This is a genomic window from Nocardiopsis gilva YIM 90087 (genome assembly GCF_002263495.1).
In the GTDB taxonomy this organism is placed as follows: Bacteria; Actinomycetota; Actinomycetes; order Streptosporangiales; family Streptosporangiaceae; genus Nocardiopsis_C; species Nocardiopsis_C gilva.
On record NZ_CP022753.1, the window covers coordinates 1,531,060 to 1,643,508 of the forward strand.

The 112,449-nt window shown below is 69.4% G+C and carries 107 protein-coding genes and 2 pseudogenes (2 of these 109 cut by a window edge); 52 read left to right on the forward strand and 57 right to left on the reverse strand.

Features of this window, described 5'->3' with window-relative positions:
• Window positions 1–546 carry the 3' portion of a TetR/AcrR family transcriptional regulator gene (locus CDO52_RS07165; protein WP_017620013.1) on the forward strand. The gene continues 90 nt to the left of window position 1, outside the view, so only the last 546 of its 636 coding nucleotides appear in the window; its start codon lies off the left edge, out of view; it ends in the stop codon at window positions 544–546.
• 57 nt (window positions 547–603) lie between these two features.
• On the opposite strand, the gene CDO52_RS07170 is transcribed toward CDO52_RS07165, so the two are convergent.
• The 3 genes from CDO52_RS07170 to CDO52_RS07180 form a co-directional block, all read right to left on the reverse strand.
• Entirely contained in the window at window positions 604–1,608 is a 1,005-nt protein-coding gene (locus tag CDO52_RS07170) for an FAD-dependent oxidoreductase (RefSeq protein ID WP_017620014.1), read from the reverse strand.
• A 325-nt stretch (window positions 1,609–1,933) separates the two neighbouring features.
• A complete protein-coding gene (locus tag CDO52_RS07175; RefSeq protein ID WP_026126045.1) occupies window positions 1,934–2,128 on the reverse strand; it encodes a hypothetical protein in 195 nt (64 codons plus the stop codon).
• Complete coding sequence (locus tag CDO52_RS07180; protein ID WP_026126046.1) at window positions 2,121–2,381, reverse strand: hypothetical protein; 261 nt, start codon at window positions 2,379–2,381, stop codon at window positions 2,121–2,123. The genes CDO52_RS07175 and CDO52_RS07180 overlap by 8 nt, the downstream gene beginning before the upstream one ends.
• A 522-nt stretch (window positions 2,382–2,903) precedes the next feature.
• Between CDO52_RS07180 and CDO52_RS07185 the strand changes: the two genes are divergently transcribed.
• Complete coding sequence (locus tag CDO52_RS07185; RefSeq protein ID WP_157745476.1) at window positions 2,904–3,917, forward strand: SEC-C metal-binding domain-containing protein; 1,014 nt, start codon at window positions 2,904–2,906, stop codon at window positions 3,915–3,917.
• A gap of 38 nt (window positions 3,918–3,955) precedes the next feature.
• On the opposite strand, the gene CDO52_RS07190 is transcribed toward CDO52_RS07185, so the two are convergent.
• A complete protein-coding gene (locus CDO52_RS07190; protein WP_193373691.1) occupies window positions 3,956–4,099 on the reverse strand; it encodes a hypothetical protein in 144 nt (47 codons plus the stop codon).
• 1,108 nt (window positions 4,100–5,207) lie between these two features.
• Between CDO52_RS07190 and CDO52_RS07195 the strand changes: the two genes are divergently transcribed.
• Window positions 5,208–5,975 (forward strand): FadR/GntR family transcriptional regulator, encoded by a 768-nt coding sequence (locus tag CDO52_RS07195; protein WP_017620017.1) that lies wholly within the window; start codon window positions 5,208–5,210, stop codon window positions 5,973–5,975.
• Window positions 5,976–6,085: 110 nt separating this feature from the next.
• Here CDO52_RS07195 and CDO52_RS07200 read toward each other — a convergent pair whose 3' ends face one another.
• From CDO52_RS07200 to CDO52_RS07225, 6 genes are read right to left on the reverse strand one after another with little or no spacing between them, the layout of a single operon-like run.
• The gene (locus tag CDO52_RS07200; protein WP_017620018.1) at window positions 6,086–6,688 is read right to left on the reverse strand and encodes an HAD family hydrolase; all 603 of its coding nucleotides are present in this window, start codon (window positions 6,686–6,688) and stop codon (window positions 6,086–6,088) included.
• A gap of 49 nt (window positions 6,689–6,737) precedes the next feature.
• A complete protein-coding gene (locus CDO52_RS07205; protein ID WP_152471743.1) occupies window positions 6,738–8,075 on the reverse strand; it encodes a sugar porter family MFS transporter in 1,338 nt (445 codons plus the stop codon).
• Window positions 8,076–8,080: 5 nt separating this feature from the next.
• A complete protein-coding gene (locus CDO52_RS07210; RefSeq protein WP_017620020.1) occupies window positions 8,081–9,121 on the reverse strand; it encodes a Gfo/Idh/MocA family protein in 1,041 nt (346 codons plus the stop codon).
• Window positions 9,118–10,647 carry a GMC family oxidoreductase gene (locus CDO52_RS07215; RefSeq protein WP_017620021.1) on the reverse strand — a complete coding sequence of 510 codons (1,530 nt, stop codon included), beginning with the start codon at window positions 10,645–10,647 and terminating at the stop codon, window positions 9,118–9,120. The genes CDO52_RS07210 and CDO52_RS07215 overlap by 4 nt, the downstream gene beginning before the upstream one ends.
• 37 nt (window positions 10,648–10,684) lie before the next feature.
• Window positions 10,685–11,461 (reverse strand): SDR family NAD(P)-dependent oxidoreductase, encoded by a 777-nt coding sequence (locus tag CDO52_RS07220; protein WP_017620022.1) that lies wholly within the window; start codon window positions 11,459–11,461, stop codon window positions 10,685–10,687.
• Window positions 11,461–12,666: a sedoheptulose 7-phosphate cyclase gene (locus CDO52_RS07225; RefSeq protein ID WP_033301016.1), complete on the reverse strand. Its 1,206-nt coding sequence runs from the start codon at window positions 12,664–12,666 to the stop codon at window positions 11,461–11,463. The genes CDO52_RS07220 and CDO52_RS07225 overlap by 1 nt, the downstream gene beginning before the upstream one ends.
• Window positions 12,667–13,607: 941 nt before the next feature.
• Between CDO52_RS07225 and CDO52_RS07230 the strand changes: the two genes are divergently transcribed.
• Window positions 13,608–14,516, forward strand: coding sequence for an aminoglycoside phosphotransferase family protein (locus tag CDO52_RS07230; protein WP_094932276.1), 909 nt, complete (start codon window positions 13,608–13,610; stop codon window positions 14,514–14,516).
• A gap of 210 nt (window positions 14,517–14,726) precedes the next feature.
• Window positions 14,727–15,017, forward strand: coding sequence for a hypothetical protein (locus CDO52_RS28080; RefSeq protein ID WP_017620025.1), 291 nt, complete (start codon window positions 14,727–14,729; stop codon window positions 15,015–15,017).
• A gap of 81 nt (window positions 15,018–15,098) precedes the next feature.
• Here the strand turns inward: CDO52_RS28080 and CDO52_RS07240 are convergent, their stop codons facing one another.
• A complete protein-coding gene (locus CDO52_RS07240; protein ID WP_017620026.1) occupies window positions 15,099–15,476 on the reverse strand; it encodes a VOC family protein in 378 nt (125 codons plus the stop codon).
• A gap of 364 nt (window positions 15,477–15,840) precedes the next feature.
• Here CDO52_RS07240 and CDO52_RS07245 point away from each other — a divergent pair, with 364 nt between their 5' ends.
• On the forward strand, window positions 15,841–16,203 hold the full coding sequence (locus tag CDO52_RS07245; RefSeq protein ID WP_198345834.1) for a GatB/YqeY domain-containing protein: 363 nt from the start codon (window positions 15,841–15,843) through the stop codon (window positions 16,201–16,203).
• A gap of 217 nt (window positions 16,204–16,420) precedes the next feature.
• Here the strand turns inward: CDO52_RS07245 and CDO52_RS07250 are convergent, their stop codons facing one another.
• Entirely contained in the window at window positions 16,421–16,918 is a 498-nt protein-coding gene (locus tag CDO52_RS07250; RefSeq protein ID WP_017620028.1) for a hypothetical protein, read from the reverse strand.
• 343 nt (window positions 16,919–17,261) lie between these two features.
• Between CDO52_RS07250 and CDO52_RS07255 the strand changes: the two genes are divergently transcribed.
• Window positions 17,262–18,026: an SDR family oxidoreductase gene (locus CDO52_RS07255; protein WP_026126049.1), complete on the forward strand. Its 765-nt coding sequence runs from the start codon at window positions 17,262–17,264 to the stop codon at window positions 18,024–18,026.
• 46 nt (window positions 18,027–18,072) lie between these two features.
• Here the strand turns inward: CDO52_RS07255 and CDO52_RS07260 are convergent, their stop codons facing one another.
• Complete coding sequence (locus CDO52_RS07260) at window positions 18,073–19,050, reverse strand: Lrp/AsnC family transcriptional regulator (RefSeq protein WP_094932809.1); 978 nt, start codon at window positions 19,048–19,050, stop codon at window positions 18,073–18,075.
• A 179-nt stretch (window positions 19,051–19,229) separates the two neighbouring features.
• On the opposite strand from CDO52_RS07260, the gene CDO52_RS07265 reads away from it, so the two are divergent.
• The 3 genes from CDO52_RS07265 to CDO52_RS07275 all read left to right on the forward strand — a co-directional run bounded on the left by CDO52_RS07265 (window position 19,230) and on the right by CDO52_RS07275 (window position 22,570).
• Entirely contained in the window at window positions 19,230–20,867 is a 1,638-nt protein-coding gene (locus CDO52_RS07265) for an amidohydrolase (RefSeq protein WP_017620032.1), read from the forward strand.
• A 470-nt stretch (window positions 20,868–21,337) separates the two neighbouring features.
• Entirely contained in the window at window positions 21,338–21,772 is a 435-nt protein-coding gene (locus tag CDO52_RS07270; RefSeq protein ID WP_051060846.1) for a VOC family protein, read from the forward strand.
• A gap of 414 nt (window positions 21,773–22,186) precedes the next feature.
• The gene (locus CDO52_RS07275) at window positions 22,187–22,570 is read left to right on the forward strand and encodes an RNHCP domain-containing protein (protein ID WP_017620034.1); all 384 of its coding nucleotides are present in this window, start codon (window positions 22,187–22,189) and stop codon (window positions 22,568–22,570) included.
• 212 nt (window positions 22,571–22,782) lie between these two features.
• Here CDO52_RS07275 and CDO52_RS07280 read toward each other — a convergent pair whose 3' ends face one another.
• Window positions 22,783–23,448: a VC0807 family protein gene (locus CDO52_RS07280; protein WP_094932277.1), complete on the reverse strand. Its 666-nt coding sequence runs from the start codon at window positions 23,446–23,448 to the stop codon at window positions 22,783–22,785.
• A 152-nt stretch (window positions 23,449–23,600) separates the two neighbouring features.
• Between CDO52_RS07280 and CDO52_RS07285 the strand changes: the two genes are divergently transcribed.
• The 4 genes from CDO52_RS07285 (at window position 23,601) to CDO52_RS27320 (ending at window position 26,758) form a co-directional block, all read left to right on the forward strand.
• Entirely contained in the window at window positions 23,601–24,122 is a 522-nt protein-coding gene (locus tag CDO52_RS07285; RefSeq protein ID WP_026126050.1) for a PadR family transcriptional regulator, read from the forward strand.
• 907 nt (window positions 24,123–25,029) lie between these two features.
• Entirely contained in the window at window positions 25,030–25,395 is a 366-nt protein-coding gene (locus CDO52_RS07290) for a nuclear transport factor 2 family protein (RefSeq protein ID WP_198345835.1), read from the forward strand.
• 490 nt (window positions 25,396–25,885) lie between these two features.
• Window positions 25,886–26,221: a histone-like nucleoid-structuring protein Lsr2 gene (locus tag CDO52_RS07295; RefSeq protein WP_017620040.1), complete on the forward strand. Its 336-nt coding sequence runs from the start codon at window positions 25,886–25,888 to the stop codon at window positions 26,219–26,221.
• Between the two features lie 360 nt (window positions 26,222–26,581).
• Entirely contained in the window at window positions 26,582–26,758 is a 177-nt protein-coding gene (locus tag CDO52_RS27320) for a hypothetical protein (protein WP_157745479.1), read from the forward strand.
• A gap of 41 nt (window positions 26,759–26,799) precedes the next feature.
• Here CDO52_RS27320 and CDO52_RS07300 read toward each other — a convergent pair whose 3' ends face one another.
• On the reverse strand, window positions 26,800–27,180 hold the full coding sequence (locus tag CDO52_RS07300; protein ID WP_017620042.1) for a hypothetical protein: 381 nt from the start codon (window positions 27,178–27,180) through the stop codon (window positions 26,800–26,802).
• A 92-nt stretch (window positions 27,181–27,272) separates the two neighbouring features.
• Between CDO52_RS07300 and CDO52_RS07310 the strand changes: the two genes are divergently transcribed.
• A complete protein-coding gene (locus CDO52_RS07310) occupies window positions 27,273–27,863 on the forward strand; it encodes an SMI1/KNR4 family protein (protein ID WP_083919981.1) in 591 nt (196 codons plus the stop codon).
• A 111-nt stretch (window positions 27,864–27,974) separates the two neighbouring features.
• Here CDO52_RS07310 and CDO52_RS28085 read toward each other — a convergent pair whose 3' ends face one another.
• Window positions 27,975–28,340, reverse strand: coding sequence for a hypothetical protein (locus tag CDO52_RS28085; RefSeq protein ID WP_017620044.1), 366 nt, complete (start codon window positions 28,338–28,340; stop codon window positions 27,975–27,977).
• A 265-nt stretch (window positions 28,341–28,605) separates the two neighbouring features.
• Window positions 28,606–29,127, reverse strand: a complete 522-nt coding sequence (locus CDO52_RS07320) for a hypothetical protein (RefSeq protein ID WP_033301052.1) — start codon at window positions 29,125–29,127, stop codon at window positions 28,606–28,608.
• Window positions 29,128–29,359: 232 nt separating this feature from the next.
• Here CDO52_RS07320 and CDO52_RS28605 point away from each other — a divergent pair, with 232 nt between their 5' ends.
• From CDO52_RS28605 to CDO52_RS07340, 4 genes are all read left to right on the forward strand, one after another.
• Complete coding sequence (locus tag CDO52_RS28605) at window positions 29,360–30,178, forward strand: hypothetical protein (protein ID WP_232524403.1); 819 nt, start codon at window positions 29,360–29,362, stop codon at window positions 30,176–30,178.
• Between the two features lie 356 nt (window positions 30,179–30,534).
• Window positions 30,535–31,191, forward strand: coding sequence for a TetR/AcrR family transcriptional regulator (locus tag CDO52_RS07330; RefSeq protein ID WP_017620047.1), 657 nt, complete (start codon window positions 30,535–30,537; stop codon window positions 31,189–31,191).
• 419 nt (window positions 31,192–31,610) lie between these two features.
• A complete protein-coding gene (locus CDO52_RS07335; RefSeq protein WP_017620048.1) occupies window positions 31,611–33,128 on the forward strand; it encodes an enoyl-CoA hydratase-related protein in 1,518 nt (505 codons plus the stop codon).
• Window positions 33,129–33,331: 203 nt separating this feature from the next.
• Window positions 33,332–34,648, forward strand: coding sequence for a DUF418 domain-containing protein (locus tag CDO52_RS07340; RefSeq protein ID WP_152471748.1), 1,317 nt, complete (start codon window positions 33,332–33,334; stop codon window positions 34,646–34,648).
• A 200-nt stretch (window positions 34,649–34,848) separates the two neighbouring features.
• Here CDO52_RS07340 and CDO52_RS07345 read toward each other — a convergent pair whose 3' ends face one another.
• The 4 genes from CDO52_RS07345 to CDO52_RS07360 are packed head-to-tail and all read right to left on the reverse strand — an operon-like array spanning window position 34,849 to window position 41,474.
• Window positions 34,849–36,654: a glycosyltransferase family 4 protein gene (locus CDO52_RS07345; protein WP_086003455.1), complete on the reverse strand. Its 1,806-nt coding sequence runs from the start codon at window positions 36,652–36,654 to the stop codon at window positions 34,849–34,851.
• A 5-nt stretch (window positions 36,655–36,659) separates the two neighbouring features.
• Complete coding sequence (locus CDO52_RS07350; RefSeq protein ID WP_017620051.1) at window positions 36,660–38,333, reverse strand: glycosyltransferase; 1,674 nt, start codon at window positions 38,331–38,333, stop codon at window positions 36,660–36,662.
• Window positions 38,305–40,350 carry a glycosyltransferase gene (locus CDO52_RS07355; protein ID WP_157745482.1) on the reverse strand — a complete coding sequence of 682 codons (2,046 nt, stop codon included), beginning with the start codon at window positions 40,348–40,350 and terminating at the stop codon, window positions 38,305–38,307. Before CDO52_RS07355 ends, CDO52_RS07350 begins: the two co-directional genes overlap by 29 nt.
• On the reverse strand, window positions 40,347–41,474 hold the full coding sequence (locus tag CDO52_RS07360) for a class I SAM-dependent methyltransferase (RefSeq protein WP_017620052.1): 1,128 nt from the start codon (window positions 41,472–41,474) through the stop codon (window positions 40,347–40,349). Before CDO52_RS07360 ends, CDO52_RS07355 begins: the two co-directional genes overlap by 4 nt.
• A 269-nt stretch (window positions 41,475–41,743) precedes the next feature.
• On the opposite strand from CDO52_RS07360, the gene CDO52_RS07365 reads away from it, so the two are divergent.
• From CDO52_RS07365 to CDO52_RS07375, 3 genes are all read left to right on the forward strand, one after another.
• Window positions 41,744–42,331: a tetratricopeptide repeat protein gene (locus tag CDO52_RS07365; protein ID WP_152471749.1), complete on the forward strand. Its 588-nt coding sequence runs from the start codon at window positions 41,744–41,746 to the stop codon at window positions 42,329–42,331.
• Window positions 42,332–42,565: 234 nt separating this feature from the next.
• Entirely contained in the window at window positions 42,566–43,492 is a 927-nt protein-coding gene (locus CDO52_RS07370) for a hypothetical protein (protein WP_017620055.1), read from the forward strand.
• Between the two features lie 166 nt (window positions 43,493–43,658).
• Window positions 43,659–44,456, forward strand: a complete 798-nt coding sequence (locus CDO52_RS07375; protein ID WP_017620056.1) for a type IV toxin-antitoxin system AbiEi family antitoxin domain-containing protein — start codon at window positions 43,659–43,661, stop codon at window positions 44,454–44,456.
• On the opposite strand, the gene CDO52_RS07380 is transcribed toward CDO52_RS07375, so the two are convergent.
• Complete coding sequence (locus CDO52_RS07380) at window positions 44,414–46,270, reverse strand: bifunctional metallophosphatase/5'-nucleotidase (RefSeq protein ID WP_026126054.1); 1,857 nt, start codon at window positions 46,268–46,270, stop codon at window positions 44,414–44,416. The two genes, CDO52_RS07375 and CDO52_RS07380, sit on opposite strands and share 43 nt — an antisense overlap.
• Before the next feature lie 255 nt (window positions 46,271–46,525).
• Between CDO52_RS07380 and CDO52_RS07385 the strand changes: the two genes are divergently transcribed.
• Window positions 46,526–47,029, forward strand: coding sequence for a hypothetical protein (locus CDO52_RS07385; RefSeq protein ID WP_017620058.1), 504 nt, complete (start codon window positions 46,526–46,528; stop codon window positions 47,027–47,029).
• A gap of 70 nt (window positions 47,030–47,099) precedes the next feature.
• Here CDO52_RS07385 and CDO52_RS07390 read toward each other — a convergent pair whose 3' ends face one another.
• Complete coding sequence (locus CDO52_RS07390; protein ID WP_232524404.1) at window positions 47,100–47,405, reverse strand: 50S ribosomal protein L7/L12; 306 nt, start codon at window positions 47,403–47,405, stop codon at window positions 47,100–47,102.
• A 257-nt stretch (window positions 47,406–47,662) separates the two neighbouring features.
• Here CDO52_RS07390 and CDO52_RS07395 point away from each other — a divergent pair, with 257 nt between their 5' ends.
• A complete protein-coding gene (locus CDO52_RS07395) occupies window positions 47,663–48,076 on the forward strand; it encodes an MmcQ/YjbR family DNA-binding protein (protein ID WP_017620060.1) in 414 nt (137 codons plus the stop codon).
• Window positions 48,077–48,107: 31 nt separating this feature from the next.
• On the opposite strand, the gene CDO52_RS07400 is transcribed toward CDO52_RS07395, so the two are convergent.
• Entirely contained in the window at window positions 48,108–48,983 is an 876-nt protein-coding gene (locus CDO52_RS07400) for a helix-turn-helix domain-containing protein (RefSeq protein WP_017620061.1), read from the reverse strand.
• Window positions 48,984–49,164: 181 nt separating this feature from the next.
• Between CDO52_RS07400 and CDO52_RS07405 the strand changes: the two are divergent.
• Window positions 49,165–49,921 (forward strand): annotated as a pseudogene (locus CDO52_RS07405) (SDR family oxidoreductase).
• Window positions 49,922–50,030: 109 nt separating this feature from the next.
• Here CDO52_RS07405 and CDO52_RS07410 read toward each other — a convergent pair.
• The 4 genes from CDO52_RS07410 to CDO52_RS07425 all read right to left on the reverse strand — a co-directional run bounded on the left by CDO52_RS07410 (window position 50,031) and on the right by CDO52_RS07425 (window position 54,471).
• Window positions 50,031–51,107 (reverse strand): serine/threonine-protein kinase, encoded by a 1,077-nt coding sequence (locus CDO52_RS07410; RefSeq protein ID WP_026126055.1) that lies wholly within the window; start codon window positions 51,105–51,107, stop codon window positions 50,031–50,033.
• A 250-nt stretch (window positions 51,108–51,357) separates the two neighbouring features.
• The gene (locus CDO52_RS07415; RefSeq protein ID WP_017620063.1) at window positions 51,358–52,866 is read right to left on the reverse strand and encodes a PepSY-associated TM helix domain-containing protein; all 1,509 of its coding nucleotides are present in this window, start codon (window positions 52,864–52,866) and stop codon (window positions 51,358–51,360) included.
• Window positions 52,867–53,069: 203 nt separating this feature from the next.
• Window positions 53,070–53,684 (reverse strand): hypothetical protein, encoded by a 615-nt coding sequence (locus CDO52_RS07420; RefSeq protein ID WP_017620064.1) that lies wholly within the window; start codon window positions 53,682–53,684, stop codon window positions 53,070–53,072.
• Between the two features lie 223 nt (window positions 53,685–53,907).
• A complete protein-coding gene (locus CDO52_RS07425) occupies window positions 53,908–54,471 on the reverse strand; it encodes an ATP-binding protein (RefSeq protein WP_017620065.1) in 564 nt (187 codons plus the stop codon).
• 653 nt (window positions 54,472–55,124) lie between these two features.
• Between CDO52_RS07425 and CDO52_RS07430 the strand changes: the two genes are divergently transcribed.
• Window positions 55,125–55,385 carry a hypothetical protein gene (locus tag CDO52_RS07430; protein ID WP_152471752.1) on the forward strand — a complete coding sequence of 87 codons (261 nt, stop codon included), beginning with the start codon at window positions 55,125–55,127 and terminating at the stop codon, window positions 55,383–55,385.
• Window positions 55,386–55,498: 113 nt separating this feature from the next.
• Here the strand turns inward: CDO52_RS07430 and CDO52_RS07435 are convergent, their stop codons facing one another.
• The 3 genes from CDO52_RS07435 to CDO52_RS07445 form a co-directional block, all read right to left on the reverse strand.
• Window positions 55,499–56,311 (reverse strand): polysaccharide deacetylase family protein, encoded by an 813-nt coding sequence (locus tag CDO52_RS07435; RefSeq protein WP_017620067.1) that lies wholly within the window; start codon window positions 56,309–56,311, stop codon window positions 55,499–55,501.
• Window positions 56,312–56,774: 463 nt separating this feature from the next.
• Window positions 56,775–57,251, reverse strand: a complete 477-nt coding sequence (locus tag CDO52_RS07440; RefSeq protein ID WP_017620068.1) for a nuclear transport factor 2 family protein — start codon at window positions 57,249–57,251, stop codon at window positions 56,775–56,777.
• A gap of 83 nt (window positions 57,252–57,334) precedes the next feature.
• A complete protein-coding gene (locus CDO52_RS07445; protein WP_017620069.1) occupies window positions 57,335–60,460 on the reverse strand; it encodes a DUF3427 domain-containing protein in 3,126 nt (1,041 codons plus the stop codon).
• Window positions 60,461–60,723: 263 nt separating this feature from the next.
• Here CDO52_RS07445 and recD2 point away from each other — a divergent pair, with 263 nt between their 5' ends.
• On the forward strand, window positions 60,724–63,051 hold the full coding sequence (gene recD2, locus CDO52_RS07450; protein ID WP_033301075.1) for an SF1B family DNA helicase RecD2: 2,328 nt from the start codon (window positions 60,724–60,726) through the stop codon (window positions 63,049–63,051).
• A 703-nt stretch (window positions 63,052–63,754) separates the two neighbouring features.
• Here recD2 and CDO52_RS07455 read toward each other — a convergent pair.
• The gene (locus CDO52_RS07455; protein ID WP_232524405.1) at window positions 63,755–64,039 is read right to left on the reverse strand and encodes a hypothetical protein; all 285 of its coding nucleotides are present in this window, start codon (window positions 64,037–64,039) and stop codon (window positions 63,755–63,757) included.
• A gap of 449 nt (window positions 64,040–64,488) precedes the next feature.
• Between CDO52_RS07455 and CDO52_RS07460 the strand changes: the two genes are divergently transcribed.
• Complete coding sequence (locus CDO52_RS07460) at window positions 64,489–64,782, forward strand: hypothetical protein (protein WP_017620072.1); 294 nt, start codon at window positions 64,489–64,491, stop codon at window positions 64,780–64,782.
• Between the two features lie 104 nt (window positions 64,783–64,886).
• Window positions 64,887–65,297, forward strand: coding sequence for a (deoxy)nucleoside triphosphate pyrophosphohydrolase (locus tag CDO52_RS07465; protein WP_017620073.1), 411 nt, complete (start codon window positions 64,887–64,889; stop codon window positions 65,295–65,297).
• 49 nt (window positions 65,298–65,346) lie between these two features.
• Here CDO52_RS07465 and CDO52_RS07470 read toward each other — a convergent pair whose 3' ends face one another.
• The gene (locus CDO52_RS07470; RefSeq protein ID WP_017620074.1) at window positions 65,347–66,399 is read right to left on the reverse strand and encodes an iron-siderophore ABC transporter substrate-binding protein; all 1,053 of its coding nucleotides are present in this window, start codon (window positions 66,397–66,399) and stop codon (window positions 65,347–65,349) included.
• A 351-nt stretch (window positions 66,400–66,750) separates the two neighbouring features.
• On the opposite strand from CDO52_RS07470, the gene typA reads away from it, so the two are divergent.
• Entirely contained in the window at window positions 66,751–68,637 is a 1,887-nt protein-coding gene (gene typA / locus CDO52_RS07475; protein WP_017620075.1) for a translational GTPase TypA, read from the forward strand.
• Window positions 68,638–68,755: 118 nt separating this feature from the next.
• On the opposite strand, the gene CDO52_RS07480 is transcribed toward typA, so the two are convergent.
• The 3 genes from CDO52_RS07480 to CDO52_RS07490 are packed head-to-tail and all read right to left on the reverse strand — an operon-like array spanning window position 68,756 to window position 70,585.
• A complete protein-coding gene (locus CDO52_RS07480) occupies window positions 68,756–69,718 on the reverse strand; it encodes a M56 family metallopeptidase (protein ID WP_094932278.1) in 963 nt (320 codons plus the stop codon).
• A complete protein-coding gene (locus CDO52_RS07485) occupies window positions 69,715–70,125 on the reverse strand; it encodes a BlaI/MecI/CopY family transcriptional regulator (RefSeq protein WP_017620077.1) in 411 nt (136 codons plus the stop codon). Before CDO52_RS07485 ends, CDO52_RS07480 begins: the two co-directional genes overlap by 4 nt.
• 1 nt (window position 70,126) lies before the next feature.
• Window positions 70,127–70,585: a hypothetical protein gene (locus CDO52_RS07490; RefSeq protein ID WP_017620078.1), complete on the reverse strand. Its 459-nt coding sequence runs from the start codon at window positions 70,583–70,585 to the stop codon at window positions 70,127–70,129.
• 128 nt (window positions 70,586–70,713) lie between these two features.
• Between CDO52_RS07490 and CDO52_RS07495 the strand changes: the two genes are divergently transcribed.
• The 3 genes from CDO52_RS07495 to CDO52_RS07505 are packed head-to-tail and all read left to right on the forward strand — an operon-like array spanning window position 70,714 to window position 73,597.
• Complete coding sequence (locus tag CDO52_RS07495; protein WP_017620079.1) at window positions 70,714–71,442, forward strand: DsbA family protein; 729 nt, start codon at window positions 70,714–70,716, stop codon at window positions 71,440–71,442.
• Window positions 71,439–72,320, forward strand: coding sequence for a cytochrome c biogenesis CcdA family protein (locus CDO52_RS07500; protein WP_017620080.1), 882 nt, complete (start codon window positions 71,439–71,441; stop codon window positions 72,318–72,320). Before CDO52_RS07495 ends, CDO52_RS07500 begins: the two co-directional genes overlap by 4 nt.
• Entirely contained in the window at window positions 72,317–73,597 is a 1,281-nt protein-coding gene (locus CDO52_RS07505; RefSeq protein WP_017620081.1) for a hypothetical protein, read from the forward strand. Before CDO52_RS07500 ends, CDO52_RS07505 begins: the two co-directional genes overlap by 4 nt.
• A gap of 101 nt (window positions 73,598–73,698) precedes the next feature.
• On the opposite strand, the gene CDO52_RS07510 is transcribed toward CDO52_RS07505, so the two are convergent.
• Entirely contained in the window at window positions 73,699–74,223 is a 525-nt protein-coding gene (locus tag CDO52_RS07510; RefSeq protein ID WP_094932279.1) for a nitroreductase/quinone reductase family protein, read from the reverse strand.
• 172 nt (window positions 74,224–74,395) lie between these two features.
• Between CDO52_RS07510 and CDO52_RS07515 the strand changes: the two genes are divergently transcribed.
• Window positions 74,396–74,968: a TIGR03086 family metal-binding protein gene (locus CDO52_RS07515; protein WP_017620083.1), complete on the forward strand. Its 573-nt coding sequence runs from the start codon at window positions 74,396–74,398 to the stop codon at window positions 74,966–74,968.
• 73 nt (window positions 74,969–75,041) lie between these two features.
• Window positions 75,042–76,214 (forward strand): FAD-dependent oxidoreductase, encoded by a 1,173-nt coding sequence (locus CDO52_RS07520; RefSeq protein WP_017620084.1) that lies wholly within the window; start codon window positions 75,042–75,044, stop codon window positions 76,212–76,214.
• A 35-nt stretch (window positions 76,215–76,249) separates the two neighbouring features.
• On the opposite strand, the gene CDO52_RS07525 is transcribed toward CDO52_RS07520, so the two are convergent.
• The gene (locus CDO52_RS07525) at window positions 76,250–76,876 is read right to left on the reverse strand and encodes a TetR/AcrR family transcriptional regulator (RefSeq protein ID WP_033301081.1); all 627 of its coding nucleotides are present in this window, start codon (window positions 76,874–76,876) and stop codon (window positions 76,250–76,252) included.
• A gap of 94 nt (window positions 76,877–76,970) precedes the next feature.
• Between CDO52_RS07525 and CDO52_RS07530 the strand changes: the two genes are divergently transcribed.
• Window positions 76,971–78,143: an FAD-dependent monooxygenase gene (locus CDO52_RS07530; RefSeq protein WP_198345836.1), complete on the forward strand. Its 1,173-nt coding sequence runs from the start codon at window positions 76,971–76,973 to the stop codon at window positions 78,141–78,143.
• A 78-nt stretch (window positions 78,144–78,221) separates the two neighbouring features.
• On the opposite strand, the gene CDO52_RS07535 is transcribed toward CDO52_RS07530, so the two are convergent.
• A complete protein-coding gene (locus CDO52_RS07535; RefSeq protein WP_232524406.1) occupies window positions 78,222–78,770 on the reverse strand; it encodes an ATP-binding protein in 549 nt (182 codons plus the stop codon).
• Between the two features lie 80 nt (window positions 78,771–78,850).
• Window positions 78,851–79,630, reverse strand: coding sequence for a GntR family transcriptional regulator (locus tag CDO52_RS07540; RefSeq protein WP_017620088.1), 780 nt, complete (start codon window positions 79,628–79,630; stop codon window positions 78,851–78,853).
• A gap of 73 nt (window positions 79,631–79,703) precedes the next feature.
• Here CDO52_RS07540 and CDO52_RS07545 point away from each other — a divergent pair, with 73 nt between their 5' ends.
• Window positions 79,704–80,135, forward strand: a complete 432-nt coding sequence (locus CDO52_RS07545; RefSeq protein ID WP_017620089.1) for an NUDIX hydrolase — start codon at window positions 79,704–79,706, stop codon at window positions 80,133–80,135.
• A 48-nt stretch (window positions 80,136–80,183) separates the two neighbouring features.
• Here the strand turns inward: CDO52_RS07545 and CDO52_RS07550 are convergent, their stop codons facing one another.
• The 4 genes from CDO52_RS07550 to CDO52_RS07565 all read right to left on the reverse strand — a co-directional run bounded on the left by CDO52_RS07550 (window position 80,184) and on the right by CDO52_RS07565 (window position 85,268).
• Window positions 80,184–81,008, reverse strand: a complete 825-nt coding sequence (locus tag CDO52_RS07550) for a succinate dehydrogenase/fumarate reductase iron-sulfur subunit (RefSeq protein ID WP_017620090.1) — start codon at window positions 81,006–81,008, stop codon at window positions 80,184–80,186.
• The gene (locus CDO52_RS07555; protein WP_017620091.1) at window positions 81,005–82,960 is read right to left on the reverse strand and encodes a fumarate reductase/succinate dehydrogenase flavoprotein subunit; all 1,956 of its coding nucleotides are present in this window, start codon (window positions 82,958–82,960) and stop codon (window positions 81,005–81,007) included. Before CDO52_RS07555 ends, CDO52_RS07550 begins: the two co-directional genes overlap by 4 nt.
• Before the next feature lie 144 nt (window positions 82,961–83,104).
• Window positions 83,105–83,923, reverse strand: coding sequence for a hypothetical protein (locus CDO52_RS07560; RefSeq protein WP_017620092.1), 819 nt, complete (start codon window positions 83,921–83,923; stop codon window positions 83,105–83,107).
• A 400-nt stretch (window positions 83,924–84,323) separates the two neighbouring features.
• A complete protein-coding gene (locus CDO52_RS07565; protein WP_017620093.1) occupies window positions 84,324–85,268 on the reverse strand; it encodes a LysR family transcriptional regulator in 945 nt (314 codons plus the stop codon).
• A gap of 80 nt (window positions 85,269–85,348) precedes the next feature.
• On the opposite strand from CDO52_RS07565, the gene CDO52_RS07570 reads away from it, so the two are divergent.
• From CDO52_RS07570 to CDO52_RS07580, 3 genes are read left to right on the forward strand one after another with little or no spacing between them, the layout of a single operon-like run.
• Window positions 85,349–86,050 carry a succinate dehydrogenase cytochrome b subunit gene (locus CDO52_RS07570; protein WP_083919985.1) on the forward strand — a complete coding sequence of 234 codons (702 nt, stop codon included), beginning with the start codon at window positions 85,349–85,351 and terminating at the stop codon, window positions 86,048–86,050.
• Window positions 86,051–87,991, forward strand: a complete 1,941-nt coding sequence (locus tag CDO52_RS07575; protein WP_017620095.1) for a fumarate reductase/succinate dehydrogenase flavoprotein subunit — start codon at window positions 86,051–86,053, stop codon at window positions 87,989–87,991.
• Complete coding sequence (locus tag CDO52_RS07580) at window positions 87,988–88,734, forward strand: succinate dehydrogenase/fumarate reductase iron-sulfur subunit (RefSeq protein ID WP_017620096.1); 747 nt, start codon at window positions 87,988–87,990, stop codon at window positions 88,732–88,734. Before CDO52_RS07575 ends, CDO52_RS07580 begins: the two co-directional genes overlap by 4 nt.
• A 109-nt stretch (window positions 88,735–88,843) precedes the next feature.
• Here the strand turns inward: CDO52_RS07580 and CDO52_RS07585 are convergent, their stop codons facing one another.
• The 7 genes and pseudogenes from CDO52_RS07585 to CDO52_RS07615 form a co-directional block, all read right to left on the reverse strand.
• Window positions 88,844–89,515: a TrmH family RNA methyltransferase gene (locus CDO52_RS07585; RefSeq protein ID WP_017620097.1), complete on the reverse strand. Its 672-nt coding sequence runs from the start codon at window positions 89,513–89,515 to the stop codon at window positions 88,844–88,846.
• A 43-nt stretch (window positions 89,516–89,558) separates the two neighbouring features.
• The gene (locus tag CDO52_RS07590) at window positions 89,559–89,936 is read right to left on the reverse strand and encodes a hypothetical protein (protein WP_017620098.1); all 378 of its coding nucleotides are present in this window, start codon (window positions 89,934–89,936) and stop codon (window positions 89,559–89,561) included.
• 131 nt (window positions 89,937–90,067) lie between these two features.
• Window positions 90,068–90,450, reverse strand: a pseudogene (locus CDO52_RS07595) (DUF3054 domain-containing protein).
• A gap of 65 nt (window positions 90,451–90,515) precedes the next feature.
• Complete coding sequence (locus CDO52_RS07600) at window positions 90,516–91,874, reverse strand: MFS transporter (protein WP_017620100.1); 1,359 nt, start codon at window positions 91,872–91,874, stop codon at window positions 90,516–90,518.
• Window positions 91,875–92,123: 249 nt separating this feature from the next.
• Window positions 92,124–93,311, reverse strand: coding sequence for a S1 family peptidase (locus tag CDO52_RS07605; protein WP_033301087.1), 1,188 nt, complete (start codon window positions 93,309–93,311; stop codon window positions 92,124–92,126).
• 239 nt (window positions 93,312–93,550) lie between these two features.
• Window positions 93,551–94,729 (reverse strand): S1 family peptidase, encoded by a 1,179-nt coding sequence (locus CDO52_RS07610; protein ID WP_017620102.1) that lies wholly within the window; start codon window positions 94,727–94,729, stop codon window positions 93,551–93,553.
• Window positions 94,730–95,335: 606 nt separating this feature from the next.
• Window positions 95,336–97,504, reverse strand: coding sequence for a S9 family peptidase (locus tag CDO52_RS07615; RefSeq protein WP_017620103.1), 2,169 nt, complete (start codon window positions 97,502–97,504; stop codon window positions 95,336–95,338).
• A 122-nt stretch (window positions 97,505–97,626) separates the two neighbouring features.
• Between CDO52_RS07615 and mshB the strand changes: the two genes are divergently transcribed.
• Window positions 97,627–98,487, forward strand: coding sequence for an N-acetyl-1-D-myo-inositol-2-amino-2-deoxy-alpha-D-glucopyranoside deacetylase (gene mshB, locus CDO52_RS07620; protein WP_033301091.1), 861 nt, complete (start codon window positions 97,627–97,629; stop codon window positions 98,485–98,487).
• A 39-nt stretch (window positions 98,488–98,526) separates the two neighbouring features.
• On the forward strand, window positions 98,527–98,982 hold the full coding sequence (locus tag CDO52_RS07625; RefSeq protein ID WP_017620105.1) for a hypothetical protein: 456 nt from the start codon (window positions 98,527–98,529) through the stop codon (window positions 98,980–98,982).
• Between the two features lie 34 nt (window positions 98,983–99,016).
• On the opposite strand, the gene CDO52_RS07630 is transcribed toward CDO52_RS07625, so the two are convergent.
• The 3 genes from CDO52_RS07630 to CDO52_RS29660 form a co-directional block, all read right to left on the reverse strand.
• Window positions 99,017–100,000 carry a site-2 protease family protein gene (locus CDO52_RS07630; RefSeq protein ID WP_017620106.1) on the reverse strand — a complete coding sequence of 328 codons (984 nt, stop codon included), beginning with the start codon at window positions 99,998–100,000 and terminating at the stop codon, window positions 99,017–99,019.
• A 147-nt stretch (window positions 100,001–100,147) separates the two neighbouring features.
• Window positions 100,148–101,482 carry a hypothetical protein gene (locus CDO52_RS07635; RefSeq protein ID WP_094932280.1) on the reverse strand — a complete coding sequence of 445 codons (1,335 nt, stop codon included), beginning with the start codon at window positions 101,480–101,482 and terminating at the stop codon, window positions 100,148–100,150.
• Window positions 101,483–101,620: 138 nt separating this feature from the next.
• Window positions 101,621–102,175: a putative acetyltransferase gene (locus CDO52_RS29660; RefSeq protein ID WP_449406723.1), complete on the reverse strand. Its 555-nt coding sequence runs from the start codon at window positions 102,173–102,175 to the stop codon at window positions 101,621–101,623.
• Here CDO52_RS29660 and fdxA point away from each other — a divergent pair.
• Together fdxA and dapC are read left to right on the forward strand one after the other, a co-directional pair.
• On the forward strand, window positions 102,068–102,388 hold the full coding sequence (fdxA, locus tag CDO52_RS07645; RefSeq protein ID WP_017620109.1) for a ferredoxin: 321 nt from the start codon (window positions 102,068–102,070) through the stop codon (window positions 102,386–102,388). The genes CDO52_RS29660 and fdxA overlap by 108 nt on opposite strands.
• A gap of 306 nt (window positions 102,389–102,694) precedes the next feature.
• Complete coding sequence (gene dapC / locus CDO52_RS07650) at window positions 102,695–103,813, forward strand: succinyldiaminopimelate transaminase (protein ID WP_026126062.1); 1,119 nt, start codon at window positions 102,695–102,697, stop codon at window positions 103,811–103,813.
• A 93-nt stretch (window positions 103,814–103,906) separates the two neighbouring features.
• Here dapC and CDO52_RS07655 read toward each other — a convergent pair whose 3' ends face one another.
• A complete protein-coding gene (locus CDO52_RS07655; protein WP_017620111.1) occupies window positions 103,907–104,761 on the reverse strand; it encodes a hypothetical protein in 855 nt (284 codons plus the stop codon).
• Window positions 104,762–105,071: 310 nt separating this feature from the next.
• Between CDO52_RS07655 and CDO52_RS07660 the strand changes: the two genes are divergently transcribed.
• From CDO52_RS07660 to CDO52_RS07670, 3 genes are all read left to right on the forward strand, one after another.
• Window positions 105,072–105,908, forward strand: a complete 837-nt coding sequence (locus CDO52_RS07660) for a 2,3,4,5-tetrahydropyridine-2,6-dicarboxylate N-succinyltransferase (protein ID WP_017620112.1) — start codon at window positions 105,072–105,074, stop codon at window positions 105,906–105,908.
• Between the two features lie 145 nt (window positions 105,909–106,053).
• The gene (gene dapE, locus CDO52_RS07665) at window positions 106,054–107,172 is read left to right on the forward strand and encodes a succinyl-diaminopimelate desuccinylase (RefSeq protein WP_017620113.1); all 1,119 of its coding nucleotides are present in this window, start codon (window positions 106,054–106,056) and stop codon (window positions 107,170–107,172) included.
• Between the two features lie 94 nt (window positions 107,173–107,266).
• Entirely contained in the window at window positions 107,267–108,043 is a 777-nt protein-coding gene (locus CDO52_RS07670) for an LOG family protein (protein ID WP_026126063.1), read from the forward strand.
• Between the two features lie 116 nt (window positions 108,044–108,159).
• Here the strand turns inward: CDO52_RS07670 and CDO52_RS07675 are convergent, their stop codons facing one another.
• The gene (locus CDO52_RS07675; RefSeq protein ID WP_232524407.1) at window positions 108,160–108,483 is read right to left on the reverse strand and encodes a hypothetical protein; all 324 of its coding nucleotides are present in this window, start codon (window positions 108,481–108,483) and stop codon (window positions 108,160–108,162) included.
• Between the two features lie 83 nt (window positions 108,484–108,566).
• Here CDO52_RS07675 and CDO52_RS28615 point away from each other — a divergent pair, with 83 nt between their 5' ends.
• The 3 genes from CDO52_RS28615 to CDO52_RS07690 all read left to right on the forward strand — a co-directional run bounded on the left by CDO52_RS28615 (window position 108,567) and on the right by CDO52_RS07690 (window position 110,555).
• Window positions 108,567–109,145: a hypothetical protein gene (locus CDO52_RS28615; RefSeq protein WP_232524408.1), complete on the forward strand. Its 579-nt coding sequence runs from the start codon at window positions 108,567–108,569 to the stop codon at window positions 109,143–109,145.
• 65 nt (window positions 109,146–109,210) lie between these two features.
• On the forward strand, window positions 109,211–109,777 hold the full coding sequence (locus CDO52_RS07685; RefSeq protein WP_017620117.1) for a DNA-3-methyladenine glycosylase I: 567 nt from the start codon (window positions 109,211–109,213) through the stop codon (window positions 109,775–109,777).
• 211 nt (window positions 109,778–109,988) lie between these two features.
• Window positions 109,989–110,555 (forward strand): hypothetical protein, encoded by a 567-nt coding sequence (locus CDO52_RS07690; protein ID WP_017620118.1) that lies wholly within the window; start codon window positions 109,989–109,991, stop codon window positions 110,553–110,555.
• Between the two features lie 8 nt (window positions 110,556–110,563).
• On the opposite strand, the gene CDO52_RS07695 is transcribed toward CDO52_RS07690, so the two are convergent.
• Entirely contained in the window at window positions 110,564–111,355 is a 792-nt protein-coding gene (locus tag CDO52_RS07695) for an enoyl-CoA hydratase-related protein (protein WP_094932282.1), read from the reverse strand.
• Between the two features lie 280 nt (window positions 111,356–111,635).
• On the opposite strand from CDO52_RS07695, the gene CDO52_RS07700 reads away from it, so the two are divergent.
• Both CDO52_RS07700 and CDO52_RS07705 read left to right on the forward strand, forming a co-directional pair.
• A complete protein-coding gene (locus tag CDO52_RS07700) occupies window positions 111,636–111,803 on the forward strand; it encodes a DUF3117 domain-containing protein (RefSeq protein ID WP_017620122.1) in 168 nt (55 codons plus the stop codon).
• A 183-nt stretch (window positions 111,804–111,986) separates the two neighbouring features.
• Window positions 111,987–112,449: the 5' portion of a leucyl aminopeptidase gene (locus CDO52_RS07705; RefSeq protein ID WP_094932283.1), read on the forward strand. The gene runs 1,055 nt beyond the window's last position; 463 of the gene's 1,518 nt are visible here — the first part of the coding sequence; the start codon lies at window positions 111,987–111,989; its stop codon lies beyond the right edge, outside the window.

Genomic DNA, 112,449 nt, shown 5'->3' on the forward strand with positions numbered 1-112,449 from the left:
ACGATCGACCTCGTCGCCGCTCATGGCTACGCCGGGTGCTCCCTGCAGCGCATCGCGGACGCCGCCGGCATCACCAAGGGTGCGGTGATCTACCACTTCGCGACGAAGAACGCGGTCATTCGTGCCGCTTACGACGCGGTCATCGGCGCGCTCACCGAGAGGGTCACAGCCGCACTGGAGGCGGCGTCAGGCCCCGCGAGTGCCGTGGACGCTTACGTCGATTCGATGATCAGCCACATGGCCGAGAACCCGACGCATGTACGCATGATCGTCGAGGCGCTCAGCCCCGCGAACGCCACGGGCATCGAGGACCATCCCGGATCGGCCGCACGGTGGCAACCGCTCGCGGACCTCATCACAGCGGCGGTGGAGGCCAGGGAGTACCGCTCGGATGTGGACGCGAAGATTTTGGCGATCATGCTCACCGGTGTGATCGACGCTGTGGTGGCGCAGGCCCGCACCGACCCCGAGTACGACCTCGCCGGGAGTACGGGGGCCGTCCTCGACATGCTGCATCGCACGGCCCTGCGAACAGGCGGGTGCTGAGGACCAGAGCGGGGAGGGCGTGAGTGCCCGGCGAGCATGGGAGTGCCGGGACAGCGATCAAGCCACGCCTTGGGCCGGGACGAGGTCGCAGACGGTCTCCGCACAGCCCCACGACAGGGTGACTCCGGCACCTCCATGGCCGTAGCAGGCGATGACAGGCAGCGGATGGCCCTCGACACGTTCCAGGCGGACGGTGTCCCGGGCCGGGCGCAGACCGGCGGCTCGGGAGAGGACCGGAAGCCCCTTCAACGCGGGGATCAGGCTGGTTGCGCGTTCCAGGATGGCCCGCTCGGTCTCGGGGTCGGGCTCGGTGTCGTAGGAGCCGACCTCGGCGACGCCGCCGCAGACGATGTCGTCGCGGCGCGGAACGACGTAGGTGACGCCCGCGGGATTGTCGTCGTCGGTGATCCACTCGGTGAGTCCGGGGTTGGCGAGCCGGACGATCTGCCCGCGGATGGGGTAGAGCGTGTGGTCGTCCAGGAGTGCGCCGGAGCGCATCCCCGCCGCGACGACGACCAGGTCGGCCTCTCCGTCGAGGTCCCCGACGGAGGAGATCGTGCGGCGTGCGAAGCGCACTCCCAGTTCCGTGCAGCGGCGGTGCAGCCAGGAGAGGTAATACGGCATGGCGATCACGGGTACGGTCGCCCGCACACCGGCCACCGCGCCGGGCGGCAGCTTTGCGGCCTCCGCTTCGCGGTGACCGACCACGGCTGCGGTCCAGGAACGGTCGGCGTGCTCATCACGCTCGACGACAGTGCCTGCCCTCAGGTCGATTCCCGTGGCGGGGTCGGCGGCCAGGTGTTCGAAGCGCTCCTTGGACCGCTGCAGCCACGACGCGAGCAGGGGCGAGGCTCCGCTGCGGTAAGGGAACCAGATCGCGGCCGCGACGCCGGACACGCTGTCGGCGGCGGGGCGGTCGGCGACCACGGTGACGGTGTGGCCGTGCAGGCGAAGGTCGTGGGCGATGCTCAACCCCATGACACCCGCTCCGATGACGGCGATCCGCCGGTGCCCAGGCGCGTTCTCGCGGTCGTCGTGGCGGGCCGGAGAGTGGATGGCCATGGTGCCTCATCATGGTTCACCGCCATCCGACGGCACAACACCGGTGCGGTCTCGCCTGGTCATCAGGGCTTGCCCCGGAGTCCTGGGCACGTCGTGCCATACGGCCGTGACCAGCGTCAGCCATCGCCGGAGCACCGCCAGCCGGGCGTCACATACCCGCGGGCCAGCGGTTGTTGTCCAGACGCAGGGGACCTCCTCCCATCAGCGGACACCGTCTTCCCTGGCGCAGGACTGGACACACAGCAAATCGCGAACCATACGGGCGTGAAGCACGACCGCTACCAGGCGGAGCTCAACGGTTGGAGAGGACCCGCCGCGCTCCTCATCAGTCCCGATGGAGGAACTCGCGGAGGCGAGCGGCGAACGTGTCGGGCTGCTCGGTGAAACCCACGTGACCACCGGGAAAGAAGACGGGTGCCGAGCCGAGCGCTGCCGCGAGTGCCCGGGAGGTGCGGTCACACAGCTGACCGGTTGAGTCCTCACCGATGCCGACGACGATGCGGGTCGCGGCGTCACGCAAAAGGTCGAGGTCGGGGTTGGCGCATCGTGTGCAGGAAGAACCGCCGGTCCTCGGCGGCCTCCTTCTCGGTGCGCTGCCCGAACATCTGTTGGAAGACCTCCTCTGGCATAGGGAGGCCGGCGATGTCCATGAACGTGCGCCACGCCCCCAACGCATCGCCGGAGACATAGGTGTCGATCATGTCCTCGGATGCCGCGATGAGCTCGTCGTGGTCGTCGAGCATGTTGTAGAGCGGGGGCTCGTGGGCGATCACGGTGTGCGCCTGGTCGGGATGGGTTTGGGCGAGTGCGAGCGTTCCTTCCCGTAGAGGATGGGGAGGCGCTTCCCCTTCAAACTCCATACCTGGAGAACGCCGACCGGCGCAGCATGATTCGGTCAAAGCGCCACGGGCATTGAGATCCGACCAACCTGGCTCTGGGTGGTTACCGGGCAAGGATGCCGCTTTGGTGTGGCTCCACCCTCTCGTCGGCACCTGTTGTGTCCGGATCGCCATGCCCAGGATCAGCCACGAGGGCGACGTGATCGGATGCGGGGTCACCTCGGCATCCTGCCAAAACCGTATTGGCGCGAGGCGTCGGCTGCGCGGAAAAACCTCCACGCCCAGTACCGGGTGTCCACGCGTTCGGCCGGGGTGAGTTCCGCGAGGAACAGCGGGCCACCGGCAAGCCGCCGGACATGGGGAAGGCGTGGGACCGGACGGGGGTACCGCCGCGCGGGTGCGGTAATTCTGTGAATGACCGCTACGCCCCGTGCGTCCCTCGGTAGCGTTCCGAATATGCCTACCCCTGACCCCCAAGACATGTCTGCGGTCACCGGCGAGGGGGAAGACGAGCTCCTTTCCCGTGTCATGCGCCTTTCGCTTGGTCGCGGCGTCGAGTACGTCCTCCGGAATTACCCCGACGACACGGTCGAGTTCCTTCTGGAGACCGCGAGAGACCTGATCAGCAAGGGCCAGTGCGAACGGGCGATGGCCGTGTACGAGGCGGTCATCGCGGCGCCGCCGTCGGAAGCGGACGCCCAGGACGCCATGGTCGAGAGAATCGACCTGCTCCTTGAGCAGGGCGACACCGCTGCGGCGGACGAGGCTATCGGCGAGCTGTCGAAACGCGGGCCGATGGAGATGCCCGCCGTCCTCCTCGCCGAGAGCCTTGAGGCGCGGGAGCGACTGGAAGATGCTCTCACCTGGTTCAACAGTGCCTGCCGTCGTGGTCTCAGGCAGGTTCCCGAGGATGCGGTGCGGAATCTCCTCGATCTGGGGGCCCTGCGGGGGCGCGCCCGGGTGCGATCAGCGCTCGGCTTGGCAGAGGACGAGTTCGATGTGGCGGTGTGGACACAATACGGCGAGAGTCGAATGGGTGGACGGGAGCGTCTCGTCGAGTCGGCCGCTGGGCAGGAAGCGTTGCCCCAGGGCACGATCAGCGCGTGCTTCACCCGGTCCTCGTTCGACCGTGCTCGGCGGGAGGGCCTGCTGTACGGGGAGGAAGCGGAGCGGGCTGGTGATGACCCTGACGCCTACTACCTGGCGGCCGAGCGGGCGGTTCGGCGGTTGGCGGAGGAGCACCCGGACGTCAAGGTGTACTTCGCCGTGCACAGCGTCGAGGACCTTGTCGCCTACGCGGCGGAGAACGGGCGTGACCACGCCGCTCCGGAGACGCGGAACGCGTTCGTCGAAACGCTACGTGAGGACGATCCGCGCATCATCGCTTGGCCCCCGAGGCGCAATGAGGCGTGCTGGTGCGGGGCCGGCCGAAAGTACAAGAAGTGCTGTGGTTCCCCGTCGAAGCGCTGAGCGACGTCGGCCCGACCTCGCATAGGCTGCCGCCCCGCCTACAACTCGACGCGTTCGCCGAGGCGGAGCCGCCGGATCTCGTCCCCAGCCCGCTCGGCTTCCACGGCCAGGACGTCGTCCAGGAACCCGACGTTGTCGACCGGAGGCACATCCGGATGGCTGCAGTGGTGCTTCTCGCCCACCACGGACACCTCGAAGCTTCGTGATTCCCATGGTCGCCAGCCTGCCAATCGGCCAGGGAAGCGACATCAACGTTCGCGACGGGCCGAAGCCGACGAAACGGGAAGGTTCGTGATCTCCGGCTGGAGTGCCGCACCACACGCGTAGATCGTGATCTGGTCAGCTGGGTCTGGGCGTAACCGACCGAGTCGGCGGTCGGATCCGCGTTCTCCTGGTCGAGGCAGGCATTGAACTCGGCGAGCGGGGCACCCATGACCGCCGCGAACCCGTGGAGGGGCTCGTCTAGCGACATCGACGCGGCTGCATCCCGGTCGACCTTCGCCCGTTCCCGGCGCAGCCTATAACGGCGTTCGACGGCGCCGTGCACCCGCTGCGGCGATGAGGCCGCACCGCGTCAGTACCCCCTCCTACTGGAAGAGGCGAGTAGCGCCGCTCGTACGAGTCGTGGCTCGCGACGGCAGGTTCTCCACGCTCCACGCCCGAGCGCAGCCCGGCCGAGGTAAGTGGGATGGAACCCCCGACGGCAGCCGAAGCGGTCCCAGCTCTCGCTCGTGGTGACTCTGTCGGTTCTCGTCGCGTACTTGCGCACAGGCAGGTGCGCGGATGCCGACCATGAAATCGGTGACCCCCAGGTCCACCTCAGCGACATCCTGCACTGTCGGCGCCGATGCCTTTCCCATCCCTTCGTCGAATGCCTGCAGTCGCCGGACAGCAGGCCCTCGGCCGACATCCGGCCCAGGCCGGTAGCGTGAACGGTCTCGGTGTGTAGGGCTCTGCGGCCCGGGGGTGATTCCGGTGGCATCGGCGGTCAGCCGCGATCCGGGGGAGGGCTGGGCGGTCTTCATATGAGAGGTGCTTTTGATTCACGCGGAAACTACTACCTCAATGACCTCAGCGAACATCATCGCCCCAATACAAGGAGCGGTTTGGGTATGTCGGGGGGCGTTAGCGGCCACGCTCTCTGTGTGAGGCCGAGGTGAGTGACGCGGCACCGTCCACGAAGCCTCACTCGTTCGGTCAGGCCAGTGCCTCAGCCATTCCCGGCGCCCCTGTTACCGCTCGCCCCGCAGACGGTCGAAAACCGAGCCCAGAGAGGATGGGGAAGGACCTGTGAACGCAGAAGCCGACCACCGCACCCTGCACAACCGCGTGCTCGCGGAGCTGGGGCCGGCGATCTCGGCCGGTGAGTACGCTCCCGGCCACGTGTTCACGCTCGAGCGCCTTGTGCAGCACTACGGCGTCTCCCGAACCGTGGCCCGGGAGGCCGTGCGGGTACTGGAGTCGATGCGGCTGGTGGTGAGTCGGCCGCGCACCGGCATCCGGGTGCGTCCGCCTGAGGAGTGGAGTGTCTACGACCCTCAGCTCATCCGCTGGCGCCTGGCGGGCCCCGGACGGATGGCCCAACTGCGTTCGCTGACCGAGCTGCGCGCGGCGATCGAACCTCCGGCCGCTGCTGCTGCCGCCCGGAACGCCTCGCCCGCGGAACGCACGGAGCTGGTCGAGCTGAACGCCCGCATGGTCGAGACCGGAGAGAAGGGGAACCTGGAGGAGTTCCTTCGGCTCGACATCGAGTTCCACCGCCGCATCCTCACGCTGTCGGGCAACGAGATGTTCGCGGGGCTGTGCGGAGTCGTCGCCGAGGTGCTCACCGGTCGCACCGAGTACCACCTGATTCCGAACCCTCCCCGGCCCGAGGCGCTCCGCCTCCACACGCACGTCGCCTCCGCGGTCCACGGCGGTCTCCCCGACGTTGCGGAGGCCGCCATGAAAGCGATCGTCAGCGAGATCATCGCGGCACTGGAGCAGGTCGAGGACGGTGCGGCCTGGCAGGGCCTGGCAGCAGGCCAGAACGTGGTCGGGGATTCCTACATCACATGAGGAACGCTCGACCACGGAAGGTAGGGACCCCGTGTATTCCGGGCGTATGTCGGTAGGGCCGGACGAGCGTGGCCGCGATTCGGCCTGCGCCTCTGATCGGCCGGCTGCCGTCAGGCTCGGGCCTCGGTGAAGGGGCGGACGTCGATGACGGCCATGCCCGCGGCGTGGGCCGCGGCGATACCTTCGTCGCTGTCCTCGTAGACCGTGCAGCGTGAGGGCGCGGCTCCCAGGTCCTGGGCCGCGCGAAGGAAGATGTCCGGGGCGGGCTTGCCTCGCTGCACATCATCACGGGTCACCAGGGTGTCGAAGTGGTCGTGGAACGGTTGGTGCCGCAGCGTCTCTTCGATGATGTGACGGGCCCCGCCCGACGCCACCGCCATCGGCAGTCGACGGTGCATCGCATCGACGACCTTGAGGACCTCCGCGTGCGGTCGCACGTTGTGGGCCTCCTTGAGGAACAGTTCGTCGCGCTCCGAGACGATCTGCTCCACAGAGCGGGACAACCGCAGGCCGCGCTCTTCGACCAGGGTGCGGATCATCTCCGCGGAGGAGAGCCCGGTGCGGGCATCGAACCACTCCTGCTCTAGGACCACGCCCTCGGTGGCCAAGGCGCCGGACATGGCGCGGTAGTTGGTGTACTGGCTGTCGACCAGGGTGCCGTCCCAGTCGAAGAGCAGGCAGTCCGCGTTGTGAGGTACGAGTTCGGGGTGCATGCGAGAGTACGCTTTCCTGTTTCGTCGGAGGCCGGGACGGTCTCGGGGGTCAGCTGGACGGGTTGGTGGAGGGCGCCTGGTCGATGGCGGAGGCGGGCTCCCGTGCGGAGACGAGCGAGCGTCCTCGTGTCTCTGGCATCCATCGGCCCAATGCCAGGGCCGCGGCTCCGGTGATCGCCGCGTAGACGACGAACGCTCCGGCGAGCGACAAGCCCTGGACGAGGGGCAGGAACGTCGTCGCCACCAGGAAGTCCGCTGCCCAGTGTGCAGCTGTGGCCAGACTCATCAGGACACCGCGTGTCCGCGAGGGGTAGATCTCGGCGATGTAGACCCAGAACACCGCGGCTGGCCCGACAGCCCCGGCCGTGATGAACACGCACAGCAGCAGCGCGGTCGCTGCCCCCACCGCCCCGAGGAACTGGGCGACGGCGATCGCCACGGCAGCGGCCGCCATGACCAGCAGTCCGCCGATCATGAGTGGGCGCCGCCCCCACCGGTCAAGGAACAGCACGGTCACCACCGTGGCCAGGACGTTGCACACCCCCACCAGGATCGATCCGACGATGCCTCCGGCGGAGGTGAGTCCACTGGACACGAGGATCGTGGGCGCGTAGTAGATCGCCGTGTTCAGGCCCGTCAGGTGGACGAGTACCGCGATGGCGAGGCCCAGGGCCACCCATCGGGGGCCCGCCTGGGCGCAGGCCTTGCGCAGTTCGAGCCCGCGCACCGGGCCCGTCAGGCTGGGCTCGGGTCCCGCATCGATACCGAGCCGGAGCGCCGCCCGCTTCGCCCGGGTGCCGAGCCCCTGGCTGCGCAGCCAGTCCGGCGACTCCGGGACCAGAAAGCCCCCGACCAGTACCACCAGGGCCGGGACAATGCCGACGGCGAGCATCCAGCGCCAGGCACCGGTGGGCTCCAGAAGGTAGGCCACCACATAGGACAGCAGCAACCCGCCGGTGAGCATGAGCTGGTTGAGGGTCACCAGTGCGCCGCGGCGGGCGGGCGGCGAGATCTCCGAGATGTACAACGGCACGGCGAGCGACGTGGCCCCCAAAGCAAGGCCGACCAGGAAGCGTCCGCTCAGGAGCACCAGCGGGCCGGAAGCGGCGGCGGAGGCGGCGGTGCCCACCGTGTACACCGCCGCCGCGACGAGGATCACCGGGCGGCGGCCGAACCGGTCGGCCAGCCACCCGCTGCTGGGAGCGGTCAGTGTCGCCCCCAGCAGGGCGGCCGACACCGCCGCTCCCTGTTCCCAGGACGACAGTTCGAACGCCGTGGTGATGAAGGGCAGCACCCCAGCGATCACGCCCGTTCCGTAGCCGAACAGCAGGCCACCCAGGGACGCGAGGAACACCGTCAGAGCGCGCACCACCACCGGTGACCGCATCGCGGTCACGGAACCACCGTCGCGTCACCCGTGGTGGCGATATTGGCCCCATCGGCGGCCGCGGAGGCCACGAGAGACGCGCCCACGCGGGCGGTGTTCCGGGAGTCGGCGAGCGACATGGGGGCGAGGACGTTGTCGCGTACGGCCTCGGCGAAGGCGGCGACCTGGAGCTGGTAGTGGTTCGCTGAGGGAATGGTCTCCTCGCGGATCCCGTCATGGGTGAGCACGGTGATCACACCGTCCTCGCCCTCCATGGCCCAGGCGTTGCGCACGGTGATGCTGCCGCGAGTTCCCTGGAGCTCGTAGTAGGAACGGGGCCCGTAGTCGATGCTGTAGTCGACCACCGCACTGCGCCCCTGGCCGAAGTCCATCGTGGCGACCGCGCTGGTCTCCACGTCGATCCCCGGGCGGCGGCTGAATCGGGCACTGACGGTCTGGGGCACGTGCCCGAAGAACAGAAGCGGGACGTCCACCGCGTAACAGCCCACGTCCCAGGTGGCGCCCCCGCCCAGCGACGGTTCCAACCGGATGTTGCCGCTTCCCGACTCGATGCCGAACGCGAACGAAGCCCTGACGACCCGTAGCTCACCGATCTCACCGGATGCGAGGAGCTCGGCGGTGCGCCGCTGCTGCGGGTGGAACCGGTACATGAAGGCTTCCATGACAGTGCGCGAGGCCGCCTCGGCCGCCTTCTCGATGCGTACACAGTCGTTTTCGGTCATCGCCATGGGCTTTTCGACCAGGACGTGTTTGCCGGCAGCCAGTGCCCGCAGGGTCCAGTCGACGTGGTCGGAGTTGGGGAGTGGGATGTAGACGGCGTCGAGCGCGTCATCCGCGAGGAGCGTCCCGTAGTCGGGGTGCACGGTGGCGCCGAAGGACCGGCCGACCTCCGCTGCGGCGGCCGCCCGCTCGGGGCGGCTCGCTACGGCGGAAAGCTCGCAGCCGGGGGTGCGGGCGATGCCGGGCATCACGTGCGTGCTGATGTAGGAGGTGGCGCCCAGTACGCCCCAGCGCAGGGTCGTGCTGTCCGCTGCGAATCTCGTCATGCGTTCTCCTCCTGGATGAACTCCGCTGCGCGCTCGGCGATCGCGACCACAGCACAATGGATGTTTCCGGTGATCATGTTCGGAATGACGGATGCGTCGGCCACCCGCAGACCACGCACGCCCTTCACCCGGAGCCTGGGATCCACGACGGCTTCGTTGTCCCCGTCGCCGCCGAACCGACAGGTACCGGCCGGGTGGAACTGGGTTTGCGCGTTGGCCCGGACGAACTCCTCGAGTTCCCGGCGCGTGGGTGCCTCGCCCAGGGGAGCGCTGCTGGCCAGGTCCGCGAGGGGGTCGGTGGCGGCGATGTCGCGGGCGATCCGCGTCCCTTCCACCAGTACGTCGAGATCCGCGGGGTCGGACAGGTAGGCGGGGTCGATCAACGGGTGCGTGCCCGCATCGGCGGAGGCGAGGGTGAGCCTGCCTCGGCTGAGCGGACGGGTGACGCCCGGCCCGATGGTGAAGCCATGGCCGAACCTGCCCGCGTTGTTGAGGTCCTTCATCGGAGCGAAGGACAATTGCACGTCCGGCGCTGGTGATTCGCGGCTGAGAGTGAGGAATCCGCCCGCCTCGCCAAGGTTGGACGAGTCGGCGACGGGGTGCGCATGGGCGGTGTCGTAGGCCAGCGACACTTGCACGTGGTCGTGCAGGTTGCCGCCGACCCCGGGCAGGTCCACCGCGACCGGAATGTCCAGCGCGGAGAGGTGGTCAGCGGGTCCGATGCCACTGAGCATGAGCAGTTGCGGGCTCGCCACCGTACCCGCGCACACGACGACCTCGCCGGTGCAGCGCACGGATGCCACCGTCGTGCCGCGCCGTACCCGGACCCCCGTGGTGCGCCCGTCGGCCAGGAGGATGCCGAGGACGTGCGTGTTCTCCCACAGGGTGAGGTTCGGACGGTCGAGGGCCGGGCGCAGGTAGGTGCGGGCGGTGTTGCCCCGGCGGGCGGGAGCGTCGGGGGAGGCGGCGGTGCGTGTGGTGCGGTAGAGGCCGACGCCCTCCTGCTGGCCGGCGTTGAAGTCCGGATTACCCGGCAGGCCGTATTTCTGCGCGGCCTCGATGAATGCTGTCGCGAAGGGGTGCGGGTCGGTGTTCTCGGCCACGGGGAGGCGACCGTACTCTTCCGCGTCGGCGGGGCCCTCCAACCGCTCCAGGTACGGAAGCATGTGCCGTGCGTTCCAGGTGTCGCCGCCCCACCGCTCCCACGCGTCGAAGTCCGATGCCGCGCCGCGGATATGCACCATGGCGTTGATGGCCCCAGACCCGCCCACAGCACGGCCGCGAGGCCAGGCGAGCTCCCTGCCGCCGAGCGCGGCCTGCGGCACCGTCCGGTACCCCCAGTCCAGCTCGCTGCCGAGGAGTAACGGCCAGGAGGCCGGGCGGGCGATCCGCGGATCGTCATCACGCGGTCCGGCTTCCAGCAGCAGGACCTTGCGATCGGGGTTCTGACTCAACCGTGCGGCGAGAGCGCTTCCGGCGGCACCCGCGCCGACCACGACAAAGTCATACGTTTCAGAGCTGACCATGGGGAATTCCTTCGTTCCACGGAGCTGGCGATGGGCGTCAGGTGGCGAGGAACCCGCCGTCGACTCCGATGACTTGCCCGTTGACGTACGACGAGGACGGGGAGAACAGCCACAGAGCCACGTCGGCGACCTGACGGGGAGTACCGATCGCACCGGAGGGGATCAGCCGCCGCCACGTGGTCGCCCCGCCCACCGCCGCTTCCGAGGCGGCCAGCATGTCGGACTCGATCGGACCCGGGGCCACCGCGTTGACGCGTATCCCTTCCTGGGCGTGCTCCAGGGCCGCCATGCGGGTCAGGGCGACCGCCGCGTGTTTGGAGGCCACGTAGGCGCCGATTCCGGGGAAGACCGTGCGTAGCCCGTGCACCGAGGTGTTGTTGACGACGCTGCCGCTCCCTTGGGCTGACATCAGTCGCAGTTCTTCTCTCAGACAGAGCCACAGTCCCCGCGTGTTGACCGCGAAGGTATGGTCGAAGTCCTCCGGTTCCAGTTCGGCGAGCCGCCCGTCTCCCGGGATTCCTGCGTTGTTGAAGGCGCAGTCCACGCGACCGAACACGTCGACGGAACGGGTGAACAGCTCGCGTACCTGGTGGGGACTGGTGACGTCGCACTGCGCGAATAGCGCTTCGCCTCCCTGAGCGCGGATCTCCTGCACGACCTCGGTTCCGCGTTCCTCATTCCGCGCCGCGATGACGACGCGCATTCCCGCTTCGGAGAACGCGACGGCGGACGCGCGGCCGATGCCCGCGCTGCCGCCGGTGACGACCACGACCTGCCCCCGGTGGGGGTGTGGGGCATCGGCTTCGCGGCTCATCAGCTGGCCCCGACAGACTGCGCGTGGTCGTCGGCGTGCGATGCCAGCAGGCGTCCCATCCCGTCGCACGCCTGGGCGATCTCGCCCTCGGTGACATCGTTGAGGAAGCACACCGCACCGATCCCGGTGAGGATCGGCAGGTTCTGCTGACCGTTCCGGTGACGGATCGTGTCCGCCAAGGCTTCGGATACGAGCGCCACATCACTGAAGAGCGGATGCGAAGGCTCCAGCCCGAGCCGCCGCGCCACGGCGATGATGCGGTCGAGGTCAGCGCCACTGATCAAGCCGCGGTGAGCGGCAATGATGGCGGAGAACACACAGTCCATGGCCACCGCTTCGCCGTGCAGGAGTTCCGGGGACGCCCGCATTTCCACAAGCGGTGAGAACGAATGCCCGTAGTCAACGGAGCGCTGGAGGTTCTTCTCCCACAGGTTCGGTTCGAGTTCCTCGGCCATTCCTGCGATGGACCGGCCGATCACCTCGTCGGCGATCGTTCCCGTCAACCCGTCGTATCCGGGCGTTGGATCCTGGAAGCGGTGCTGAATGAGTTCCGCGCCGTGCTCCTCCAGCAGCTCGAACAGACGCTGATCCTTGATCAGCGCCATCTTGAAGATCTCGCCCATTCCATTGCGGAGCTGCCGGTCGGGAACGGTAGCGAGAAATTCACGGTCGATCAGGGTGCGTGGAGGTGGAGTGTAGGAGCCGAGGCGGTTGCGGTAGCCGCCATAATTGACGCCGGACTTGGCCGCCACACTGACGTCCACTTGGGAGAGCAGGGTTGTCGGTACGCGTATGAACGGAATCCCGCGCCGGTAGAGACTCGCGGCGACCCCCACGACATCGGCCACGACTCCGCCGCCGATAACGATGGGCGGATTGCTCAGACGGTTCGTGCCGACTTCGTTGAGCTTGTTGACCACTTCAAGGGCGCGATCAATGGACTTGTACTCCTCGGATCCGGGAAGCGTCAGGTACTCGACCGTCGCGGAGTTCTCGGCGAAGTACGAACGGATCCTGGTCCCGTATAGTTCGTCGACGGCGTGATCGAGGATGATGAGCCGTGTATCCGTGGTGCTCCCGCCGCCCGGGACGGCGAGGAGCTCAGGGTTATCGGGATCGAGCAACCCTGGAGTTTCAATGACCTCGTATTCGACGTCGAGTTGAGCTTTGACTCGCCATCCCTGGGTACGGGGAGAAGGGTACACAAACTCTCCTTTGTGAAGAATGTGACGCATGGCAACACGGCGCTCGACGCTGCCCTGGGCATTGCGTGGTCACTTCGCGCAGGACCATATACCTGATCAGGACTTCGAATCGCCGGCGCAAAGCCGAAAGGTGAATTGACCCCGGATCACCGCGGAGATCGTATGAGTGTGGCCTGGTTTATCTTCCGCGAGGCGGGGTTTTCAGGGCGTTGGCGAGGCGGTAGCCAACCGCACTGATGTAGGTGAAGCGGCCGCTTTGGTTGCACACTTAAACAAGTATGGACCTCCCCCGAGGAAACGCTCTCCACGTCGCGGACATCGCTGTCCGCGGAAACTGAGATGCGTTCTGATTTTTGACATGTTTGTCCGCCTCTGGGTAGTGACGGTACTCATTTCATCCGCTAACCGTCAATGATGATCAGGTGGGGCATTTGACCGTTTTGCCCGTATTGGAAATATCCAATTTACATCTGGACTGCGGATCATCGGTTGTTACTCCAGGTCACTGCATGGCTGTTTGCGATTCATCGAATTTCTGGTGATTTGCGTCACATCGTCGTTCACCTGGATCTTGCACAAGCTTCACCTGACGCGCTGCTGGAGCCTGTGCTCGCGGGGAGAGTTGGACGTCATCGAGACCATCCGAAGGGGCCTCGGTCCGAAAGGAGCTTTTCGGGGCATGCAGCACCGCGGAAGGGAGTCATTTTGTTCGGCCAGTGGCCCGACGCCGAGTGATGGGCGCCTGTTCTGTGCGACCTCGGGAGCTCTAGTGCGGCAGGGCCTGCCCGGGGTCCTACGGCAGCTCCGACCGCTGGTCGAGGAGGACCGGTTGAGCAGCCGGAACGTTGGCGCTGCCCTGGGCTTGAGGGCTGGGCGGACCGTCATCGGTGCCTGCCGATAATTCGTTGGGCGGAACGCCCCCTGGAGGCGATAATCCCGGCATGGTTTCGACGCCCGTGGACGGCCGTGCCGGAATCGACGTCGCTCTGGTGAGGCGTCTGATCGCCGCGCAGTTCCCGCGATGGAAGAACCTACCGGTGCGGCCGGTGGAGGTCGACGGTTTGGACAATCGGACCTACCGCCTGGGTGACGACATGACGGTGCGCCTGCCCACGGCCGCAGGCTATGCCCCTGCCGTGGACAAGGAGCATGACTGGCTGCCGCGGCTCGCCCCGGCGCTGCCGGTCGCTGTGCCGCCGATTCTCGCCAAGGGCGAGCCAGGAGAGGGATACCCCTTCCCCTGGTCCGTGCGCGGCTGGCTGCACGGCGAGACGGCTGATCGGGGACGCATCGACGACATGCCGCGGTTCGCGGTGGCGGTGGCCGAGTTCATCCATGCCCTGCAGCGGTGTGACGCCACCGGTGGGCCACTCGCCGGTGAGCACAGTTGGTACCGCGGGGCTTCGCCAGCCCACTACGACGAGGGGACGCGCCGCTACCTGGCCGTGCTGGACGGGCGTGTCGACACGGATCGGGCCGCCGCCGTCTGGGAGACCGCCCTGGCCGCCATGTGGTCCGGTGAGCCCGTGTGGTTTCACGGCGACATGGCCCCGGGGAATCTGTTGGTCGCGGACGGGAAACTGACGGCCGTCATCGATTTCGGCACCTCAGGCGTCGGCGACCCGGCCTGCGATCTGGTGATCGCGTGGACGATGTTCTCCGGCGACAGCCGTCACGCGTTCCGCGAGGCGGTGGGCCACGACGAGGGCACCTGGGCGCGTGCCCGAGGCTGGGCGCTGTGGAAGGCGCTTCTGCTTCTGGCCGGAACCATCGACACCGACCAGGATGAGGCCGACATCAACCGGCGGGTCGTCGACGAGGTTCTCGCCGACCATGACCGCTTCGGCTAGCGCGTGCCCGGATCTCTCTACGGGCTTGGCCGGTCCCTCCGCCCGCCCACCGGCATGCCTCCCCTCGCTGGGTCTGCGGATGATGATGCGCCCCGACGGCTGGGTTGACCCTCGAAGGGGACCAAGCGGCAGCTGATCGATGGCATCCGGTGGCCGTAGCGGGCGTCCGCCCGCTTTCGCGACCCTGGTGACGACCGTGGCCGCCATGCCGTGGAGCGCGGTATCAACCGGCTCAAACGTCACCGGGCGGCCGCGACCAGAATCGACAAGCTCGCCGTCCGATACCAGGCCACCATCCACATCGCCGCGATCAACGAATGGCTGTCACCCGCTTTGAAACACGACCTAGCCGACACACCGTGGGACGCCGACATCGCAGCGCCGGGCGACGACCCGACCCTCCGGGAGACGACGTTCGGTGGTGGCAGGGGGCTGCTGTCGTTCCGGGGCGATGACGATGCCGAGATGGTCCACGTGTTCGCGATCGCCTGGATCGGATAGCGCTTCTCTTGCTACTGGAGGCCGGACACGTCGCCTATACACCCTCCACCCGGGCGCGGCCCTCGTTGCCGACGAGGGCCGTCAGAGTGGGTCGAGGCGGGCCTTGAGCAGGCAGAACTCGTTGCCTTCGGGATCGGCGAGGACGTGCCAGGGCTCTTCCCCGGTCTGACCGATGTCGACGAGTTCGGCCCCGGCGGCCAGGAGGCGTTCGAGCTCGGCGTCCTGATCACGGTCGGTGGCGTTGACGTCGATGTGCAGCCGGAGTTTCCCGTTCTTCGGCTCGTCGTCGCGGCTGAGGATGATCGTCGGCTGCGGGCCGCCGAACCCTTCGCGCGGCCCTATCTCGATATCGCCCTCGTCGCGATCGAGCACCATGAAGTCCAGGACCTCGCACCAGAACCGCGCCAGCACCTCGGGGTCGTGGCAATCGAGCACCAGCTCACTGATACGGCATGCCATTGACGAAACCTACTCTCAGCGTGGGAACTGCCGGGGTGGCCGCGCGCGGATCTCATGTGCTCCCTGTAGTGAGAACACTTTCGCGACCGTACCGGGCGAGGCGAGCAGGGGCGAGGTGATTTCAGGCCCTCGCCTGGCCGGGCCGTCAGGCAAGGGCCGTAGGTCGCCCAGTATCGAAGGCGCACCTGGCCCATGGTTGGTTACGATCACGGCCCCACTGGCTTTTTCTGGCCGCTGTGACACGTCGGAAGATACCCTTCGCGTCCTTTGGGCTGGTGCGGCTGGGCGTTCCCGTGGGCGGGACTCCTGGTGATGGAGGGATATTCCGTTGTGCGTCCAGGGGCACGGCCATAAGGTCACCGGCATGTCCTTGCGAGTTCGTATGCGTGAAGCCCTGCCCGAAGCGATGCGCGCCCGGGACAGGGTCGCAGTGAGAGTCCTGCGCGCAACGCTCGCCGCGCTGGACAATGCCGAGGCGGTGCCTGCGGATGAAGCCGAGCTGCGCGGATCGGCCATCGAGCAGTCGCCGGTCGGCGTCGGCGTTTCCGAGGCAGCGCGGCGGGAACTGAGCGAGCGCACCGTTGCGGACATCGTGCAAGCCGAGGCCGCCGAACGGCTAGAGGCTGCAATGCAGTTGACCGCGCCCATGCACGCTGATCGCGCCGCGCAGCTCCGTGCGGAGGCCGCCGTGCTGCTTCGGTTCCTCGACGGTGCTGGCGGCGTGTAGGACTCGGTAAGAGCGTCGCGCCGTATCGGGGTCGATGCAAGGAGTTTGACCCACCGCCAGAGGCACTCGATGACACTGGTGGCGCCCCGGTGATGATCGGAAACGCGTCGTCGGCGCCCTCCGCATCGTCGTCACCGCCTGATCGGCCATCCGGCTTGGCGGGGGCCGCGCAGGTGTCGAGACCGGGCGGCCGCCGCCAGGTGCTGCGCGCCGACGCCTAATCGGCCGAGGTCAGCCAGAAGCTCTTGTCGGAGAACTGCATGTTGTCGAGCCTCATGACGAGCCGACCGTGGTCGTCCTCGTTCGCCCAGACACAGGTGATCGGCTCATCATCCGGTGACACGAGCTGGACTTCGTCCATCTCGCAGCGGACATGCTCGCTCTTGGTCTTGTAGCGGGCGACATCCTCGACCGCACTGCGGACGACGTGGCGTCCGTCGACTGGCTCCATCTCCGACATGATCGAGCCGATGGAGACGTCCCACTTGGCGCTGATCCCGTCCACGGTGACAGTGCAGGTGATGTCCTCTGATGAGCCGAACCCGCCGGACCCGCTGACCTCCGGGCAGTCAGCTTCTACACCGTCCCCGTACCAGCGTGCATAGACGCTGGTCGTCTCGATGAGGGACCACTCGACCCGCTCGCTGACGGGAGCGTCCTTCGTCGGTTCGGGAGGCAGCCCGCTCTTGTCGAGTTCGGGAGAGTCCTCCGGCACAGGACCGGCTCGCAGTTCATCGAGGTTCGGACCCGAACACGCACCCAGGGCGAGAACGGTTCCGAGAGCGAATACTCCGTAGGACGCTGACCGGAGGGGACGGACTGGGTTGTGGATCATCAATTCCTTTCCCGGCATACAAGGCAAACGGTGATTGTACGGCTGTTTCCGGGCGACGTCGGGAACGGACTGTGCTCGTCTCCACGAACAGGGCCGCGACTTCATCGGCCGCGATTCCACCCAGCGCCCGCGCCATCAACGTCGAGGCGGCGTTGGGTGTCCACGGCGTGTTGCCAGCCCCCAGGTCAGTGCTCTCGGGGACCTGAGTCCTAAGCTCGTGGTCATGGAGCAGCGAACGATCTTCATCACCGGTGCCAGCGCGGGTTTCGGCGCGGCGATCGCGCGTCGTTTCGCCGCCGAGGGCGCCCGTATCGTGGCCACCGCGCGGCGTGCCGAACGGTTGGACGACCTGCGCAAGGAGCTGGGCGACGACGTCGTCCTGCCGGTGGCGCTGGACGTGCGCGACCGGGCGGCCATCGAGCGGGTCGTGACTGACCTGCCGCCTGACTTCGCCGACGTGGATGTGCTGGTGAACAACGCTGGTCTGGCGCTGGGGCTGGAGCCCGCGCATGAGGCTGATCCCAATGACTGGCAGCGGATGCTCGATACCAATTGCGCCGGGCTGATGCACTGCACGCGCGCCCTGTTGCCGGGGATGGTGGAGCGCGGCCGTGGGCACGTCGTCAACATGGGGTCGATCGCGGGGAGCTACCCCTATCCCGGCGGCAATGTCTACGGCGCGACCAAGGCGTTTGTGCAGCAGTTCAGCCGGAACCTGCGGGCCGACCTGCTCGGTACCGGCGTGCGGGTGACCTGCGTGGAGCCCGGCCTGGTCGGGGGCACCGAGTTCTCCAGTGTCCGCTTCGGCGGCGACAGTGAGCGCGCCGCGGCGCCCTACACGAACACCGAACCACTGACCCCGGAGGACATCGCCGAGACGGTGCACTGGGTCGTGTCGCAGCCGCCGCACGTCAACGTGAACGCCGTCGAGCTGATGCCGGTTTCCCAGGCCTTCGGCCCGATGCGGATCCACCGCACCGAGTCGTAAACCGGGGCCTGGCTCCGAACAGGGGCGCGTCGGTGGTGCGACGGACTCAGTGTGCTGCCCGGTCGGCGTTGGGGCGGGGCAGTCCGGCGCGCTTGAAGGTCGCCAGGATCGGGGTGGTCTCGATGCCCGTGACGTGTCGCAGTCCGCCGATCGTGTCGGTCAACAGCGAGTAGAGCGCGTCGAGATCGGCTGCGGCCGCGGCGGCCATGAGGTTGGCGGGTCCGGTGGTGGCGGCGGTGAAGTGGATCTGCGGGTGCCTGCTGAGGGCGTGTGCGGTCGCGTCCAGCCCACCGGGTGCCACGGTCATCCACAGCAGTGCCTCGGCATGGATGCCGAGGAGGGCGAGGTCCACCTCGGTTGCCAACCGCACCACGCGGTCGGCCAGCAGGTCGGTGCGTCGGCGTGCGGTGAGGGCGGCCGTCCGTGCGCGGCGGGCCAATTCGGTGTAGGTGGCCCGCCCATTGTCGGCCAGGCCCCGGATAAGCGCGTGATCGGTGTCGTCGAGCGCGAGCCCGCCGGGCGGTGACGCCACCTCGCGGCGCAGTACCTCGGCTTCCGCCGGAGACAGCAGGCCGCCGGTCCAGTCGAAGGCGGCGGGGAAGACCCGCAGCAGGGTGTGGGAGGTCCAGGAGTCGACGGCCTCCGTGGCGGGCAGGTCGCGCAGCAACAGCCGGTTGCGCGCTTCGGGCCCGTCCAGGAAGACGACGGTGCTGATCTCGTCGCCGCCGCTCAGAACGTCGACCCAGACGGTATCCGGGCGTTCGGCCAGGACCGCGGCGACGGCGCGGATACGCCGCGGGCGGCAGCGGATGCGCAGCGCCATCGGGATCAGCTCGGGGAAGCAGCCGGGGTTGCGTACCGCGGTGACACGCACGGTTCCGTCCTGCAGCAGCGGTCCCGCGCGGCGGACGACGGTGCGCTCCGAGACGCCGATCGTGTCGGAGACGGTCCGCCATGAAGCACGGGGCGAGGCCAGCAGGGCCGCGACGATCCGCCGATCGGTGTCGTCCAAGCGGTGGCGCATGATCAGCATCATAGGCGGCATATCTGTCGTGTTTTCTGCAGTAAAGCCGGTGTTTCTGGCGGGTGATCCGGGTGAGCCGGAGGCTTGCCGTGACGTACGCGGCCCCGGGAAGCGGGCCTCGTGTCACGGGAGCGTGACGCGAAGTCCGCGGGCCGATCCCAGAGGGAACGGAGGCTCGGATGAACAGGGAAGCGACGGCCGATCTCGTGGTGCGCGCGGGCACGGTGCACACCATGGCCGCAGCGGAACGACCGGTGACCGCGCTGGCGGTGCGCCGGGGGGAGATCGTGGCCGTGGCCGCGCCGGAGAATGCACAGGATCTGCTGGAGACCTGGAGCGGGCCGGGCACGACGGTGCTCGACGACCCGGGGCTCGTCGTACTCCCCGCCATCGTCGACACCCACAACCATCTGATGCTGGCCGCACGCAACAGCCTGGGCGCGCCCGTATCACTGGCCCAGGACATCCCCCGGTTTCTCGAACTGATCCGCGAGCGGGCGGCCCACACGCCTTCGGGCCAGTGGATCATCACCGGCGCCGACTGGCACGAACTGCATCTGGCCGAACGCCGGATGCCCACCGCCGAGGAACTGGACCGGGCCACCACCGACCACCCCGTCCTGGTGCTGCGCGGTGGCCACAACGGGGTGCTCAACTCCGCCGGGCTGCGCTTGGCGGGCATCGGCCCCGACACCCCCGACGTTCAGGGCGGCTACATTGCCCGGGACGCCGCAGGGCGCCCGACCGGCCGGGTCCAGGACGCCGCCCTCGAACTCGCCCAGAAGGCGCTGCCCGCGCTGCCCGCCGGGGCGCTAGCCACGGGCCTGGCCCACGCGTCCACCGAGTACGCGGCGCACGGAATCGGCAGCGTGCGCGATCCCGCCGTCACCCCGCAGGAATGGCACACCTATGTGCGGGCCCAGGCCGACGGGCGGCTGTCGGTCCGCAGCCACGCCATGATCCTGTCCACTCCGGCGTCCATCTTCGCCGCCGGATCGATGGGCGCCTACCTCGACGCTCTGGAAGCCCAGGGCATCACGCCCGATGCCGGCCAGGGCCGACTGCGCCTGTGGGGCCTCAAGTTCATCCTCGACGGCGGCGTCGAGGCGGCCGCGCTGGAACGTCCCTACGCTGACCGGCCCGGCTACCACGGGGACCTGATGTGGGACCGTGACGACCTCGCCCAGTGCTTGGCTGTCTGCGTCCGGCGGGGCTGGCCCGTCGGTACGCACGCCTTCGGCGACCGCGCTGTCGCCGTGCTGCTCGACGCCATCCGCGACGTGGTCGGGCAACACGGTCCGATACCCCCGGGTGCGCTGGTGATCGAACACGGTGGCCTGATCGGCGGCGACCAGATCGCCGACGCGGTCGACCTGGGTGTACATATAACCGTCCAGCATGCCCTGTCGGACGGGCTCGGCCCGGCTCTGCTCGCTTCTTTCGGCCCTGATCGGACGGCCGCATTGTGGCCACTGCGGGAACTGGTCGACTCCGGCGCCTGGATCAGCGCGGGCACCGACCACCCCATCGGCCCGCTCGACCCCCTGCGCTGTGTGCACGGCATGACCACCCGGCACACCCCGACAGGGGTGCGCGGGCCGGAGCACGCCATCGACCGCGCCGAGGCACTGCGCCTCTACACCAGCTCCGGGGCACGGTTGCTCGGCCACGCGGCCACCGGCACCCTCGTCCCCGGCGCACCGGCCGACATGGTCGCTTACCGGGCGGACCCCTTCACCTGTCCCGCGGACGACCTGCTCCGCCTCGCACCCGAGATCACCGCCGTCGGTGGCGAGGTCGTGTACCGGAGAGCGTGAAGGCCGCTGGGTCGCTGACGGGCGCCGGGCCTCGCCGCGGTACGCCGAGGCTGGTGGAGGAAGGGCGTTCAGATCTGAGAGCGCGCTCGTGGCTGCCATCAGCCGAGACTCAATGCCATTACAGTACAAACGTACAGTAAAGTATTGCAGGGCTCCTCTTCCTTCTGGTTGGGTGCTCGACGGGAGTGGCAAATGGGCCTACGCCGTCATGGGCTGAGGTTTTTGGGGTGTGGCTGTCTGTGACTCGGTGTCTGATCAGTGCGGGGGAGGAGAGTGATCGATGCTCCTTGTGCTCTTGAGTCTCGGGCGATCGATATATACAGTACGAATGTACTAAATGAGGGTGGGCGGCAGTCCCTGCTCCTCGGTCTGGGCGTCCTTCCTCGCTCCTCGCTGAGGCTCTGCCGAAGTTGCAACGACCCCGACGGCTACGTCGTCGGGGTTACGCAGAAAAAGGAGTGGTGAGCGACATGGCAAGTACGACGGATAGGACCGACACCCAAGCCGTGTCCGCGAAGGCGCCGGTCGCGCGGGTCGCCTCGTACGCTTTCGGGGGCCACGACGGCAGAGCACTCGCCGAGTTCTACGCCGCCGCCCTGGGGTGGGAGGTGACCCAGGAGTTCCCCGACGAGAACGGTGTGCCGGTCGCCTTCATCGTCACCGACGGCACCACCATCTACACCTTCTACACCGCCCGTGACTTCCGGGCACCCAACTGGCCCGAGGATGAGCTGCCGTTCCACCTGGACCTGATGTTCGATGACGTCGCGGCGGGGGAGAAGCGCTTGCTGGATCTGGGCGCCACGAGGCCCGACCACCAGCCCGGCGGGGAGCACTGGACGGTTCTGCTCGATCCGTCCGGCCAGCCGTTCTGTATCAGCCCCGCCACCAACTGGCAGTGGTAGCAGCTTCGCACGCAGGGCGGCCGAACGTGGAGCGCCGTGCCTGACCGCCTCCCGTTGCAGCGCCCTTAACACGCCGAGCAGCATCAGAGGCCGTGGCGGCGGTGGGTAGGCACCCCTGGCCGAAAAACTCGTTGCGTCATATCGCGCCAACGGGTTCAATCAGCGGGCCGGTCCGCGCACAGCGCGGTCCGGATACATGTTCGCCGACACGGAAGTGAGTGTTGTCTTATGCGCGGTAAGCGGTGGTGTACACCCCGGCCGGCTTCGAGCGCCGTCGTCCTCCAGGAGGGCCCGAACGCCTGAGCCGGTGATGATGCCGGGGAAGGGCACCCCGGTACGGGCCCTTCGCGAGGGCGGGATGCGGCGCTCGGTTCCGACCACCGCCGGATTTCTCTCGCAAGGAGCCACCACTCCGTGTCCAGACGACGCGACGAGCGCGCACGACCGCGCTCCGGGCGGAACGCCGACGCGTTCCGCTGCCTGCACTGCCGCCTCGACGTGCCGATGAGCGCGCCGGGAACACGGCATCGCAACCACTGCCCGAACTGTCTGTACAGCAGGCATGTCGACCGAGACATCCCAGGCGACCGCGCCGCCGAGTGCGGCGCCCGGATGGAGCCGATCGCGATCTCGGTGCGCGGTGACGGCGAATGGGTGATCATCCACCGCTGCACCGCCTGCGACGAACTCGGTGCGAACCGCACCGCGGGCGACGACAATCCGCTGATGCTGGTGCGCATGGCCACCCGTCCCCTGGCGGCACCGCCGTTCCCCCTGGAGCGGCTCGCCGCGCTGTAGCGGGTCCCGCGCCATCTTGCCCATGGCCGCCCGGGAACGATTCCGATCCCGGGCGGCCGGTTCGATAGGGCACGACCGGCAGCCGTGACCGGGGGATCGGCGGTTGCGCCATGGTGATTGAGATTCCGGCGCCGAACCGGCCCCCGGCGATCCGCCGTCCACCGACGTCCAGGCAACGCCTTGGGGAGCCGGTGGATGGCCGTCAGCTTCTCCTACGCGCCTGCCGCGGCGCGCTGCTGCTCGGGCTCGCCGCTCGCGGGGGCGGCTGCGGCGGCGGTCGTCGCCTTCCGGCGTCGGACATAGCGGACGGTCCACACCGCCAGCAGCGCGATCGTGATCGCCGTCAGGGCCGTCGACAGCCCGGCCATCACGTCGACCGGAAGGGCGAAGACCAGAGGCAGCCGGACTACCGCCTCGGCGAGCAGCCCCGACCCCCACACCAGGGTCAGCCGCACGAAGGTGGAGCGGAACCCCGGGTCCGTCGCCCACAGCGCGTCCCACTCGGCCAACCGTCGCGGGTCGCCGGCGTTCATGCGGCGGGCGAACGTGTAGACGAGCGGTCGCCCGACCGCGCACGAGCCGAGGAACCCAGCCGCGACGGTGGCGGTGACCAGCGAGTCCCGCACCAGCATCATCCGGGCGTCCGCGGTGATCAGTCCGAGCGCCAGCGCGCCCACGAAGACCGCGGCCATGAGCAGGGAGAAACCGTCGAACCGGCGCTGCCGGACGGCGACGGCGAGCAAACGGAGCACGGCCGCGACCGCACCGGCCGCCAGCGCGATGAACGCGTCGAAGCCGAGCAGGCGGGCGGCGTAGAAGGCGGCGACAGGCAACCCGACGTCCCACATCAGCCCGGTGGCAAGGGCGCGCGGATTCACCGGTCGCCTCGCCGGGTCGAAGGGGTAGCAGGGGCGAGGTCTGTCGTGTCGAGCACACGGGTGGACGCGGGGTCCGAGAAGGCGGCGAACATGAGCGTCAACATGACATGTCCAGATTGTACATGTCAATCTCGTACATGTACTTTGGTGTCATGTCACTGCGGTACGCGCTGCTCGGGATGCTGGCCTACGAACCGTCGAGCGGTTACGAGCTGAAGAAGATGTTCGAGGGCGAGCTGGGGGAGTACGCCTGGCACGCCCCGCACACCCGCATCTACCCCGAGCTGGCACGGTTGGCCGACGAAGGGTTGATCGAGGTGGCCGAAGAGGGGGCCCGGGGGAGGCGCACCTACGCGGCCACCGAGGCCGGTCGCGCCGAGCTGCGCCGTTGGCTGTTCACACCGCTGGAGGAGGGCCGGGCGCGCAACGTGCATGTGCTGCGCCTGTTCCTGCTCTCGGCGCTGGAGCCGGAGGACACACGGCGGCTGCTTCGTTCGTACGCGGACGACAGTGAGCACGAGGCGGACAAACTGGCCGCGGTCGCTGCCGACCTCGACGCCGAGACGCCCGCTGGCGAGCGTCCGCCGTTCGGTCGGATGGCCGCCGAGTTCGGGCTGCGCATGCACCGCGCCCGACGCGATTGGGCGCGGTGGGCGCTGGAGCGGATGGGCTGACCCGGCGGCGGGTCGGGCGGCCGCCGGGTGCCTCGGCTCGGTGGCGATGCCGCGCACCCGAGACCCCGAATCCGGACCCGTGCGACGACGCCTCCACGCTCATGACATCGGACGGATTGAGTGGAGGAGCGTCCCACGGGAATCGCCGCTATCGCTGCCAGGATGACCCCGAGCGCATGCCAGGCAGTGATGACGATGACATCGGCGGATTCACCGACGCGCCGAGTGGCCCCGCCCCACTGGCCAGTCTCGATAACTACTGGGAGGGCGGGTCCTACGCAGGGACGTGCCGACCACCGGGAGACGGCGGCGAATGCCACAATGCCCACGGGGTCAATGCGTTGAGGGCCTTCTCCACGGCCACACGACCCTCTGTGGCGTCATCTCCGGAAAGGTATTCGTCGGGAGCGTAGCGTTCGCTCATCTCGGCGCGTGTTTGCGCGTCCTCGGCACAGCTCTATCGCCTTCACTGACCTTCTCGACACGTTAGTTCCGAGAAGGCTCGGTATGTCGTTGCTTGGGTGGCCGTATCTATTTCGAGGCGCTGATGTATGACGCACTCTGGGCTTGCTCAAAGAAGGGATGCGCGGAGGGGTCCTAAGCGCACGTCCTTGTCGGTTCCCTCCACAGCCTCGTATAGGAATGCGAGCGATGCTTGAAGCGGTGAGTTCTGACGTGATCCTGTGATAGCGAAGGTCTGTCGGCCGACGCCGAGCACCACCGATGGCCATCGGCGTGCTCCGCGGACAGTTGCTCACGTGACCGGGGTAGTTTGCCTGCCGCGACCGGATGGCGTGGTACGAACGCGAGCTGCGTCGGCGCTGCGGACTCCGCTCCGGGCCGACGAACGCTACATTTGCCGATGATCTGCAATGACACCTGCACACCCCTACTGAAGGGCTATGGCATGTCGACGAACATCCAGACGGTCGAGACCTACCTGGACGGCTTTCGGAAGAACGACCACGCGCAGATCCTCTCCTGCCTGACCGATGACATCGAGTGGACCGTCTTCGGTGCCTTTCGTCTGAAGGGCAAGGAGGCCTACGCCGCGGCGATCGAGGGGCCTGGCTTTGTCGGCCCTCCCCAGCTTGAGGTCGTGCGCATGGTCGAGCAGGGCGATGTCGTCATGGCGGAGCTCACGGGTTCGGTGCGGCGCGACACGGGTGAGGTGATGCGGATGTCGATGGCCGAGGTGTTCGTCATGCGGGACGGCAAGATCTCTGAACGCCGCGCCTGGGTGATCGAGCTCAAGGAGAACGATTTCCGCTGAGCGAACGCTGATACCGGAGCGAGCGGAGGTGACCGCCCCGCGCAGGCTCGGGGTAAGTCGGCGGGACCACGCCGACGCGTGCGGGAGTCCCTTCCGACGCGGCAGGGTCCTGCATGATCTATGCGGGGGTATTGACCGGGACTGACCAGAGGCAGAAACATTTAGTTAGCCACCGGGTGCGAATGGTAATAAGACCAGGAGAAGCAATAACCCGATTCTGCGAGGGGGCACCGCAGAGTATCGGCTCACGCTGGACGCAATAGCCGAGCGAGATCCGTCTCCGGGATAGACCATCACGATCGGAGCGCGACAACGAGTTCGACGGCGTACCGAGCCCGTCGAGCACCGCCACACCCGTGAAGTTCCTGACCGGCCTGGAGGGGATCGCCCGCACCAGGCCGTCCGCGGACACCGGACTGCTGGCGCGCCGGGTTGATTCGTCTGCGACTCCACGACGCTGGAGCCGCGACCTCAATGGGAGGGGAGTTCCATGGCACAAAAGGTCCAGGTCCTGCTGGTCGACGATATCGACGGAGGTGAAGCCGACGAGACGGTGTCGTTCGCGCTCGACGGCAAGAACTACCAGATCGACCTGTCCGACCGTAATGCGCAGAAACTGCGGAAGTCACTGGCGGAGTTCGTCAAAGCCGGCCGCAAAGCCGGCAGCCGAGCCGGTGGACGCGGCAAGGCCCGTAAGGCCCGCCCGGCAGCTAGCGAGGACACTGCCGAGATTCGCGCATGGGCCAAGAAGAAGGGCTACGACATCAGCGAACGAGGCCGCATTCCGGCCGAGATTCGCGAGGCTTACCAAAAAGCCGCGCGGTGAACGCGCACAGAGCAGGGGTAACGGTCACTGAGCGATGGCGAGGTGACCGTTACCGCATGCGGGCGATGGACGGGAGGGGCTGAACCGGCCGGGGGCGGATCGCCAGGACGCGGGACGGGCGCTGATCTCGGTGCCCTATCCCGCAGGCGTCAGCTCATGGACGTCGTGGTGCAGGTCTGGTTGCACGAGGTCATGCCGCATCCACGCCGAACGTGATCTCTGTTGTCGCGATGTAGCCCCTGAGTCACAGCTTCCCGAGCTTCCTACGTGTTCTATGCAGGCCTTGCTGTAGTGGGCTGAACATCCCATGATTGGGTGTTAGTTTCCGGAATCAGTCGAACGCAGAGAGCGAGGCTTGGCGTGCGCCCCTCAACACACCTGGTGTTCGGTGCGGTCACCGCGACGGTGGCCGCGTCCATCTCCACCATCGATCTTCCCTACTACGCCATTGCGGCAACCGGAACCTTGATCGTCGTCCTGGCCATCTGGCTCACACTGACGATCCGCGGCGTCCGGGCCACCACACCACAACGCTGATCCCGCTTCACACGACTACCAGTACGACCCCCGTGAAGTTCTCACAGACCCGCACAGCCCATGTTCTGGTCGACGCCCCCATGGTCGCTGCTGTGGTTGGCCGGACGGGACGTGTTCCACCCGTGGGGCGCGATCAGCCGGGCGGCGGGTTGCCAACGGCGGAGCGCCCTCCTGCTGCGCGCGACGCTGGAGGTGTACCTCGCCCCATCGCGGACGACGTGACCCCGCCCGGGTTCGCCCCACTCGGATGCCGGGATGGGGTGGAGAGCCGACCGGACGCGTGGGTGCTGCTGTTCCTGCATGATGTCGAGGCGGTTGAGGAGCACGCGACGAAGCACGGTCTCGACATCGCCGGCCCGGCGACTCAGCGGGCGTTCCTCGACACGATGGCCGAGGACGACCCTCGCGTCGTGCGTGGCCACCCGGTCGCAACGAACCGTGCTGGTGCACGTCGGGGCGTAAGTACAAGAACTCTGGTGCTCACAGTGTCATAGGGGCCTGTCACGATGCGTGCATGGAGACCAGTCACGAATCGCAGCGGGTTGACGCTTCCTGGGACCGCATTGCGGCATGGCTCCGCCGCCATGTGCCCGAGGCAGCGGCGCAGCTCGGGCCGCCAGCAGCGGAATCGGAGCTGGCCGAGGCGGAGTCCGCCGTAGGACGGCCGCTTCCCGCTGACCTGACGGCCTGGTGGCGACGTAGCTGCGGCATGACAGGTGCGCCCTTGGTCGAGTTGGTGCCGCTGTTCACCCCCTTCAGCATTGAGGCCGCCTTGGAGTGCAGGAACTCGCTCCTGAGGATCTGTGGGGGTGATGGCACGGATTCGGCGGACCTCGCGGGAACACCTGCCTGGGACTGGCACGCGGCGTGGTTGCCAATCGCCTATGACGGGGGCGGCTGGTACCTCTTCTGCGACCTTCGCCCCGGGCCGATGAGTGGATGCGTGACCAGATGGATGCGGGAGGATGCGGCCCTGCATGGCCCGGAGTGGGAGAGCGTGGGGGCGATGCTCGCCGATGCGGCCGCATCGATGGATCGGGGCATCGCCAGCAATGACTGGCGGGCCCAAGTGGACGAGGACGGGGGATTGACCTGGGAGCCATGAGTCTGCACCCCGCCCCCCAATTCCTCTGGAATGTCATCTAGGCAGAAGTTGCGTGCTCGCCGTACGCCCGGAAGAGCGCATCGTCTGGACTGGAGCTTCAGACGGCAATGCCTATGACGACTTGCGGGCCGTCTCTGACGGCGCACGGGCATCGCCGACGTGGGAGGGAGCAGGTTCCGGCGCCTTGCTGGAGCTCAGCCGTTCCAGATCGCGGGCCAGGTGGGGGCGGGGGAGGCGGCGGGTGCGGAGGAGGCGTGTGATGTCCGCGCGGTTGTCGTGCGACAGCTGGATGTGGAAGTAGTTGATCTGCTCCAGGACCGCGAACGTCCACAGCCCGGCGCCGGGCCACACGTGCGTCCATGGGTCACCGGCGGCGAATCCGGCGCCGATGACTGTGGCGCCCCCGGCGAGAAGGACGACGTTGGCGGTGCGCAGGTGCCGGAAGGCCGCGAGGCTCGCGGGAAGGTGCTGGCCCATCGCAGGTGCCGGTACTTGATCCACCAGTAGGCGCCGCCCTCGATGAGGATCAGCGCGAGGAGCGCGAACGCCGTGAGGTTGGCCGCGGACGCGGGCATGTGCCACAGCCAGGCAATGGCAGGGAAGAGCACGAGAGCGTTGAGCCACTCGAGCAGAGCCAGTGTGCGCATCCGGCGGATGGTGGGGGAGGAGCGGAGCGGGGTAGACATGGCTGGGTCCTCGTCGCGCGGCGGTGGGGTGGGGGAGTTGGAAAGCTGGCCGCCGGTCAGGGTGGGGTGCTGGAGCGGATCAGTTCGACCAGCTCCGGCCAGGTGTCGGCGCGGATGGCCCAGGGCGGGATCTCGGCCGGGGGACGGTGGTGGCCCAGTCCGCCGGTGAACAGGTAACGGTGGGGCACGGTGGTGAGGTGCTCCAGTACGTCGAGCCGGTCGTCGACGAAGTGGGTGACCCCCAGCCGTGCGCACACCGGTGCCTTGTCGGGGCGTTCCGGGACGAAGTGCAGGTGCGCCGCGGGGATGCCGGTGCGGTCGGCGAAGTCCTGTCTGGCCAGCCAATCCCGGGTGCGGTGGGCGGTCTCGAGCTTGGCCTTGGACACGATGTACACCCGCCCCGCGAAGGGCTTGCTCGCCAGTTCCGCGAGGGCGTCGAAGGCGCCGTCCACGGCCGGGGTCTCCATCGGTCGATCGCCGAAGAACGAGGTGTCCTGGCCATCGGCCACGCGGTCGATGATCACCCCGCCCACATCCACGCCGAGGACAGGGAGTGCTCCGTCCCCTCTTTCAGCCATGCGGTTTCCGTCACCTGGTTTCTGTCCGGTTGCCACTTGGAAGCGTAAGGGCCGTTGGCGGCTACGATCATCGCACCTGCGGCGGGTTGAGGGCAGGGGCTGCCGAGCGGCCGTGATCCGTGAGTGAGAGCGAGATTTCATGCGCACTGACCGGAACCAACGTCCGCCTGTCCTCCCTCGCTCGGTCACCGGAGCTCGTGTGCGCCACAGCGCGCGGGTCGGTGACGGTTGGATGCACATCACGCTCGGAATCGACTTCGAGCCGCTGTCCGACGACGTGGCCGACGACTTCGAGTTTGCGGTGGAGCTGGCTGAGTCGGAGCGAGTGCTGCCTCCGGCGTCGATCCAGACGTTGGGTCAGGAACTCGACGACGAGTGGGAGAAGGAAGGCACAGGCCGGCCGGTGTTCCGTGCGCGAGCGGTGGTGCGGCGCGCCGAGTGGCACCTGGCCGGGGTGGAGGACGACTCCGTCGCGGTAGCCGAGCTCGACCGCGTTCTCGGGCACGCCGCCTGCTGGGTCGTCGGCGAGGTGCGGTGGGCTCTGGCCGAGGAGCGGGATCCGCGACCGGTCGGACGCGATGTGCTCGGACGTCCGCCCGCGTTGCCTCGCGATGTTTCCGGCGTCTACGTACGTCACGTCAGGGTGAGCTGTCCTCCCCAGTGCGCTGTCGTGTGGGCTGACTTCATGCCGCTTCCGGATGACGGCGCCGGGGACTTCGCGTTCGTCAACGACGCTCCCGCCGTGTGCCGGCATCCTGGCGAGCCCTTGCCAGCCGAGTTCGCCTCGGCGTTCGGTGATGGTGTCCGCGAAGCGTTGGAAGTACACGGAAGCGGTCGGCCACTCTTCGCCGCTCGTGCGGTGCTGCGCGATGCTGTTTGGCACGAGCTCGACTCCACGGCTCACGCCTTTCGCGTGGCTGGGTGGCTGGCAGCCATCGAGGTGAGGCGCTGCATCCTCGAAGATCGCGAACCGCGACCGGCCGGGAGCGGGCTGCGGAAAGACGCTTCCATCCCGCCGATGCCGAGGACGAGGACACTGTCGACATCCTGATCCGTGAGCATCGCGTGGGCGCGAGTGACTACTCGAGGTGCCTGGGGGTTGAGTTCCGGGATCGTGCCGGTCGCGGAGATCTCGCCGGTCATCCGCGAGCGAAGGAGGGGGATGGCGCCGGGGCTACTCCTCTCAGCCGTCCACGGAGAGCGGGTCCGGATGCCGCTCCCCCTCCAGCGCGTCGTGTGGTCGGATGCGTGCTGTGCGCATCCGACCGGGGCTGAGTCTTGCGTATCCCGCCCCGCATAGTCAACACTGAATCGTCTGTAGTAAACAGTTTGTCGATCATGTGCGATTCGTGGTTGCAGGCGGGAGAGGAGGCGTGGTCCGTGATCGCAGCATCTACGCTCTGCACTATGACCCCGCCTGAATCTCCGCGCCTCCGGCGCAGCCAGAGCGCCGAGGACAGTGCCGCTCGGCGTGTACGTCGCCAGCTTCAGCTGCAGCAGAGCCTGGACGACCTCCTCCGGCACAAGTCGTTCCGCGACATCTCGGTCACCGAGGTCGCCGCTGGCGCTGGCATCAGCCACTCCAGCGTCTACACCTATTACGGCGACCGTGATGCCAAGACAGAGATCCTTCGCGACGCCATGGACGCGCGGTTCGCCGCTCTCATGGCCCGTGTTGACCTGCGGTTCGGGCGGATGGAGAACTTCGAGGAGTACATCGGGCGACTCCTCGACGACATCATCGGCTTCTGGGAGGAGTCCGGCGGGCTGCTCGGGGCGGCGATGGCGACGTCCTTCGAGGCGAAGAACGCGGAGCCGGAGTGGTGGGCCGGGCACATGGCCCCCTGGGAAGACGCTCTGTGCGAAGCGGTCGAGGAGGCCCGGTTCGCCGACCTGCTGCCGAAGGACGCGGGTCCGGCCCGGCCGCTCGTCCAGATGATCCTGGGCATGGTCTTCAAGCGGTGCCACGACGTACTGACCGCCCCGCACACCGACGAGGACCGCTCTGAGCTACGCGAGCTGCTGCAGATCGCTGTTCTGCGGATCCTCGGCAAGGCATGCTGATCCCGGGCCCGCGGGTCCACGGCAGGGGAGGGTGAAGGCCGCCCGTGACCGCGTCGCGGCGGGGACCGGTGGCCTTTCTCCCTCCCTCCCCCTGTTCGGTAAGGACGTGATGATGGTTTTGGAGCCCCCCGGCCACCGCGTGCCACTGGCCTCACGTGATTCGCCGGAGTTGATGACCTGGGTCTGGGCGACGCCCCACGGGGTAGGGGCAGGGGCCGGGAGATGGTGACCGCGGCTGGGGCCCGGCCGATTCGGCCGTGGGAAGGCCGCGTCCACGCGCCCGATGCGACGGCTGTGTGGCGCGGCGCGGCAACCGTTCCCTCGTTCCTCACCGACGTGGCCGTGCGCAGGCCGTTCCCGGGTGAGGGCCACGGCGGACACCCCACCCCGCCACGGGACGGTGTAGGCCGGATCCGCCGATGATGGCCCCGTACGCCTCGCCGTCGTCCTGTCCGCTGCGCTGGCACATCGACTTCACCGGGGTCGTCACCCTCGTCCTCGACCAGCACGGCACCACCGCCAACCTCCTCACCGACGGCCTCGTCGACGCCCTCGCCGATGCGGCCGAGCACCTCCACCGCGACAGGCAGGACATCACCGGCGTCCTCCTCACCTCGGCCAAGCCGACGTTCATGCTGGGCACCGCCTCCGACACGCTGGACCACCTCGCCCATGACCCCCACGACCGCAGCGCCACCCTGGGCGTCCTCCGCACGACCCTGCGCCGCCTGGAGCGGCTCGGTTTCCCGGTCGTCGCGGCGATCGGCGGCAGCGCGCTGGGCGCCGGGTTCGAACTCGCGCTCGCCTGCCACCACCGCATCCTCCTCGAAGACGACGGATGCCGCGTCGGGCTCCCCGACGCCGACGCGGGCCTCCTGCCCCTCGCCGGTGGTGTCTCCCGCTCCGTCCACCGGTGGGGCTCGGCGCCCGCACTGGCCAACCTCCTGAACGACGACGCCGTCTACGCGCCGCGGCGGGCACGCGCGCTCGGCCTCGTCGACGAGCTCGCTCCCGATACCGACGCCATGCTGCGGCAGGCCGAGGCCTGGATCGCGGCCCACCCGGCGCCCGTACAACCCTGGGACCGCATCGGCCACCGCATGCCGCCCGGCCCCGCCCACACCCGTCCGGTCGCGTCCGCCGACGTCTCCTCCGCACGGGCGACGCTCATCTCCACGGCCTACCGCGTCGCCGCCATGGCCGGGATCGACGCCGCGCTCGCCATCGAGCAGAAGGAGTTCGGGGCCCTCCTCGCCGAAACCACCACGTTTCGGATCCGGAATCGGCCCGCCGCACCCGATCGCCGCGGCGACGATGCCGCCGATGCTTCCGACGCCGCTCCCGAGATCCTCCGTGGCCACCGATCGCGCGGCACCTGCCCCACCTGCCGGCAGGCGCGAATGGACCCGCTGCCCATCCCCGCCCCGGCGCGCCTCCTCATCGCGGGCCGTAGCGGCGACGGCCGCTCCTTCGACATCTCCGAGGCCTCCCCGTCCCGGGTGGCGGGCGAGCCCGGGGCGGTCGACGACTTCTGGTGCACGGGCCCGCAGGAGCCCGGTGTGCCCGCCGCGGCCGACGCGGTGGGACCGCCCCAGGGCGGCAGCATCTTCCGCATGTTCTATGTGCAGCCCGACCGGGTGTGGCAGGGCGGTGACGGCGATCAGGGAGAGGAGGACGTGCGAACGCGCGACGTCCTGCGCATCCTGGGGCACAACGCGATCGGCGGCGGCACGGCCGACGCCGACGCGCTCGGGGGTGCGGGCTCCACCACGGGCTACTTCATCGTCCTGTCGGGCACCGTGGTCTGCGTGCTGGGCGACGACGAGGTGGAGCTGGGGCCCGGAGACGTCGTCGTCCAGGACAGAACCGGCCATGCCTGGTCCAACCGAACCGACGAACTGGCGGTGATCGGTGTGGTCCTGGTGAGCGGCCAGTGACCACCCCGCGCCGCCGCGGCGGTTGGCTGCTCTCCGTGCCGATGGTGACGTCCTAGGTCACTGGGGGTAGCGCGATGTGGGAGGGGTGCAGGCACCACTCTTCACGTTCCGACGCCACCACTCAGGGTGGGGAAACCTCCTACCCCGCACTGGCATGCCTGGCATATGGCCTGGTGAGTCGCCTGATCAATAGATTCGGTGGCATGAGCACAAGCGCGGTGAGCAGCCCCTCAACACCGACCACTCCGCAGCGACGGATCCTCGACCTCGATGCGTTGCGTAGCTTCGCGCTCTTCGGCATCTTGATCGTCAACATCGGCTACTTCGCCTCGGGCTACGCCTTCCACGAGGTGCAGGACCCCGCGTTCCCCTCCCTGATCGACAAGGGAGTGCACTGGTTCGTGGCGATGTTCTTCGAGACGAAGTTCTACCTGCTCTTCTCGTTCCTGTTCGGCTACAGCTTCACGCTGCAGCTCCACTCCGCCGAACGAAAGGGCGTCGACTTCAAGTGGCGCTTCCTGCGCCGCCTCGGCGGGCTGTTCGTCATCGGCGCCCTGCACGCCGTGCTCCTCTTCCAGGGCGACATCCTGACCACCTACGCCCTCCTCGGCCTCATCCTCCTGGCCATGCACCGCGTGCAGGCACGCACCGCGCTGATCACGGCCGCGGTGCTGGTCGGGCTCGTGGTCATCCAGTTCCGCTGGCTGTCGCTCAGCGGCATGGCGAACTTCGACGCCGATGCCGCGCTCGCCGCCGGCGCCCAGACCACCGCCGCACTGGCCGGAAACCCCCTGACCGTGATCGCGGAGCACGTGCAGGCCCTCCCGCACATGGCCGTCGCGCTGGTCGCAATGCAGGGGCCGGTCGCGCTGGCCGCCTTCCTCGTGGGCCTGGCCGCCGGTCGCCACCGGGCGCTGGCCGACGTGAGCGTCCACGACCGCACTCTGCGCCTCATCCAGTGGATCGGTTTCCCCGTCGGCCTCATCGGTTCCCTGATGCTCGCCGACATGGGGGGCACCAGCGACCTCTACGCGCTGTCCATGGTCATCCTCACCGGCCCGTGCCTGGCGGCCGCCTACGCCGCCACCCTCCTCCGGGTCTTCCAGAGCGAGCGCGGCCAGCGACTCGCCGCGGCGCTCGCCCCGGCCGGGCGCATGGCGCTGTCCAACTACCTCGGCCAGTCCCTGATCTGCGGGATCATCTTCACCGGACTCGGCTTCGGCCTGGTCGGCCAGATCGCGCCGCGCTACGTCATGCTGATCGCGGTCGCGATCTACCTGGTGCAGCTGTGGGCGAGCGCCCGGTGGATGGCCACGCACACCTACGGCCCCGTCGAGTGGGTCCTGCGGGCGGTGACCAACCTTGAGCGCCCGACCTGGCGCATCGCGGACACGAAGGCCGGGACGCCCGCGAGCATGACGACCACGGTTCCTCTCGCCCGCCCCGCCGGCCCGGCCGACGGCGCCGTGAACGGCGCGGGCGCCTCCGCCCCGGACCAGGAGGGCTACTGCAGGGTCTGACCGACGGGTGCGGCGCCCGCTCGGACGAGGACGCGAGCGAGTGCGCCGCCGACCCCGCGCGTTGTGCACGGGCCCCTGCGGACGACGGGCCGGACCCATGAGGTCGCCGTCGCACCGCGGGGGCCTTTCTGTCATTGGACGGCGCGGGGCCGATGCCGCTGGCCGTTGCCCACGGCGGCCCCCTCCCTTGCCGTGGCCGATCAGCCGGACCGCAGACTGCCGTAGAGGTCGCGGTAGGTCTCAGCGATTCTTGGCCAGGTCCGGTGTGCCGCGACCTCCGCCCGGCCCGCCTCCGCCAGGGTGCGGCGCAGCTCCGCGTCTCCCTGCACGCGGTCCAGCGCCTTGGCCAGCGTTTCGGCGTCTCCCGGCGGCACCATCACGCCCGCCTCGCCCCCGGCGAGCAGCTCCCGGAGGGCCGGAAGGTCGCTGGCCACCACGGGTCGCCCCAGGGCCATCGCCTCCACCGGCTCCAGCGGGGTCGTCAGGCGGCAGGCTCGCATGTCCTGCCTCGGCACGGCGAAAACGTCGAGTGCGGCGTGCGCGCGCCTGGCGTCCTCCGGACCGATCCGCCCGGGCAGCACGCACGTGTCCTCCAGCCCCAACTCCTCGACAAGCGAGAGCAGACGTGGCCGCGCCGTACCGTCCCCGACCAGCAGCACCCGCACCGCGACCCCCATGTCACGCAGGAGCGCCGCCGCCTCGATCAGCATGTCGAAGCCCTCGTCAGGGGCGATGCTGGAGACAGCCCCCACGACGAACTCCTCCGGCCCGATGCCGTATTCGCGTCGGAAGCCCGCGCCGTCGGGAGCGGCATCCAGCAGCGCCGGATCCACCGGGTGCGGGGCCAGCACGACGCGCTCCGGGGCCACACCCCGCGCGACGATCTCCTCCCGTATGGTCTGTGACGGCGCCACCACCGCGTCCGCCGCGCGCATGACCTCCGACTCGCGCTGGACGACCAGCCGGTGGTGCTCGCTGCCCTCGGCCCCCGGCTCGGCAGTCGACAGCGATGCCTCCTCCAGGAACCCGCGCACCTCGTAGACGACGGGAACCCCCAGCCGCGCGCCGACGTCCAGCGCCACCGACCCGCTGCGGTGGTCAGCGGCGGCATGCAGGGCGGCCGGGCGCAGCCTGCGGGCGACGTCGGCCGCCTCACGCGCCGACTCTTCGATCCGGGGGCCGAGTCCCTCGCGGAACTCCGTACCCGGGCTCAGCCGGTGATAGGGGATGCCGTCCACCAGCACCCGCTCGGCCGTGTCGACGCCGCCGCGGGGCCAGCCCCCGAATGCCGTCACGTGCGGGTCCAGACCGGCGTCGCGCTGCGCTGTGGCGATGCGGTGAGTGCGCACCGTGTACCCCGTCTCGGCGTGCGGAAGCGCGTTGGAGACCAGGTGCAGCACCCGCCCTGGCACCCAGTCGATGGTAGAGGCCTCGAATTCGGGTCGGACGGGCAAGGGACCCAACGCGGCGCGCTCCCCGAGCAGGTGGCGATACAGCTGCCCGCAGAACCGGTGCGCGTCGGCGTAGAGCGCGACCTCGGCCAGCGCGTCGCTGATCCGTCCCTCCTCGAACAGCCTCTGACCGCTGCGGTACGCGAGCGCGCCGCGCAGCGGGGCCTCGTACCGGGCGGGCAGCCGCGAGAGCCGACTCAGCACCGCCTCGCTCAGCCGCGGCTCCTTCACCGCGCTCAGCACCGCGGCGAGCCTGTAGAGGAAGCGCCGCCCCCGTGGCGTCCGCTCACTGGCCCTGGCGGTCAGGTAGGGAACCAGCTTCCGCGCGCCCTCCGCCCGCTCCTGGGCCGCCAGCAGCAGGACGGCGACGGCGGGAAGCCGCGGTCGGGAACGGTCCCACGGGCCCCAGGCGAGGCGCAGCAGTACATTCGTGACGCGGTGCGGCAACCACCGGGCGAAGCGATAGGAGTGCCGCACCAGCACGTCGTAGGCATCGGCGGCACGGGCGCAGGCGCGTGCCGTCAGGATGCCGGCGCACGGGGCTACCTTCACCATCTTGATCACCCTCCGGACAGGACACGGCGCCAGAACCCGGATGTGGGGGCCCCGCGCAGCCAGCGCAACCGCCGCTCGAGCCGGTCGGCACGGGCGCGCTCCCGCTCCGCCAGTCGCTGGGCCGCTTCCACCTGACCGCTGCACGCGGGACACGTGGGTGGCTCTGCCGGGTTCCGCTTCTTCTTGGGGGGATCACCGGCGAACACTCTGGACCCGTCCACCCAGCGGACCCCGTAGATCTCGTCCACGACCTCGTCGATGTCGTCCGCCGTGGCGCCGAGATGGTACGCGCGGGCGAAGGCGGCGGTGCGCTCCAGGCGGGGATGGGCCGCACCCTTCGAGGTGCGCCGTGACCGGGTGCGCCGCGACAGGACGCAGACCAGCCCCGCCCCATCCTTCTCGGCGATGTCGATCAGTGTGCTCAACGTCTGGCGCGTGGGTCTGCTGTCGGCGGGAAGCGTCAGTCGGAACGGCACGGATACGTCCCGGTTCGGCGGCGCGTCGCTGAGGCGGATCCGGCTGTCGAGGCGGTAGGTCTCCCGCAGCAGGCGCAGGTCGATCCGCGGGTCGTCGAGCGGCGCGCGGCACGAGGCCGCGTCCAGTGTTGCCCACGGTCCCACGAGCACGATGCGTATGTCGTTCTTCTCCCCGGCGAGCAGGCCGTCCACTGTGTCGCAGACCCGCTCCCAGGGGTGGCCGTCGACGCTGATGACCACGTCGACGTAGGGCACCTGCCACTGCCGGCCCGGGATATTCCGGCGCAGATGGGAGTCGGGGACGCGATGAGCGACGTAGGGCGTTCGGTAACGGGTGCCCTCCTCACGCCGCGCCCGCATCTGGGGTTGGCCGAGGTGCCAGCCGCTGGAGTCGAGGTCGGGGACGAAGACAGCTCCGGCCTGCGCGAGGCGGTACCCCAGTTCGACGTCCTCGCCGAGAACCAGCGTGGCATCCATGCCGCCGACGGCGTTGAACAGGTCGCGGCGCATCGAACACGTGGCTCCCGTGAACACCTGGTACGCCCGGTGCCCCGCGGACCGCAGCGTGTCGGTGCGGTCGAGGATCTTCTCGATCCACAGCTCCCCGCCCATGTCGCGCTTGAACAGCTCGGCGGCGCGTCCGTGCCGCACCGCTTCGTAGATGTGCTGCGGCGCGAGCTTTCCGGGCGCATGGTTCACGAACCGCTTGTGGCCGAGGACCCCGAGGTAGTCCGCGAGGTGGTGCCAGCGGAGCTGCGACTCCACGTGATCGCGGTAGACCAGCATGTCGGAGTCCAGGCGGAGGACGACTTCCCCGTCCGAGGCCGCCACGCCCGCGTTGACCGCGTGACTCGGACCCCACACCCCTGAGTTCGGGCGGACGATCCGGGTGGTGGTCGGCCGGATCTCCGGTAGGGAGAGCGGGGGATCGGTGCCGTCGTCGACGACCACGGCCTCCAGCAGGTGCGGCGGGTAGGTCTGGGCGGCGAGGGCGGCGAGCACCAGGCCCAGCTTCTCGGCGTTGCCGTACGCCGGAACGACCACGGAGACGCACAGCCTCGGTGTCCAGTCGCCGATGGCCGGAGGCTGCAGCGCGGAGTAGTCGTTGCGGCGGATTCGGGCTTGGTAGCGGGCGGGATCTGCCGCGTCACCGCTCCCTGTACCGCCTCCTGGCTCAGGCGATGCCTTGTCGACGACCGTCACAGTCTCCCCCGATCTTCTGTGCTGGGACGGTGCCCGCTTCCCACGGTGCGAGGAACGGCTGCTCGCACTCCAGGAGCGAGCTGGGCCGCCACCCGTACCACTGCCGACTGCCGGAGCGCAGGTAGCAGGCGGTGCCCTCGGTCCATAAGTGGCCTGATGACTCGCTGCGCCGCGTCACGTAGCCGAGTCCGTGCGTGGCGTAGATCCGGCCTCCGGAGCGCACCACGTTGAGGAGGAGCTGGGAATCTTCGGAGGCGGCGATCGGTCGGAACGCGACGAGGTCTTCCACGACCGCGCGGTCCATGCTGATCGTGCCGCCCGATACGAAGGAGGTGGGCCGCTCGGACGTGGTCGCGAGGCGGATCGTCTGGTGGAAGTCGACCAGATAGACGTATTCGTCGGAGCACCCGAACACGTCGGCGCCGGAGTAGTCGCGGGCCAGGAGCAGGTCGGCGAGGTGGTCCGGCGAATACCAGTCGTCATCGTCCATCTTGGCGATGACGCTCCCGCTCGCCCTGGCCGCCAGCTGGTTGAGCAGGACACCGAAACGGGTGTCGGAGTCGGCGGCGTGGACGGTCAGCTCTCGTCCGGTGGCGCGGAAGGCGGAGACCGCCGCACGCACCTCGGGGAGATCGGGGTCGCACCCGTGCAGGCCGAGGACCACTTCGAGGTCGACGCCGCGCTGGCGCGCGATCTGGTGCAGGGCGAAGCCCAGCATGCCGGGGCGACGGGTGCACAGGATGACGGAGACCGTTGGGGCCGGAGGAGCGGGGAAGCCGAGGCGGGCGCCGATGCGCCGCCACCGCGCCGCGGAGCCGTGCGTGCGCAGTGCGGCGCGGCGCAGCCGCACGCTGTGCTCCTCGCGGGTGAGCGGGTCGGCGAGGTCGTCGGCGGTGACCGAGGTGAGGAGCGTCCGAAGCTCCTCGCCCAGGCATCGGCCCCAGCGGGGCACCGGACCGCTGAACACGGGCACGCCTCCGGCCGCCAGCCCGGCGACCGCTCGGACCGCTGCCAGCGGCCCGCTGTGCTGACGCCATTCGACGCGCACGCCGCGCAGGTGGCGGAGACGGGCGAGGTCGACGTCGGTGATGGTTCCGGAGTCGGGAACGCGGAGGAGTTCGGTCCTGCCGATGACGACAGCCCAGCGGTCCGGCCGCGGTACCAGGACCGCGACGCGTTCGCTGGTCGTCTGCCGGAAGCCCATCGGGTTCACGACGCGCTCGTCGATCGGCGGCACGTCGTCGACCTCCAACGCGCCGGGCCGCAGTTCGCGGATGCGTCTGCCGTCCCCGGCCTGGCCGAACCTCGCCCAGGACAGCGCGGCGATGCCGGTCCGGTCGACGCGATCGATGCGGTCGTCGGTCCAGTAGGGCGGTTGGCCGTTGTGGGTGCACAGCGCGGTGTCCGCGATGGGCGCTACCCCGCGCAGCGGCACCGGCCCGCGCGCGCTCACGCGGACCGCCGTGGGGTCGCCCGGTCGCCACAGCGACGCGTCCGGGCCGCTGAGGGCCACCAGAGGCGAGGCCGTTGACTGCCGTCGGCCGCCGCCGATCGATCGCGCCACGGCCAGGACCGCCTCCCGCACAGCTACCGCTTCCAGGAACCGGAACTCGCAGCTCCACGCGTCGTCGGCGTGACGGCGGGCCTGCAGGTCATGGAGGTCGGCCCATTGGTCGATCCCGGGCGCGGTCGGCAGGGGAGGCGTGCGGGACTCCGGCACGGCGGCGATCCCGAGGAGGATGTGCGCCGAGGGCGGCAGCGCCTCAGTAAGCACGAGGGCACGGCGCAGATCCGTGGGGGTCGCCGCGACGAGTGCGGCCAACCCGATGGGCGAGGGCGGGTCGCGGAGGGCATCGGGGCCCTCCGGAAGGTCGCCGTCCAGGTCGACCACGCGGCAGTCGGCGGGTGGCGTTCCGGTCGGGAGCTGGTCACGTGCGGCATCACCGCCGATGTGGCACAGGAGCGCGCGCTCGCGCCCGGACAGCTCCAGCGCCGTGCGCAGCAGGTCGTGGATCACGCCGTTTCCTGTTTCCAGGTGAAGACGTGGACGCTGTCGGCCTCCCCGGGGAGGCTTTCGCGCTGGAGGACGGGGTCCTCGGCCATCCAGTGGTCGCCCGCGGCCTCGTCGTCGGCGGGGTCGGTGTCGTCGTCCAGGACGATGAGAGCCGATGGCGAGCACAGCGGGAAGAGGACGGGGCCGGCCGGGTAGTGCGCCCGCGCCCCCGCGTCGGTCGGCGGCCCGTCGACGAACAGCATGTCGATGCCGGAGAGGTCGCGAACGGCCTCCCGGTCGTACCAGCGCCAGGCCGGGGCGTCGGCGTCACCGGGGGCGTCGCGGTCGTCGCCGTCGTCTCGCTGCCATTCGGTCAGCGGCGCGAAGCGCACCTCGACGATGTCGTCCAAGCCGTGCGCGGCCACCATGTCCCGGGCCAGCCGCGCGTAGCGCTCGTCGTGTTCGAGCGTCACGAGCCTTCCGGTACCTGTCCGGCGCAGCGTCTCGCCCAGCCAGATACTGCTGGTCCCGCTCCCGCACTCGACGACCAGTCCGGGCTGCCGCTCCAGGACGGCGAGGGCGACGAATCGCTGGACGTCGGGCGAGGTCGCCCAGCCGCGCGGTGTCGGCACCTTCGGGCTGAACCGCGCCGCGGCACCCGATTTCTGGACATCCTCCTGCATCGTTCCACCGGAGCCGGAGTTGTCCTGGCGGGGGATGCTGTCGGAGGTACTTGGGAAATGCCCGAACTGATGTGCTTGCGGTGTGTCGGCGGCTCCCGAGCGTATATGGTCCAGATTTCCGTGGATTTCCCGGACGGCCGTGCGCACGCGGTCGAACGATCCGGCGAGTTCGGCGCGCGTGCCCTCGATAATCTCGGCGAACTCCACGCGGTGTTCGCCGAACGCCTCGGACATACTCCGCGTGTTCTGGTCGAGGGTTCGGCTCAATCGGAGTATCTGGTGCGTTACACGGCGCACGAGGAGGGCGAGAATGCCGAGCACGAGCCCGACCGTGCCGAGGGCGGCGAGCCCGAGCGCCGCCGCCCATCCCAGAGCGTCGGCCGTGCGCAGGGTGGCGAGTAGCCCGATGCCGCCAACCGCGCCGACCACCAGCAGAGTCAGGAGCCGAGCCCGCGGCAGCGGCATGGTGGAACCCCCGTGATCGAAGAAAATCGCTGTGTCGGAATGCCCGAAACCGATGTTTGCCGAATGGGCGCTGCGGCGGCGGAACTCAGCAATGATTCCCGCTGCGCTCCGATATCGAATCGGAGCTGAATCGACAGCGCCAATCGGCAGCATGCTAACCGGAGTGGACCTCGGTTAACAGGAAACACGCCCGGTGCCTACTCGCACGTCAATGATTGATGTCCCGGAATGCCGACATTGACGCTTCCGCGTCCTCTACCGTGGTGATCATGACTTCGACCAACCCCTCCGCCGAAGTAAAATCGAGCATTATAGGACCCGAGGGACTTCCCGCGCGTATCGCCGAATTGGAACTCGATGGGAAAACCGAGCGGGAACTGCGCGACCACCCGGAGGAGCGCGGCGAGATCCTGCTCGACGCCGCGGCCGTGCTGCAGAGCGACGGCGAGTTGAGCCGGGCACTCGCCGTGTTCCAGTACCTCATCGAGGAGGCGGTGGATCGGGAGGACGCCCAGTACGCCACGGTCGGCAAGATCGACGTACTCCTGGAGCAGGGAAACGAGGCCGCTGCCGACGCGGAGCTGCAGGATCTGTGGTCCCACGGGCCGATGGAGGGTCCCGCGGTCCTGTTGGGCGAGCTCCTCGAAGGCAACGGGCGCCTGGAGGAGGCTCTGACCTGGTTCGACTTCGCCTGCCGTGTCCACCTGCACGGCAGTGTCAAGCACCTGGGGGATGTGGACCTCGCCTACGTGCCGGAACTGGTCGGACGTGCGAGGGTGCGGGGCGCCCTCGGCCGCGCGGCGGATGAGTTCGACGTTCTGGTCGGCACCAATCGGGAAAATGGGCCGAGCGACTAAAGCGTCCCCGCGCCTCCCCCGCCTGCGGCCCCTCGTCGGGATACGCGGACGACGGCGCAAAGGCGTGGCACCGCACGGAACTGCTGCGGCCCGGCCCCCACATGGCGGTCCTCCGGCTCGGCAGCCGTAGGGAAGGGCCGCGGAAGGACGTGGAAGCCGATGCCCGGTGGTACAGAGGCGACGAATGCACGGAAAAGCCGGATGCGGCGGGGATCTGCGCACTATATTCGCCGCATGTATAAGGGTTCCGATTTCGGCCGCTGGCAGCGGGATGAGGATCGGATCGCCGTGGCGCGGCGAATGGCGTGGCGCGACGGCAGGTCGACCATCCCTGGGCTGCTGCAGTTCCGGTCCGCCTCGCGCAGCGCGGGCGTGGCGGACCCCGAGGCGAGCACGCTGGAGTTTTGCGACCACCTCATTCGGGAGGGCGACCGCCAGGTCTCACTGAGTGCCCGGTACTTCAAGGTGATGCTCCTGCGCGAGCAGGGCGAGCCCGAGCGGGCCATGGCCGAGCTGGAGCTGCTCGAGCGCTGCGCCCCCACGGTGCACACCGCCGAGCAGCTCGGCTCGCTGTGGGCCGCCGATGGCGACCTCGAACGCGCGCTGCACTGGTACACCTGCGCCCTCACCCTCGAACGCCCCTCCGACGGCGCGGAGCTGCGCGACCGGCGGCAGGCGGGGAGGAACCGCACGGCGCTGCGGACGACCCTCGGGCTGCCCCCGGACGACCTCGACTTCCGCATGTTCCAAGAGGACCTCGAAGCCGAGACGCGCTGCCTGCGGGAGCATCCCGACGTCGGCGAACCCGTGCTGACCCCCTTCTTCCCCCGGAGCGAGGTCGAGCGCGCGGCGGCCGCGGACGCGCTTCCACCCGGCGTCGATTCCGAGATGTACTACCAGCGCAACGAGATCATCTGGCAGATCGCCGCCGAGACGCACGGGGTGTGGCGCCGCCGGTTGATCCCGGTGACGGTCGAGGACGCCGAGGTGGTGAAGAGACTTCCCTCGGGGAGAGACGATCAGCCGGGCACGCGCGAGTATTACCTGCGCGACCAGGGCGAACGCGAGGGGGCGCAGGCCTGGCCGCCCAACGATCCCGCTCCCTGCTGGTGCATGTCGGGCCTGTCCTACGCGTGCTGCTGCGGTCGCCCGCGGCGCTGATCAGGTGAGCCAGTGGTGCCGCCGATGCCGAAGCGCGGGCGAGGGTCAGGAACCCGGCACAGCCAGAGCCGCCCGACGGCCGTCTTCCGGGCCGTTCGCCCGTCGTTATCCACAGCTCGTGGAATCGTCCTGGAGATCGGCAGAGCGTCCACCCACGCTGGGCTCCATGACCTCTCTCAACGCTCTCACCCGAACCGAGCGCACGTCTGTCCCCTCAACCCCCGCAACGAACCACTCACTCGCCGACGACTCCACACTGGTCGGGCTTGTCGCCGCCCAGACCAGGCTCGCCCGAATCGCGGCCCAGCAGTGCGGATGTGTGACCACCGAGCAGGTGTACCGGTCGGGCCTCGGCCGGCGGCGGCTCGTCATCATGCTCGAAGAGGGCCACCTGATCCGCCGCTATGTCGGCGTGTACCAGGTGACGATGCCCCTCGCGCAGGTCGCGGGCGACCCGCGCCTGGCCGTTCCCGGCCTGGCGCGAGAGGTCATGGCGGCGCAGCTCGCGCTCGGCCGGTACTCCTGCGCCTATCTGGACACCGCGGCGCGGCTGCACGGCCTGCGCGGACCCCTGCGGTGGGAAGATTCGGTGGACATGGCCACCCGGCCCAGGAGCCGCGCTCGGCGCCCAACGCCGCCGCTGCGCGTCCACTACCGGTGGGTCGGGGCGAAGGACCTCGTCGTCAAGGGGCCGTTGCGCCTGACCACGGTGCGCCGTACTCTCGCCGATCTCTCCACGACGGCTCCGCGCGAGGAGTTCGTGTCCATGGTCGAGGCCGCGCGGCGCGGGGATCTGATCAGCGCGGCGGACGCGTCCCGGTTCCTGCACCTGCCGGACATAGCCGAGCGGGGCGCGGCGCTGGGCCGCACCCCGCTCGATCAGTCCTCACCGGCGAGCGGTGGTGATAGGGAGGATCCGTCCTACCCGACGGGGGTGATCCGGCCCGAGCCGCCCTCCGGGTAGTCAGCGGCGGTCACTTGGCCGCCGAGGTCCTTGGTGAGGTAGTCGAACAGTGCGGTCTGGTAGTTCGCTCCCACCACGGTGTAGTCGGCACCGCGGAACGGCCACTGGTCGCCGCCGCGCGCGGAGAAGTCGATGGTGGCCACGGTGATCGGCGGACCGTCCACGACCTCGCCGTCGGAGACGATGACGGTGCCATCGTGCAGGACGAGGTCGCGCACCCGCTCGCCCCCCTGCAGGACATTGCCGTCGTCGTCCACCTGCTGTGCGGTCCGTGCGGCGTCATAGGTGAAGTCCATCCCGGCGACCTGGGCGAACCGGCCGTCGGCGGCGGGCATCGAGGAGACGCCGTTCTCCAGCAGCTCCTTGATCTGCGCGCGCGGGAGGTCGGGGACGACCACCACCTGGTTGGGGAAGGGGGCGATCGTGTAGGTGTCGAGCTCGGAGACCTTTCCGGGGCCGATCACCGAGTTGTTCCTGATCCCGCCGCCGTTCTGCAGCGCGATCTGCGGCTCGGGCACGCCGTACGTGGCGGCGTTGGCCCGACCGGTGGCGAGCAGCGCGTCGGCCAGCAGGTTGCCGAGGTTGGTCTCTCCGGTCCGCACGCCCGGGTCGCGCCGCCCGTCCAGGCCGACGTCGGTGGTCGCGGCTGTGCTCTCGGCCAGCCCCGCCACGTAGTCTTCGACCGGCTTATGGACCTCGCTGTACACGTCCGGATCCGGCTCGACGGCGTCGTCACCGACACCGGAGACACGCACCGGGGCCGAGCGGTCGGCCGCCGACGTGACCTTGCCCTGCTTATCGAAATTCACGACCAGTCGACCGACGTACTTGTAGTCCGACCCGGCCGTCACGATCGGCACCTCGGTTCCGGTGGAGTCCGCCACCCAGAGCGGGTACTCCAGCGGCTCACCCGTCTCCGGGTCGTTGGGAACGACATCGTCCGGCACCAGCGGGGTGCCCTCGGAGGCCTGGGTCTCGTGACCGCCCCCGGCGACCATGACGTCGACGTCGCGCAGCTTTCGGGCGAGCTTCTTGTCCTCGCCGATGCCCTGCAGGTGGGAGATGACGATGATCTTGTCGATGCCCTGCGTGGTGAGGGCATCGACCTCGTCCTGGACCGCGCCGCGCACATCGGTGTCGACCACGGCGTTGCGCGGGCTGGAGATGGAGGGGAGAAGCGGGGTGATCGCGCCGACGATTCCGATCCGCTCGCCGCGCTGCTTGACGACGGTGCTCGGAGCGATCCGGCCCTTCTCCTCCAGCTCGGCCAGACCCGGCTCGCCGGAGACGTCCATGTTGGACACCAGGAACGGGGCATCTCCCGGGGTCGCCTCGATGAACTCCGCGTAGGTGTCCGGGCCGAGGTCGAACTCGTGGTTGCCCATGGAGATCGCGTCGTAGTCGGCGTAGCCGGCGGCGAGCGCGTCGTAGAAGGGAGCGTCCTCCTGCTGGCTGGCCGCGAACTGCGGACCGGAGAGGAACACGTCACCGGACGAGACCGTGACGACCCCGCGCCGCCGCGCCTCGCCGGGCAGCGCGGCCCTGGGGCTGCGCTCTTCGTCGCGCAGTTGGTGCAGCAGAGAGGTGAACCGGGCCGCACCGCCGTAGTCGGCGTCGGCCGGGGCACCGAGCAGCTTCGACTCGCCGTCGTTGGAGTGCAGGACGGTCAGGGTGTAGTCGGCCCTGCCGCGCTCACTTCCGCCGTGGCCCCGCCCCGGAACAGCGCCGGCCGGCGCCACCGATGCGGCAACAAGAGTGGATGCGATCAATAGCGCGCCCGAGGCACGCATCAGTGGACGGGAACGTCTCGACATGCACGGTTCCTCTCCGGCGGTGGGGGACAGAGGTGGGGCGAAATCGGACAGACACGGACGGGCTCAACCGTCGAACCCGGGAGGATCATACGGCCCTGGTGTTACGGGATGTGTGACAGTGGTCGACTGAGCGCTGACGCGTTCGTCAGGAATGTTCGTGCATGTCCATATGGAGGAATTCGAGTGTCCTACCCGGAAGATCAGCCGTCGCGTAAGCAGCCGGGACGTCCGAATCACGCTCTAGAACCGAAGAAAATGCCCGGAACCCTGATCGCCGCCCGGATCATGATGTTCATCTTGGGAGGAATCGGTCTCGTACTCGCAGGATCGTCCGCTGTCCTCCTGTGGGGAGCGTCAGCGTCATGGGGAGGGCGACACGGTTTCTTCTTTCCCCCGCTGTTCTTCCTGGTGCTCTTCCTGGTCACCGTCACCTATGCGGTGACCTGTATCGGCCTCGCGGCGCTGATGGGAAGAAGGAGGTCACGCTCCCTCTGGATACTGCTCGTGATCCTTCACGGGGGTGTCGCGCTGCTGTTCCTCTGGGGCTGGGCGGGCGGTGAAGGGGCACCCAGCCTCGCGTTCTTCCCTGTGATGATGGTGTACGGCGTCATCGAACAGAGGTTGGGGCTGCCCTACTTCTTTCCATGGGAGTGGGTGAACGCTGTCGGGGCGCCCCTGCTCTTCGTGCTTCTCACGGTGGTGGTGCTCGGCCTTTTGTTCGTAAAGCCTTCCCGCGTCTACTACCGCGGTGGCGACTAACCGTCGTGGCCGCATGCGGCCACGTGATATCCCAACCAACGGCGCAGCCCGGATACCGGACCCGCTGTCGTCAGGCCAGGTGTTCGATGAACAGGGCGGCCTCGGTCTCGGTCATGCCGGTCTCGGTGGCGACCAGCCGGACGGCGTCGGCGATGCGGTCTTCGCCTCGCAGGCGCCGGACCCGGTCGGCCAGGCTCATGCCCGGGGCGGGAGAGCCCGGCACATGGCGGCCTTCGCGCAGCGCGTCGGCGATCGATTTCGCCTCGGACAAGCCCATCCCCGTGTGCTCCCGGAGCACCTTGATCGCGTGGATCTGTTTGCCGCGGCGGACCAGCTCACGAGCCTGAGCGACCGCGTCTTCGGTGAGCGGCAGCATGTCTCGCGGGGACTTCGATGAGCGTCCGAACAGTCCGGCCATGACCACCACCACTAGAAAAGAAGGAAGGGAGAGGGGGATTCTCCCTACTGCGTCGCAGCTTTGACGGCGGAGCCTAACGCATATTCGCGGTACGGGCATGCCGCGACGCGGCGGGCCGGCGACCCCGCCAGGAATCGGGTGCTGCGCTGGGATGTCATCGGCAGGTGCAACGATGACCGTATCGATGATGATCGCCGACGAGATGGGGGAACCCGGTGACTCCCGAGCAGTTCATCGACATCGCGCTCTGGTTTCCGGAGGCCGTGGAGACCGAGCCGTTCGTGCCGGGCGTCCCGGTCTACAAGGTCGCGGGCAAGATGTTCGCCCTGCTCATGGACGAAGGCGGGGGCAAGCCGGCCACGGTCAACCTCAAGTGCGACCCCGTCCTGGCGCTCGAACTCCGCGCCGAATTCCCCGGAGTCACGCCCGGCTATCACATGAACAAGCGGCACTGGAATTCCGTCGTGCTGGACGGCTCGGTCCCGGACGACGAGGTCGTGGAAATGGTGCGGCACTCCTACGTGCGGGTCGTCAGCGGCCTCCGTCGCGCCGACCGGGACCGTCTGCTCGCGGTCCTGGGGGACGATTCTCCACCGATTCCCACTGGTGGAGGGGCGGCGGCTCCCTGAGACGCTGGACGCGGACGCTGGAACGACCGCCTCACCGGTCCGAGCGAGCGGCGCGCAGCGTGCTCGGCGTGATGCCGAGCTGACGGCGCATGGTGCGCGTCAGGTGGCTCTGGTCGGCGAAGCCGGTGGCCTCGGCGATGTGCGCGATGGGATCGTCGGTCGACTGCAGGGCGCGGCGTGCCCGGTCCAGCCGTAGCCGCAGCACGTACTGGTGCGGCGACTGCCCGGTGGAGACGCGGAAGGCGCGGGTGAAGTGCGACGCGCTCAGCCCCGCCACGCTGGCGAGGTCCTCCAGGCGTAGGCGTTCCTGGAGGTTGGCTTCGATGTAGTCCTCCACCCGCGCCATCCTCCGTGGGGACAGTCCGCCGACCCGCTGCGGGCTGACCGGCCGCTCCGACGACATCCGGAGCACGTGGGCGGCCACGGCTTGGACCAGCGCCTGGGCGTAGAGCGTGTCAGCCGGTTCGGCCTGCTCGTATTCAGCGACCAGCCGTTCGACCATCATCGCCAGCAGCGGATCACTGAGGTGGAAGTGGGGGACGAGCTCGAATACCCGCCTGGCCCCGCCCTGCTCGGCCAAGCGTTCGAGCCACGTGGGGTCCAGCGCGACCAGCATCAGCTCGACGTCCTCCTCCCATCGGGGCCGCGATGCCCACCCCGCCGGGTTGATCAGTGCCTGGCCGCGGTGGAACCGTTCGCGGCACGCTCGGCCGTCGGCGGACCAGCGCAGATGCGTCGACGTACCGGCATGCACGACCAGGACGTGGGATGCCGGGCCGACCGGTGGCGGCACCGTTGCCGCCTTCCCCGCCGCGCGCTCGACATCGCGTTCGACCACCGCGTGCCCCAGCTCCGCTCCGCTGCCGGAGAGGTGGACCAGATGAGGCTTGATCAGCGAACCCGACATAACCCCCATTGTGACCTGGTCCGCTTTCGGAGCCAACGGTCGCGGCCGACTCTTTACGCCTCACCGCCGCCACAGTTGGGGGTCGGATCGTTCTACAACAGCCTGGATATTCAAGATTCTCCCGCCGACGCGGTTCCAGGATGTTCCGTGCACACCGTGCATACCGCGCAAAGGAGCCAGCATGAGCACGAACCACTCCCTGTCGGGGAAGACGGTCCTGGTCGGTGGCGGAGCGAAGAACCTCGGCGGGCTCATCAGCCGGACCGTGGCGGGGGACGGCGCCAACGTCGTCGTCCACTACCACTCCGACGGCGCCGCCTCCGACGCGCAGGCGACCGTCGACGCGGTCAAGGCGGCGGGGGCCAAGGCCCTCGCGGTCCAGGGCGACCTGACCCGCGTCGAGGACGTCGAGCGCCTGTTCACCACCGCCAAGGAACAGTTCGGCGGAATCGACGTCGCGGTGAACACCGCCGGCATGGTGCTGCGCAAGCCCATCGTGGACACCACCGAAGACGAGTACGACCGGATGGCGGACGTCAACGCCAAAGCCGCGTACTTCTTCATCCGCGAGGCCGGGCGGCACCTGAACGACGACGGCAAGCTCATCACGATCGTGACCGCGCTGCTCGCCGCCTTCACCGACGGCTACTCCACCTACGCCGGAGGCAAGGCACCGGTCGAACACTTCGCCCGGGCCGCCGCCAAGGAGTTCGCTCCCCGGGGCATCTCCGTCAACAACATCGCCCGGGCCGATGGACACCCCGTTCTTCTATGGGCAGGAGACGCCCGAGCGGGTGGAGTTCCACAAATCCCAGGCCCTGCGTAACCAGCTCACCCAGATCGAGGACATCGTCCCGCTGGTGCGCTTCCTGGCCACGGACGGCTGGTGGATCACCGGTCAGACCATCTTCGCCAACGGCGGCTACACCACCCGATAACCGCAGCGGGCCCGGTGCGAACGCTCACAGAAGGGGGACCGCACCGGGTCCCGAACGCCCTCGCACGGCAGCGCGCGGGGGGAGTCGCCATATCGGCGGACGTGCCGCCTCAGCGCGGTGACCACCAGTGCTCGCGGGGCGGCTGAGGCAGCCGGACCGCGACGTCGGTCCACTGTTCGGCGAGAACGCTGCGCACCGTCGCGGTTCTGTCGCCTGCGGCGCCGACGTTGTTCCGGTTGCGCTGGTGGCCACCGCCTGAAACGTCCTCCCGTGCGAGGAGGATGCGCAGGAGCTCGGCGGAGTCGGGCCGGTCGTCGGGGTCCTTCGCCATCGCGATGGGGACGAGTTCGTCGAGCCCGGGAGGGAGCCGGTCCAGGTCGGGGTCCTCATGCAGGACGCGCCGGGCGAGTTCGCGCGGGTGCCCGTGCCCGAACGGGTCGTGCGCCGCCGCCGCGAACGCGATCAGTCCGCCCCACAGGAAGACGTCGGACCGGTCGGTGACGGGCTGGCCCCGGTACTGCTCCGGACTGATCCAGCCGGGTGTGCCGACCTTGTCGCGCGGCACGCCGCTCCCCGCCTCCGGGCCGGGCAAGGCATCGGGAGAGGGCAGCCGCAGGGCGCGAAACGCCCGGCGCATGCGGCGGACCCGGACCCAGCGCGTCGCGTCCGCTGCGGTGGACGGGCGGGCGATGCCGAAGTCGAGCACCTTCGGCCCGCTGGGCGCCATGATGATGTTGCTCGGCTTGAGGTCGCGGTGCACGACCCCCGCCGAATGGATCGCGCGCAGCGCGTCGGCGATGCCGACGGCGAGGGCACGCACCATGCCGGGGCGCAGCGGGCCGTGCCGTTCGACGTGGTGGCGCACGGTGGGCCCCGGCGCGTATTCGGTGGCTAGCCAGGGGCGATCCGTCTCCACATCGGCGCTGATGAACCGGGCCACGCACGGGCTGTTCACCCGTGCCAGCAGCCGGGCCTCGTGCGCGAACTGCTCGCGGAACCGCACGTCGGCGGCGTGCTCCGCGTGTACCACCTTGATGGCGAGGTACCCCTTCCCCCCGCTGGCCGTGCCCGCGTAGACGGTCCCCATCCCGCCCGCACCGATGCGCCCGACCAGCCGGTAGCCGCCGACCTCATCCGGGTCGTCCGGCAGCAGTCGTTCGAGCCGCCGAACACCGCGGGCCTTCATCGCCTCTCCCGCGCACCGCTCGCGGCACGGGAGGCCTTGTGCGGACGGCGTACGCACGTCGACGTCGCCGAAGAGGCGCGAGGGGTGCCGCGCCGCTGGAGCGTGACCACGGAAGACCATCCAGTGCAATGGGGGATGCCTCGGTGCATGGATTCTACGGCGCGATCGCTGTCAGCGGGGCGGCTGTCGCAGAGTGCCCGACCCGCGAGCGAGCCGGGCACACCTCGTCACCTGCCGGTGATCAGGGACGTCAGCCGAAGATCGTGCGTAGTGCGGGAACGCGGCGCACGATGAGGACGTCGATCGCGAGGACGATCACCATGCTGATTCCGGCCAGTGGGAAGAGCACGCCCAAGGCGGCCATGATGGCCAGAACGCCGAAGGCGGTGCGCCGGTCGGTCGGGCGTGAGGGGGCACCGAGGCGCCCCGTTGGGCGGCGGCGCCACCACATCCAGGCGCCCGACACGACCAGCGTGATGACGGCGACGCAGGCGCCCAGCATCAGGAGGAGGTTGACGGTGCCGAATCGGCGTCCCTCGTGGATGGCGATGCCCTCCGACACGCCCTTGGCGATCACGCCGTACTCCGCCCAGCCGAAGGAGGCGACGACCTCGCCCGAGTACTGGTCGACGTGGACCGTCTGTTCGTCGGCCGGGTCGCGGCGGGGTTTGGCCGTCACGGTGTAGACGCCGTTGTCGTCCTGCGGCGGCAGGACCGAGTAGCCGCATGACGAGGCGGGGCAGTCGGTGACGTCGCGCGTCGCCGCGAGCGCCGTCTCCATGGGCACCGCTTCGGCGTCGTTGCCGGAGGAGGTCGGCACCTTCTTCTCCTGTGCGGCCCAGGGGACGTCGGCGTCGGGGTGGTGTTCCTGCGGATCCTTGCCGCTGGACGCCGCCTGCCCGCCGTGTTCGCCGTGCTTGTGGGAGGGCTCCGACTGGTCGGTGAAGTCGGCGGGGTTCGGCTTGGTGGAGCCGGTCCACCCCTGGACGGCGCGCAGGTTCTCACCCCATACCCCGGACCAGGGGAGTCCGGTCAGCACGAGCAGCACGATCACCGCGCCGGAGACGACGCCGGTGAGCGCGTGCACTCGGCGCGTCGACAACCGTCGACCGCGCGTGGAGGAGTTTCCCCGACTCGTCGACTGGGCGGCCGACCGTTTCCGCGTCGGGCTCCGCCACCACAGGTACGTGCCGGTGGCGACGAGAATCAGCGCCCAGCACGCGGCGGTCTCGACGACCCGGTCGCCGACCGCCCCGGCCATGAGCGATCCGTGGATATCGCGCACCGCCCGCATCAGGGTCGCGCTGTCATCGACCGACCCGACGACCTGTGCGGTCGCGGGATCGACGTAGACCGACATTCCCGGTGTGAAGCCGCCCGCGTCCGCCTCCTTGAGGATGACGCGGGTGGAGCGGTCTGCCGCGGCGGGCGGGATCACCGAGTCGAGCGCGAGCTCGGGATGGGCGGCGTGGGCGGCGTCGACCTGCTCGGAGAGTGGGGCCGAGTCGCTGACCGGAGCATCCAAGGTGCGCAGGTCCGCGTACCGCCATTCCTCGTAGGGCTGCTTGAAGAGGTAGATCGCTCCGGTGATCGCGAGCACGAGCAGCACCGGAGCGACAAAGAGGCCGGCATAGAAATGCCAGCGCCAGATGGTCCGGTAGCGCTGCTGGCTCCGTGCCGGCTTCGGGCGTGGCGCGGTCGGCGAACTCGGGGGCGGAGCGTTCGGGGGTGGCGCGGGTGTGTTGGTGGGGGACGCCATGAGACGCGTTCCTTACGTGTTCGGGCACGCGGCGATACCCGCTCGATCTCGGGCGTGCGGCATCGCGTGCGGTCCCGGCCGCGTTAGCGCGGTCGGCCGGGGAGAGAAAAGCGGGAAATGGTGACGCCGACGCCGCAGGACAGGACCGCAGCGGGCGTTGACGGGTGGGAGAAGCGAACGACGGGGACGCGGCCGGATGGCGCTCAGCGCGTCATGACCGCCGGTCCGCTGTGGAACACGAAGGCACAGCCGGGCGGCCCCCTGCGCCGGACGGTCCGGGCGAGCAGCTGCTCGACGGGGCGCGGCTTGTCAGGGCGGCGGCGGAGTCGCGGGTGCGGGGGAACGGTGAGTGGGCGCGGCGCGGCCAACAGCAGGGGAAGGTGGGCGCCGAGCAGGCGGAGCAGTTCGGCGAGATCGGACTCGCCGCGCTCGAGCCACCATGCCGTCAGCAGGGCGGTGAACACGTGCACCAGCAGCATGGCCATGCCCGAGCTGCCACCCATGGTGTGGTGCATGCCCCCGGCCGCCGCGTCGGCCGTCGCCGTGGTCATGCCTGAGGGGGTAACCGCCGCCGCACTGAAGAGGTGGTGCAGTCCGAACTGGGTGACGAAGGCGGCGGCCATGATCGGGGCCAGCCCGCGCTGAGCGCCCGCGAGCGTGTAGCCGCCCGCGCCGACCAGCAGGACGGCTAGGCCGAGAGCTCCCCAGCCGACGGGCGCCCCGCCCGCGGAACAGTGCAGACCGGCCGAGATCGCCACGCACACTGCGGCGAAGAGTCCGGCGCGCAGGGCCCGGAAGAGCGGCTGGTCCAGTTGCACGGGGCCGATTATGCACTGACGTGCGCAGACCCAGGAAGGGGGGTAGTGGAAGTGTGCGCAGCCGCGGAGCGGCGGGGGATGGAATGCGGGGAAGTGAGGACAGGAACGCGATCGTGACGAGGGCCGTCGAGCGATTCGTGAGCCCCTGGACCACGGGGAGCGACGAGCGCCGTCTCATGCACCCGAGCCGACCGCGGTGGTGCAGCCGACCGGGTGCGGGGCGTCAGGCGGTGGCAGGGGAAGGGGCGAAGAGGCCGTTTCTTCCGCGTGCCGGGGATCGTATGGGGTGGCTCCTCGCCGTGGACTGTCGCTGCAGCCAGTGGCGGAGCGGGGTCAGGGCGAGCGGTGGGGGGAAGTTACCGTTGCCGTTCCCGTTGCGTGAGCCGTGGGTGAGTTCGAAGAACACGGTATGGCTGCGGGCGCGCCGATAGTCGCCGCATCGGGTCGAGAGCGCGGCGACGATGCCGAGGCCGCGCCCGCTCTCGTCATGAGGACGCGCAGAGGAGGCGACCGGCGGGTCCGACAGGGTCGGTTCGTCGGTGACCTCGATGCGCAGTCGGCTTGTGCTGAAGCGGGCGAACACGGAGAAGTATCCGCCGGGTCGGCCGGAGGCCGTGTGCTGTGCCGCGTTGGTGGCGAGTTCTGAGAGGAGAAGATACGCCGTCTCGGCGGTTTCCGCGGGGACCTTGGCGCCGCAGGTCTCGTGGTCCAACAGATCTTTGAGCCAATGGCGGGCCCGGGCCGCGCTCTCCGCCCGACCGGGGAACGTGCGCGCGAACGCTCGCATATTCAGCACACTCCCCGCGGGTTGGTGTGCGATGCCTCGGAGGCGGGAGTGGCCCATCGTCTATGAGATGCCCGAGGGTTTCTCCGTTCCCGCCCCGGCGTTCTTTTCGTGCGCGGGACGCCGACTTCCATGAACATTCCTCACCTGGCCTTCCACAGGTCAGTGTCGGGACCGAGACCGGTGCGCACGCACCGGGTCAGGGTCGAGATTCGTGCCGGGCGGTAAGATCACCCGGGCAAGGTCGTCCTTACAAGGCGTTCCCATCTAACGTCCCACCTTAGAGAAGCTAATTCCAGAGAATTCTCTCAGGTTTGCCGATGCTGGTTCTGGAGTCGGCGGCGGTCGCATTGTGTGTCATGTGGTCGTGCTTGGGTGGATGGGGCGGTGGAAGATTTCCGTGGGTATGATTCTCTATCCGTTCCGTGAATGCGGCAGCTGGATTTGTGAGTGTCGATTTCCATGATTCACGTTTGTGAGGTGAGTGGCGTGGCTCCGGCGCGGCGACCGCGCGAAGGGCCCTCCGGAGGCGTGTTCGTGACCTCTTCCGGCCGCGTCGGCGATGTGCCACGGCCCCGGCGGGACGCCGGATCCGCAACCAGTGGGCCTTCGCGCTGCTGGACGACGAGCGGTTCGACGAAGGCCCGTAGGGCAAGGTGCTGCTCGCCAAGGGGCGCGCGCTCACGGCGCCGCGGAACCGGGATGAGGCGAGGCGGATGCTGGAGGAGGCCCTGCGCCTGTTCCAGGAGCCGGGCGCCCGCTTCCAGGAAGCGCAGGCGCTGGAGGACCTGGGCCACCGCCGAATCGGCGGGAGCGGAGGCCACGGCGCGGCTGCACGCGGCCCTGCGGCTCTACGAGGAGATCCACACCACCTCGGCCGCGGAGCGCGTGCGGAAGACGCTGGGGCCGGGGGCTGAGGACGACGGAACGGGGCCGCCGCGGGCCGTGTGATCGCCGAGCGAGAGCGGGGTGCTCGGCACCGGGACCCGGCGATCACCAAACACCCCGGCGTGCGGCGTGGCCCGTCCGACTACAGAACCGGACCGGAGCTGTGTGGCAGTGTCGGCACGTCCTCCGAATGGTGGGTGTCCGCGTGTGTGCTGTTGAGGAGCTGCGACACCGTCACCATGGTGTAGCCCCGTGCGGCAAGCCCGTCGATGATCTCGGGAACCGCCTCGATCGTGGTGTTGTGGATGTCGTGCATGAGCACGACCGCGCTGGGCTTGGCGTCGGCGAGGACCCGCCTCTCGATGGTCTCGGCGTCGTGGTCCTTCCAGTCCTCACTGTCGACGTTCCACAGGACCTGGGTCATCCCGAATTCCTCAATCACCCCTTTGACGGTCGCGTTGGTCTCACCGTAGGGCGGACGCATCAATGTGGGCGTGAAACCGATTTCGCGCCGGATCTGCTTGTTGACTTCGGAGATTTCCGCGCGGATCTCGTTTTTGCTCAGCTTGGTGAGGTCCGGGTGGTTCGCGCTGTGGTTGGCGACCTCGTGTCCCCGAGAGTTCACCAGGCGAACGGTCGCCGGACGCCGCTCGATCTGCCGCCCGACCATGAAGAAGGTGGAGCGCACGCCGCGTTGGTCGAGGATGTCGAGTAGGTCGGCGGTCCGAGGCGCGGGTCCGTCATCGAAGGTCAGTGCGATGCACTTGGTCCCCGAGGACGAGCAGTCGGGAGCGGCCCCGCGGGGCGCCGCTGCGGTGGGTGTGGCGGCGGCTGAGCCGGCGCCGAGCATCAGCATCAGCGACGCGAACAGCGCGACCGAGCTCATCCGGCGCGTGCGTGTGCTGCGCGGCTTCGGGGCGGTCTCGGCGGTCGAACGGGAGGGGATTCGGCGCAAGCGTGATCCGTGCATCACAAAGCCTTCTGATCTCGCGGAGACAACGACGCCAAGTATCGTTTCCGGAACGCGTGGCTAAGAACCCTCCGATTCGTTGGCCTCTTTATTCCTCAGCTTATTGGAAGTGACGATTGCGGACGTTTCTGGCTGAATGCGAATTCCGGAACATGGGCCCCGGCCGTACCGCTGATTGTGGTCATCAGATCACTGGACGCGTGGATGGTCCGCATGTGCGCACAGTGAATTCAACCGTCACCGATGCGGCCGCCGAGATACGCGGCGGCGAAAGTTCGGTGAGTTCTGTTCGCCATCCGCTACGCGTTCGGTGACCCAGTCGCAGACGGTCCTGAAACCCCGACATATCGGAGAGCCTCTAGCTGCGACCCTCCATCGGGGGGCATCGCGGGTCGAACCTCCCTCGTCCGCCCCGCGATGCCGTTGATCCGCTCCGGCCAGCTCCGGATCAGGCGTCGGCCGGCAGTACTGGCGGCTCTCCGGACGTCCACGTCACATGGAGAGACATCCGTTGGAACCGCCACCCCTCGGCGGTGCGCACCACATCGGCGTCGAAGTGGCCACCGGACGTGAAGAGCCGTTCGCTCTCCTCCGCCCCGCCCTGCGATGCGAGCACATGCGTATTGATCGAGTTCCACCGCACCCTCGCGACATCGCCGTCGAGGTCGATGATGTGGTTCATCCCCACGTGCTGCGTGCGCTCGAACATGACCAGGAGCTTGCGCATGGACTCCAGGTGTCCGGCGATCCCCACGTGCTCACCCATCGGATCCTCGGAGCGGATGTCCTCGGTAAACATCGACCGAGCCCACCCCGCGTCGAACCTCCTGTCGTCAAGCGAGGCCAGCCACCGATCGACAAGGCTCGTGATGTCCGCGCGATCCGTGAGCGCGCGCAGCTGATTGCTCATCCTCTGCTGTTCCATGCCAACAGCTTGGAACCTCAACTTTTGTTGATGTCAACCCGTCCTGTGCGCTGTGCCCCACCGATGGCAAGAGCAGGGAACTCTTATGAGGCGGCGATGGCCGCGTAGTTCCACACGTCCGCGGGAAGCGGGTACGTGAGCTTCCATGTGATACCCATCGGGTTGTCACCCTCGTGCTTGATATAGGTGGCAGGACCAAGCAGCATCCACGGTTGGGCTCCACCGATGTCGTTGCTGTTGAACTGTCGGATGAAGAGCAGCACCTGCGACCCTTCCCGCCGGTGGTTTTGGTAGCGCAGACCGGTCTCCGTTGTGCTGGAGGTGGAGTTCTGCGATTCCCAGTGGAACAACGTCTCGCTCAGCGCAACGTCCTTATAGCGCGTTTGTGGCGAGAAGTCTTTCTCGTCCTTTTCCGACGTGATCAGCAAGGCATCGGTCTTGATCTCTGGGCACCACTTCACCCCCTCCCGGAAGTTGCTGGGGTAGTAGACGCCGATTTTGGCCTGGCCCAGCGCTGCCACGATCTCCGAGCGGTTATAGGAGGCGTGCACGGCCAGGGGGAGTGAAGCGATCCCGTTGAGGAGTGGGTGTGGAACGTGCTCGGCATGGTTGAGGCCATAGTCGAGCACTTGCCGCAGCTCGCGCCGGACATCGGGGTGACGCTGAAGCTCGTCGAACCCCTCCTGGTAGTGGACGAAGCTGTTCTTCCGGTCCCAAAGAGAGAAGTAGAGCATCCGGGCATACGCCTGTCCCTGCCCATCCAGCTCCTCGTAACGCGGCGCGTCGTCGGCCAGCATCATGCGGTAGTGGTCCCGCCGCAGCGGATCATCGACATGCAGGAGCGAAGCGACGCGGCCCAGAAGTTCCTTCTCTCCGCTCGGCGCGGTCGCTGGGAGCAGTCCGGCACGGCGCAGGATTCCTGTCCACGAGTTCTTCGCCCGGTAGATCTGCTCGATGCTCCTGCCGCTCTCGTGCAGGTACTCGGCAAGGTCGCTTGTTCCGTACGCCCTCACCTCGTGGGCCAGTGCCCTGACGTTGACGCCGATCTGTGCCTTGATGTTGTTGAGGATGGTGTCCTTGGCCTTGCGTTCCAGCAGGATCTGGCATCCCGCGGGCAGCCGCGGAAAGTCGGCTTCCACACTCTCCTGCAGGCGTCGGCGGGACTGGCCGGTAAGCGCGTGGAACTGTTCCTCGAAGCGGAATTCCGCGCGGTGCTGCCCGATGAAGTCGAGGACGGTGAGCACAGGCTTGTTCGCTGTTCGGCGCAGTCCGCGACCGAGCTGCTGCAGGAACACAGTGGCGCTGGACGTGGGCCTGAGCAGCAGGAGCGTGTCGACATCTGGGATGTCCACCCCCTCGTTCAGCAGGTCGACCGAGAAGATGACCTGGAGCTCTCCGTCCTTCAGCTTGGCAAGGGCCTCCCGCCGAGTGGTGACGTCCGTCGCGGCCGAGAGAGCCGTTGCCGCGAGCCCGGCTTCCCGGAAACACCGCGCCATGTATTCGGCGTGAGCGATGGAGACACAGAAGCCGAGCGCGCGCATCGAACCGGGATCGGTGACCTTCTCCCTGACCGCCGTGAGGATCAGGCGTGCGCGCGCGTCGTTCCCAGTGAACAGCGACTCAAGTTCGTCAGTGTCATATCCGCCGCGCTTCCACGTCACAGCGGTCAGGTCGGTGTTGTCGCTGATCCCGAAGTAGTGGAACGGGCTCAGAAGCTCGTTCTCCAGCGCTTCCCACAGGCGTAGCTCAGCGGTGATGCGTCCGTCGAAGTACAGGTCGTGGATCTTGGTGCCGTCAGTGCGCTCGGGCGTCGCAGTCAGCCCAAGGAGCTCCTTCGGCTTGAAATAGTCGACGACGCGCCGGTACGTCTTGGCGGCACCATGGTGAAACTCGTCGATGACGATCACGTCGAAATGGTCAGGCGAGAAGCTTTCCAGACGCTTCGTCTTCTCCAGCGACTGCACGCTCGCGAAGACATGCGTGCGCTCGGTGGGTGACACGCCGCCAGCCAGGATCTCGCCGAGGTCGTGGTCGTTGAGGACGTCCTGGTAGGTCCGCATGGACTGAACCAGGATCTCCTGCCGGTGGGCGATGAACAGGAGCTTGAGGTCCCGGCTGTAAAGCTCACGGAGTCGTTTGTAGTCAAGCCCGGCCATCACCGTCTTCCCGGTCCCTGTTGCCGCCACGAGGAGGTTGCGGTAGTGCCCGTGGACGGTGCGTGCCGTTTCCAGGCGCTCCAGCATGTCGCGCTGGTGCGGGTATGGCCGCACATTGAGTCCCGAGAGCTGGACCTGCCGTCCACTGCCCATCCCGGTCCCGCCCGCTGCGGCCAGCGCTTCGTCGAGGCGCGCCGCGTCGTGATCCGGGTCGTAGTCGTCGAAGGTGGGCGACTCCCAGTAGGCGTCGAAGGTCAGCTCGAACTTCTTCATGACGTCGGGGGTGGCCCGCGTGGACAGGCGGACGTTCCACTCCAGGCCGTCGAGCAGAGCTGGCTTGGACAGGTTGGAGCTTCCGACGTAGGCCGTGTCGTATCCGGTGTTCCGGCGGAAGAGCCACGCCTTGGCGTGCAGCCGGGTGGAGAGCTGCTCGTAGTTGATCTTGACCTCGGCGCCGAATCTGCGCACCAGCCGGTCCAAGGCGCGTCGCTCAGTGGCCCCAATGTAGGTCGTCGTCAATACACGGATGGGAACGCCCCGCTCGTGCGCCATCGCCAGAGGCTCCTCCAGGAGGCGGAGGCCCGACCACTTGACGAAGGCGCACAGGAGGTCGATCCGGTCCGCTGTCGTGATCTCCTGACGGAGCTCGGGACCCAGGCGAGGGTCCTCCGGCATGTTGGTGATGAGCGCGGTCTCGGTCAGCGGGGTCGCGGGTCGGTGGGCGTAGATCCCCAGTTCCTTCCCACGGCTGAGCGCGGCCAGGCGCATCGGCGTCGTCTCGTCATCACTGGGATCGATGTCGGGTTCTACGGGGTCTTCGGCACCGTCAGGTTTGGCGAGGGAGGACAGGATCCGGTTGGTAACCGTGACCTGCTGGTCCGGGGAAAGCGTGGACAGGCGACGGCGCACCTGATCGGCGACGTGGTCGGCCAGGACATGAGGGGAAGACTCCTTCCCAACTGGTAGCCGGCCGACGGCCCACCCGTCGCTCTGTAATTTGTCGAGCCTGGCGTTCAGTTCCTTCGTGATGAGCTCTTCATAGAGTCCTTCCATTGGGCTGTCGTTCTGGTCCGGGTTTTGCACAGGCTGCTCACTCTCGTTATTGATTCATCTCTATTTAGCAGCTTGTGCGGACATGAATATCGTTGAATTCTGAATGACTCTGGGAAGGTACGAGCTGCGCTGACGACGGCTGGCCGTGCTTGGGCTGAGGAACCGCCGCGGCCTCAGCGCTCCTGTGCTGTGGACGCCAGACTCCGGGCGTCGGCGGTTCCCGGCATGATGGGTGGTGGAGCCGAGTTGTGGGAGGGGTCTTCGTGGCCGATGGGCGATCCGGGCAGGGGCAGGGGAGCCAGCAGCCGTTTCGGCCGGCGGTGCTCGAAGGTGTGCTGGAGCGCATCACCTACGCCAATGAGGAGACCGGCTACACCGTCGCCAAGATCGACAACGGGCGGGGCAACGGCGGCGAGCTGACCACGGTGGTTGGGGCGCTGCTGGGGGCGCAGCCCGGGGAGTCGTTGCGGTTGGAGGGGCGGTGGGGGTCGCATCCGCAGTATGGGCGGCAGTTCATGGTCGAGAACTACACGACCGTCCTGCCGGCCACCGTGCAGGGGGTGCGCCGTTACCTCGGGTCCGGGCTGATCAAGGGCATCGGTCCCCGTCTGGCGGAGAAGATCGTCGACTACTTCGGGGTCGAGGCCCTGGACGTCATCGAGCAGACTCCCGAACGGCTCATCGAGGTGCCCAAGCTCGGGCCCAAGCGCACGAAGCTCATCGCGGAGGCGTGGGAGGAGCAGAAGGCCATCAAGGAGGTCATGGTCTTCCTCCAGGGCATCGATGTCTCCACGTCGCTCGCCGTGCGGATCTACAAGAAGTACGGCGACGCCTCCATCAGCGTGGTCCGCAATGAGCCCTACAAGCTGGCCACCGATGTGTGGGGCATCGGTTTCAAGACCGCCGACACCATCGCCCGGGCCGTCGGTATCCCGCACGACAGTCCGCAGCGGGTCATGGCCGGGATTCAGTTCACGCTCTCGGAGTCGACGTCCGACGGCCACTGTTTCCTTCCCGAAGATCGGCTGATCTCGGACGCCGTGAAGATTCTGCAGGTCGACGCCGGTCTGGTGATCGAGTGCCTGGGGGAGTTGGTGGTCGAGGAAGGGGTGGTCAAGGAGAAGGTGCCCGGACCCGAAGGCGAGGCGATCAACGCCATCTACCTCGTGCCCTTCCAACGGGCCGAGGTCGGGCTCGCCGCCCAGTTGCGCACGCTGCTGGAGCACCCGACTGATCGGATGGGTTGTTTCCAGGATGTCGACTGGGGCAAGGCGCTGTCCTGGCTGAAATCCCAGACCGGGGCCGACCTCGCGGCCGAGCAGGAGGAAGCGGTGAAGCTTGCGCTGACCAGCAAGGTCGCGGTGCTCACCGGTGGACCGGGCTGCGGCAAGTCCTTCACGGTCGACTCCATCATCCGGCTGGCCGCGGCCAAACGGGCCAAGATCATCCTTGCCGCGCCCACCGGCCGGGCCGCCAAGCGGATGACCGAGCTGACGGGGCATGAGGCGTCCACGGTGCACCGGCTCCTGGAGCTCAAACCCGGGGGCGACGCCTCCTACGACAAGGACCGGCCGCTGGACTGCGATCTGCTGGTCGTCGACGAGGCGTCGATGCTCGACCTCCTCCTGGCCAACAAGCTGGTGAAGGCGGTGCCACCCGGCGCCCACCTGCTGCTGGTGGGCGACGTCGACCAGCTCCCGTCCGTGGGGGCGGGTCAGGTGCTGCGCGACCTCCTGGCCACGGAACAGGGGGAGCAGGGGGTACGCGAGGGGAACGGTGATGATGGCGACGGTGGCGACAGCGGGGGCGTCGAGGCTCCGATTCCGAACGTCCGGCTGACCAAGGTCTTCCGCCAGGCGCAGCAGTCGGGTGTGGTGACCAACGCCCACCGGGTGAACCGGGGCAAGCCGCCGGAACTACGCGGCATGACCGACTTCTTCCTGTTCTCCTGTGACGACACCGAACTCACCGCCGAGCTGACGGTCGACGTTGTCGCCCACCGGATTCCGCGCAAGTTCGGCTTCGACCCGCGGCGCGATGTCCAGGTGCTGACCCCCATGCACCGCGGCCCGGCCGGGGCGGGCAACCTCAACACGGTGCTGCAGAGCGCGCTCACACCGTCGCGCGAAGGCGTGGCCGAGCGACGGTTCGGCGGGCGGATCTTCCGAGTCGGCGACAAGGTCACGCAGATCCGCAACAACTACGAGAAGGGCGCGAACGGCGTCTTCAACGGGACCCTCGGCGTCATCACCGCCATCAACACCGATGAGCAGGAGCTCACCGTGCGCACCGATGAGGACGAGGAGATCGGTTACGACTTCGCCGAGCTCGACGAGCTCGCGCACGCCTACGCGGTGACGGTGCACCGGTCGCAGGGGAGCGAGTACCCGGCCGTGGTCATCCCCGTGACGACGAGCGCCTGGATGATGCTGCAGCGCAACCTGCTCTACACCGCGATCACCCGGGCGAAGAAGCTGGTGGTCCTGGTCGGTTCCCGCAAGGCCATCGCGCAGGCGGTCCGTAATGCCTCGGCGGGGCGGAGATATACGGCGCTGGCGTACCGATTGTCCGCACGGGGGCTTCAGTCATGAAAAGGGTGAAAAGGATAAACGTCACTTGGTCAGTTTTCAACTATGCGTGAGTTCGGGTCATATCTGACTTTTCGGACTGATCGCTGTCCGATTGACTGGAAATTTCACACAAATTCGTAGGCCTGGACAAATGAATTTCGGGCCTAGGTCGTTTACCGTGGAGGCGACGGCCGCGCGGAGCCGCGCCCCCCTCTCCGGTAGCGCGTTGCCGTCCGGCGTAACGGCGCTCGCCCCTCTCCTGGGCGCCGATCGCGCCAGGGTCGGGACCGCCGTCCCCCTGGCGAGGCGGTTCGATAACCGCCTCGCGGAGATGTCGCGGATAAAGAGCGACGGCGGTTCCCGGCCCGTTCCGGGGCTGTTCCCCACTGCTCATCCCGTGTTTTTCGAGTTTCCGCCCCAAGGTCGCCCATGGGTGAATAGGCTCCGGTTATGCGGCTGATACCGGCGGGCGGCCCGCCGTAGCAGCAGCCTCACGGACCCCAATTCTCGTCGACATGTCATTTACGGGTTTACTGCGGAGCTTCGACGTCGGGCGCCGCGGTGGGACGAGCCACCCTGGACGCTGACGCTCTTTCCACTCCCCCCGGAGAGCGTCGGCCCCTCCTCGGGCGCCGACCTACGGCGGTCGGCGCCGAGGTCCTCGGGACGCGCGGCATCGCGTGTCCGGCTGTGCCGGTAGTGGAGCGGGGCGATCGCGGTAGGTTCAGTCGGCCGGTCTCGTCCGGTGGAGGACGACCTTGGCGCAGGTCGCGGCCAGCCCGGACGCCTCGCTGCCGAAGCAGAAGTCCAGGCGCAGCGAGTCGGGGTCATGGTCGGCCCGGATATCGGTTACCTCGGCGCCGGACCAGGCGGTAGATGTCTCATCGAAGAAGCTGAAGTCGGTGACGCCTTCGAGCACCAGGGTGTATCCGACGGGCGGTGTCAGATTGGTGGACCGTAACGCCAGAGTGACCGTGTGCCCCGGGGCATCGACCCAGATGCCTTCCATAGAGGACCCCTTCAGACCGTGCAGAGCCGACATGTGCGCACCCTCCTGCGTCGCGGCGGCGTCCTCAGGTGACCTGCTTCGTGAGGTGCCCCATTGGGTGTGATCCCACACCGTTGAGGCCGGTTCCGGGCAGATTTTCCGGCGGGGTGCTCTCGGGAGACGTGTTGTCATGGCCCCAACACGGTTCGGCGAAGTGTCCGAAACGCGAGACCAGTGCCACATGGGGCAGCGTGATCCCAGGTAGGGGTGGCCCCGATCTGCTCCTGCTCGCGCAGTGTGGCCGAAAGTTGACCGATGTGATCGTTTAGTGATCCAAACGATCTGGCTTGTTTATGGGTGTCCCAAACGGGGTTATAAGCGACGCCAGCGGCGGGCTGCGACCCGTCCCATCCCCCACGCATCGACCATGCGGGCGGCGGCGCCCGCGACGGACGCGGAAAGGCACGCTTGTGGGCACCCTCTCCTGGATCAACGGCTCTTCCCCCGCCACCCCCGCCCAGGCCATCGACCAGCTGCGGGGCTACCTCGCCGCAGAGACGATGGAACGCCTCTACGCGGGGGACCGGGGGGCGGTGGCGTCGCTGTCGATCCGCACCGGGCTCACCGTCTGGTGCATGGGCGGACTCTTCCGCTGGTGCGACGACCTGGGCGCGCAGCAGACACACACCGCGGCCGACCCCGAGGGCGCGGCGCGCCGGATCGTCGCCCTTAGCGAGCCGCGGACGGTGCGCTCGGCGGCCTGAACAGGGTCCGGACGGCGGGCGCGACCGGCTCCGCGCCGAATTCGTCGGCGCGGTTCGAGCCCGCGGGGTTCACGTCGCCCCCTCCACCGCTAACGTTGGGCCCCGTGACAGAGACTCAGATCATCGTCGGCGCGGCCATCATCCGCGATGGCGCCCTCCTGGCCGCCCAGCGTTCCCAACCCGAGGAGCTGTTCGGACGCTGGGAGCTCCCGGGCGGCAAGGTCGACCCCGGCGAGGAAGAGCTCGACGCGCTTGTCCGCGAGTGCCGCGAGGAGCTGGGCGTCGAGATCCGTCCGATCGAGCGCATCAACTACGAGGTGACCTTCCCGCCGCGCGGGGACGGCTCCGAGGCGATCCTGCGCGTGTGGACCGCCGAACTCATCGGCGATGCGGAACCGGTGGCCCTCGAACACCTCGCTCTGCGCTGGCTCAAGTCCGACGTCCTCGCCGACATCGACTGGCTCCCGGCCGACGTCCCCTTCCTCGACGCGATCCGCCCGCACCTGCGCCCCTGACGCCCGTGCCGGCGCGGTGGGGCCGCGGCACCCGGTCATGGTCGGCTGGTCAGGCTTCGCCCTTGGCAGCCTTCGACAGCTGGGGGATGATGTCGTCCATGGCCCAGCGCAGGCTCAGCGGGTTGGGCGTGGAGATCGCCATGCTGAGCCGGGCGGAGTCGAAGGGGGCGTAGCCGCCGTCGGCGACCGCGTCGACCTTCTGGAAGACCTTGTTGTCGTCCAGGTCGCGCCGCTCCTCCTCGGTGTTGAACCACATCACCAGGACATCGGCGTCGATACTGTCGGCGTCCTCCAGGCTCAACAGGCCGTAGAACTGGCCGTCGTCCACCGACAGGGCGGAGTCGTGGAAGCCCGCCGGGGTGAAGCCGAGCTGCCGCATCAGCTCGAAGCGTCCGTCGCCCTCGGTGTAGAACGCCAGGCTGTTGCTGTCGGGCATGGGAGACCCGATGGCGAACGTGGTGTCGGCGAACTCCGGATGGTCGGCGGTCAGGTCCGCGACGTAGTCGTTGGTCGCGTCGACGATCTCCTGGGCCTCGTCCTTCCGCCCGACCGCTTCGCCGATGGTGAGCGTCTGCTCCTGCCACTCGGTCGTCCACGGTTGGTCGAGGTAGGGGATGGTCGGCGCGATCTCGGAGAGCTGCTCGTACTCGCTCTCCTGCATGCCCGACTGCACACCGAGGATCAGGTCGGGGGCGAAGTTGGCGACCTGCTCGGCGGAGATGCCGTCGTCGGTGGGGAACAGCTCGGGCTTGTCGGCGCCCAGCTCCTCGATCTTCTCCAGGTCCCAGGGGAGGTAGCCGTCCTCGTCGCCGTACGTCGATTCGGCCATGCCGACGGGGACGATGCCGAGTTCCAGCAGCGTGGCCTCGTCCGACCACCCGACGGTGACGATCCGCTCGGGCTCCTTGTCGATCTCGGTCGACCCGAAGGCGTGCTCGATGGTCACCGGTGTCCAGTCGCCGTCGGCCGAGGCGTCGTCCAACGAGTCGGCGCCAGTTCCGCACCCGGTGGCGATCAGGGCGGTGGCGGCCGCCGCGGCGGCGATGACCGGGAGCTTCGCGGTGCGGTCGTGCAGGCGGGTCCGGGTGGACGTCGTTGGCATGGGGATGGGACCTCTCAGCCGGGAGATGGGGTCGGGGCCGCACAGGGACGAGCGGGGCCGTTGGCGTGCGCTGAGGCGACACCCACCCGTCGGCACCTAGTGAGGCATGCCTATCCTAAATCCGTCTTGGGGTGGTGTGGAAGTTTTGTGAGTGCGACGGTGTTACACCGCTCGGCAGAGCCCCGCATCGACCGCGCATGGCCGCGCACAACCGCGCAAACCGCGGGCGGCGCCCTGCGGATACCCCTGCTGACCAGCTCGTTTCCCAAGCTGTCCGGTATCCCGGCATAAACTGATGGACGGCCGCGGGAGTCGCGGTTCTTCCCACCACATGAGATTCGAGACTTTCGCATGTCCAGCGCCACGCACGCTGAAGGTTCCGCTCGCCGGACTGACCTTCGCAACGTCGCCATCGTCGCCCACGTCGACCATGGCAAGACCACCCTCGTCGACGCGATGCTCTGGCAGTCGGGAGCCTTTCGAGCCAACCAGGATGTCGATGACCGGGTCATGGACTCCAACGACCTGGAGCGCGAGAAGGGCATCACCATTCTCGCCAAGAACACCGCCGTCCACTACACGACGCCCGAGGGCGAGGACGTCGTGATCAACATCATCGACACCCCCGGCCACGCCGACTTCGGCGGTGAGGTCGAACGCGGCCTGTCCATGGTCGACGGTGTCGTCCTGCTGGTCGACGCGAGCGAGGGCCCCCTGCCGCAGACCCGCTTCGTCCTGCGCAAGGCCCTGGCCGCCAAGCTCCCGGTGATCCTGGTCATCAACAAGGTGGACCGGCCCGACAGCCGCATCCCCGAGGTCGTCGACGACACCTACGAGCTCTTCATGGACCTCGACGCCGACGAGTCCCAGATCGACTTCCCGATCGTCTACGCCTGCGCGCTGGACGGGAAGGCGTCCCTGGAGCGCCCGGCGAACGGTGCCGCCCCGGACAACGACGACCTGACGCCGCTGTTCCGCACCATCCTCGACACCATCCCGGCCCCCGAGTACCAGCCGGGCGCCCCGCTGCAGGCGCACGTCACCAACCTCGACGCCTCGCCGTTCCTCGGCCGCCTCGCGCTGTGCCGCGTGCGCCAGGGCGAGATCAGCAAGGGCCAGCAGGTCGCCTGGATCCGTGGTGACGGTGAGTCCCAGCAGGTCAAGATCACCGAACTGCTGATGACCGAGGCCCTGGAGCGCAAGTCCGCCGAGAAGGCCGGGCCGGGCGACATCATCGCCATCGCGGGTATCCCCGACATCATGATCGGCGAGACCCTCGCCGACCCCGAGGACCCCCGCCCCCTCCCGCGGATCACGGTGGACGAACCCGCGATCTCGATGACGATCGGCATCAACACCTCGCCGCTCGTCGGCAAGGTCAAGGGCGCCAAGGTCACCGCGCGCCTGGTCAAGGACCGGCTGGACCGCGAGCTCATCGGTAACGTCAGCATGCGCGTCCTGCCCACCGAGCGCCCGGACGCCTGGGAGGTGCAGGGCCGCGGCGAGCTCGCGCTCGCGATCCTCGTCGAGCAGATGCGCCGTGAGGGATACGAGATCACCGTGGGCAAGCCGCAGGTGGTCACGCGGCAGATCGACGGCAAGCTGCACGAGCCCGTCGAGCGGCTGACCGTGGACGCGCCCGAGGACTACCTGGGCACCATCACCCAGCTGCTCAGCGTCCGCAAGGGCCGCATGGAGCAGATGACCAACCACGGCACCGGGTGGGTCCGGATGGACTGGCTGGTCCCCTCGCGCGGGCTCATCGGCTTCCGCACCGAGTTCCTCACCGAGACGCGCGGCACCGGTATCGCTCACCACGTCTTCGAGGGCTTCGAGCCGTGGTTCGGCGACCTGCGCACCCGCCAGAACGGTGTGCTGGTGGCCGACCGCGCCGGGCAGGCCGTGTCGTTCGCCATGTTCAACCTGCAGGAGCGCGGCACCCTCTTCGTGGAGCCCGGCACCGAGGTGTACGAGGGCATGGTCGTCGGCGAGAACTCCCGCTCCGACGACATGGACGTCAACATCACCAAGGAGAAGAAGCTCACCAACATGCGCTCCTCCACCGGTGACGAGCTGGTGCGCCTGGTCCCGCCGCGCAAGCTCTCCCTGGAGCAGGCGCTGGAGTTCTGCCGCGAGGACGAGTGCGTCGAGGTCACGCCCGACGCCGTGCGCATCCGCAAGGTCACCCTCGACCACAAGGAGCGCGGCCGGATCACCGCGAACAAGAAGCGCGGCTAGCGCGCGAAGCCTCCTGCCCCGGGGCGGGGGATGTTCGTCGAAGGCCCGCCGGGGGACGACCCCCGGTGGGCCTTTTCGCTGTGCTGGGCCGCCGCCGAGCGCGGGCTCGCCCGCCCGATCACGTCAGAACAGGCCGCAGCTCAACCCGAACGTGGTGGCGGAGATCGGGCGAGGAGCACCCCGGCGGCCGTCGTGAGCGCGATCGCCGTGACGGCGGCGATGAGCGCGCGGGTCGTGTGGACCCGCCCGGGCGGGGCGGAGCAGGCGGCGGACGCGTTCGACCACGACACCGCCGCCGGCGGCGAGGGCGGCCGTTCCCGGGCCGGGCCATAGCGGCGATCGCCCGCGCGACCACGCGGCGGTCGCGACCGCGCGCGGCCTGGTCGTCGGCGGCCCACTCCGCCAGCTCGGCGGCGAGCGGCGCGGCCCTCCGCAGCAGCGGGACACCAGGGAAGGCGGCGTCGAGGGTGCGGAGCCAGCCGAGCAGGAGATGGTGGCGTCCGCGCAGGTGGGCGCGTTCGTGCGCGATGACGGCGGCGAGTTCGTCGGCGTCCAGGGTGTCCAGCGCCCCCTGGGTGAGCACGACGCGCGCCCCGGGGCCGCCCACGCAGTAGGCGGAGGTCTGATCGGTGGGTAGCAGCCACACGCGGGTGCCCTGCAGTCTGCGGCGGCGCCCGACCGTGCCCAGCATGGCCCGGTGCCGCGCGCTCCACCGCCATCCCCGGTATCCGCGGGTCAGCGCGTACCAGCCCAGACGCCCCAGTGCGGCCGCGGGGACGGCGAGCGCGATGAGGGCCGGGAGGTTCGGCTCGGCGGGGCTGCCGAACACCGCGCAGACCGTCGCGACGCACAGCTCGATCAGGGCGGCCAGGCCGACGCCGCCGGTCACCTGGACGAGCAGTAACAGGCCGGCCGAGACGACGGCGGCGCCCCAGGAGGTGGCCAGCGCCGTCACCGCGTGCAGTCCGACGCCGGGCGCGCGCGTGGCGGCGCGGTGCAGCCGGGACAGCAGGTGCGGGCCGGCCAGACCGAGCAGGAGCGTGTAGCAGGCCGTGAGCAGCAGGGCGACGGCCGGGGTCACGGTCGGTCTCCGCCGCGACCGACGTCGCGGTCCTCCCCGCTGTCCGTGCGGCTCTCCTCGCCTTCCTCGGCCAGCAGGTCGCGCAGCATCCGCGCCTCCTCGTCGCTCATCGCGTCCACGAAGCGCAGCAGTGTGGTGCGGGTGCCGCCGCTCTCGTGCAGCGCCTCGTGCATGACCCGCGCCGCGTAGTCGGTGCGGCCGACCGCCGCCCGGTAGAACCACACCCGGCCGATCCGCTCGCGCCGCAGCCACCCCTTGTCGTAGAGCTTCTGCAGCACGGTGGAGATCGTCGTGTAGGCCAGGCCGCGGTGCTCCAGCGCCTCGGTGACGGTGCGGACCGTGACCGGTTCTGCGGCGTCCCAGACGACGTCCATCACGGCCCGTTCCAGAGGGCCGAATTCACCCATGTCAGGCCTTTCGCGTAGGGGACGGGCAGGACGCGGCGGTGCGCAGCCGGGTGCGCAGGGCCCAGCCGAGCAGTACCAGTCCCGCGGCGGCGAGCAGCGGCTGCAGGGGAGCGAACCAGGTCAGGGCGCCTGACGCGCCGACCGCGAGCAGTACCAATTTATTGCAGACAGGGCACCCGATCGCGAACCAGGACAGCAGCCCGCCGCCCAGGGAGGTGCGGGTGCCGCGCTCGGCTGTGGCGGCGGTGCCGCCCTCACCACGGGGGGTAACGTAGGTGGCCAGCAGGAGCCCGCTGAGGAGGGCGGACGCGATCCAGACGGGGTAGTTCCACCACTCCGGCGCGATCATGCGGCTGAACAGCGGGTTGGGGATCAGTGCGGTCATGACCCCCAGGAGTGCCGCGGTCGCCGCGGCCCCGATGGCCGCCGCCCACCATCTGCGTGCGCCCCACTCCCGCATGTGATCCCTCTTTCTTTTCTCCGGTGGTGTCCCGTCCCCGGGCCGCGCGCCGGGATGGTTCTTCTATGCTGCGTAGAAATACTACTATGCGCGATAGAAAAACGTCCCGTGTGATGGAGGAGCGACGTATGCCCAGCTCAACAAGGAAAACCGGGCGGTGGACCCCGTGGGCGCCGTTCCTCATCGGTGCCGCGATCCTGGTGGCGATCGCGGGATACGCCATCGTCGCCTCCGGCAGCGAGGCCGACGACCAAGCCGCGCCGCAGTCCGCCCCGGTCTCCTCCGACATCCGCGCGATGGGCGAAGAACTGGCGCGCCGCGACGCCGACGACCCCATGGCACTGGGCGACACCGACGCGCCGGTCGTCCTCATCGCCTACTCGGACTACAACTGCCCGTTCTGCGGGCGCTGGGTCCGGGAGATCCAGCCCGAGCTGATGCACTACGTCGACGACGGCCAGCTGCGCATCGAATGGCGCGAGTTCCCCTACCTCAGCGACGACTCCACGACCGCCGCGCGGGCCGCGCACGCCGCCGGTGCCCAGGGCAAGTTCTGGGAGTTCCACGACGCCTACTACGGCAAGGACGAGAAGTTCGAGGGCGAGGCGCTCCAGAACGAGCTCGACGCGATCGCCGACGACATCGGCCTGGACAAGAAGCGCTTCGACGAGGACCGCGAGAGCGACGAGACCGCCCAGGCCGTGCAGCGCGACTTCGACGAGGGCGTCGGGATCGGCGTCAACGGCACCCCCGCGTTCCTGGTCAACGGGCAGCCCGTGATGGGCGCTCAGCCGCTGCCGGTGTTCAACCAGGCCATCGACACCGCCCTCGCCGACGCGAAGAAGGGGGACAAGTGACCGACATCGGCTTCGCGGCGGCGCTCGCGGGCGGCGTTCTCGCCCTGCTGAGCCCCTGCAGCGCGCTGCTCCTGCCCTCGTTCTTCGGCTACGCTTTCCGCAGCCCCCGGCGGCTCCTCGCCCGGACCGCCCTGTTCTACGTCGGCCTGTGCGTGACGCTGGTGCCCCTGGGGGCCGGATCCTCGGCGGTCAGCCAGCTCTTCTACGGCCAGCGCGACCTGCTCATCACCATCGCCGGATGGCTGATCATCGCCTTCGGCGTCGCCCAGATCGTCGGGCTCGGGATCTCCCTCGGGTTCTTGGAGCGCCTGGAAGGCCGCTTCTCCGGGCGAACGGACGCCGTGTCGGTGTTCGCGCTCGGCGCGGTCTACGGACTCGCGGGCTTCTGCTCCGGCCCGATCCTCGGCGCCGTCCTCACGGTCGCCGCCACCGGCGGTGCGGTGCGTGGTGCCCTGCTCCTGGCCGTCTACGCGCTGGGCATGGCGCTCCCCCTGTTCGTCCTGGCACTGCTGTGGGACCGCTTCGACCTGGGCCGCAAGGGGTGGCTGCGCGGCCGACTCGTGCAACTCGGCCCGGTCCGGCTGCACACCACCAGCACCGCCTCCGGCCTGCTGTTCATCCTCATCGGCGCGCTGTTCCTCCGCTACGACGGCACGGCGTCCCTCTTCGGCGGCGCGCTCTTCGAGGACCTCGGCTACCGTGCGCAGGACTGGCTCGCCCGGCTCAGCGGATCCGGGGCCGACCTGGTGCTGTTCGGCGCGGTGGGGCTCGCGCTGGTCGGCGCGGGCGCCTGGCGGTGGTACCGCGAACGGCGGGCACCCCGGACCACCGACGAGGACACGTCCGCTGCGGCGTCGGAGCAGGAGTCCGCCCGATGACGCGGCACCATCGGCGGGCACGGGCCACGGCTCTCGGCGCCGCCGGGTGCGCGGCCCTCGTCGCGCTGTCGTCCTGCACGGCAGGCGGCGGGGAATCGGGGGAGGAGCAGGCCGCCGGGCCGGCCGAAGAGGTCACGCCGCTCGGCGATCCCGCGGAGAAGCTCAGCGGCGTCGACCGCCGGGGCGTCCCGCCGCCGCTCGACGCCGACGCGCTCGCGCAGCTGCCCGTGGACGGCCCACCCACGGCCGTCGGCGAGGGGTTCATCGGAACCGTCCTGCCCACAGAGGAGGACCCCGAACTGACCTTCGTCCTCACCGACGCCGACGGCACCTCCCGGTGGAGCCGCTCCGTCAACCCCTCCTGCACCAGCTTCACGGTCTCGCGCACGGACGGCCGTGACATCGTCGTGCTGCTGGACAACGACTTCGATCCGGTGCGAAACGGCGCCGACCCGGCGACCGAGGCCAGCGGCTACGACGCGGTGACCGGCGAGCGGCTGTGGGGACCTGTGGACGTACCGGGGGCGGTGATCGGACCCGGGCTGGTGTTCGGGGACATGCCCGGCACCGTGGTCAGCGACGACGCCGGAGCCAAGGTGGCGCTCTCGCCCGCCGACGGGTCGGTCGCGGCCGATGAGACCGACGGCGTGGTGATCGACCACGAGCACAACGGGGTGCTCCTGGCCGAGGAGGGCGGTGAGCTCCGGGCGCGCGACACCGTGGCCGACCGGGACCTGTGGAGCGGTAGCGACCTGCACCCGCCGAAGGGAGCCCGGGGAGGCGAGGTCGACTACGCGCGGGCCGTGGAGGGCGATGGCGCACAGGTCCTCCTGTCCTGGACACCGAGGGGCGGTGGAGACCGCTCCGTCACCACCGTGAACGACCTGCGCACCGGGACGACGCTGGCGGTGCTCCCGGACGAGATCTCCGAACCGCGCGCCCTCGCCGACCCTGTGACGGGGGTCCTGGTCGCGACGTCGGTGGCCGACGCGGACGGCTTCGTCGCCGCCTACGACGGGGAGACGGGCGAGGAGCTGTGGCGGGACGCCGCGGCCGACTACGCGCCTCGGAGCCTGCTCGGCGGGATGCTGTTCGGGGCACGGCCGGACGGCGCGGAGAAGGTGGTGCTCTCGGCGGCCGAGGGGACCACAGCGGGGCAGGGCACCTGGCCCTTCCCGATCGCGGCCACACCGTCGGGCGCGACCGCCTTCGCCCTGCCGGACGCCGAATGCGACAAGGCGGACGGCGCCTGCGTCGCGGTCGGCACGCCCGGCTGAGCGGCGGCAGAACGTGTTCGGCCGGAGCCGTCCGGCGTCAGTCCCGGTGGACGCGAGCGGGACGGCACTCGCCGAACACCCTGGCCACCGGGGCGCAGGGGTCACCGCCCCGGTGGCCGCCGGGGCACGAGCCGGAACACCCGGGGCTCGCGCCCGGCCCGCGTGGCATAGGAGTCGTAGGGCCACATCGCGTTGAGCTTCCCCCAGACGTCGGCCTTCTCCTCGGCGGAGAGCAGGACGCCGGTCACAGGGATCTCCCGGCCCTTGTAATTGACCACGGCCTCGGGTGTCGTGAGGAGGTTCCCGGTCCAGGCGGGATGTTTCTCGCGGCCGAAGTTGCTGCCGACGACGAGGAAGGCGCCGGTCTCCCGCTCGGGGAGGCAGGCCACGGGGGTGGGGCGGGGCTCGCCGCTCTTCTGCCCGGTCGTGGTCAGCATCAGGCTGGGGACCGCCCAGCGCGCGATCTGCACCCGGCCCCCGGTGCGGCGGGCGAGGAAGCGGTCGAGCCGGGGCAGGACCCGGGGTGCGATCCGGGCGAACAGGGCGCTCGCCGCCATCCGCTGGATCAGCGGAAGGAGTGCGCGGCCGAACGACGACGGGCCGGAGCGGCGGGAGAGCGGCGCCATGGGCGGGTCCTTTCCCCGGGAAAATCGGCGGACTCCCCGCAACCTACGGCGGTCCGCGGTGCGGGCCAAGGGTGGCATCGACGCTGTGGACGGGCGGAGATCAGGGGGTGCGGCGGGGCGGTCGCTGGCGTACTGTGGGCGCACTTCGTACGTGTGATCGATTGGGGTGGCCATGGTCTCCGAAAACACGGTGTACAGCGCGCTCGACTTCACGGCCGGGAAGATCAGGGGCATCGGCGATGTTCCGCTGACGGCCTCCACCCCCTGCACCGAGTGGAATCTGGGACAGGTGCTCAACCACATGATCAACGCCCTGGACCTGATGGGCCGCGGCCTGGCGGGCGAGGGGATCGACAGGGCCTCCCTCGATCCGGAGGCCACGGCCGCCACACCGATCAGCGGCGCCCCGGAGGCCGCCTTCGCCGCGGCGGCGGCCCGGGCACGCACGGTCTTCGCCGACCCGGGTATCTGGGACCGCGAACTCACCGGAGCCTTCTCCGGAGACTGCGCGCGCGACGTCGCCGGGGTGGTGGTCGGCGACGTCACGGCGCACGGCTGGGACATCGCGCGCGCGACCGGTCAGGACGAGACCGTTCCCGAGCCGCTGGTGGACGAGGCCTACGCGTTCGCCCGCGGGTTCCTGCGGCCCGAATTGCGGGGTGCGCTGTTCGGGCCGGAAGTCCAGCTTGGGCCAGATGCGACGAAAACCCGGCAACTCATGGCATTCCTCGGACGGCAGCCCTAGCCTGAGGGAGCAAAGGCCCGCGGATTCCCGCCCCGGGGGTCGCCCCTATGCGTGTCCGAAGAAGGACGACTTCATGGCAGAGCCGCACGCCGTCATCGTCGGTGGTGGTATCGGCGGGTTGACCGCCGCCCTTGCCCTCGACCGCCGCGGATGGGCCGTGACCGTGTGCGAACGGGCACCGGTCTTCGACCCGCCCGATGTCGGGCTGGCCCTGCCCCCCAACGGGCTGCGCGCCCTCGACGCGCTCAGCGCGGGCGACGATGTCCGCAAGCGCTCCGCCGTCCACGACGTCGCCTCGATCCGGCGCAAGGACGGCCGGTGGATCCTGCGCACCGGGGTGGAGGAGACGCGTCGGCGCTTCGGCGACGCGGTGTGCGTGCTCCGCAATGTCGACCTCGCCGACGTCCTGCTGGAGCGGCTGCCCGGCTCGGTGCTGCACACCGCCACCACGGTCACCAACGTCGAACCCGGCGACACCCGGCGCCCGGCGCGGGTGCTGACGGACGTCGGGGAGCTGAGTGCCGACCTCGTGGTGGTGGCCGACGGTGCCCGCTCGACCGTGCGTCCCGAACTGTTCCTGGAGCACCCCGGCGCGGTGTACGCGGGGTTCACCTGCTGGCGCGCCATCGTGCCCCGGCCGCCGGACTACCCGCTGGAGTACGGCGAGAGCTGGGGAAAGGGCGGCGTCGCCGGTGTCCTCCCGCTGAGCGGCGACGAGGTCTACTGCTACGCCACCGGCAACGTCCCCGCCGGTGGGAGTGCCCAGGACGAGAGGTCCGAGCTCATCCGGCGCATGGACGACTGGCACCCGCCGCTGGCCGAGCTGTTCGAAGCCGCCCGGCCCGAGGCGGTCACGCGCATGGATGTCTGGCATATCGACACCCCGCTGCCGGCCCTGCACAAGGGGCGGGTCGCGCTGCTCGGCGATGCCGCGCACGCCATGACGCCCAACCTGGTGCAGGGCGCCTGCCAGGCGATCGAGGACGCGGTCGTGCTGGCCCACCACATCGACGGGTCCGTCGCCTATCTTCCGACGGCGCTGCGCTCCTACACCGACGCCCGGCTGTCCCGCACCAGCGCGCTGGTGCAGAGATCCGCGCAGCTGGCCGAGGCCGTGCAGAACGACTCCCCCGTGGTCACCACCCTCCGCGACACCGCCGCGGGCGTCGTCGGCCGCCTCGCCCCCACTCTCCTGGCCCGCTACACCCGCCCCATCGACGACTGGCAGCCGCCCGCGGGGATGTGAGGCCGCCGCCTGCCTGCCGTCGAACGGCGCGGGCGTCAGCGCGTGCCGTCGGCCACCGAGGTGTCGGCGGGGGCGAGGAGGGCCCGGAGGAATTCCGCGGCATCGGTGCGGAGCTCGTCGTGGGACGGCGGACGGGCGGCGCCGGAGCCCGCCAGCGAGTCGAAGACCATCCCCTCGGACCAGGCGATGAGCGCCCGGGCGTGGCGTTGCGGGTCGGGTGAGCCGAGGCCGCGGAGGACGGCGGTGGCCAGGGTCTGGAACCGGCGGCCGAGTCCGTCGTAGACCGCACGCAGCTCCGGGCGACGGTTGGCCTCCAGCGCCAGCTCGAAGCGGGCGAGGCTGCGCTCGGTGTCCTCGTGGATCGTGGTGTGCAGATAGTCGGCGATGAGCCGGGCCATCGTGTCGAGTCCGCCGCTCGTGAGGGACGCCGGGACGCCGAGCGCCACCGGGTCCGTGAGCGCGGCCCCCTCGTCGGCGAGGTGGAGGAGGGCGATCTCGATCAGCCGCGCGCGGGTGCGGGCGTGGTAGGAGGTCGACCCGGGCGGGAGCCCCGCCGCCTCGTCCACCGCGCGGTGGGTGAGCCCCCGCAGGCCCCGGGAGGCGATGAGGTGGACGGCGGTGCGTGCGATGAGGTCCACGCGCTGGCTGCTTGATTCCGGCACCCTCGAATCCTAGATCGTCTCTACAGGTGTAGATTGCCGTTACTACAAATGTAGAGCCACGTCGGCGGCGTGGTCGCCGGGAAAGGAGAGCGGCATGGTGGGACGACGACGGGCCGTGGTCATCGGGGCCGGGATCGGCGGGCTGACCGCCGCGCGCGCACTCGTGGACGCCGGTTGGGACGTGACCGTCCTGGAGCGCGCGCCCGTGGTGGGGCCGGTGGGTTCCGGCATCGGCATCGGACCGAACGCGCTGCGCGGACTCGACCTGCTCGGCGACGGCGACGCCATCCGCGCGCGGTCGGCGGCGCAGACCGGCGGCTTCCGGCGGTGGGACGGCCGCTGGCTGGTCCGCACCGACATGGACGCCGTGATGGAGCGGTTCGGCGACATCATCGTCATCCTGCGCCGCGCGGAAGTGATCGACGTGCTGCTGCGGCGCCTCCCGGACGGTGTCCTGCGCACCTCCACCGCGGCCGCGGAGGTTGACCCCGGCGACGCGCGGCGCCCGGCGCGGGTGCGCACCGAGGCGGGGGAGGAGGTCGAGGCGGACCTCGTCGTGGCGGCCGACGGCGTCAACTCGCGGGTGCGGCACGCACTGTTCCCGGCGCACCCCGGGCCGGTCTTCGCCTACCCCTGCTGGTGGGTTATCGCCCCGATGCCCGAGGGCGCGGTGCTGGGGACCGAGAGCTGGGGCGTGGGCACGGTGGCGGGGGTGTACCCGCTGGCCGACGGGGGCGTCTACGCCTACTTCACCGACAACGGCGAGCCCGGTCAAAGCGAGGAGGACGAGCGGGCTGGGCTGCTGCGCCGGTTCGGGGCCTGGCACGACCCGATCCCCCAGGTCATCGCCACGGCGGAGCACGTCATTCGCAACGATGTGTGGTGGCTGCGCACGCCGCTGCCGGCGTTCCACTCCGGGCGGGTGGCGCTGCTGGGCGATGCCGCGCACGCGATGGCGCCCAACATGGGGCAGGGGGCCTGCCAGGCGATCGAGGACGGCGTGACCCTGGCGCACCTGGTGGCCACCTCGGCCGACATCGGCGCCGGGCTGGCCGAGTACACGCGCCAACGGCTGCCCCGCACCGACCGGATTGTGCAGCGCTCCGGCCGCATCGGCGGATTCCTGTCCTCGGAGTCGCGCGTGCTGGCGGCCGGGCGCAACGCCCTGGTCAGCGTGTTCGCGCGCCTTGCGCCGGGCGGGTTCCTCCGCACGTTGGACGAGGGCTTCGACTGGAGGCCGCCGCGGCTGAACGAGCCGACACGCTGAGCCGGGGTCGCTGGGGGACCGGACCGCCCTGGCCCCTCCACAGGGCGGCCCGGTGGCCGTGCGCGGGCGGGGCGACGCTCAGCCCGTGAAGATGAAGTGCTCCAGCCCCCGGGGCACGTCATCGGGGTCGATGCGGAAATCGGCCCAGACACCGAGCCCGAGGTTGAGGCGGGAGTAGGGGAGCACCTGGTAGTAGCCCCAGTCGATCGCGAAGGCGTTGACCAGGAGGAGGCCGCGCTGTCCTTCGGCGGTCATCCACGCGGCGTCGTCGCGGTCGTGGGGGAGGGTGGGACGGCTCGTGGTCCAGCCGCCGTCGGCCACTTCCAGCCGCAGCGTGTCGGGCCGGTGCAGCCAGAGGCGGCGCGACACTTCTCCGTCCGGCGCACCAGAAACGGTGTGGAGCACCGCGTTGGCGTACAGCTCGGAGCAGCACAGCTGCATGGTCCAGATCAGGTCGTCGGGAAATCCTCGCAGGTCATGGCGGATATCCGCGCGTACCTGAAAGGCGTGGGCGGGGTCCCCGGGATAAATACGCGGTTCCCACCGGACCGAATGGAACGACGGGGCGGACGACACGACCGACATGAGGACCCCCGAGAGAAGCTGATATGCAACTTCTTCACTCATATACAGGAGTGATGATATAAGGGTGCTCGACTCCGCCGTGGAGAGTCAAGCGGTTTCGGAGAACTGGGCGTGTCGGTCGCTCATTCGTCGGCAGAAATGCGATACTCGAGGACAAATTGACCAGCGGACATGATCGTGTCACATACCTCCACGGTGCGACCGCTCTTGTCCACGGCCTCCCGAATGAGCTGGATGACCGGCGACCCCGTGCCCATGGAGAGGGCCGAGGTCTCCTCCTTGGTCGCGATGCGGACGGAGATCTCCTCGACGTACTCGGCGAGGTGGTGCCCGCGCTCTTCGAGCCGGGCGTAGATGCCGCCGGGCCCGGGGTTCTCGGCGAACAGCTCCGGCGTCTCCTTGGCGATGTCCCACGGAATGTAGGAGGTCGCCTCCTCGGTGGGGGTGCCGTCGCTCAGATAGAGGCGGCGGCGCGCGAGGACCTTCTTGCCGGGTGGCAGGCACAGCCGACGGGCGATGTCCTCCGGTGCGTCGAGCGACCCGACGAAGCTGACCCTGACCTCGGCCTCGACCCCGGCCTGGTCGGATTCGGCCAGGTAGGCGGCCATGCCCGCGGCCCGGTGCGATCGGCGGAACCGGTCGGAGGACTTGCGCCGCACCGGCGGACGGCTCCGGACGAACGTCCCCTTGCCGTGGTGCGTCTCGACCAGACCGATCGCGCGCAGCTCGGTCACGGCCTTGCGGACCGTTCCCTGGGCGACGCCGTAGCGTCGGATCAGTTCGGACTCGCTGGGAACCCGCGCGCCGGCGGGCAGCGCGCCCGTGTGGATCTGCAGCTTCAGATCCTGGGCGATGCGCAGGTAGCGCGGTCGGCCACCGTCGGTCGTGGTCGACTTGTCCAACTCGACACCTGCTTCCTTGCCGCGGCCTCTCCTGTAGAAGAGCAATCAGACATTACAAGGTGGTTCCACGCCTATGCACTCGGTTTCAGTCGCGGGCGCGATCGTCGATACGGACGGCCGAATCCTCGCCATTCAGCGAGCTGACAACGGGCACTGGGAACCTCCGGGCGGCGTGCTCGAACTCGATGAGGACATCGAGGCCGGGGTACGCCGCGAAATCTTCGAGGAGACCGGACTGAGCGTCCATGTCGATACATTGACCGGTGTCTACAAGAACATCAAGCAGGGCATCGTCGCCCTGGTCTTCCGATGCGTACCGAAAACCCGCGAACTGCGCCTCTCCGAGGAGACGACCGCCGTCGAATGGCTGACGCCCGACGAGGTCGCGGGACGTATGTCGCCCGCCTACGCCTGCCGCCTGCTGGACGCCCTGGACACCGGGCCGCCGCGGGTCCGGGCGCACGACGGACACGATCTCCTCGCCGCCGTCCCCCTGGACCCCTGACGGATCCGGCCACCAGGGGCCCGGTGGCCGGATCCCGCACTGCCCCGGCTACTGCTCCGGCGCCGACGACGGCTTGCGGGTGTTGGGGGCCATGGGTGTGTCGGCCCCCTTCCGCAGGCCGATCTTGGAGCCGAGCCAGACCAGCGGGTCGTAGCGACGCCCCGCGACCCGCTCCTTCATCGGGATCAGCGCGTTGTCGGTGATCTGGATGTTCTCGGGGCAGACCTCCGTGCAGCACTTGGTGATGTTGCAGTAGCCCAGGCCGAACTCGTCCTGGGAGATCATCCGGCGGTCGGCGGTGTCCTCCGGGTGCATCTCCAGCTCAGAGACCCGCATCAGGAAGCGCGGGCCGGAGAAGTTCTCCTTGTTCTCCTCGTGGTCGCGGATCACGTGGCACACGTTCTGGCACAGGAAGCACTCGATGCACTTGCGGAACTCCTGCGAGCGCTGCACATCCTCCTGGCCCATCCGGAAGTCGCCCGGCGCGGTCGCCGGGTCCGGGGTGAACGAGGGGATCTCGCGGGCCTTGGCGTAGTTGTACGAGACGTCGCACACCAGGTCGCGGATGACGGGAAAGGTCCGCATCGGCATGACCGTGACCGTCTCGTCGGGTGCGAACGTGCTCATCCGCGCCATACAGGACAGCCGCGGCCGCCCGTTGATCTCCATCGAGCACGAGCCGCACTTGCCCGCCTTGCAGTTCCACCGGACCGCCAGGTCCGGCGTCTGGGTCGCCTGCAGCCGGTGCAGCACGTCGAGGACGACTTCGCCCTCGTTGACCTCGACCTCGTAGGTGGTGAGCTCTCCGTCGCCACCGCCGCGCCAGACGCGGAACGTCCGCGTGGTGCCCTTGCCGGTCGTCTCGGTGGTCATCCCTGGTCGTCCTCCTTCGCGGTGCCCGACTCCGCTCCCGGAGCCGCCGTCGGCTCCGGAACTGCCGCCGCCGGTACCGCGGGCAGTTCGTCGTCGGTGAAGTACTTGGCCAGCTCCTCGCGGTCGAAGAGCTCCAACAGGTCCGGCCGGAGCGCGTCGACCCGCTGGCGGCGCAGGCGCACCCGCCCGTCCTTGGTCAGCGACTCGATCAGGTTGATCCGGCGCCACTCCGGTGACATCCCCGGGAAGTCGTCGCGGGTGTGCCCGCCGCGCGACTCCTCGCGTTCCAGCGCCGCCCGCGCGATGGCCTCCGCGACCAGCAGCATGCTCCGCAGGTCCAGGGCCAGGTGCCACCCGGGGTTGTAGACCGAGCCGCCCTCGGCGCCGACGCGCGCCACGCGGTCGCCGAGCTTGTGCAGCGCGTCCAGGGCCTGCTCGATCTCGGGCCCCCGGCGGATGATGCCGACCAGGGTGTTCATGGTCTGCTGGAGTTCGGAGTGGAGGGCGTAGGGGTTCTCGCCGTCCTCGCGCTCCAGCGGCGCCAGCACCTGCTCCGCGGCGCGCTCCGCCTGTTCGGGGTCGACGGGCGGGCGCTCGCCGTCCAGCTCGGTGACGTACTCGGCCGCGCCCAGACCGGCCCGGCGGCCGAAGACCAGCAGGTCGGACAGGGAGTTGCCGCCCAGCCGGTTGGAGCCGTGCATGCCGCCGGCGACCTCTCCGGCCGCGAACAGCCCTGGCACCAGCGCCGCGCCGGTCGCGGCGTCGACCTCCACGCCGCCCATCACGTAGTGGCAGGTCGGGCCGACCTCCATGGGTTCGGCGGTGATGTCGACGTCGGCCAGCTCCTTGAACTGGTGGTGCATCGACGGCAGCTTGCGCATGATCTGGTCGGCCGGCAGGCGGCTGGCGATGTCCAGGAAGACGCCGCCGTGCGGGGAGCCCCGCCCCTCCTTGACCTCGGTGTTGATGGCGCGCGCCACCTCGTCGCGGGGCAGCAGCTCCGGGGGCCGCCGGTGGTTCTCGGGGTCGGAGTACCAGCCGTCGGCCTCCGCCTCGGTCTCGGCGTACTGCGAGCGGAACACGTCGGGCACGTAGCGGAACATGAACCGCTCGTTCTCGGCGTTGCGCAGCACCCCGCCGTCGCCCCGGACGGACTCGGTGACCAGGATGCCCTTGACGGAGGGCGGCCAGACCATCCCCGTGGGGTGGAACTGCACGAACTCCATGTTGACGAGGCTCGCCCCGCAGCGCAGCGCCAGGGCGTGGCCGTCGCCGGTGTACTCCCAGGAGTTGGAGGTGACCTTGAAGGACTTGCCGATGCCGCCGGTGGCCAGCACCACGGCCGGGGTCTCGAACAGCACGAGCTCCCCGGTCTCCCGGATGTAGCCCAGCGCCCCGGACAGCCGCTCGCCGTCCTTGATCAGATCGGTGACGGTGGTCTCGGCGAACACCTTCAGCATCGCCTCGGGGTCGCCCAGTTCGGCGGCGTCGGCCTGCTGCAGCTGGACCACGCGCTGCTGCAGCGTGCGGATCATCTCCAGGCCGGTTCGGTCGCCGACGTGGGCGAGCCGGGCGTACTCGTGGCCGCCGAAGTTGCGCTGGCTGATCCGGCCGTCGGCGGTGCGGTCGAAGAGCGCCCCCCAGTACTCCAGCTCCAGGATGCGCTCGGGGGCTTCGCGGGCGTGCAGCTCGGCCATGCGGGGGTTGTTCAGGAACTTGCCGCCCCGCATGGTGTCGCGGAAGTGCACCTGCCAGTTGTCGCCGGGGTTGACGTTGCCGAGCGCGGCCGCCGCCCCGCCCTCGGCCATGACGGTGTGCGCCTTGCCGAACAGGGACTTGGAGATGATGGCGGTCTTCTTGCCCTGCTCACGTGCTTCGATGGCGGCGCGGAGGCCGGCGCCTCCGGCGCCGATCACCACCACGTCGTAAGTGTGCCGTTTGATCTCGGACATCTGCCTGACTTTCGGTTGCGTCGATACATCCGGCGCGGGACCGGTCGCGTTGGCGCCGCGGAGATGCGGTGCTGCGGAGGATTGGGTCCAGGTCGCCGCCGTATCCGCGGTCGGGGAACGGGGCCATGGGCGGCCCCACGGTCCTTAGTTGAAGATCCGCAGGTCGGTGATGACTCCTCCGGCGACCAGCGCGACGTAGAGGTCCGTTATCACCAGCGTTCCCAGCGTGATCCAGGCGAACAGCATGTGCCGCGTATTCAGCCGGGAGATCTGCGTCCACATCCAGTAGCGGAACGGTCGGTCGCCGAAACTCTTCAGTCGCCCGCCGAAGACGTGCCGGCAGGAGTGGCAGCTCAGGGTGTAGGCCCAGAGCAGGATCACATTGCCGAACAGGACGATGTTTCCGATCCCGATGCCGAATCCGCCGTTCTCGCCGTGCAGGAGCGCGTTCGTGGCGTCATAGGTGTTGATGAGCGATATCAGGAACGCCGCGTAGAAGAAATAGCGGTGCAGGTTCTGCCCGAGCAGCGGAAATCGCGTCTCGCCGGTGTAGCGGCCGTGCGGCTCGCGCACGGCGCACGCGGTGGGCGACTGCCAGAAGGCGCGGTAGTAGGCCTTCCGGTAGTAGTAGCAGGTGAATCGGAACGCCAGGAGCAGCGGCAGGCTGATCACCGCATAGGGGATGAACCACGGGAACGCCCATGGAAAGGTCCCGAAGAGTGCCGATCCCGGCTCGCAGGACGCCGATAGGCAGGGGGAGTAGAACGGTGTGAGGTAGTGGTACTCCGGCACCCAGTAGTGGTCTTGTTGGAAGGCCCGGAGCAGGCCGTACACGAGGAAGGCGGTCAGCCCCGCGACGGTCAGCACCGGGCCGAGCCACCATCGGTCCGTGCGCAGTGTCCGAATCGGAAGGCGGGCACGCGTGGCGCCGGAGCTTTCCGGCGGGGGAAGTGTCGCTGTCATTCCCTGCGTTCTCCATCTCGGGCGGAGAGCCGGCCGGAGGAAATCACGGGTTCGGAGTAGACCGGTCGCCCTCAGCCACTGATAAGGCAGTGCGGATGCGTATGGGAAGCAACGTTAAGCCCGCGCCATCACGGATTCAGCAAGAAATTCACCCGAAACGAATGTGAAAAATGCCACTCCCGTTCGCGGGGTTGGCGTGTTTTGTAATGAAAATCGGGATTTGTCCCGAAAAGCTCCTGCTGTCGCCTTTGGTGTTATTGGGGCGCGAGGGGCTGGTGTGAATAGCGGCGTCATCGCACTGCCCTTTGTCGAATTTATCCGCCCATGGTGAATTCGGTGGGCGCATCGCACCGATTCGCGGTGTGATCCCCGTCCTATTCGGTGTCGCGCCGCCGACGCCCTACTCGGGCCCCCGTTCGGTTATGACCTCCAGGTCGTCGCCGAGCTCCTCGGGAGTGAGCCCGCGCAGGTGGTGCATCATGTGGCGGTGGAACGCCTTGGCCGCGCGCTGCGGCTCCACGTCCTTGCGGTGGGCCAGCGCGATGGTGCGCAGCAGGCGGGGCCGGGCCAGCGGGGTGCCGCGCAGGCCGGGGCGGTTCTTCAGGGCCATGCTCGGCACGACCGCGATGCCCAGTCCGGCCTCGACGAAGCGGAGCACGGCGTCCATCTCGCCGCCCTCCACCGCCAGCTGCGGCTCGAAGCCCGCGGCGCGGCACGCGTGCAGGGTGGCCTCGCGCACGTCGTAGCCGCGGCGGAACATCACCAGGGGCCGGTCGCGCAGCTCGGTGATGCGCATGGACGCGCACCCGTTGGGCGAGGGCCGACTGGTCGGGCTGACCACCACGAGGTTCTCGCGGAGGATCGGCGTGGTCACGAACGCGGGGTCGCTGCTGTGCAGCGGCAGGATGATCAGCGCGAGGTCGAGCTCGCCCTTGCCGAGGGCGCGGATCAGGTCGCGCGACCCGCCCTCCTCGACCTGGAGTTCCACCCCGGGGAACCGGGTATGGAACCCCGCGAGCACGTCGGCGATCAGTCCGGCGCACAGCGAGGGCGTGGCGCCGAGCCGGACCCGGCCCCGGCGCATCCCGGCCAGTTCGCCCACCTCCCGGCGGGCGGTTTCTACGTCGGCGACGATGCGCTGGGCAAGCGGTAGCAGGGCCTCACCGGCCAGCGTGAGTGTGATATTTCCCCGGGCACGACTGAATAACGACGCCCCGAGCTCCTCTTCGAGGTTGCGGACCTGCTTGCTGAGGCTGGGCTGTGCGACGCGGCAAAGCTCGGCTGCGCGGGTGAAATGGCGTGTCTCCGCGACCGCGAGGAAGTACGTCAGCTGCTGGAACTGCATGCTTCATAGCTTACGGCTATCGACACCAGCAGTCCGATGACTTAGACGTATCTGTTAAGGGCGAATTAAAGTGACGCACTGTGGCGAACAGTACCCTGACCAAACAGCGATCAGAGGCGTTCAGATCCACGGTGGCCCTCAAATCCGCGATGGCGGTCACCGGCGTGATCCTCGTGCTCTTCCTGATTGCGCACATGTACGGCAACTTGAACGTGTTCGCGGGCCAGGAGGCCTTCGACTCCTATTCCCATCACCTGCGCGTGCTGGGCCAGCCGATGCTTCCCTACGAGGGCTTCCTGTGGATCATGCGGGTGGTCCTGCTGGCCAGCATCCTGATCCACGCCTACGCGGCGGTCGCGCTGTGGGCCCGCGCCAAGAAGGCCCGGCCGACCCGCTACCAGAACAAGAAGGCGCTGCAGCGCACCTACGCGTCCTACACGATGCGCTGGGGCGGCGTGCTGATCGCGCTCTTCGCGATCTTCCACATCCTGCACCTGACGACCAACGACATCGCGCCGGGCGGGCCGTCCGACAGCCCCTACGTGCGCATGGTCAACGGCTTCCAGCCGGAGTTCTGGTACGTCACCCTGTTCTACTGCCTCTCCGTGATCGCGGTCGGGTTCCACCTGCGGCACGGCATCTGGAGCGCGCTCACCACGCTGGGGGCGAACCGGGCGACGCGGCAGCGTGCGCTGAACATCATCGCGACGGTGATCGCGCTGGTCGTGACGATCGGCTTCCTGGTCACCCCGCTCTCCGTGACTTTCGGGCTGGTGGGATAAATGTCTGAGCTCTTCATCGAAGGCGACCCGATCCAGGACGAGAAGGCGCCCGCCGGTCCCATCGCCGAGCGCTGGGACAAGCGCCGCTTCTCGGCCAAGCTGGTCAACCCGGCCAACCGCCGCAAGCTGTCGGTCATCATCGTCGGCACCGGGCTGGCAGGCGCCTCCGCCGCCGCGACCCTCGGCGAGGCCGGCTACCACGTCAAGTCCTTCTGCTACCAGGACAGCCCGCGGCGCGCGCACAGCATCGCGGCGCAGGGCGGCATCAACGCGGCGAAGAACTACCGCAACGACGGCGACAGCATCTACCGGCTGTTCTACGACACCGTCAAGGGCGGCGACTTCCGCTCCCGTGAGTCCAACGTCTACCGCCTGTCGCAGGTCAGCGTCGAGATCATCGACCAGTGCGTGGCGCAGGGCGTGCCCTTCGCGCGCGAGTACGGCGGCCTGCTCGACAACCGCTCCTTCGGCGGCGTGCAGGTGTCCCGTACGTTCTACGCCCGCGGCCAGACCGGCCAGCAGCTGCTGATCGGCGCCTACCAGGCGCTGGAGCGCCAGGTCGCGGCCGGGACCGTCGAGATGAACACCCGGCACGAGATGCTGGAGGTCATCGTCGTCGACGGCAAGGCGCGCGGCATCATCGCCCGCGACATGGTCACCGGCGAGATCGAGACGCACTTCGCCGACGCCGTCGTGCTCGCCTCCGGCGGCTACGGCAACGTCTTCTACCTGTCGACCAACGCCATGGGCTGCAACGTGACCGCCTCCTGGCGGGCCCACCGCAAGGGCGCGCTGTTCGCGAACCCCTGCTACACGCAGATCCACCCCACGTGCATCCCCGTCAGCGGCGACTACCAGTCCAAGCTCACCCTGATGAGCGAGTCGCTGCGCAACGACGGCCGCATCTGGGTGCCCAAGCGCGGCGACGACAAGCGCGACCCGCGGGAGATCCCGGAGGAGGACCGCGACTACTACCTGGAGCGGATCTACCCCGCCTTCGGCAACCTGGTGCCGCGTGACATCGCCTCCCGCGCCGCCAAGAACGTGTGCGACGAGGGCCGCGGCGTCGGCCCCGGCGGTCTCGGTGTGTACCTGGACTTCGCCGACGCCATCAAGCGGATGGGCCGCCCGGCCGTCGAGGCCAAGTACGGCAACCTCTTCGACATGTACCAGCGCATCACCGGCGAGAACCCCTACGAGGTTCCGATGCGCATCTACCCGGCCGTGCACTACACCATGGGCGGGCTGTGGGTCGACTACGACCTGCAGAGCAGCATCCCGGGCCTGTTCGTGACCGGTGAGGCCAACTTCTCCGACCACGGCGCCAACCGCCTGGGCGCGAGCGCGCTGATGCAGGGCCTGGCCGACGGCTACTTCGTCCTGCCCAACACCATCAACGACTACCTCGCGGCCGGCCCGTTCGAGTCGATCGACGAGAACCACCCGCAGGCCAAGGAGGCGGCCGACGCGGTGCGCCAGCGCATCGACAAGCTGCTCTCCATCCAGGGCGAGCGCACCGTGGACTCCTTCCACAAGGAGCTCGGCCAGATCATGTGGGAGTACTGCGGCATGGAGCGGACCGACGAGGGCCTGCGCAAGGCCATCGACCGGATCCGCGAGCTGCGCCGGGAGTTCTGGACCAACGTCAAGGTCCTGGGCACCAACGACGAGCTCAACCAGGCCCTGGAGAAGGCCGGCCGGGTGGCCGACTTCCTGGAGCTCGGCGAGCTCATGTGCATCGACGCGCTGCACCGCCGCGAGTCCTGCGGCGGCCACTTCCGCGGCGAGAGCCAGACCGAGGACGGCGAGGCGCTGCGGCACGACGACGAGTTCGCCTACGTCGCCGCCTGGGAGTTCGGCGGCGAGGGCGAGCAGCCGGTGCTGCACAAGGAAGCGCTGGAGTACGAGTACGTCGAGATGAAGCAGCGGAGCTACAAGTGAACATCACCCTGCGAGTTTGGCGCCAGAAGGGCCGCGACGACGAGGGCCGGATGGTCACCTACAAGGTCGAGGACGTGTCGCCCGACATGTCCTTCCTTGAGATGCTCGACGTCCTCAACGAGAAGCTGCAGCTTGCGGGCGACGAGCCGGTGGCCTTCGACCACGACTGCCGCGAGGGCATCTGCGGTGCCTGCGGTGTCGTGATCGACGGCGTCGCCCACGGTCCGGAGAACACCACCACCTGCCAGCTGCACATGCGCAGCTTCTCCGACGGCGATGTCATCACCGTGGAGCCGTGGCGGGCCAAGGCGTTCCCCGTGGTCAAGGACCTCGTGGTGGACCGCGGCGCGTTCGACCGGGTCATCCAGGCCGGCGGCTACATCAGCGCCCCGACCGGTACCGCCCCGGACGCCCACGCCGCCCCGGTGCCCAAGGCCGACGCGGACCGCGCGTTCGACGCGGCCACCTGCATCGGCTGCGGCGCCTGCGTCGCCGCCTGCCCGAACGCCTCGGGCATGCTGTTCACCGCCGCGAAGGTCACCCACCTGGGCAGCGTCCCGCAGGGCCAGCCCGAGCGGGCGGCCCGCGTGGTCAAGATGGTGAACCAGCACGACGAGGAGGACTTCGGCGGCTGCACCAACATCGGCGAGTGCGCCGCGGTCTGCCCGAAGGGCATCCCGCTGGACACCATCTCCCAGCTCAACCGCGACCTGCTGGGTGCGCTGTCGAGCGGCGAGCTGTAGATCGTCGGCTGACACGTCAGCACAGGGCCGCCTCTTTTTCCAAGGGGGCGGCCCTTCTCGTGTTCGGGGACGGGGCCGGAGGCGTTCCCGACGCCTCAGCGGGGCGACGTCACAGGTGCTGGTCGAAGACGTGCGCCCGGATCCAGGCGTGCATGGCGACGGCGGCGGCCGCGCCCGCGTTGATGGAGCGGGTGGACCCGAACTGGGCGATGGACAGCACCGCCTGGCACACCGCGCGGACGTCCTCGGACAGCCCCGGGCCCTCCTGGCCGAACACCAGGACACAGGCGCGGGGGAGGGGGTAGGTCTCCAGGGGGACCGCCCCGGGGAGGTTGTCGATGCCGATCAGCGGCAGCCCGCGCTCCCCGGCCCAGGCCACCAGCGAGGCGGTGTCGGGGTGGTGGTGCACGTGCTGGTACCGGTCGGTGACCATGGCGCCGCGCCGGTTCCAGCGGCGGCGGCCGACGATGTGGACGGCCTCGGTGCCGAAGGCGTTGGCGGTGCGGACGACCGACCCGATGTTGAAGTCGTGCTCCCAGTTCTCCACCGCCACGTGGAAGGGCTGGCGGCGGGTGTCGAGGTCGGCGATGATCGCCTCGCGCCGCCAGTAGCGGTACCGGTCCACGACGTTGCGCCGGTCGCCCTCGGCCAGCAGCTCGGGGTCGTAGTGGTCGCCCTCGGGCCAGGGGCCCTCCCAGGGCCCCACGCCGACCCGGGGCGCGATGTCGGGGGTGTCGGTGCCGGTGGAGGCGGATGGAGACGTTGCGACCTGCTCTTTCACGCGCTCCAGCTTAGGTCGCTCCCACGCGTTCCGGGCCCGCCGACTAGGGGCGGTTGAGGTTCACGCCGTGGACGTCGCGGGCCTGGATGGCGATCCCTTCGACGTCGCCCGTGATGGTGTTGGTGACGTTGCCCCCGCCCGAGTCGAAGTGCGGGCGCAGCGCCTCGACAAGGGCGCGGATGTCCGCGTCGCTCTGCTGCGCGCCGTCCATGTGCGTGGCGAGTTCCTCGACCAGGATCGCGTCCTCGCCGTCGTCGTCCCGCGCTGCCTCCAGCGCGCGGCGGGCCTCGGGGTCGTTGCCGAACCTCTCGCGCAGTGCCGCGCGCAGCTTCTTCAGGACCGCTCGGGCGCCGTCGTCCAGCGCTTCGGTGACCTTGCCCGCGACGGCGGCGGCGACGGCGAGGGTGATCGGATCGGCCATGGGGGTGCTCCTAGGGGGTCCGGGAACGAGGGGCTTCCACGGCCCTCTACTTTCGCATGCGCCGCCGACGCGATGGACGCGTGCCCCGGCAATGGCCGCATCCGGCGGCTCCCCGATGGAGGCCGTCCTGGTCAGGAGGGAGTGGCGGTGTCGGCGGAACGCGCCCGCGCCAATCGCGCGATCGTGCGCCAGCCGAGCAGGGTCGCGGCGAGGAACAGCGCGGTGACGATCGCGAACGACAGGGGAGCGCCCTCCCCGGTGGCGAGCCGCAGCAGGAGGCCCCGCCCACGGTGACCGCCCACACGCCCGCGCCGACCGGCAGGATACGCAGGGGGTTCCGCCAGGCCAGGGTGGCGGCCCAGCCGACGACGAGCGCGAACGCGAACGGCCACAGCGTGGTGAGGATCCCGATCAGGGCGTTGCCCTCGCCGTGGCTGGCGCGCCCGATCACGACGAACACCACGACGCAGAGGAGATCCAGGACGGCGGCCACGGGGACCAGTGGAAGACGCATGTCCCCAGATTATGGGCGGTGGCGGGCGGGGTGACCCCGGGTCGGGTACCCCGCCCGGACGTTCCTTACGCTCGCGCCCGAACGGGGGTGGCCTCCAGCGCGTCGTCCCGCGTCTCACGGGCGATGACCAGCGCGATCAGGGTGACCAGGGCGGCCGCGCTGACGTAGCCGCCGACCGCCCACAGCCCGAAGTCGGCCGCCAGCTTGGTGGCCGCGTACGGCGCGAGCGAGGCTCCCAGCAACCCGGCCAGGTTGTAGGAGATGGAGGCGCCGCTGTAGCGGACGTTGGTCGGGAACAGCTCGGGCAGCAGCGCGCCCATCGGCCCGAACGTCAGGCCCATCAGGGACAGGCCGATGATCAGGAAGATCTGCACCACGAGGGTCGACCCGGAGCTCAGCATCGGTTCGAGCGCGAAGCCGAACAGCAGGATGGCGATGGTGGCGGCGATCAGGGTGGGGCGCCGGCCGAACCGGTCGGCGACCAGCCCGGCCACCGGGGTGAACAGGCCGAAGAACACCACGCCGATGAGCAGCATGACCAGGAAGTCGGTGCGCTCGATGCCCGGGCCGCCGGGCCCGGTGCCGTACGACATCGAGAACACCGTCATGAGGTAGAAGAACACGTAGGTGGCGATCATGATCAGCGTGCCCAGGACGATCCCGGCGGTGCTGGTGCGGAACACCTGCACGACGGGTCGGCGCGCCCGCGTTCCGTCCGCCACCACCTTGGCGAACGCGGGGCTCTCGTGGAGGGTCAGCCGCACCCACAGCCCGATCATGATGAGGACGGCGGAGAGGATGAACGGCACCCGCCATCCCCAGGTCAGGAAGGCCGCGTCGCTCATGTTCTGCGCCAGGGTGAGGAACACGCCGTTGGCGAGGAAGAACCCGATAGGCGCCCCCAGCTGCGGGAACGTGCCGTACAGCGCGCGCTTGCGCCGGGGTGCGTTCTCGGTGGCGAGCAGCGCGGCACCGCCCCACTCGCCGCCCAGCCCCAGCCCCTGGCCGAACCGGCAGAGCGCCAGCAGCAGCGGTGCGGCCACGCCGATCTGCGCGTAGGTCGGAATCAGGCCGATGAGGACGGTCGATACGCCCATCGTGAGCAGGGAGGCGACCAGGGTGGCCTTGCGGCCGATGCGGTCGCCGAAGTGGCCGAAGAGCGCGGAGCCGACCGGCCGGGCGACGAACGCGATCCCGAAGGTGGCGAGCGACTGGAGAGTCGCGGCGGCGGGGTCCCCGGTGGGGAAGAAGAGATGGGGGAAGACCAGGACGGCGGCGGTCGCGTAAATGTAGAAGTCGTAGAACTCGATGGACGTTCCCGCGAGGCTGGCGATGATCACCTTGCCCCGGCGGTTGGCGGGTGGGGCTCCCGGCGGTCCGGAGGACTCGGCCTCCTGCTCGCCCCCTGACGTCTGCGTGGCCACGACGGACCTACCTCCCCGTATCTGAGCTTGTGTCCGGATGATGATAAGGCGTTCGACTGGAATGCGAGATCATCATTCCAGGATGTGAGACGAAAGGGGGGTGAATTCCGCCGAGAGGGCGCGCCGCAGCGCAACCGACTGCCACCCGGACGGCACCGGACCCCGTGCGGGACGGTCGCACGGGGTCCGGGCGTGGGGGATCGGAACAGGGTCAGTGGGTTGGCGCGGGTGGGGTGGCTCCGGACGCGCTCAGGAGGTGAGCAGGGTCAGGTCGTACTTTTCGATGATCGGTCGGAGCGGCTGGAAGAACGTGGTCCCACCGCTCGTGCAGTTACCGGCCCCGCCCGAGGTCACGCCCTGGGCCTGGTCGCCGGACAGATAGGGGCCGCCCGAGTCGCCGGGTTCGGCGCAGACGGTGGTGCGGGTCAGGCCGTGGACGGTGTGGGGGACATACACGGTCTGGTTCTTGGCCTGGATCGTGCCGCAGTGCCAGCCGGTGGTCTGGCCGGATCTGCAGACCGCCGCGCCCACCGGGGCCTCCTCCGCGCCCGCCACCGTCACTGACCCGCCGTTGTAGTCGTTCACGCGACGGGTGGGGGTCCAGCGTCCGGTGGTCTTCACCCACCCCATGTCGGTTCCGGGGAAGTCGGCGTCCGCGACCTTGCCGTACCGCACCGTGAGACCGGCGTTGTGGAACGCGCCTTTGCCGCGCTCGCCGCAATGCCCGGCGGTGACGTAGCCGCCCTCGACACCGAAGCCGACCGAGCAGACGTAGGTGCGGTCGGGGCGCGGGTTGTAGTACGGGTTGCCGCCGTGGATGTCGGTGGCGGTGTTGGCGAAGGTGCGCGGCCGGTCGGCCCCCTCGTCGATCGTTACCGCCTCGGCGTCCACCCCCGCCTGGGCGATGAGGTCCGCCGCCGCTGCCTGGCCGCCGTCGAGCACGGTCACGACCACCCCGTTGGCCCTGGGGTCCAGGTACCAGCCGGTCACGCTCGCGTCGGCGGCGTCCTCCGCTTCGTTGAGCTTGGTGACGACGTCGGTCAGCTCGTCCTCGCTGCGCTCGACCAGTTCGGTCGTGGCGCCGAGGTCGTCGACGGCGTCGGCCGCCTTTCGGTCGGTCACCGCGACGGTCAGGCCGCCGGTCTCGATGTCGAAGACAGCGCCGCCGAAGGCGTCACCCGCGACCGCGCGCGCCTGGGATTCCAGGGTCCGTGCCGCGTCCGTCTGTTGCGAGAGCATCGCGGCCTCCTGGGGATCCACACCGAGGTCTCGCTGGAGTGCTTGGAGGTGACCGGCGGAGAGGCGGGACGGGGCGGGCGTGCTCTGATCGGCGGTCGCGGTTCCGGGCGTGGTCCCGGTCAGGCCCAGCGCGAGGACCCCGGTGCTCAGGGCCGCCAGGAACGGTGATTTCCGTAGGGACACTATGGACTTTTGCATGTTGTCGGCTCCGTGATGTGGGGGATGGGGAGCCCGCCCGGGGGCGCCGATGCCCCGGGGACGGGACCCGCACGGACGTCGTCCCTCTGCGCTGAGGGATCAGGGGGATGGGTGGTGGGAGTGCCGGTCGGCGCCTGGGGATGGACATGTGGGGGGCGCCGACCGGCCTCGTGCAACCGCGGACACTCGGCTGCGCGAGTTCCCGGTACCTCCGCTGGTGAGGTCCCGGGAGTCGGGGCTCAGCTCGTGCTGAGGGTGAGGTTCCACTCCTGCAGGATCGGGTTCAGCGGCTGGAAGTAGGTGACGCCGCCGGCCGTGCAGTTGCCCGATCCGCCGGAGGTGACGCCCTGTGCCTGGTCATCGCTGATCCAGGAGCCGCCGGAGTCGCCCGGCTCGGCGCAGACGTCGGTCTGCGTCAGGCCTTCGACCCGGCCCTCGGGATAGACGACGGTCTGGTTCTTGGCGCCGATGGTGCCGCAGTGCCACCCGGTGGTCGACCCCGACCGGCAGACCGAGGACCCCTCGGGCGCCTCCTGGGACCCGGTGACGGCGACGGTCCCGCCGTTGTGGTCGTTCACGAAGCCGGTCGGCGTCCAGCCGGCGTCGGTTTGGACGTAGCCCATGTCGCGCCCGGGGAAGTGCGACTCGGCGACCGTGCCGGTGCCGCCCCCGCTCTGCGCGGCGACCGGTGTGCCCTTGGCGCCGCAGTGCCCGGCGGTCGCGAAGCCGCCCTCGACGGCGAAACCGATGGAGCAGCGCCCGCTGCCGTTGATGATGTAGGCGTCACCGCCGAGGATGTCGGCGTACGTGCGCGGCTTGTCGGTGGTCTCCTCGACGGTCACCGCACCGGTCTCGACCCCGGCGTCCGCGATGAGCTTCTCGGCCGCGGCCTCCTTGCCCTTCAGGACCGTGATGACCACGGCGTCGTCGGTCGCGCTGGGGTACCAGCCCGTGACGCCCTCGGAGAGTGAGGCGCCCTCCTCGTTGAGGTCGTCGACGATCTTGTCGAGTCCGCTCTCGCCGTAGGTGACGACCTGTGCCGTGGCACCGGCCTTCTCGACGGTGTCGACCGCGGCCTTGTCGGTCACCGCGACGGTGAGGTCGCCGCTGTCGATGTCGAAGCGGCTGCCGCCGAAGTCGTCACCGAGGTTCCTGCGCAGCTCGCTGTCGAGCTTGCGGGCCTTGGCCTCCGTGTCGAGCAGGCGGGTGGCCTCCGTGGCGCTCAGGTCCAGGTCCCGCTGCAGCGCGGTGAGCTGGTCGTCGGCGGTGGTGGCGGTGTCGGCACTGTCGGCGCTGTCGGAGGAGACCGGGGAGATCTCGCTGCCGCCGGATGTGGTGGCGATGGTGGTGCCTACAGCGACGAGGCCGAGCGCGAGGGCGCCGCCGCCCAGCACTCGGAACGTGGGGGACTTCCGCATAGTCCTGTCCTTTTCCTCGGTGAAAGACGGATGGGCGGTGTCCTCGTTAATGAGCGGGGACTCAACGAGGAAGCCCTGGTCGCGGCTGTAAACCCTTGTGGGGAAGCCGTCGACGCGGGTTCACCGACCGGTCGGTAAACGATTCGCACCCTAGGACATGCCATGCGACCGCGACAGAGTTTTGACGAGTCCGAGAAATCACGCCATGTCGATATTCGACTACTTCGATGTCATCTGTGGGGCTGCTGGGGCGACGGGGCCCGATCGAAATCCGACGTGGATCCGGGAATTCCCCTCCGGAAAACAACTTACTGATAATTAAGTTTTCTATTTATCAGGGGATGCACGATGGCCGGATGCGGCCAAAGTTCGAAAGCCCTCTTGTGTTGTAGGATCATACGATGTTTGGCCGGATTTGTACGTTTCGGCATTATTCCTCGATCCGAGTAAGCAGTCTGTAGTCCCGAACCGACTTTCACGCCCGAAGTGTCGATTCTGGGGCGCCCGAGGGTGAACGGCGACAACGGCCCAGGGGGCGCCGCCTCCGACGCCCCCTGGGCCAACGTGCCGATCTCGCCGCGCTGACGTCCCAGCCGACCGCGGCCGCTAGGCCGTCGTGGCCTGGTCGTCGCCGAGCGCGTCCTTGATGAACTCCACCTGCAGCAGGAGCAGGTTCTCGGCTGTGGCCTCCTCCGACGGCATGTGCGTGATGCCCGACAGGGGCAGCACCGTGTGCGGCCGCCCCGCCGCCAGCAGCGCCGTGGAGAGGCGCTGGGAATGGGCGAAGACCACGTTGTCGTCGGCCAGCCCGTGGATGAGCATCAGCGGGCGGCGCAGCCCCGGGGCGTCGTCCAACAGCGAGCTGCGGACATAGGCCTCCTTCCACGCGTCGGGCGTGCCCAGATAGCGCTCGGTGTAGTGGGTGTCGTACAGCCGCCAGTCGATCACCGGCGCCCCCGCCACCGCCGCGTGGAAGACGTCGGGGCGCCGCAGCACGGCCAGCGCCGCCAGGTAGCCGCCGAACGACCAGCCGCGAATCGCCACCCGCTCCAGGTCCAGGCAGTCGTAGCGCTCCGCGGCATCGTGCAGCGCGCTCACCTGGTCCTCCAGTACCGGCGTGGCCAGGTCGCCGTGCACGGCCTGCTCCCAGGGCACACTGATGCCCGGGGTGCCGCGTCCGTCGGCGATCAGTACCGCGAACCCCTGCTCGGCGAACCACTGCGAGGTGAGGTAGGCGGGGCGGGCGCCCAGGACCCGCTGCGCGTGCGGACCGCCGTAGGGGTCCATCAGCATGGGAAGCTTCGTCCCGGACCCCTCCTCGTACCAGGACGGCAGGACCAGCGCGGTGGGCACCCCGCCCGTCGGCGCCACCGCCAGCCGCACGTTCGGTGTCGGCACCTCCGGCCGCTCGGCCAGGCTCTCCACCGTGGTGACCTGCTGCCGCGTCACCGAGGAGGCGTTGCGGACGACGACCGTGCGCACCCCGTCGGTGTCCAGGTCGCGCCGCTGCAGCACCAGCGTGTCGCCGCGCATCGTCCCGGAGTGCACACCGACCCCCTCGGCCCCGGGGAACTCCACCGGGGCGACGCCGCCCTCCTGCAGGTCGACCAGCCACAGACCGATCTCCGCGGGGCGGCCCTCCGGGGAGCCCGAGCACAGCACGCGCCGATCGTCGACATCGACCACCGAGCGCAGGTAGACACCGTCCGGCCCGACCACGCGGTCGCCCACGTGCAGGAGACGCTGATCCCCGCCCCGCTCGCGGCCGATCCACACCAGCTCGCCGTCCTTGGTGAAGTCCGGGACCCCCGGCATGATCTCCACCCACACGTCATCGGTCTCGCTTCGCAGCTCGAAGGCGAGTCCGGTGGCCGGGTCCGCGCTGAACAGGGTCAGGGTGCGCTGGTCGCGGCTCTGCGCGCTGAACACCACGGTCGGGTTGCCGTCCGGGCCCGTCGTCCACCCGGCCCGCACGAGGTAGGGGAGGGCCGCGCGGTCCCACTCCACCCACTGCGGTCCCGTACCGGCACCGGAGTGCACCGCGAACACGGCCAGCCGCACCTCGGCGTTGGCCGACCCCGCCGGCGGGTAGGAGATGACCTGCGGCTCCGCCTCGGGGCTGGCCGGGTCCGCGATGTGCCAGCGGGTGACCGGGGAGTCGTCCACCCGCGCCGCCAGCAGGGCGGCGCCGTCCGGCGACCACCACATACCGCGGTAGCGGCCCATCTCCTCGGCGGCGATGAACTCGGCCAGGCCCCAGGTCACATTCGGCGCGTCGGGCTCCGCGACCGCGCGGTCCCTGCCGCTGTTGATGTCGATGACCCGCACGGCACCGGCGCTCACGTAGGCCACCCGGTCGCCGCGCGGGCAGATCAGCGGAGCCACGACCGACCCCGTGGCCGGAAGCTCGCGGGGCTCGGTGTCGTCGCCCACCAGGTCGGCGTAGTAGAGGCGGCCGGACAGCGTGAACGCGGCCCGGGTGAAGGCGTCGTCGACCGTGTAGGAGACGATCCCGCCGCCGGTCTCGCGGAGGCGCTCGCGCCGCGCCCGCTCCTCGGGCGGCAGGTCTTCGTCGTCGGCGCCCATCGCGCGCGGGTCGGCGACCACCCACTCCCGGCCGCTCTCCAGCTCCAGCATCCACAGGCAGGTGGCGGTATCGGTCCCGTGCCTGCCACGGAGGAACGCCGCGCGTCGGCCGTCCGGAGAGATCTGGAATGCCCGAGGGACGCCCAGGGTGAACCGCTGGGTCCGGGCCTGTTGCCGAGGAAAGCTCATGGGCCGATTGTTCCGCATCCCGGTCCCACGGCGTCCTTCGGGCGCGGCGCGCCGCGGCGACCCGGCGGCACCGAACGTCTGATTGAGCGCGCGAGGGGCGTTTCCCGGTATCGTCCCGTGTCATGACGGACCGTCGACTGTTGCTGGTGCATGCCCACCCCGATGACGAGAGCATCGTCACCGGAGCGACCATGGCCAAGTACGCGGCCGAAGGCGCCCAGGTGACCCTGGTGACCTGCACTCTCGGGGACGAGGGCGAGGTCATCCCCGACGAGCTGGCGCACCTGGCCGCCGATCGCGAGGGCGGCCTGGGCCAGCACCGCGTCGGCGAGCTCGACAAGGCCTGTGTGGCGCTGGGCGTGCGCGACCACCGCTTCCTCGGCGGCCCCGGCCACTACAAGGACTCCGGCATGATGGGCGCCCCCAGCAACGACCGCCCCGACTGCTTCTGGCAGGCCGACGTCGAGGAGGCCGCGCACCGCCTCGCCAACATCATCCGCGAGGTCCGGCCGCACGTCATCGTCACCTACGACAGCAACGGCGGCTACGGGCACCCCGACCACATCCAGGCCCACCGCGTCGCCGTCCGCGCCTTCGGGAAGGCGGCCGAGCGCTCGCTGCCCGGCACGCCCTGGCAGACGCGCAAGCTGTACGCGATCGCGCAGCCCCAGTCGGTGCTCGAAGGGCGGGTGGCGCGGCTGCACCGGGAGCCGGGGTCCTTCAGCGCCCCGACATCGACCGCCGACATCGCGCCGGGGACCCCCGACCGGTTCGTCACCACCCGCATCGACGCTTCGCGCTACTGGGCCGCCAAAGCCCTGGCCATGCGCGCGCACGCCACCCAGATCACCGTCGACGGCGAACGGTTCGCGCTGTCCAACGACATCGCCCAGGAGATCGACGCCGTCGAGTACTTCACCCTGCTCCGCGGCCCGACACCCAAGCCCGGACCGGACGGGCTGGAAAAGGACCTGTTCGCCTAGGCGCCCACGCGGGCGCGGCGGTTCCCATAGGCTGCTCACGTGTCTGTTTCGATCTCGCCGGACTCGGAGTCGCCCGACGCGCCCGCCCAGGCGCGCGGATCCGGGGCCGCCCCGGCCGACCTCATCGTGTCGATCATCGGCCACACGGCCCTGCTGGCCGTGGGCTTCGTCGTGGGCATGGTCGGCGGGCTCGCTGCGGGCTGGCTGTCGTGGCTGTGGGCGGCCGGGACCTCGGAGCAGGTCGCGGCGTCGGTCGCGGCAGCGGTGGTGCTGATCCTGCTGTTCGCCGGCTGCCGCGCGGCCGGCTGGGGGATGGGGTCGCGGTTGGGCGCCGTCCTGCCCGCGGTGGGCTGGACCCTGGCCGCCTTCGCCTACCTCGGCTTCACCACCGGCGGATCCATCGTGCTCACGGCCACCGCCGTCGACTACGTCTACCTGTACGGCGGCCTCGCCGCCCTGGCGCTCGCCGTCGTGCTCACCCCGCCCCGGTCCTAGGGCGGGGCGGGGTACGGGGTGATCCCCGCGCGCCTCAGCTCAGCCAGAACTGGAACAGGAACTCGCCGAAGCCGATGTCCAGCTGCGGCAGGCCGAGCAGCTGGAACAGGCCGTACATGACGTTCAGGAACGCCAGGTGGGCCTCCGGGAACCACAGCACCGCGAAGATCGCGATGACGCCGAACAGCCCGGCGTCGCGGGCCTGGCGGGCGACGCCCTGGGGCAGGTAGGGCGCGATGGCGTCGAACCCGTCCGTGCCCGGGATCGGCAGCAGGTTGACCAGCGCCGCGGTGAGGTTCAGGTAGCACAGGAACATCAGGCCGCCGATCATCCAGTTGTCGGTGACCGCGTCGGGCGGCACCAGCGCACGGACGGCGACGGCGAAGGCGACGGCGAGCAGCAGGCTGGCGGCGATACCCGACAGCGCGATCAGGGTGCGCTTGCCCCGGCTCGGCACGGCCGAGCGGTCCACGTACAGCGCGGGACCGGTCAGTCCCACGACACCGAGGAACAGGAACACCAGCGGCAGGAGCAGCCCGGCGAACAGCTGGCGGAAGCGGAACGGGTTGAGCCGCAGATAGGGGCCGCCGCGCAGGGAGCGGTCGCCGAAGCGGTAGGCCACGAGCGCGTGGGCGTACTCGTGGATCGCGAGCGAGGCGATCCAGCCGCCCAGGATGAAGACGAACGGCAGGTAGACGGTGGACGCATCGCCGGTCCACTCGACCTCGGCACGGGTCCAGGAGAAGTACCCGGCCAGCGCGGTCACACCGATGAGCAGCACGAACAGGGGACTGGGCAGGAAGGCGAACCGGTCCGACGCCGTCCGCTCGGCCTTCTGTCCGGCGGTGGCGTCGTCCGCCGCGTCGGCGACCGTCGCGCTCTCGGTGGACTCCGCGGTGTCGGCGGCGTCCGGCCCGCTGTCGTTCCCCGCGTGTTCCCCGGCCTCGTCCGCTGCGAGGGTGGCCGTCTCCGCCGACGCGTCGTTGCCGGTGTCGTCGGTCGGCTCGGGCGTGGACATGCTGCTCCCACTGGTCGAAGGATGAGCTGGTTGGCGGATTCAGGCGTGGGGGAACGGCCCGGACCCGCCTTCCAGGCTATGGGGGCGCGGCGGCGCTCCGGCACCGGGGCGCGGCCCGGGCCACCGCCCCGTGTCGGTCGGGCGTGCTCACACCGTGGCGTAGGGGACGGTCGCCGACAGGTGCATCGCGGTCAGCGCGAACGCCCGCCCGGAGGTGGTCAGCCGGCGGTTGCCGGGCTCGGCGTCGGTGTGGTGTCCGGTGACGAAGCCCAGGGTCTCCAGCAGCCAGGTGACCGTGATCATGATGGAGTGCACCTCGTGGGTCTCGGGGACCTTGGCGGGGTTCTCCCCGCCCCAGCCGGACTCCACCAGCGTCTCGCGGATCTCCTCGGCGAGGTCGAGGTCGTCGGCGCGGGCGTGGCTGCCGGTGGACCGGGGCGAGCGGGCCAGCAGCAGGCCGAACAGGGTCTCGGTGGTGGCCTGGCCGAGCCCGTCGGTGTCGAGGACGGCCTCGGCGGCGGCCCGCCACAGGGCGGCGACATCGGCGTGCAGCCGACGGCCCCGGCGGGTGAGGACCAGCCGTCGGCCCGACCGCCGCACGGCGCGCATGCGGCGCAGCAGCTTGTTCAGCGCGAGCAGCTGCATGACGTCGGTCTCGCTGCGCGGCGGCGAGGGGGAGGTGGACCAGCCGAACTCGGCGCACAGCTCGCGGACCACGGTCGGCGAGATGTAGCCGATCTGGGTCATGCTGATGCCGTCGTCGGCGTAGTCGAGCAGCCGCTGCAGCGGCGCCAGGGCACGAGCGGCGTCGTGCGGCGGCTCCGCGCCGTTGATGAGCTGGCCCAGGAGCGGCCAGAAGCGCTGCCGGTGCGGCTGGGACGGCGAGCTCAGCCAGTTGCGGACCCGCTCCTCCCGGATCCGGTCGAGGCGGCTGCGCCCCTGGTCGTCGGGCTGGGCGAGAAACGTGCGGGCGAACTGCTCCTGGGCCGACCGCCAGCCGCGGGTCCCCGGCCGGATCTCGCGCAGGGAGATGGCCAGTTCCAGGGCGGCGGAGGTGGCCTCGTAGGCCTCGATCTCGGCGCTGCCCAGGGTCGTTCCCCAGGTCAGCTCGGGCAGGTCGGGCGGCTGCACACCGGAGCCGCGCATGGCGCGCCGGTAGGCCGAGAGCCCGCTGTCGCGGCTGACGCCGTAGGCGTCCAGGATGTCGCGGGTCGGCCTCGACGTGCAGATCTCCGCGTAGCGGTCCAAGCCCAGCAGGGAGAACAGGTCACCCAGCGACTGGGAGACGAAGACGCGTTCGGTCGCCTCGGAGCAGAAGCGCACCGGGAGGGCGAACCAGCAGAACTCCTGCACCGCCCGCTGGGTGAGCGTCTCCAGCTTCTGCCCGGCGGTGACCGTGGCCAGGGCGCTCCCCGCCACCTGGGCCGCCCGGGCATCGAGACGTGCCAACTGGGCGAGGGCGGACGCGACCGTCTCCTGCATGGCGCGTGTGCACCACCTTCCCCATCACAGATGGCCGCCCTGGCCTGTGCGGTCGGCCGTACCTCTCGACTCCCGTAGCCCTTTGCTCTCCGACGTACATCTCCATGGGGAATCCCCCTACGCCCCGCGGCGTGTCAGTCACTCACCGGTGCCATCGTGCGCATCGGTGCCGGACCGACCCCGGCGCGGGGGTGGCTTCTGTGGGATGATCTTGCTCCCAACGACATCGTCGGCTATGACCTCGATCACACTACCGTCGCGTCGTCGGACCTTGATCACCCGGTTCTGCCAGGATTCCAGCACACCGACGATATCCCGGAAGCGGCCGTCGGGCAGCTGGATGCGCAGAGTGGCACGCCGACCGAGGTCGTCGGGTGTCACCTCGGTCGTGAATCGCGAGACGAAACCCACGTGATCGACCCCCCAAGTGCGCACGAAAGCGCGACGAGCGCAATACTGGAAACTGCGAATCGTGTGCCGGACGCCAGGCGGATCCGCGTGCCGGAGTCCCGGCACCGCCCAGGCTACGACAGCGAAGGCACCTGATACGCGGTCAACGTGGCGAAGACCGAGGAGGAGTAAGACGTGACCTACGTCATCGCGCAGCCCTGCGTCGATGTGCTCGACAAGGCGTGCATCGAAGAATGCCCCGTCGACTGCATCTACGAAGGCAAGCGCATGCTCTACATCCACCCGGACGAGTGCGTCGACTGCGGCGCCTGCGAGCCGGTGTGCCCTGTAGAGGCCATCTACTACGAAGACGACCTTCCGGACCAGTGGGGCAGCTTTTACAAGGCCAACGTGGAGTTCTTCGACGAGCTCGGGTCCCCCGGAGGCGCCTCCAAGGTGGGCCAGGTCGACAAGGACCACCCCGTGGTGGCCGAGCTGCCGCCGCAGGCGGAGTAGGCCCGGTGGACGTCGTCGGACCGTAGACGAGCGGCACAGGCCCAGCCGCCGCGGAGGCGGGGCACGTCAGGCGGGCGAGCCCGGACGTGCCGGACCACTCCGCGGGAGATGATTGGGACCAGTGCCCGGCTCCGGTGCGGGGAGGGCGACGAACCGGAGCACGCACGGACAGTGGGGACCGTCGTGCCATCCGTGAGCCGACGGATGGGGCGGCGGTTCCGATGCGTTCGGGCACGATACGTACCGGCGGCGACCGCGCCGCCGACAGCCCGACACGGGTAGCAGGACAGAGGGGACCACAACGACATGGCCGATCGACGACGCGTGGCCAACCGGCTGCCGACCTTCCCGTGGGACCGGCTGACCGCCTACAAGGAGACCGCCGCCGCGCACCCGGACGGGATCGTCGACTTCTCGGTGGGGACGCCGGTCGACCCGGTGCCGGAGAAGGTGCGCGCGGCCCTGGCCGACACCGCCGACGCTCCGGGCTATCCGATGACCCACGGGACGGCGGCGCTGCGCGCCTCCATCGCCGACTGGCTGAGCCGTCGCCACGGCGTCACGGTGGACCCCGCCGCCACCCTGCCACTGGTCGGCTCCAAGGAGCTGGTGGCCTGGCTGCCCACGCTCCTCGGGCTGGGCGAGGGCGACACCGTCGTCTACCCCGAGCTGGCCTACCCCACCTACGACATCGGCATCCGGATCGCCGGGGCCACCCCCGTGGCCTCCGACGGCCTCACCGCGCTCGGTCCGGCCCGCGTGCGGCTGGTGTGGCTCAACTCCCCGGCCAACCCGACCGGCCGTGTCCTGGGCGTCGACCACCTGCGGAAGGTCGTGGAGTGGGCGCGCGAGCGGGACGTCATCGTCGCCTCCGACGAGTGCTACCTCGACCTCGGCTGGGACGACACGCGGCCCGTCTCGATCCTCCACCCCGACGTGTGCGGCGGTTCGCACGAGGGCCTGCTGGCCGTGCACTCCCTGTCCAAGCGCTCCAACCTGGCCGGCTACCGCGCGGCGTTCCTCGCGGGCGATCCCGCCCTGGTCGAGGAGCTGCTGGCGGTCCGCAAGCACGCCGGGATGATCGTTCCCGCTCCGGTGCAGGCGGCCATGGGCGCCGCCCTCGACGACGACGCCCACGCTCGGGAGCAGAAGGAACGCTACCGCGCCCGCCGTGCCCGGCTCCGCACCGCGCTGGAGGCCGCCGGCTGGGCCATCACCCACTCCGATGCCGGGCTGTACCTGTGGGCCTCCCACCCCGAGCACGACGCGTGGGGTTCCGTGGCGGCCCTCGCCGAGCAGGGCATCCTCGTGGCCCCCGGTGACTTCTACGGTCCCTCCGGCGACCGCCACATCCGGGTCGCGTTCACCGCCACCGACGAGCGGGTCGCCATGGGCGCCAAGCGCCTGGAGGCCATGGCGCGCTGAGCGCCCGGGTGCTTTCGTCGATCTCGGGGATATCGACCTCATAGTCGTCGGTATTCGGTCGATATCCCCGAGATCAACGGAGGTGCGGCGCGCCTACTTCAGGACCAGGGTGGCGCGCGCCGCGCCGTCGGGGACCGTGGACCAGCCGTCTTCGCCGGCCGCCGCCCGCCAGCGCTGGTCGCCGTAGGTCACCGACCTCAGGCCGTAGTCGCGGGCGTTGGCCACCGCCCACACCGCCATCGACCAGCCGATCTCGCCCGTCTGCGGGCCGTCGGCCACCGGGAGGTCGTCGGGGGCGGTGCCGAACACGCGCTCCAGCTCCGCCTTCGCCCCCGCGACGTCGCTCTTGGCACTCGTCTCCGGTTCGTACCAGCAGCTCACCGCCGGGCCCTCGGAGCCGTTGAACGCCGCGGCCATCACCCGGGACAGGTCCTCGTGCTGGTCGTAGGCGAATCCGTCGGCGCTGCGCTGGACGGCCTGCGCCGCCTCGTAGACGGGCATCTCCTGGTAGTCGGGGACCTCCTTCAGCTCCTCGTAGAACGACCGCGTGGCGAACACCTGGTCCATGATCTGGTCCGGCTCGCCCCACTCCTGCGAGGGGCGCTGCTGGAACAGGCCCAGCGAGTCGCGGTCGCCGTACTCGATGTTGATGAACTTCGACTCCTGCCACACCGTCGCGTAGGCGATGACGACCGCGTCCTCGGGCATGTCCAGGGAGAACGCCACGCCGTTGACCGTGGCGGCGTTGGCGGCCTGTTCCACGTCGATGTCGTGCGTGTCCTCGTTCCCGGTGATCGTGCAGCTCTCGGTCGGCTCGGGTTCGGCGACCTCCAGGGGCTTCAGGGAGGTGATGGCGTAGTAACCGCCCGCGAGCAACAGGCCGCAGGTGACGGTTAGTACGGCCAGGATCTTGAAGAAGGCGGAGACTCTTCGCTGTTTTCGAGGCACAGGCAGACCGTTTTGCTCATGGAGGCACCCACAGGTGGGGCACTGTGGGTCACCTCTGCTGACAGGGATTGATGGGCCCGGGAACGTGCCGCGGGGCCAGGGGGACACAACCGGGGCAGTGGCATTACACCCCGCATATTAGAGCGTGCGCGTCGCCGTGATCCTCTTTCGGCGACGCCGGGATGGCCCGACCCCTGCCTGAGCAGGCGTCCGCGCGGCGGGAGATTCGCGTCTCTCCGGTCACCCGGCGTGTCCAAACTCTGGTCGCGGGTTGGTTCTCCGGCGGCCGGACCCAGTAGGCTCGGGGGCCATGACCACCGCGTTCATCAGTCCGCTGCCCCAGGAGATCGACAACCTGTGGGAGCGCCGCACCGAGCTGACCCCCGACCACAAGGAAGCCCGCGACATCATCGTGGGCGCCATCGACGACATCGACGCCGGCAAGGCCCGCGTCGCCTTCGTCGATGAGGCGACCGACGAGGTCGTCGTGGACGAGCGCGCCAAGCGCTCGATCCTGCTCGGCTTCCGGGTCCTCGGCATGGAGGAGTCCAAGGTCGGCGACTTCTACCACCACGACCGCATCCCGCTCAAGACCCGCTTCGACGGCGTCCGTGTCGTCCCGGGCGCCATCGCCCGCTGGGGCGCCTACCTGGCCTCCGGCGTCGTGCTGATGCCGTCCTTCACCAACATCGGCGCGTGGGTGGGCTCCGGAACCATGGTCGACACCTGGGCCACCGTGGGCTCCTGCGCGCAGGTCGGCAAGAACGTGCACCTGTCCGGCGGCGTCGGTGTCGGCGGTGTGCTGGAGCCGCCGCAGGCGGCCCCGGTCGTCATCGAGGACGACGCCTTCCTCGGCTCGCGCACCATGGTCGTCGAGGGCGCCCGCGTCCGCCGCGGGGCCAAGCTCGGCGCCGGCACGATCCTGACCTCGTCCACCCGCGTCTTCGACGCCGAGACCGGCGAGGAACTGCCCCGCGGCGAGGCCCCGGCCTGGTCGGTGTGTGTCACCGCCAACCGGGTCAAGAGCTTCCCCGGCGGCGACTTCGGCATGCCGGTCCTGCTGGTCCTCAAGCGCCTGGAGGAGGGCCAGGAGCACGACAAGCTCGCTCTGAACGACATGCTGCGCGAGCACGGCGTCAACGCCTAGCCGACACCGACGGAACAGCGCTGACACAGCAGACGCAAGAGCATCCCGCCGTCGGCCGCCCCGCCCCCGCCGTGTCCCGGCGGGGGCGGGGCACCAGGTGGTCGGCGGCCTCCCATCGGCCCCCGATCACGAAAGCGTGCCCGACATGCTGGATCTCACCGCGGACGTCCGGACCCTCACCGCCCGCATCGTCGATATCGAGTCGGTCAGCGGAGGCGAACGCGCGCTCGCCGACGCCATCGAGCAGGCGCTCGGCGACCTGCCGCACCTCACCGTGTATCGAGACGGCGACGCGGTCGTGGCCCGTACCGACCTGGGCCGCGAGCAGCGCGTCGTGATCGCGGGCCACATCGACACCGTCCCCATCGTGGGCAACGTGCCCTCGCACGTCGAGGGCGAGCGGCTCTACGGCTGCGGGACCAGCGACATGAAGAGCGGGGTGGCGGTCCAGCTCAAGCTGGCGGCCCTGGTGCCCGAGCCGGTGCACGACGTCACCTACGTCTTCTACGACTGCGAGGAGATCGAGGCCGACCGCAACGGCCTGCGCCGCCTCGCGGCCCAGCACCCCGAGTGGCTGGAGGGCGACTTCGCCGTGCTGATGGAGCCGACCGGCGGCTTCATCGAGGGCGGCTGCCAGGGGACCATGCGCATCGAGGTGGCCGCCCGCGGCAAGCGCGCGCACAGCGCCCGCTCCTGGATGGGGCACAACGCCATCCACGAGGCCGGACGCGCCATCGACATCCTGCGCGAGTACGCGCCGCGCCGGCCGGAGGTCGAGGGGCTCCGGTTCCACGAGGGCCTCAACGCCGTGTTCGTCTCCGGCGGCGTCGCGGGCAACGTCATCCCCGACGAGTGCGTCGTCACCGTCAACTACCGGTTCGCCCCCGACCTCAGCGCACAGGACGCCGAGCAGCACCTGCGCGAGGTGTTCGCCGACTATGACGTGCGGGTCACCGACGTGGCGCCGCCCGCCCGGCCCGGGCTCGACCACCCCGCCGCGGCGGCCTTCGTCCGCACGGTGGGCGACGGCCAGGCCCGCGCCAAGCTGGGCTGGACCGACGTGGCGCGGATGTCGGAGCTGGGGATCCCCGCGGTCAACTACGGCCCCGGTGAACCCACGCTCGCCCACACCAAGGACGAGTTCGTGGAGCTCGACGCCATCGTCGACGCGGAGAAGCGGATGGTCGGCTGGCTCACCGGGGTGGACGCCGACACGGCCGCGGCGGCGGTCGCGGACGCGATCGGCGACGTCGACAAGGGCTGAGCGCCACGGGCGCCACCTGATCGTTGTCTCTCCCGACGAAAACAGGTGACCTGGGATTCAGCGCGCGTGCCTGAGATCCGGATAGCGTTGCGACATGACGGAATCTCAGAAAATCCGCCGGGCGGGTCCGTTGACCTTCCACGGCAGCGCCATCCCTGAGACCACCACGGACCAGCGGCTGTTGGACCGCCGCGGGCCGGCCGAATGGGTGCACACCGACCCGTGGCGGGTCATGCGCATCCAGTCGGAGTTCGTGGAGGGGTTCGGCCTGCTGTCCGAGGTCGGGCAGGCGGTGAGCGTGTTCGGCTCGGCGCGGACGAAGCCGGACAGCCCGCACTACCAGCTCGGGGAGACGGTCGGCGGCAAGCTCGCCGAGGCGGGCTACACGGTCATCACCGGGGGCGGGCCCGGCGTGATGGAGGCCGCGAACAGGGGCGCCCAGAAGGGCGGGGGCACGTCGATCGGACTCGGCATCGAGCTCCCGTTCGAGCAGGCGCTCAACGAGTACATCGACATCGGCGTCACGTTCCGGTACTTCTTCGTGCGCAAGACGATGTTCGTGAAGTACTCGCAGGCGTTCGTGGTGATGCCGGGCGGGTTCGGCACGCTGGACGAGATGTTCGAGGCGATCACGCTGGTGCAGACCGGCAAGGTGACCCGGTTCCCGGTGGTGCTGGTCGGCACCGAGTTCTGGGGCGGGCTGCGCGACTGGATCCGGAAGAACCTGCTGGAGGAGGGGCTGATCTCCCCGGGCGACCCGGACCTGATGCACCTCACCGACGACCCCGACGAGGTCGTCGAGATCATCCGCGACGCCCACCGGAACCTGGCCCGGATGGACTTCGAGGCCGGGGAACAGGACGGGACCTAGCCGCGACGCCCAGGGTCCCTCCGTTGATCTCGGAGATATTGGGGTGAAAATCGCTTGTGAGACCCCAATATCTCCGAGATCAACGGAGGGATGGGGCGCAAGCCGGCGGCGTGTGCTCAGGCCAGTCCGCGGCGGGCCACAGCGGGCGGGCGCGTGCCCTGGATCGAGGCGACCATGTCGAGCGCCTGCCGGGCGTCGCGCGGCCGATCGGTCGCGAAGAACCGGACGCCCAGCCAGGCGTAGACGGAGATGAGCGCGATGACCTCGGCGGCGGCCGCACCGCTGTCGTCGGCGGGCGCGCTCGCGCAGCGCACGAGCACCGGTCGGTCACCCGCGACCAGCGCGCGGATCCGGTCCACACTCGGACGGTGACCGGCGTCGACCACGCCGTTCACCACCGCGTCGACTTCCACGACCTGCCAAGTTTGATCCGCGCCCACGTCCCCGAGTCTGCCACCGTACGCGGGCACGCCGGAACCGGGTGTTCTCCTCGAGGCGGCGAAGGTGTGGCACCATCGGTGCCGTGAATCCAACCATCATGGTCCTGATCGCCGTGGCCGCGCTCGCCGTTCTCGCCGGCGTGGCGTTCGTGGTCATGGGCAAGGGCGGCGAGCTGGCCCGGTTCGAGGCCGACCACCCACCGCTGGATCTCCCCACCGACCGGCAGCTGACCAGCTCGGACATGAGCCGGGTCGCGCTCCCGCTGGCGCTGTGGGGATACCATGTCCGGGCCGTCGACGAACTGCTGGTCCGGCTCTCCGCCGCGCTCGACGAGCGCGACGCGCGCATCGCCGAGCTGGAGCGGCGCGTCAGCGACAACGACACCTCCACCGGGCCGCGCCTGCTCTATCCCCGGACCGCACCGACGCCCCTGCCGCAGCGCACGGGCGCCAGTACGCGGCTGGAGAACGGCGCCCCCGCTGACACGGAGCCGCCGGACCCGCGCTCAGGCGCGAGTACGCGGGTCGAGCATGACGTCCCGGCCGAATCGCGCTCCGAGCCGTCGGACGCGTCCCCGCCAGCCGAGCGGGTCGATCCGCCCGCGGACGGCGGTCACGCGGACGAGGAGCCCCCGGCGGCGCGTTCCTCGCGGCACGGCTGACGCGGGCACACGACCGCAACACCCCCCATTCCTCCCGACCACCGCGAGCGACGAGACGATCCCCCATGACCGACATGACGGCCCAGCCCGGCGCCGATGGCCGCCGACGCTGCCACTGGGCGCTGGCCACCCCGGACCTGACCGCCTACCACGACACCGAGTGGGGCGTCCCCGTCCGGGGCGACCAGGCCATGTTCGAGCGCCTCGCCCTGGAGGGCTTCCAGGCGGGGCTGTCCTGGCTGACGGTGCTGCGCAAGCGCGAGGCGCTGCGGGAGGTGTTCGCGGGCTTCGACCCGGCGGTCGTCGCCGAGTACGGCCCCGGCGACGTCGAGCGGCTGCTCACCGATGACCGGATCATCCGCAGCCGCGCCAAGATCGAGGCGGTCATCGGCAACGCGCGGGCGACCCTCGAATTGAACGAGGGGCTCGCCCGGTTCGTGTGGAGACATGCGCCCGATCAGCACCCGACGCCCAAGTCCATGGACGACGTACCCGCCTCCACCCCGGAGAGCGCGGCACTGGCGAAGGCCCTGAAGAAACGCGGATTCCGGTTCGTCGGACCCACCACCGCATACGCTGCCATGCAGGCCACCGGGGTGGTCGACGACCACCTCGCCGACTGCTTCCGCTAGGGCGGCGCCGCCGAAGACGACACCGGTGGCCACGGCTCCCATTCCCCACCTGTGCCGCTGGTCACGGCACATGTCTGCCTAAACAGGGCCGGTGTGCCCTATTCTCTGTCGCTGTACACGCGAGCGGTTCCCCGCGTCCGTTCGCCTTGGAGGAGTCTCAAGCGATGATCAACGCAAACGGCACCATCGGCCGCTCCTTCGGGGACCCCCGGTGAGCAGCGCGCCGACCGACCGGCCGGAACCCGACAGCTCCGGCGCGTCGCCGATCCGGCAGATGTCCCTGTGGCCGCCGCCCCGGTCCTCCCGGCACAACTCCAAGCGCCGTCGCGGCGCCATCGTCATGAGCGGAGTCGCGGTCCTGCTGCTGGGGGCCGCGGGCGGAGCCGCATGGGCGCTGCGCGACCGCGTCGACACCCCCATGACCGAGGCCAGCGTCCCCGACTCCTATGCCGGAACGTGGAGCGGGGAGATGAGTCAGCAGGACGCCGACGGCAACCACATCCTCGACTGGGACGCGCAGGTCAAGCTGGAGTCGGGCGCCGAGAGCGGCGTCTCGGTGTGGGCCACGCTGAACTGCCGGGGCAGCCTCACCCTGACCGAGCGCCACGGCGACCGGCTGGTCTTCGACTACGTCGAAACCTACGATCCCGACGCGCGGTGCATCGACGAGTCCGAACTGACCCTGACGCCCGGCGGCACCACGGGCACGCTGGAGGCGACCTGGAACGCCGTCTCCCACGACGGCACACCGATGACCTCCACGGGCACGCTTCGCTGATCGCCGCGTCAGCGCCCCTCGAAGGTGGGCTTCTCCTTGTTCACGAAGGCCAGGGTGGCGTTGATGTGGTCGGCGGTCTCGGCGCACTGGTCCTGCAGGTTCGCCTCCATGTCCAGGGCGTTGGCCAGGTCCAGGCCGGAGCCGAAGGTCAGTTCCGCCTTGATCGCCGCGTAGGCGACCGTGGGGCCACTGGCCAGCCGAACCGCGAGTTCGCGCGCCGTCGATTCGAGCTCCTCGGCGGGGACCACCTGGTTGACGAGGCCGATCTCCAGGGCGCGCTGAGCCTTGACCGGCTCGGCGAGCATCAGCAGCTCCATCGCGCGCGCGTGGCCGATCAGGCGGGGCAGCGTCCACGAGGCGCCGGAGTCGGAGCCCAGCCCGACGTTGGCGAACGCCATCAGGAACGACGCCTTCTCCGAGGCGATCCGCAGGTCGCAGGCGAAGGCCAGGGACGCCCCCGCGCCGGCGGCGACGCCGTTGACGGCGGCGATGACCGGCTTGGGCATGCGGGTGAGACCGAGAACGATCGGGTTGTAGTGCTTGCGGACCGTTTCGTTCAGGCCCTTGCCCGCGCCGAGCGCATCGGCGTGCTCCCGCAGATCCTGACCGGCGCTGAAGGCCTTCCCGCTGCCGGTCAGCAGGACCGCGCGGGCGTCGGTGTCGGTTCTGGCGCGTTCGACCGCTGCGAGGAGCTGGTCCTTCGCCTCGGCGGTGAGCGAGTTCATCGCGTCGGGTCGGTTGATCGTGATCGTCGCGACGCCATCGGAGAGGTCGTAGACAACGCTGTCTGACTCGGGCACGCGGATCTCCCTGCTGCGGTCGGCCGTAAGGTCCCGGCGCCCACGCTACGGCGCCGCGGCTATAACCTTACTGTTCGGATTCTCAGCAGCCGAGGGCCCGGGGGCTGTCCGATCGTTCCCATTCAGGTCCGAAAGCTTGAGATAATGACAGAACAGTGATTCATTCCCTGAGTCACGCGGATGAGGCTCGAACCGAGGACCCTGCTCGCCGGTGGCGTGCTTCCCTCCGACGGTGTGGCCCATTCACCCGCGAGAGTTTCCTATGAAAGGGGATACGCACATGGCGGCGATGAAGCCGAGGACCGGTGATGGTCCGATGGAGGTCACCAAGGAGGGTCGCGGCATCATCATGCGGGTCCCGCTCGAGGGCGGCGGCCGCCTCGTCGTCGAACTCACCCCGGATGAGGCCACCGAGCTGAAGGCGGCCCTGGAGGGTGTCGTCGGCTAGCCAGCGATCCTGGCCGTCCCCGTGACCTGGTTGATCGTTGCCGGGTCCGCGCCTGTGGCGGGTCCCTGCTGCCGCCGTCGTCGTGGAAAACGCGTCAGGCCGTACAGCGTCGGCCGCCCAGTCCCCCCGCGAACGCGGGGATGGTCCCCGTCGATCACCAGCTTGGAAAGATTGTGAGCGTCCGTGCCTTTCGCTACGGAGATCCACTCGGCCCCCGGCACCCTCGCCGATTCCGCCGCCGACCTGGTGGCGATTCCCGTCCGTACCGACGGCGACCGCCCCGCTGCGGCCACCGCCGGAACAGGGTGGTCCCCGGAGGCTCTCGACACGCGACTTCCGGCGCCCTCCGCTGACCTGATCGCGCACTACGAACTCACCGGAAAACCCGGTGAGACGGCCACATTCCCGGTCGACCTCGGCCGGGGACTCGTTCGGCTGGCCCTGCTCGGTATCGGTGCGGGCACCCCCGACGACCTGCGCGCGGCGGGCGCCGCGTTGGCACGGCTGGCCAAGGGACGTGAGCGTGTCGCCATCGCGACCCCGTCCCTGGTCCAGGACGGCCGGACCGGGCACGACGCCGCCCTGTCCGCCTTCGCGGAGGGGGCCCTCCTCGCCTCCTACACGTTCTCCATGAAGTCCGCCCAGA

Bases quoted from the DNA above. Each gene is read 5' to 3' on its own strand.
- CDO52_RS07170 (WP_017620014.1), bottom strand. From the start codon at position 1,608: ATGGCCATCCACTCTCCGGCCCGCCACGACGACCGCGAGAACGCGCCT.
- CDO52_RS07185 (WP_157745476.1), top strand. From the start codon at position 2,904: ATGCCTACCCCTGACCCCCAAGACATGTCTGCGGTCACCGGCGAGGGG.
- CDO52_RS07200 (WP_017620018.1), bottom strand. From the start codon at position 6,688: ATGCACCCCGAACTCGTACCTCACAACGCGGACTGCCTGCTCTTCGAC.
- CDO52_RS07205 (WP_152471743.1), bottom strand. From the start codon at position 8,075: ATGCGGTCACCGGTGGTGGTGCGCGCTCTGACGGTGTTCCTCGCGTCC.
- CDO52_RS07210 (WP_017620020.1), bottom strand. From the start codon at position 9,121: ATGACGAGATTCGCAGCGGACAGCACGACCCTGCGCTGGGGCGTACTG.
- CDO52_RS07215 (WP_017620021.1), bottom strand. From the start codon at position 10,647: ATGGTCAGCTCTGAAACGTATGACTTTGTCGTGGTCGGCGCGGGTGCC.
- CDO52_RS07220 (WP_017620022.1), bottom strand. From the start codon at position 11,461: ATGAGCCGCGAAGCCGATGCCCCACACCCCCACCGGGGGCAGGTCGTG.
- CDO52_RS07230 (WP_094932276.1), top strand. From the start codon at position 13,608: ATGGTTTCGACGCCCGTGGACGGCCGTGCCGGAATCGACGTCGCTCTG.
- CDO52_RS07240 (WP_017620026.1), bottom strand. From the start codon at position 15,476: ATGGCATGCCGTATCAGTGAGCTGGTGCTCGATTGCCACGACCCCGAG.
- CDO52_RS07245 (WP_198345834.1), top strand. From the start codon at position 15,841: ATGTCCTTGCGAGTTCGTATGCGTGAAGCCCTGCCCGAAGCGATGCGC.
- CDO52_RS07255 (WP_026126049.1), top strand. From the start codon at position 17,262: ATGGAGCAGCGAACGATCTTCATCACCGGTGCCAGCGCGGGTTTCGGC.
- CDO52_RS07260 (WP_094932809.1), bottom strand. From the start codon at position 19,050: ATGCGCCACCGCTTGGACGACACCGATCGGCGGATCGTCGCGGCCCTG.
- CDO52_RS07265 (WP_017620032.1), top strand. From the start codon at position 19,230: ATGAACAGGGAAGCGACGGCCGATCTCGTGGTGCGCGCGGGCACGGTG.
- CDO52_RS07270 (WP_051060846.1), top strand. From the start codon at position 21,338: ATGGCAAGTACGACGGATAGGACCGACACCCAAGCCGTGTCCGCGAAG.
- CDO52_RS07285 (WP_026126050.1), top strand. From the start codon at position 23,601: ATGTCACTGCGGTACGCGCTGCTCGGGATGCTGGCCTACGAACCGTCG.
- CDO52_RS07290 (WP_198345835.1), top strand. From the start codon at position 25,030: ATGTCGACGAACATCCAGACGGTCGAGACCTACCTGGACGGCTTTCGG.
- CDO52_RS07295 (WP_017620040.1), top strand. From the start codon at position 25,886: ATGGCACAAAAGGTCCAGGTCCTGCTGGTCGACGATATCGACGGAGGT.
- CDO52_RS07310 (WP_083919981.1), top strand. From the start codon at position 27,273: ATGGAGACCAGTCACGAATCGCAGCGGGTTGACGCTTCCTGGGACCGC.
- CDO52_RS28085 (WP_017620044.1), bottom strand. From the start codon at position 28,340: ATGGGCCAGCACCTTCCCGCGAGCCTCGCGGCCTTCCGGCACCTGCGC.
- CDO52_RS07320 (WP_033301052.1), bottom strand. From the start codon at position 29,127: ATGGCTGAAAGAGGGGACGGAGCACTCCCTGTCCTCGGCGTGGATGTG.
- CDO52_RS28605 (WP_232524403.1), top strand. From the start codon at position 29,360: ATGCACATCACGCTCGGAATCGACTTCGAGCCGCTGTCCGACGACGTG.
- CDO52_RS07330 (WP_017620047.1), top strand. From the start codon at position 30,535: ATGACCCCGCCTGAATCTCCGCGCCTCCGGCGCAGCCAGAGCGCCGAG.
- CDO52_RS07335 (WP_017620048.1), top strand. From the start codon at position 31,611: ATGATGGCCCCGTACGCCTCGCCGTCGTCCTGTCCGCTGCGCTGGCAC.
- CDO52_RS07340 (WP_152471748.1), top strand. From the start codon at position 33,332: ATGAGCACAAGCGCGGTGAGCAGCCCCTCAACACCGACCACTCCGCAG.
- CDO52_RS07345 (WP_086003455.1), bottom strand. From the start codon at position 36,654: ATGGTGAAGGTAGCCCCGTGCGCCGGCATCCTGACGGCACGCGCCTGC.
- CDO52_RS07360 (WP_017620052.1), bottom strand. From the start codon at position 41,474: ATGCCGCTGCCGCGGGCTCGGCTCCTGACTCTGCTGGTGGTCGGCGCG.
- CDO52_RS07365 (WP_152471749.1), top strand. From the start codon at position 41,744: ATGACTTCGACCAACCCCTCCGCCGAAGTAAAATCGAGCATTATAGGA.
- CDO52_RS07370 (WP_017620055.1), top strand. From the start codon at position 42,566: ATGTATAAGGGTTCCGATTTCGGCCGCTGGCAGCGGGATGAGGATCGG.
- CDO52_RS07375 (WP_017620056.1), top strand. From the start codon at position 43,659: ATGACCTCTCTCAACGCTCTCACCCGAACCGAGCGCACGTCTGTCCCC.
- CDO52_RS07380 (WP_026126054.1), bottom strand. From the start codon at position 46,270: ATGTCGAGACGTTCCCGTCCACTGATGCGTGCCTCGGGCGCGCTATTG.
- CDO52_RS07385 (WP_017620058.1), top strand. From the start codon at position 46,526: ATGCCCGGAACCCTGATCGCCGCCCGGATCATGATGTTCATCTTGGGA.
- CDO52_RS07390 (WP_232524404.1), bottom strand. From the start codon at position 47,405: ATGCTGCCGCTCACCGAAGACGCGGTCGCTCAGGCTCGTGAGCTGGTC.
- CDO52_RS07400 (WP_017620061.1), bottom strand. From the start codon at position 48,983: ATGTCGGGTTCGCTGATCAAGCCTCATCTGGTCCACCTCTCCGGCAGC.
- CDO52_RS07410 (WP_026126055.1), bottom strand. From the start codon at position 51,107: ATGAAGGCCCGCGGTGTTCGGCGGCTCGAACGACTGCTGCCGGACGAC.
- CDO52_RS07415 (WP_017620063.1), bottom strand. From the start codon at position 52,866: ATGGCGTCCCCCACCAACACACCCGCGCCACCCCCGAACGCTCCGCCC.
- CDO52_RS07425 (WP_017620065.1), bottom strand. From the start codon at position 54,471: ATGCGAGCGTTCGCGCGCACGTTCCCCGGTCGGGCGGAGAGCGCGGCC.
- CDO52_RS07440 (WP_017620068.1), bottom strand. From the start codon at position 57,251: ATGGAACAGCAGAGGATGAGCAATCAGCTGCGCGCGCTCACGGATCGC.
- CDO52_RS07445 (WP_017620069.1), bottom strand. From the start codon at position 60,460: ATGGAAGGACTCTATGAAGAGCTCATCACGAAGGAACTGAACGCCAGG.
- CDO52_RS07455 (WP_232524405.1), bottom strand. From the start codon at position 64,039: ATGGAAGGCATCTGGGTCGATGCCCCGGGGCACACGGTCACTCTGGCG.
- CDO52_RS07470 (WP_017620074.1), bottom strand. From the start codon at position 66,399: ATGCCAACGACGTCCACCCGGACCCGCCTGCACGACCGCACCGCGAAG.
- typA (WP_017620075.1), top strand. From the start codon at position 66,751: ATGTCCAGCGCCACGCACGCTGAAGGTTCCGCTCGCCGGACTGACCTT.
- CDO52_RS07485 (WP_017620077.1), bottom strand. From the start codon at position 70,125: ATGGGTGAATTCGGCCCTCTGGAACGGGCCGTGATGGACGTCGTCTGG.
- CDO52_RS07490 (WP_017620078.1), bottom strand. From the start codon at position 70,585: ATGCGGGAGTGGGGCGCACGCAGATGGTGGGCGGCGGCCATCGGGGCC.
- CDO52_RS07495 (WP_017620079.1), top strand. From the start codon at position 70,714: ATGCCCAGCTCAACAAGGAAAACCGGGCGGTGGACCCCGTGGGCGCCG.
- CDO52_RS07505 (WP_017620081.1), top strand. From the start codon at position 72,317: ATGACGCGGCACCATCGGCGGGCACGGGCCACGGCTCTCGGCGCCGCC.
- CDO52_RS07510 (WP_094932279.1), bottom strand. From the start codon at position 74,223: ATGGCGCCGCTCTCCCGCCGCTCCGGCCCGTCGTCGTTCGGCCGCGCA.
- CDO52_RS07515 (WP_017620083.1), top strand. From the start codon at position 74,396: ATGGTCTCCGAAAACACGGTGTACAGCGCGCTCGACTTCACGGCCGGG.
- CDO52_RS07520 (WP_017620084.1), top strand. From the start codon at position 75,042: ATGGCAGAGCCGCACGCCGTCATCGTCGGTGGTGGTATCGGCGGGTTG.
- CDO52_RS07530 (WP_198345836.1), top strand. From the start codon at position 76,971: ATGGTGGGACGACGACGGGCCGTGGTCATCGGGGCCGGGATCGGCGGG.
- CDO52_RS07535 (WP_232524406.1), bottom strand. From the start codon at position 78,770: ATGAGTGAAGAAGTTGCATATCAGCTTCTCTCGGGGGTCCTCATGTCG.
- CDO52_RS07545 (WP_017620089.1), top strand. From the start codon at position 79,704: ATGCACTCGGTTTCAGTCGCGGGCGCGATCGTCGATACGGACGGCCGA.
- CDO52_RS07550 (WP_017620090.1), bottom strand. From the start codon at position 81,008: ATGACCACCGAGACGACCGGCAAGGGCACCACGCGGACGTTCCGCGTC.
- CDO52_RS07555 (WP_017620091.1), bottom strand. From the start codon at position 82,960: ATGTCCGAGATCAAACGGCACACTTACGACGTGGTGGTGATCGGCGCC.
- CDO52_RS07560 (WP_017620092.1), bottom strand. From the start codon at position 83,923: ATGACAGCGACACTTCCCCCGCCGGAAAGCTCCGGCGCCACGCGTGCC.
- CDO52_RS07565 (WP_017620093.1), bottom strand. From the start codon at position 85,268: ATGCAGTTCCAGCAGCTGACGTACTTCCTCGCGGTCGCGGAGACACGC.
- CDO52_RS07575 (WP_017620095.1), top strand. From the start codon at position 86,051: ATGTCTGAGCTCTTCATCGAAGGCGACCCGATCCAGGACGAGAAGGCG.
- CDO52_RS07590 (WP_017620098.1), bottom strand. From the start codon at position 89,936: ATGGCCGATCCGATCACCCTCGCCGTCGCCGCCGCCGTCGCGGGCAAG.
- CDO52_RS07605 (WP_033301087.1), bottom strand. From the start codon at position 93,311: ATGCAAAAGTCCATAGTGTCCCTACGGAAATCACCGTTCCTGGCGGCC.
- CDO52_RS07610 (WP_017620102.1), bottom strand. From the start codon at position 94,729: ATGCGGAAGTCCCCCACGTTCCGAGTGCTGGGCGGCGGCGCCCTCGCG.
- CDO52_RS07615 (WP_017620103.1), bottom strand. From the start codon at position 97,504: ATGAGCTTTCCTCGGCAACAGGCCCGGACCCAGCGGTTCACCCTGGGC.
- mshB (WP_033301091.1), top strand. From the start codon at position 97,627: ATGACGGACCGTCGACTGTTGCTGGTGCATGCCCACCCCGATGACGAG.
- CDO52_RS07630 (WP_017620106.1), bottom strand. From the start codon at position 100,000: ATGTCCACGCCCGAGCCGACCGACGACACCGGCAACGACGCGTCGGCG.
- CDO52_RS07635 (WP_094932280.1), bottom strand. From the start codon at position 101,482: ATGCAGGAGACGGTCGCGTCCGCCCTCGCCCAGTTGGCACGTCTCGAT.
- dapC (WP_026126062.1), top strand. From the start codon at position 102,695: ATGGCCGATCGACGACGCGTGGCCAACCGGCTGCCGACCTTCCCGTGG.
- CDO52_RS07660 (WP_017620112.1), top strand. From the start codon at position 105,072: ATGACCACCGCGTTCATCAGTCCGCTGCCCCAGGAGATCGACAACCTG.
- dapE (WP_017620113.1), top strand. From the start codon at position 106,054: ATGCTGGATCTCACCGCGGACGTCCGGACCCTCACCGCCCGCATCGTC.
- CDO52_RS07670 (WP_026126063.1), top strand. From the start codon at position 107,267: ATGACGGAATCTCAGAAAATCCGCCGGGCGGGTCCGTTGACCTTCCAC.
- CDO52_RS07685 (WP_017620117.1), top strand. From the start codon at position 109,211: ATGACCGACATGACGGCCCAGCCCGGCGCCGATGGCCGCCGACGCTGC.
- CDO52_RS07700 (WP_017620122.1), top strand. From the start codon at position 111,636: ATGGCGGCGATGAAGCCGAGGACCGGTGATGGTCCGATGGAGGTCACC.